Source organism: Thermorudis peleae, assembly GCF_000744775.1.
GTDB lineage: Bacteria > Chloroflexota > Chloroflexia > Thermomicrobiales > Thermomicrobiaceae > Thermorudis > Thermorudis peleae.
This window is the reverse complement of sequence record NZ_JQMP01000001.1, coordinates 346,029-460,200: the sequence shown is the minus strand read 5'-3', so window position 1 is coordinate 460,200 and position 114,172 is coordinate 346,029. Positions and strand designations below refer to the sequence as shown.

The 114,172-nt window shown below is 59.9% G+C and carries 110 protein-coding genes (1 of these 110 running past the window's edge); 45 read left to right on the top strand and 65 right to left on the bottom strand.

Annotation, left to right across the window (positions count from 1 at the left end; all coding sequences use genetic code 11):
- Positions 1-2,928 carry the 3' portion of an ATP-binding protein gene (locus N675_RS13390; RefSeq protein ID WP_156100776.1) on the top strand. 60 nt of this gene lie to the left of the window's left edge, so only the last 2,928 of its 2,988 coding nucleotides appear in the window; its start codon lies beyond the left edge, outside the window; its stop codon occupies positions 2,926-2,928.
- Positions 2,929-2,937: 9 nt separating this feature from the next.
- On the opposite strand, the gene N675_RS02115 is transcribed toward N675_RS13390, so the two are convergent.
- From N675_RS02115 to fliP, 19 genes are all read right to left on the bottom strand, one after another.
- Positions 2,938-4,143, bottom strand: coding sequence for a flagellin N-terminal helical domain-containing protein (locus N675_RS02115; RefSeq protein ID WP_038037636.1), 1,206 nt, complete (start codon positions 4,141-4,143; stop codon positions 2,938-2,940).
- A gap of 323 nt (positions 4,144-4,466) precedes the next feature.
- On the bottom strand, positions 4,467-4,733 hold the full coding sequence (csrA, locus tag N675_RS02110; protein WP_051913863.1) for a carbon storage regulator CsrA: 267 nt from the start codon (positions 4,731-4,733) through the stop codon (positions 4,467-4,469).
- Positions 4,721-5,191, bottom strand: a complete 471-nt coding sequence (fliW, locus tag N675_RS02105; RefSeq protein ID WP_081886768.1) for a flagellar assembly protein FliW — start codon at positions 5,189-5,191, stop codon at positions 4,721-4,723. The genes csrA and fliW overlap by 13 nt, the downstream gene beginning before the upstream one ends.
- Before the next feature lie 22 nt (positions 5,192-5,213).
- The gene (flgL, locus tag N675_RS02100; RefSeq protein ID WP_038037635.1) at positions 5,214-6,089 is read right to left on the bottom strand and encodes a flagellar hook-associated protein FlgL; all 876 of its coding nucleotides are present in this window, start codon (positions 6,087-6,089) and stop codon (positions 5,214-5,216) included.
- Positions 6,090-6,097: 8 nt separating this feature from the next.
- On the bottom strand, positions 6,098-7,504 hold the full coding sequence (gene flgK, locus N675_RS02095) for a flagellar hook-associated protein FlgK (protein ID WP_038037633.1): 1,407 nt from the start codon (positions 7,502-7,504) through the stop codon (positions 6,098-6,100).
- 12 nt (positions 7,505-7,516) lie between these two features.
- The gene (locus N675_RS02090; protein ID WP_038037632.1) at positions 7,517-7,903 is read right to left on the bottom strand and encodes a hypothetical protein; all 387 of its coding nucleotides are present in this window, start codon (positions 7,901-7,903) and stop codon (positions 7,517-7,519) included.
- A gap of 12 nt (positions 7,904-7,915) precedes the next feature.
- Entirely contained in the window at positions 7,916-8,233 is a 318-nt protein-coding gene (flgM, locus tag N675_RS02085; protein ID WP_038037631.1) for a flagellar biosynthesis anti-sigma factor FlgM, read from the bottom strand.
- Positions 8,234-8,340: 107 nt separating this feature from the next.
- Positions 8,341-9,123 carry a flagellar hook-basal body protein gene (locus tag N675_RS02080; protein ID WP_051913862.1) on the bottom strand — a complete coding sequence of 261 codons (783 nt, stop codon included), beginning with the start codon at positions 9,121-9,123 and terminating at the stop codon, positions 8,341-8,343.
- 21 nt (positions 9,124-9,144) lie between these two features.
- Entirely contained in the window at positions 9,145-9,888 is a 744-nt protein-coding gene (flgF, locus tag N675_RS02075) for a flagellar basal-body rod protein FlgF (protein ID WP_038037630.1), read from the bottom strand.
- Positions 9,885-10,517, bottom strand: a complete 633-nt coding sequence (locus N675_RS02070) for an anti-sigma factor (protein WP_051913860.1) — start codon at positions 10,515-10,517, stop codon at positions 9,885-9,887. Before N675_RS02070 ends, flgF begins: the two co-directional genes overlap by 4 nt.
- Entirely contained in the window at positions 10,498-10,947 is a 450-nt protein-coding gene (locus N675_RS02065) for a hypothetical protein (RefSeq protein WP_038037629.1), read from the bottom strand. Before N675_RS02065 ends, N675_RS02070 begins: the two co-directional genes overlap by 20 nt.
- A 16-nt stretch (positions 10,948-10,963) precedes the next feature.
- A complete protein-coding gene (locus N675_RS02060; protein WP_051913859.1) occupies positions 10,964-11,776 on the bottom strand; it encodes a FliA/WhiG family RNA polymerase sigma factor in 813 nt (270 codons plus the stop codon).
- A 20-nt stretch (positions 11,777-11,796) separates the two neighbouring features.
- On the bottom strand, positions 11,797-12,066 hold the full coding sequence (locus N675_RS02055) for a G protein-coupled receptor family protein (RefSeq protein ID WP_038037628.1): 270 nt from the start codon (positions 12,064-12,066) through the stop codon (positions 11,797-11,799).
- Between the two features lie 139 nt (positions 12,067-12,205).
- Complete coding sequence (locus N675_RS02050) at positions 12,206-13,243, bottom strand: flagellar biosynthesis protein FlhF (RefSeq protein WP_038037626.1); 1,038 nt, start codon at positions 13,241-13,243, stop codon at positions 12,206-12,208.
- Between the two features lie 3 nt (positions 13,244-13,246).
- Entirely contained in the window at positions 13,247-15,313 is a 2,067-nt protein-coding gene (flhA, locus tag N675_RS02045; protein WP_038037625.1) for a flagellar biosynthesis protein FlhA, read from the bottom strand.
- Entirely contained in the window at positions 15,313-16,377 is a 1,065-nt protein-coding gene (flhB, locus tag N675_RS02040; protein WP_038037623.1) for a flagellar biosynthesis protein FlhB, read from the bottom strand. The genes flhA and flhB overlap by 1 nt, the downstream gene beginning before the upstream one ends.
- 4 nt (positions 16,378-16,381) lie before the next feature.
- Positions 16,382-17,155 carry a flagellar biosynthetic protein FliR gene (gene fliR, locus N675_RS02035; RefSeq protein ID WP_038037622.1) on the bottom strand — a complete coding sequence of 258 codons (774 nt, stop codon included), beginning with the start codon at positions 17,153-17,155 and terminating at the stop codon, positions 16,382-16,384.
- Positions 17,156-17,164: 9 nt separating this feature from the next.
- Positions 17,165-17,434, bottom strand: a complete 270-nt coding sequence (locus tag N675_RS02030) for a flagellar biosynthetic protein FliQ (RefSeq protein WP_038037621.1) — start codon at positions 17,432-17,434, stop codon at positions 17,165-17,167.
- Positions 17,435-17,486: 52 nt separating this feature from the next.
- On the bottom strand, positions 17,487-18,287 hold the full coding sequence (gene fliP / locus N675_RS02025; protein WP_051913857.1) for a flagellar type III secretion system pore protein FliP: 801 nt from the start codon (positions 18,285-18,287) through the stop codon (positions 17,487-17,489).
- Positions 18,288-18,536: 249 nt separating this feature from the next.
- Here fliP and N675_RS02020 point away from each other — a divergent pair, with 249 nt between their 5' ends.
- The 10 genes from N675_RS02020 to N675_RS01975 all read left to right on the top strand — a co-directional run bounded on the left by N675_RS02020 (position 18,537) and on the right by N675_RS01975 (position 26,992).
- Positions 18,537-18,776 carry a flagellar FlbD family protein gene (locus N675_RS02020; protein ID WP_038037620.1) on the top strand — a complete coding sequence of 80 codons (240 nt, stop codon included), beginning with the start codon at positions 18,537-18,539 and terminating at the stop codon, positions 18,774-18,776.
- Between the two features lie 3 nt (positions 18,777-18,779).
- Positions 18,780-19,592 (top strand): flagellar motor protein, encoded by an 813-nt coding sequence (locus N675_RS02015; RefSeq protein ID WP_038037619.1) that lies wholly within the window; start codon positions 18,780-18,782, stop codon positions 19,590-19,592.
- Between the two features lie 3 nt (positions 19,593-19,595).
- The gene (locus N675_RS02010) at positions 19,596-20,327 is read left to right on the top strand and encodes a flagellar motor protein MotB (protein ID WP_051913855.1); all 732 of its coding nucleotides are present in this window, start codon (positions 19,596-19,598) and stop codon (positions 20,325-20,327) included.
- Between the two features lie 15 nt (positions 20,328-20,342).
- Entirely contained in the window at positions 20,343-20,858 is a 516-nt protein-coding gene (locus N675_RS02005) for a flagellar basal body-associated FliL family protein (protein ID WP_038037618.1), read from the top strand.
- A 15-nt stretch (positions 20,859-20,873) separates the two neighbouring features.
- A complete protein-coding gene (locus N675_RS02000) occupies positions 20,874-21,905 on the top strand; it encodes a flagellar motor switch protein FliM (RefSeq protein ID WP_051913853.1) in 1,032 nt (343 codons plus the stop codon).
- The gene (gene fliN, locus N675_RS01995; RefSeq protein WP_038037617.1) at positions 21,881-22,240 is read left to right on the top strand and encodes a flagellar motor switch protein FliN; all 360 of its coding nucleotides are present in this window, start codon (positions 21,881-21,883) and stop codon (positions 22,238-22,240) included. The genes N675_RS02000 and fliN overlap by 25 nt, the downstream gene beginning before the upstream one ends.
- Positions 22,240-23,007, top strand: coding sequence for a FliO/MopB family protein (locus N675_RS01990; protein WP_038037616.1), 768 nt, complete (start codon positions 22,240-22,242; stop codon positions 23,005-23,007). The genes fliN and N675_RS01990 overlap by 1 nt, the downstream gene beginning before the upstream one ends.
- Positions 23,008-23,066: 59 nt before the next feature.
- Positions 23,067-24,125, top strand: a complete 1,059-nt coding sequence (locus tag N675_RS01985; protein WP_038037615.1) for a M42 family metallopeptidase — start codon at positions 23,067-23,069, stop codon at positions 24,123-24,125.
- Positions 24,126-24,178: 53 nt separating this feature from the next.
- Positions 24,179-25,912 (top strand): hypothetical protein, encoded by a 1,734-nt coding sequence (locus N675_RS01980; protein ID WP_038037614.1) that lies wholly within the window; start codon positions 24,179-24,181, stop codon positions 25,910-25,912.
- Between the two features lie 96 nt (positions 25,913-26,008).
- Positions 26,009-26,992 carry a uroporphyrinogen decarboxylase family protein gene (locus N675_RS01975; protein ID WP_231577897.1) on the top strand — a complete coding sequence of 328 codons (984 nt, stop codon included), beginning with the start codon at positions 26,009-26,011 and terminating at the stop codon, positions 26,990-26,992.
- Here N675_RS01975 and N675_RS01970 read toward each other — a convergent pair.
- Together N675_RS01970 and N675_RS01965 are read right to left on the bottom strand one after the other, a co-directional pair.
- The gene (locus N675_RS01970; RefSeq protein WP_038037613.1) at positions 26,989-28,209 is read right to left on the bottom strand and encodes a hypothetical protein; all 1,221 of its coding nucleotides are present in this window, start codon (positions 28,207-28,209) and stop codon (positions 26,989-26,991) included. The two genes, N675_RS01975 and N675_RS01970, sit on opposite strands and share 4 nt — an antisense overlap.
- A 9-nt stretch (positions 28,210-28,218) precedes the next feature.
- On the bottom strand, positions 28,219-29,205 hold the full coding sequence (locus N675_RS01965; protein ID WP_038037612.1) for a tyrosine-type recombinase/integrase: 987 nt from the start codon (positions 29,203-29,205) through the stop codon (positions 28,219-28,221).
- 217 nt (positions 29,206-29,422) lie between these two features.
- On the opposite strand from N675_RS01965, the gene N675_RS01960 reads away from it, so the two are divergent.
- Positions 29,423-30,259, top strand: coding sequence for a phosphatase PAP2 family protein (locus N675_RS01960; RefSeq protein ID WP_051913851.1), 837 nt, complete (start codon positions 29,423-29,425; stop codon positions 30,257-30,259).
- Here the strand turns inward: N675_RS01960 and N675_RS13930 are convergent.
- Entirely contained in the window at positions 30,198-30,671 is a 474-nt protein-coding gene (locus N675_RS13930; protein ID WP_038037611.1) for a hypothetical protein, read from the bottom strand. The two genes, N675_RS01960 and N675_RS13930, sit on opposite strands and share 62 nt — an antisense overlap.
- Positions 30,672-30,880: 209 nt before the next feature.
- The gene (locus N675_RS01950; protein WP_231577896.1) at positions 30,881-31,090 is read right to left on the bottom strand and encodes a heavy-metal-associated domain-containing protein; all 210 of its coding nucleotides are present in this window, start codon (positions 31,088-31,090) and stop codon (positions 30,881-30,883) included.
- A gap of 131 nt (positions 31,091-31,221) precedes the next feature.
- Here N675_RS01950 and N675_RS01945 point away from each other — a divergent pair, with 131 nt between their 5' ends.
- Complete coding sequence (locus N675_RS01945) at positions 31,222-32,388, top strand: alpha/beta hydrolase family protein (RefSeq protein ID WP_156100775.1); 1,167 nt, start codon at positions 31,222-31,224, stop codon at positions 32,386-32,388.
- A 459-nt stretch (positions 32,389-32,847) separates the two neighbouring features.
- Here N675_RS01945 and N675_RS01935 read toward each other — a convergent pair whose 3' ends face one another.
- Together N675_RS01935 and N675_RS01930 are read right to left on the bottom strand one after the other, a co-directional pair.
- Complete coding sequence (locus tag N675_RS01935) at positions 32,848-34,740, bottom strand: AAA family ATPase (protein WP_081886767.1); 1,893 nt, start codon at positions 34,738-34,740, stop codon at positions 32,848-32,850.
- An 18-nt stretch (positions 34,741-34,758) separates the two neighbouring features.
- Complete coding sequence (locus tag N675_RS01930; RefSeq protein WP_038037608.1) at positions 34,759-35,382, bottom strand: hypothetical protein; 624 nt, start codon at positions 35,380-35,382, stop codon at positions 34,759-34,761.
- Positions 35,383-35,704: 322 nt separating this feature from the next.
- Between N675_RS01930 and N675_RS01925 the strand changes: the two genes are divergently transcribed.
- On the top strand, positions 35,705-36,913 hold the full coding sequence (locus N675_RS01925) for a CaiB/BaiF CoA transferase family protein (protein WP_038037606.1): 1,209 nt from the start codon (positions 35,705-35,707) through the stop codon (positions 36,911-36,913).
- 22 nt (positions 36,914-36,935) lie between these two features.
- Here the strand turns inward: N675_RS01925 and N675_RS01920 are convergent, their stop codons facing one another.
- From N675_RS01920 to N675_RS14405, 11 genes are all read right to left on the bottom strand, one after another.
- On the bottom strand, positions 36,936-37,682 hold the full coding sequence (locus N675_RS01920; protein WP_231577895.1) for an SDR family oxidoreductase: 747 nt from the start codon (positions 37,680-37,682) through the stop codon (positions 36,936-36,938).
- Between the two features lie 8 nt (positions 37,683-37,690).
- Positions 37,691-38,545 (bottom strand): glycosyltransferase family 2 protein, encoded by an 855-nt coding sequence (locus N675_RS01915; protein WP_051913845.1) that lies wholly within the window; start codon positions 38,543-38,545, stop codon positions 37,691-37,693.
- Positions 38,546-38,595: 50 nt separating this feature from the next.
- Positions 38,596-39,879: a glycosyltransferase gene (locus tag N675_RS01910; protein ID WP_038037605.1), complete on the bottom strand. Its 1,284-nt coding sequence runs from the start codon at positions 39,877-39,879 to the stop codon at positions 38,596-38,598.
- A 19-nt stretch (positions 39,880-39,898) separates the two neighbouring features.
- The gene (locus N675_RS01905; RefSeq protein ID WP_038037603.1) at positions 39,899-40,843 is read right to left on the bottom strand and encodes a glycosyltransferase; all 945 of its coding nucleotides are present in this window, start codon (positions 40,841-40,843) and stop codon (positions 39,899-39,901) included.
- Positions 40,831-41,904, bottom strand: a complete 1,074-nt coding sequence (locus N675_RS01900) for a glycosyltransferase family 9 protein (RefSeq protein ID WP_038037599.1) — start codon at positions 41,902-41,904, stop codon at positions 40,831-40,833. Before N675_RS01900 ends, N675_RS01905 begins: the two co-directional genes overlap by 13 nt.
- Entirely contained in the window at positions 41,885-43,024 is a 1,140-nt protein-coding gene (locus N675_RS01895) for a glycosyltransferase family 9 protein (RefSeq protein ID WP_197066251.1), read from the bottom strand. The genes N675_RS01900 and N675_RS01895 overlap by 20 nt, the downstream gene beginning before the upstream one ends.
- Positions 43,014-44,123 (bottom strand): glycosyltransferase family 9 protein, encoded by a 1,110-nt coding sequence (locus tag N675_RS01890; RefSeq protein WP_038037598.1) that lies wholly within the window; start codon positions 44,121-44,123, stop codon positions 43,014-43,016. The genes N675_RS01895 and N675_RS01890 overlap by 11 nt, the downstream gene beginning before the upstream one ends.
- On the bottom strand, positions 44,120-45,592 hold the full coding sequence (locus tag N675_RS01885; RefSeq protein WP_051913843.1) for a PfkB family carbohydrate kinase: 1,473 nt from the start codon (positions 45,590-45,592) through the stop codon (positions 44,120-44,122). Before N675_RS01885 ends, N675_RS01890 begins: the two co-directional genes overlap by 4 nt.
- Positions 45,593-45,601: 9 nt before the next feature.
- Positions 45,602-46,252 carry a D-glycero-alpha-D-manno-heptose-1,7-bisphosphate 7-phosphatase gene (locus N675_RS01880; protein WP_051913841.1) on the bottom strand — a complete coding sequence of 217 codons (651 nt, stop codon included), beginning with the start codon at positions 46,250-46,252 and terminating at the stop codon, positions 45,602-45,604.
- Positions 46,249-46,884: a D-sedoheptulose-7-phosphate isomerase gene (locus N675_RS01875; protein ID WP_051913839.1), complete on the bottom strand. Its 636-nt coding sequence runs from the start codon at positions 46,882-46,884 to the stop codon at positions 46,249-46,251. Before N675_RS01875 ends, N675_RS01880 begins: the two co-directional genes overlap by 4 nt.
- A 143-nt stretch (positions 46,885-47,027) precedes the next feature.
- Entirely contained in the window at positions 47,028-48,206 is a 1,179-nt protein-coding gene (locus tag N675_RS14405) for a PucR family transcriptional regulator (protein ID WP_038037596.1), read from the bottom strand.
- 146 nt (positions 48,207-48,352) lie between these two features.
- Here N675_RS14405 and N675_RS01865 point away from each other — a divergent pair, with 146 nt between their 5' ends.
- Positions 48,353-49,441: a glycosyltransferase family 9 protein gene (locus tag N675_RS01865; RefSeq protein WP_051913837.1), complete on the top strand. Its 1,089-nt coding sequence runs from the start codon at positions 48,353-48,355 to the stop codon at positions 49,439-49,441.
- Here N675_RS01865 and N675_RS01860 read toward each other — a convergent pair.
- Entirely contained in the window at positions 49,438-50,826 is a 1,389-nt protein-coding gene (locus N675_RS01860; protein WP_038037595.1) for an NAD(P)/FAD-dependent oxidoreductase, read from the bottom strand. The two genes, N675_RS01865 and N675_RS01860, sit on opposite strands and share 4 nt — an antisense overlap.
- A gap of 111 nt (positions 50,827-50,937) precedes the next feature.
- Here N675_RS01860 and N675_RS01855 point away from each other — a divergent pair, with 111 nt between their 5' ends.
- On the top strand, positions 50,938-51,543 hold the full coding sequence (locus N675_RS01855) for a hypothetical protein (protein ID WP_038037594.1): 606 nt from the start codon (positions 50,938-50,940) through the stop codon (positions 51,541-51,543).
- A gap of 57 nt (positions 51,544-51,600) precedes the next feature.
- On the opposite strand, the gene N675_RS01850 is transcribed toward N675_RS01855, so the two are convergent.
- A complete protein-coding gene (locus tag N675_RS01850; protein WP_038037592.1) occupies positions 51,601-52,818 on the bottom strand; it encodes an aminotransferase-like domain-containing protein in 1,218 nt (405 codons plus the stop codon).
- Between the two features lie 150 nt (positions 52,819-52,968).
- Here N675_RS01850 and N675_RS01845 point away from each other — a divergent pair, with 150 nt between their 5' ends.
- Complete coding sequence (locus N675_RS01845; RefSeq protein WP_038037591.1) at positions 52,969-53,817, top strand: hypothetical protein; 849 nt, start codon at positions 52,969-52,971, stop codon at positions 53,815-53,817.
- A gap of 4 nt (positions 53,818-53,821) precedes the next feature.
- Here N675_RS01845 and N675_RS01840 read toward each other — a convergent pair whose 3' ends face one another.
- A complete protein-coding gene (locus N675_RS01840; RefSeq protein ID WP_051913835.1) occupies positions 53,822-55,078 on the bottom strand; it encodes an MFS transporter in 1,257 nt (418 codons plus the stop codon).
- A 129-nt stretch (positions 55,079-55,207) separates the two neighbouring features.
- Here N675_RS01840 and N675_RS01835 point away from each other — a divergent pair, with 129 nt between their 5' ends.
- The 4 genes from N675_RS01835 to N675_RS01820 all read left to right on the top strand — a co-directional run bounded on the left by N675_RS01835 (position 55,208) and on the right by N675_RS01820 (position 59,706).
- Positions 55,208-56,074 (top strand): polysaccharide deacetylase family protein, encoded by an 867-nt coding sequence (locus tag N675_RS01835; RefSeq protein WP_038037590.1) that lies wholly within the window; start codon positions 55,208-55,210, stop codon positions 56,072-56,074.
- The gene (locus N675_RS01830; RefSeq protein ID WP_081886766.1) at positions 56,071-57,459 is read left to right on the top strand and encodes a DUF2851 family protein; all 1,389 of its coding nucleotides are present in this window, start codon (positions 56,071-56,073) and stop codon (positions 57,457-57,459) included. The genes N675_RS01835 and N675_RS01830 overlap by 4 nt, the downstream gene beginning before the upstream one ends.
- A gap of 50 nt (positions 57,460-57,509) precedes the next feature.
- Positions 57,510-58,283: an SDR family NAD(P)-dependent oxidoreductase gene (locus N675_RS01825; protein WP_156100774.1), complete on the top strand. Its 774-nt coding sequence runs from the start codon at positions 57,510-57,512 to the stop codon at positions 58,281-58,283.
- Positions 58,284-58,380: 97 nt separating this feature from the next.
- The gene (locus N675_RS01820) at positions 58,381-59,706 is read left to right on the top strand and encodes a serine hydrolase domain-containing protein (RefSeq protein WP_051913833.1); all 1,326 of its coding nucleotides are present in this window, start codon (positions 58,381-58,383) and stop codon (positions 59,704-59,706) included.
- A gap of 83 nt (positions 59,707-59,789) precedes the next feature.
- Here N675_RS01820 and N675_RS01815 read toward each other — a convergent pair whose 3' ends face one another.
- From N675_RS01815 to miaA, 3 genes are all read right to left on the bottom strand, one after another.
- Complete coding sequence (locus N675_RS01815; RefSeq protein WP_038037589.1) at positions 59,790-59,999, bottom strand: hypothetical protein; 210 nt, start codon at positions 59,997-59,999, stop codon at positions 59,790-59,792.
- A gap of 98 nt (positions 60,000-60,097) precedes the next feature.
- Positions 60,098-61,090, bottom strand: coding sequence for an A/G-specific adenine glycosylase (locus N675_RS01810; RefSeq protein ID WP_051913831.1), 993 nt, complete (start codon positions 61,088-61,090; stop codon positions 60,098-60,100).
- A 230-nt stretch (positions 61,091-61,320) separates the two neighbouring features.
- The gene (gene miaA / locus N675_RS01805) at positions 61,321-62,325 is read right to left on the bottom strand and encodes a tRNA (adenosine(37)-N6)-dimethylallyltransferase MiaA (RefSeq protein ID WP_156100797.1); all 1,005 of its coding nucleotides are present in this window, start codon (positions 62,323-62,325) and stop codon (positions 61,321-61,323) included.
- A gap of 63 nt (positions 62,326-62,388) precedes the next feature.
- Between miaA and mltG the strand changes: the two genes are divergently transcribed.
- The 3 genes from mltG to N675_RS01790 all read left to right on the top strand — a co-directional run bounded on the left by mltG (position 62,389) and on the right by N675_RS01790 (position 65,075).
- Positions 62,389-63,441, top strand: coding sequence for an endolytic transglycosylase MltG (gene mltG, locus N675_RS01800; RefSeq protein WP_038037588.1), 1,053 nt, complete (start codon positions 62,389-62,391; stop codon positions 63,439-63,441).
- Positions 63,441-64,265: a shikimate dehydrogenase gene (aroE, locus tag N675_RS01795; protein ID WP_038037587.1), complete on the top strand. Its 825-nt coding sequence runs from the start codon at positions 63,441-63,443 to the stop codon at positions 64,263-64,265. The genes mltG and aroE overlap by 1 nt, the downstream gene beginning before the upstream one ends.
- A 66-nt stretch (positions 64,266-64,331) precedes the next feature.
- Entirely contained in the window at positions 64,332-65,075 is a 744-nt protein-coding gene (locus N675_RS01790; RefSeq protein WP_038037586.1) for a prepilin peptidase, read from the top strand.
- Between the two features lie 17 nt (positions 65,076-65,092).
- Here N675_RS01790 and N675_RS01785 read toward each other — a convergent pair whose 3' ends face one another.
- Genes N675_RS01785 through N675_RS01775 form a run of 3 tightly spaced genes read right to left on the bottom strand, consistent with a single transcriptional unit; the run spans position 65,093 to position 69,584 of the window.
- A complete protein-coding gene (locus tag N675_RS01785) occupies positions 65,093-66,460 on the bottom strand; it encodes a SpoVR family protein (protein WP_038037585.1) in 1,368 nt (455 codons plus the stop codon).
- Entirely contained in the window at positions 66,453-67,613 is a 1,161-nt protein-coding gene (gene yhbH, locus N675_RS01780; protein ID WP_038037583.1) for a sporulation protein YhbH, read from the bottom strand. The genes N675_RS01785 and yhbH overlap by 8 nt, the downstream gene beginning before the upstream one ends.
- A 33-nt stretch (positions 67,614-67,646) precedes the next feature.
- Positions 67,647-69,584: a PrkA family serine protein kinase gene (locus N675_RS01775; RefSeq protein WP_038037580.1), complete on the bottom strand. Its 1,938-nt coding sequence runs from the start codon at positions 69,582-69,584 to the stop codon at positions 67,647-67,649.
- A 572-nt stretch (positions 69,585-70,156) separates the two neighbouring features.
- Between N675_RS01775 and N675_RS01770 the strand changes: the two genes are divergently transcribed.
- On the top strand, positions 70,157-70,897 hold the full coding sequence (locus tag N675_RS01770) for a M55 family metallopeptidase (protein WP_038037579.1): 741 nt from the start codon (positions 70,157-70,159) through the stop codon (positions 70,895-70,897).
- On the opposite strand, the gene N675_RS01765 is transcribed toward N675_RS01770, so the two are convergent.
- The 9 genes from N675_RS01765 to N675_RS01725 form a co-directional block, all read right to left on the bottom strand.
- Positions 70,894-71,409 carry a DUF151 domain-containing protein gene (locus N675_RS01765; RefSeq protein ID WP_038037577.1) on the bottom strand — a complete coding sequence of 172 codons (516 nt, stop codon included), beginning with the start codon at positions 71,407-71,409 and terminating at the stop codon, positions 70,894-70,896. The genes N675_RS01770 and N675_RS01765 overlap by 4 nt on opposite strands.
- Entirely contained in the window at positions 71,394-72,212 is an 819-nt protein-coding gene (locus N675_RS01760) for a heme ABC transporter ATP-binding protein (protein ID WP_051913827.1), read from the bottom strand. Before N675_RS01760 ends, N675_RS01765 begins: the two co-directional genes overlap by 16 nt.
- Positions 72,209-73,297: a FecCD family ABC transporter permease gene (locus tag N675_RS01755; RefSeq protein ID WP_038037575.1), complete on the bottom strand. Its 1,089-nt coding sequence runs from the start codon at positions 73,295-73,297 to the stop codon at positions 72,209-72,211. Before N675_RS01755 ends, N675_RS01760 begins: the two co-directional genes overlap by 4 nt.
- Positions 73,294-74,439: a heme/hemin ABC transporter substrate-binding protein gene (locus N675_RS01750; protein WP_038037573.1), complete on the bottom strand. Its 1,146-nt coding sequence runs from the start codon at positions 74,437-74,439 to the stop codon at positions 73,294-73,296. The genes N675_RS01755 and N675_RS01750 overlap by 4 nt, the downstream gene beginning before the upstream one ends.
- 195 nt (positions 74,440-74,634) lie before the next feature.
- Complete coding sequence (locus N675_RS01745) at positions 74,635-75,315, bottom strand: DUF3386 family protein (RefSeq protein ID WP_038037571.1); 681 nt, start codon at positions 75,313-75,315, stop codon at positions 74,635-74,637.
- On the bottom strand, positions 75,312-75,959 hold the full coding sequence (locus tag N675_RS01740; RefSeq protein ID WP_051913825.1) for a nitroreductase family protein: 648 nt from the start codon (positions 75,957-75,959) through the stop codon (positions 75,312-75,314). Before N675_RS01740 ends, N675_RS01745 begins: the two co-directional genes overlap by 4 nt.
- Positions 75,960-76,046: 87 nt before the next feature.
- The gene (locus N675_RS01735; RefSeq protein WP_051913823.1) at positions 76,047-76,943 is read right to left on the bottom strand and encodes an NAD(P)-dependent oxidoreductase; all 897 of its coding nucleotides are present in this window, start codon (positions 76,941-76,943) and stop codon (positions 76,047-76,049) included.
- 156 nt (positions 76,944-77,099) lie between these two features.
- Complete coding sequence (locus tag N675_RS01730; RefSeq protein WP_038037569.1) at positions 77,100-78,617, bottom strand: YifB family Mg chelatase-like AAA ATPase; 1,518 nt, start codon at positions 78,615-78,617, stop codon at positions 77,100-77,102.
- Between the two features lie 168 nt (positions 78,618-78,785).
- Positions 78,786-79,178, bottom strand: a complete 393-nt coding sequence (locus N675_RS01725; RefSeq protein ID WP_038037567.1) for a hypothetical protein — start codon at positions 79,176-79,178, stop codon at positions 78,786-78,788.
- Positions 79,179-79,436: 258 nt separating this feature from the next.
- Here N675_RS01725 and N675_RS01720 point away from each other — a divergent pair, with 258 nt between their 5' ends.
- From N675_RS01720 to N675_RS01675, 10 genes are all read left to right on the top strand, one after another.
- Complete coding sequence (locus N675_RS01720; protein ID WP_051913820.1) at positions 79,437-79,937, top strand: iron chaperone; 501 nt, start codon at positions 79,437-79,439, stop codon at positions 79,935-79,937.
- A 666-nt stretch (positions 79,938-80,603) separates the two neighbouring features.
- Positions 80,604-81,287 (top strand): ArsR/SmtB family transcription factor, encoded by a 684-nt coding sequence (locus tag N675_RS01715; RefSeq protein ID WP_038037565.1) that lies wholly within the window; start codon positions 80,604-80,606, stop codon positions 81,285-81,287.
- A gap of 67 nt (positions 81,288-81,354) precedes the next feature.
- Positions 81,355-82,455, top strand: a complete 1,101-nt coding sequence (locus N675_RS01710; RefSeq protein WP_038037563.1) for an MBL fold metallo-hydrolase — start codon at positions 81,355-81,357, stop codon at positions 82,453-82,455.
- A 15-nt stretch (positions 82,456-82,470) separates the two neighbouring features.
- Complete coding sequence (locus tag N675_RS01705; RefSeq protein WP_038037561.1) at positions 82,471-83,709, top strand: MFS transporter; 1,239 nt, start codon at positions 82,471-82,473, stop codon at positions 83,707-83,709.
- Positions 83,710-83,907: 198 nt separating this feature from the next.
- Positions 83,908-84,357, top strand: a complete 450-nt coding sequence (locus N675_RS01700) for an Hsp20/alpha crystallin family protein (protein WP_038037560.1) — start codon at positions 83,908-83,910, stop codon at positions 84,355-84,357.
- 57 nt (positions 84,358-84,414) lie between these two features.
- Entirely contained in the window at positions 84,415-85,089 is a 675-nt protein-coding gene (locus tag N675_RS01695; RefSeq protein WP_038037559.1) for a BON domain-containing protein, read from the top strand.
- Positions 85,090-85,549: 460 nt separating this feature from the next.
- Entirely contained in the window at positions 85,550-85,792 is a 243-nt protein-coding gene (locus tag N675_RS01690) for a hypothetical protein (RefSeq protein WP_038037558.1), read from the top strand.
- Positions 85,793-85,810: 18 nt separating this feature from the next.
- Complete coding sequence (locus N675_RS01685) at positions 85,811-86,152, top strand: hypothetical protein (RefSeq protein ID WP_038037557.1); 342 nt, start codon at positions 85,811-85,813, stop codon at positions 86,150-86,152.
- Positions 86,153-86,249: 97 nt separating this feature from the next.
- A complete protein-coding gene (locus N675_RS01680; RefSeq protein WP_038037556.1) occupies positions 86,250-86,717 on the top strand; it encodes a hypothetical protein in 468 nt (155 codons plus the stop codon).
- A gap of 12 nt (positions 86,718-86,729) precedes the next feature.
- Positions 86,730-87,473 carry a DUF4388 domain-containing protein gene (locus N675_RS01675; protein ID WP_038037555.1) on the top strand — a complete coding sequence of 248 codons (744 nt, stop codon included), beginning with the start codon at positions 86,730-86,732 and terminating at the stop codon, positions 87,471-87,473.
- Here the strand turns inward: N675_RS01675 and N675_RS13920 are convergent.
- From N675_RS13920 to N675_RS01645, 5 genes are all read right to left on the bottom strand, one after another.
- Positions 87,460-88,800 (bottom strand): tyrosine-protein kinase domain-containing protein, encoded by a 1,341-nt coding sequence (locus tag N675_RS13920; protein ID WP_081886763.1) that lies wholly within the window; start codon positions 88,798-88,800, stop codon positions 87,460-87,462. The two genes, N675_RS01675 and N675_RS13920, sit on opposite strands and share 14 nt — an antisense overlap.
- A 3-nt stretch (positions 88,801-88,803) precedes the next feature.
- Positions 88,804-89,490 (bottom strand): YveK family protein, encoded by a 687-nt coding sequence (locus N675_RS01660; protein WP_038037554.1) that lies wholly within the window; start codon positions 89,488-89,490, stop codon positions 88,804-88,806.
- 16 nt (positions 89,491-89,506) lie between these two features.
- On the bottom strand, positions 89,507-90,634 hold the full coding sequence (locus N675_RS01655) for a glycosyltransferase (protein WP_038037924.1): 1,128 nt from the start codon (positions 90,632-90,634) through the stop codon (positions 89,507-89,509).
- 91 nt (positions 90,635-90,725) lie between these two features.
- Positions 90,726-92,276, bottom strand: coding sequence for an undecaprenyl-phosphate glucose phosphotransferase (locus tag N675_RS01650; protein WP_231577893.1), 1,551 nt, complete (start codon positions 92,274-92,276; stop codon positions 90,726-90,728).
- Between the two features lie 90 nt (positions 92,277-92,366).
- Positions 92,367-93,395, bottom strand: a complete 1,029-nt coding sequence (locus N675_RS01645; protein ID WP_051913818.1) for a cupredoxin domain-containing protein — start codon at positions 93,393-93,395, stop codon at positions 92,367-92,369.
- A 365-nt stretch (positions 93,396-93,760) separates the two neighbouring features.
- Between N675_RS01645 and N675_RS01640 the strand changes: the two genes are divergently transcribed.
- The gene (locus N675_RS01640) at positions 93,761-94,948 is read left to right on the top strand and encodes a right-handed parallel beta-helix repeat-containing protein (RefSeq protein ID WP_038037553.1); all 1,188 of its coding nucleotides are present in this window, start codon (positions 93,761-93,763) and stop codon (positions 94,946-94,948) included.
- Positions 94,949-95,028: 80 nt separating this feature from the next.
- Here N675_RS01640 and N675_RS01635 read toward each other — a convergent pair whose 3' ends face one another.
- Positions 95,029-97,797: a bifunctional YncE family protein/alkaline phosphatase family protein gene (locus N675_RS01635; protein ID WP_051913816.1), complete on the bottom strand. Its 2,769-nt coding sequence runs from the start codon at positions 97,795-97,797 to the stop codon at positions 95,029-95,031.
- 149 nt (positions 97,798-97,946) lie between these two features.
- On the opposite strand from N675_RS01635, the gene N675_RS01630 reads away from it, so the two are divergent.
- Genes N675_RS01630 through N675_RS01620 form a run of 3 tightly spaced genes read left to right on the top strand, consistent with a single transcriptional unit; the run spans position 97,947 to position 101,099 of the window.
- Entirely contained in the window at positions 97,947-98,855 is a 909-nt protein-coding gene (locus tag N675_RS01630; protein WP_038037552.1) for an NUDIX domain-containing protein, read from the top strand.
- Positions 98,845-99,936, top strand: coding sequence for an SGNH/GDSL hydrolase family protein (locus N675_RS01625; protein ID WP_038037550.1), 1,092 nt, complete (start codon positions 98,845-98,847; stop codon positions 99,934-99,936). The genes N675_RS01630 and N675_RS01625 overlap by 11 nt, the downstream gene beginning before the upstream one ends.
- Positions 99,933-101,099 carry a DUF4388 domain-containing protein gene (locus tag N675_RS01620; RefSeq protein ID WP_051913814.1) on the top strand — a complete coding sequence of 389 codons (1,167 nt, stop codon included), beginning with the start codon at positions 99,933-99,935 and terminating at the stop codon, positions 101,097-101,099. The genes N675_RS01625 and N675_RS01620 overlap by 4 nt, the downstream gene beginning before the upstream one ends.
- Here N675_RS01620 and N675_RS01615 read toward each other — a convergent pair.
- Positions 101,096-102,334, bottom strand: a complete 1,239-nt coding sequence (locus N675_RS01615; protein ID WP_051913813.1) for a pyridoxal phosphate-dependent aminotransferase — start codon at positions 102,332-102,334, stop codon at positions 101,096-101,098. The two genes, N675_RS01620 and N675_RS01615, sit on opposite strands and share 4 nt — an antisense overlap.
- Before the next feature lie 120 nt (positions 102,335-102,454).
- Between N675_RS01615 and N675_RS01610 the strand changes: the two genes are divergently transcribed.
- Entirely contained in the window at positions 102,455-102,727 is a 273-nt protein-coding gene (locus N675_RS01610; protein ID WP_038037549.1) for a hypothetical protein, read from the top strand.
- On the opposite strand, the gene N675_RS01605 is transcribed toward N675_RS01610, so the two are convergent.
- On the bottom strand, positions 102,724-103,644 hold the full coding sequence (locus N675_RS01605) for a proline dehydrogenase family protein (protein ID WP_038037548.1): 921 nt from the start codon (positions 103,642-103,644) through the stop codon (positions 102,724-102,726). The two genes, N675_RS01610 and N675_RS01605, sit on opposite strands and share 4 nt — an antisense overlap.
- 164 nt (positions 103,645-103,808) lie before the next feature.
- Between N675_RS01605 and N675_RS01600 the strand changes: the two genes are divergently transcribed.
- On the top strand, positions 103,809-105,167 hold the full coding sequence (locus N675_RS01600) for an HD domain-containing protein (RefSeq protein WP_081886760.1): 1,359 nt from the start codon (positions 103,809-103,811) through the stop codon (positions 105,165-105,167).
- On the opposite strand, the gene N675_RS01595 is transcribed toward N675_RS01600, so the two are convergent.
- The 3 genes from N675_RS01595 to N675_RS14520 form a co-directional block, all read right to left on the bottom strand.
- Positions 105,137-105,583, bottom strand: a complete 447-nt coding sequence (locus tag N675_RS01595) for a hypothetical protein (protein WP_231577892.1) — start codon at positions 105,581-105,583, stop codon at positions 105,137-105,139. The two genes, N675_RS01600 and N675_RS01595, sit on opposite strands and share 31 nt — an antisense overlap.
- A 4-nt stretch (positions 105,584-105,587) precedes the next feature.
- The gene (locus tag N675_RS01590; RefSeq protein WP_038037547.1) at positions 105,588-107,102 is read right to left on the bottom strand and encodes a hypothetical protein; all 1,515 of its coding nucleotides are present in this window, start codon (positions 107,100-107,102) and stop codon (positions 105,588-105,590) included.
- A gap of 213 nt (positions 107,103-107,315) precedes the next feature.
- The gene (locus N675_RS14520; protein WP_156100772.1) at positions 107,316-107,591 is read right to left on the bottom strand and encodes a hypothetical protein; all 276 of its coding nucleotides are present in this window, start codon (positions 107,589-107,591) and stop codon (positions 107,316-107,318) included.
- Between the two features lie 161 nt (positions 107,592-107,752).
- Between N675_RS14520 and N675_RS01585 the strand changes: the two genes are divergently transcribed.
- From N675_RS01585 to N675_RS01570, 4 genes are all read left to right on the top strand, one after another.
- Positions 107,753-109,192, top strand: a complete 1,440-nt coding sequence (locus N675_RS01585) for a CUAEP/CCAEP-tail radical SAM (seleno)protein (RefSeq protein ID WP_081886759.1) — start codon at positions 107,753-107,755, stop codon at positions 109,190-109,192.
- 262 nt (positions 109,193-109,454) lie between these two features.
- Positions 109,455-111,146 (top strand): trypsin-like serine peptidase, encoded by a 1,692-nt coding sequence (locus N675_RS13380; protein ID WP_051913810.1) that lies wholly within the window; start codon positions 109,455-109,457, stop codon positions 111,144-111,146.
- Positions 111,147-111,380: 234 nt separating this feature from the next.
- On the top strand, positions 111,381-111,893 hold the full coding sequence (locus tag N675_RS01575) for a hypothetical protein (RefSeq protein WP_156100771.1): 513 nt from the start codon (positions 111,381-111,383) through the stop codon (positions 111,891-111,893).
- A 106-nt stretch (positions 111,894-111,999) separates the two neighbouring features.
- Positions 112,000-113,595, top strand: a complete 1,596-nt coding sequence (locus N675_RS01570; RefSeq protein ID WP_038037545.1) for a multicopper oxidase family protein — start codon at positions 112,000-112,002, stop codon at positions 113,593-113,595.
- Positions 113,596-114,172: the final 577 nt, after the last annotated feature.

The following is a 114,172-nucleotide window of genomic DNA, read 5'->3' as shown; positions in this document are numbered from 1 at the left end:
CTTGAACCAGGACATCGGCTTCATCGCGAGCAGGTTATGGAATTGCTTTGGCCTGAGCACGACCCCGACCTCGCAGCCAATGCCTTCTACAAGGCGCTCCACCATGCTCGCCGGGTGCTCGAACCAGGACTCGCTCAAGGGAGAGAGTCCTCGTTCTTACACCTACAGGGTGAGCTCGTGGTGTTGACAGCACCGGGAGTACTCTGGGTCGACGCCGAAGCGTTTGAGCGAGCCGCTGCTGAGGCACGGCAACGTCGCACGATTCCGGCGTATGAGGCTGCGCTTGCGCTCTACCGGGGTGACCTGTTACCGGAAGATCGCTATCTGGAGTGGGTCGAGCGGTGGCGTGACCGACTCCGCGAGACAGCACTCACCTTGGAAATGGAACTCGCCGAACTCCAGGAACAGCAGGGTGATGTCCAGCTCGCGATCGCCCTGCTACGGGAGGTCATTGCCGCCGATCCGCTCCGGGAGGCCGCGCATGCCCATCTTATGCGGCTCTACGCACAAACGGGACAGCGTAGCCAGGCTATTCGCCAATACCGGGAACTGGTGCGAACGTTGCGTGCAGAGCTTGACGTTGAGCCGGCACCGGAGACACAAGCGCTCTATCACGCGATCAGTGACGGGCGGATCCCCGTCGCCATTAAGCCACCGGGACGACGTCAAACCCACCTCCCCGTCCCAACGACCAGTTTCATTGGCCGTGCACAGGAACTGACTGACCTCCGGGCGCTGGTTCGTGAGCATCGGCTTGTCACGCTCACGGGCCCTGGTGGATGTGGTAAGAGTCGCCTCGCCCTGGAACTTGCAAGTCGCACTGCTGATTTGTTCTCTGACGGGGCATGCTACGTTGAGCTTTCACCCATCATCGACGGTGCACTCGTCGTGACTGCAGTCGCGCACGCGTTGGGCATTCCCGCCCAAGCCCAACGTTCGCTGCTCGACGCCCTCCTCGATGAGCTGGCTCCTCGCTCACTCCTCCTCGTGCTCGATAACTGCGAGCACGTACTCACCGCCTGCATTGAGCTCATACGCAACCTGCTCGCACGTGCACCAAGGCTCCATATTCTGCTCACTAGCCGGGAGGCGCTGCGCATTCCGGGTGAAGTGATCTGGCCAGTCCCTCCACTCAGTCTGCCAGCTGATGACACGCCACTGACCCCAGACGCCTTACGCCGTTCAGAAGCTGTGCAACTCTTTTTAGCTCGCGCTCAGGAGAGCTACCCAGCATTCCGCCTTACCGAACGGAACAGCGCGGCTGTCCAACGGATCTGCCGCGTGCTCGCTGGCCTACCGCTCGCACTTGAGTTGGCCGCTGCCTGGATCGGGCCGTTGACAGCCGAAGAACTAGCCCAGCGGTTGGAAGCGAACCTGTTTGCCCTGGAAAGTCGTCAGCGAGACCTGCCTGAGCGCCAGCGCTCGCTCCGCGCGATGCTTGACTGGAGCTATCAGCGCCTTGAACCAGCAGCACAACAACTCTTCCGTCGGCTTGCCGTCTTTGCTGATGGATTCACCGTTGGCGCAGCAAGTGCCGTCTGTGCGGGCGACGCCGTCGTACCCGAGCGTGTCGTCGCCTTGCTCGGACGCCTGCTTGATGTTTCGCTGCTGACCGTCGAGCAACGGGAGGAAGAAGCGTGGTATCGCTTGCTTGAGCCAGTACGTTGGGAGGCCGCGACGTGGCTCGCCGCTCACGAGGAGATTGAGCCGACGCATCGGCGCCACGCTACCTACGCTGTCGCCCTCGTTGAACAGGCCGACCATGGATTGCGGGGGCCGGAAGCGCCGCGCTGGATGCGGATCTTGCGTCGCGAGTATAACAACCTCCGTCTAGCCCTTAGTTGGAGCCTGACCGCTCAAGAGATCTTGCTTGCTGGCCGCCTGGCGAGTGGACTTGCCTATTTCTGGGAAATCACGGGCCAGTTTGAAGAGGGACACCGCTGGCTGGAGCGCGTACTCGCTCACGCTCCTACGCTCCCCGCCACGCTACGGTATCAACTACAACTCGGGTTCAGCTGGATCTTGGCGCGTCAGGGTGTCTATCACCAGGCCGAATCGGTCGCCCGTGCGGTCTTGAACGATCCAGAAGCAACCGAACACCCGCGAGCGTACGCCCAAACGGCTCTCGGCCGGATCGCTATCGACTGCGGGCAATATGCCGACGCGGTGGAATACTTATCGGCCAGTGTCGCGAGAGCGCGGGTATCTGATGACTCTTGGCTCCTCTTGCGGAGCCTGCACCTCCTGGGAGTTGCATTCCTCTACCGGAGTCAATTTGCATCTGCCGACGCCTGTTTCGCAGAAGTCGTGACGCTTGGCCAACAGACCGGTGCCCTTGACCCGCTGGCGGTTGCCTGGGATGGCTGGGGCCTCGTTGCCTGGCAACAGGGCAAGCATGCACTCGCTGCCACGCGCTTAGCCGAGAGTCTGCGGTGCGCTCAGGCACTGGGATACCAGGTCTACGAAGGGTTGTCGCTGGCGAATCTCGGTGTCGTCCTGGCTGATCAGGGCGACTGGGCCCATGCTCTGCCGACGCTCCGTGAAGCGCTTGGCTATTTCGTACGCAGCGGCAACCTCTACAACATCGGGCTCTACTTAATCCCATATGGGATCGTCCTCGCCAATTTAGGGAACCTTGCAACAGGGGTGTCCTGTATCAGCGCTGGCTTCCATGGGCTCGCAGCGATCGGGAGTCACCCACCAGCCTATGTCCGCCAGCGAATCGAGCGGGATCTGCAGGCAATCCGGGCCCAACTCGCCCCTGACGTCTTCGAGGCACAGTGGGAAGCCGGGCGAAGCATGCCACTCCTTCGCGCTGCGGAAGCTGTGCTGGCCGTCCCAGTAATGCTGCCGGAGGACGGGGCGATCGAAGACAAGCGAACTGGCCCCGGGGATGATCACCCGAGGCCAGTTGCAAACGTTCGCTGACCAGCTGCGCTAGCGTAGGAGTTGCAGGATCGACTGCGGGATGGTGTTGGCTTGGGCGAGGACGGCGATGCCAGCCTGCTGCAGGATCTGTGCCCGCGTGAAGTTGACCATCTCGGCAGCCATGTCAACGTCGCGGATACGGCTCTCCGAGGCCATCAAGTTCTCATGGGCCACGCCGAGGTTGGCCACCGCGTGCTCAAGCCGGTTCTGGGCGGCGCCCAGGCCAGAACGGACATTGCTCACATAGTTGATCCCGCCGTCGATGGCAGTGATGAGCGATTGGGCAGCGTTCACCTGTGCGGTGTTGTCGGTGCCGTTGACGGCATTCGCGAAATTGTTGAGTGCTGTATCCAACGCTGACAGCGCTTGCGGAGCGTTGGCGCCAAACTGCACAGCGTAGAAGGCAACACGGAAGCCATCGGTCTGGTTCGCGCCGACCTGGAAGTTCGCCGACTGGTTATTCACGACGACGGTCTTGGTATCCAATGCGCCTGCGATATTCGCTCCGGTGATCGCCCCGCTGTTCCCCGCAGCTGCCGTCACGGTGATCTGAATGCCAAGTTGGTTGAAATTGAGCGTGTAGGACTGTCCTGCCGTGAGGCTCACTGAGCTCAGGTCGAGCGTCTGGGAATTCGATCCTACGGTGAGCGTGACCTGTGAGCCCGATCCAGCAATGGTATAGGTGCCGCTTACTGCCTTCGCATCGGCAACGACCGAGGAGACTGAAGCCGTATCAGTGCCTGCACCGGCGATCGTAGCTGTCAGGACAGTGCTCGATGGGTCCACCTGGGCGGTCAAGGAGCCGGTCAGCAATTGCTTGCCGTTGAAGGTCGTGCGCTGCGCGATCGCGTTGATCTCATCATGCAGTTGCTGCAACTCAAGGTTGATTGCCTGGCGGTCTTGTGCCGTCAACGTATCGTTGGCGGCTTGGACGGCCAGTTCGCGCATGCGCTGGAGCATCGAGTGCACTTCGTTGAGCGCACCTTCCGCCGTTTGGATCATCGAGATACCGTCCTGAGCGTTGCGCGTGGCCTGATCGAGGCCGTTGATCTGCGCGCGCAACTTCTCACTAATCGAGAGGCCAGCGGCATCATCGGCTGCACGGTTGATCCGCAAGCCGCTGGAAAGCTTCTCGATTGACTTGGAGAGCATCATGCCTGTGATGCTCAGATTGCGCTGGGCGTCAACCGCATTGATATTGTTATAAATCCGCATAGTTTTGGCCTCCTCTGCCGAATTCTGCCGGCGCGTCCCTGCGCCGGTTTCATGCTGTCAGTTCACCTCTGCCGCAGCGGTAACGGGGCTGCGCCCGGTTGACCTTGCGTTCTCCGGCCGCTTCCGGCGGCCACGTCCTCCTTTCACGTCATTGGTCTTCGGCAGGTCGGCGAGAAACTTGAGGGGTGCGCTACGGCTTACGGCGCATTGCTCCGCGTTGGGTAGGGCGTGATCTTGAGGAGAGAGCAGACGGAGGGAGGAGCCGCCTTCGTTCGTCAGCGGATTTACTGCCCTGGCGTGGCCGATCCTGGCGACCCCTGAGGTTAGCGGCTGCCTTCGTTCGTCAGGGGATGGCCATCGTGTGGCAAGCGCTCACGCAGCTGCCTCAACAGATCTGGCTGTGCTCCCGCGCGAGCTGCCTGGGCATTCTCGGCTGAGACGGCATCAGCCAGTTCAGCACGCAGCACAGCCACATCACGTGGCGCCACAATGCCAAGACGAACCCGTTCACCTTCGACGCCGAGCACGACCACGCGGATCGCGCCGCCAATGACGATTGCTTCACCAGTGCGGCGGGTTAGGACGAGCATGGCTCGCCCTCAGGTGTCTGGGAGCTAAGGGGATAGCGGACTGGCCAGGGGGAATCAGCGAGCACAAGCTGGAAGCCGAGGCCACGGCCGAAGTCGATGACAAGCGGGCCGAGCAGATTTGCGGTAACCGTGCCATCCTCCTGTACTGTCAAGGTGCAATAGAGCTGCACGGCTGGGTCGGAACCCACACCAAGCGTCGCGACGGTTGTGGCATCGTTCGGCGCAAGTCGCTGGCGGTAGTCAGGCACCAGCGCCTCGACTTCGGCGAGGACAAAGGCCACTCCCTCTTCATCATTGGAACGAAGGAGCAGCAAACCGGGGAGATCGGGCAGTGCAAGGAGCGTGAAGTGCTGCCAGTCCGGACACCCAACAAGGCCATTGGGGAAAAGAATCGATGCTGGCAGGGTGAGTGCCGGCGCGTCGTCAAACGACGACGGACGAGGTTGTGGTGCGACCATCACGTCTTCCTTTCTGCGCTACCTAGCGCAGGTAATCGGCAAGTGTTGGTTGGATGGCTTGTGCGGCTGCCTGTAGCGCCGCGCGATAGGTGAGCTGTGCTTCAGCAAATTCTACGCTTGCTTGTGCCATGTCAGCGTCTTGGGCTTGGCTGAGCAGTCGCAGCGTGCTGGTCTGAGCCTCGAGCAAGCGGTTACGCTGGGCGTCGAGGCGGTTGGCTTGCGCCCCGATTTGCGCCTGTGCTGCCAGCAACTGGGAGTGCGCATTGTCAAGGACACCGAGGCTTGTTTGAATGGCAGCAGTGTCATTCGCAGCAACTGCGTCGCGTGCCTGCTTTATCGCCTGCAGCATCGGTGTGATCGCGACGTTGCCAGGGACGTTGATCGTCAGTGTTACGCCGCTATCGATGATCCGCGTGAGTGCGCCATTATCGCCCTGATAGGTTGGCGGGTCAGTTGTGGCGTCAAACGGAGCGGTCTGCGTCTTCTGGCCGCTGAAGAGATACTGGCCGGCGTGGGCGGTGTTGGCCGTGGCGACGATCTGCTGCTGGAGCGCGGTCAGTTCGTTCCAGATTGCCTGGCGGTCTGCTGCTGAGAGGGTGTCATTTGCGGCTTGGACGATCAGCTCACGGGCGCGCTGTACAGCATCACCAATCGTGGAAAGCGCCTGGTCGGTGAGATCGAGCCAGGACTGCGCTTCGTCAACGTTCTTCAAGTACTGGGTAATCTGCGCTTGGGACGATTGGAGTCGCAAGACGGTCGCTGTGCCGATGGGATCGTCAGAAGGCTGTCGGATTTGTTTGCCCGACGACAACTCACTCTGTACCCGCTCAAGCCGTTCGAGGTTGGCGGAGATGTTACGGAGAATCGTATCCATCATCATGTTCTGCGTAACGCGCATGCTGCCTCCTATCGCCCAACCACGCCCATGCCGTTGATGACCTTGTCCAACATTTCATCGACGGCAGTAATCGCTCGCGCTGCCGCCTCATAGGCATGCTGGAACTTCACCAGATTCGCCATCTCCTCATCCAACGAGACGCCTGAGATTTGCTTGCGCTGGCGGTCGATCGCATCGACGAGTGTCTGTTGGTTCTGTTGCGTCACCTGTGACTCGCGCGCGTCACCGCCCAGCTGAGCGATCATGGTGTTATAAAAATCGCCGATCGTCGCAGTGTTGTTATTCATCACGAGCGCTTGCCGCAGATTTGCAATCTGTAGTGCGACATCGGCATTGCCAGGCAGTTGTGCTTGGCTCGATGCCGCGACATCTTCAGGATGCGCGACGAGGACCGGGTTGACTTGCAGATCGCCTGCTGCATCAACAAGGAAGAAGGGACGGTTTGGTGGTGGCCCAGCAGGATCCGTTAAGCCATAGCCGGTTTGGTGGAGCGCGTTCACCTGATTAGCAAGCGCATCACGGATCTGTTCGATCTGCGTCAGCATACCTGGCACGGTCGTGTTGTAGAGGTCGACGAGTGCCTGGAGGGAGCCGCGACCAAGGGTTGCTGGCCCGCCACCCTGCCAATCAACTTCCACCTGCCCGCCATTCAACGTTACAGCAAGCGAGAACGCCTGATCATAGCTAACGAGCGGCATGCCCCCAAGGTCTACATCGAGCGCACCGTTCGTCTGCGGCGTGACGGTAATGTCGGCATACTGCGCGAGCTGGTCGAGCAATTGGTCGCGTTGGTCTTCTAAATCATTCGGTGTCTGGCCGACCGCAAGGACAGCGACGATCTGCTTATTGAGTGCGGCAATTCGCGAGGCTAAGCTGTTTACCTCATCGACTTGGAGTGAGAGTTTCTGAAAGAAGTCGCCCTGCAGTTGTTTGAGCTGACTCCGTGTCCGGTTAATGTTCGTTGCAAGTGTTGTCGCCTCCTGGACGAGGCTTGCTCGTGCGGCAAGATCTTCTGGTTGATTCGTCACGTCCTGCCAGGCGTTCCAGAAGCGATCGAGCAGCGCGCTCAGGCCATTCGTGCTCGGCTCGTTGAAGACTGCCTGCAGCTGGTCATAGGCATCCACCCGGGTGTTCGCTTCACCGAGAGCATGAGACTGTTCGCGATACTGCTGGTCGAAGATGGCCTCACGGACGCGACTAACAGTCTGGGCAACGACACCGGTGCCAACTTGTCCGGCGTAGGTGCTGCGATTGAGTGCGGGAACGGTGTAGGGCGGGGTTGTTACCAGATCGACCCGCTGCCGCGAGAAGCCCGGGGTGCTGGCATTGGCGATATTATGGCTCGTGGTTTCAACGGCTTGTTGCTGGGCGACGAGTCCGCGGTAGGCGGTCTCTAGTGCACGCAAGAGTGACATACGCCCCTCCCTCTAGGCCGACCGATCGACGCCGTAGCGCGGCCGGAGTACGCCATAGCTCGCCTGTGCGGTAAGTTGGGCTTGACAAAGGGCGAGCGCCTGGGCGTTTGTCGTCAGTAACGTCTGCACGAGCATCCGAGCCTGCTGCAAGCGTGCCCGTATTGCCGCGAGTAGTGCTTGTTCTCGCTCCCCCATGGGGTACGTTGCGACCTGCTCAAGAGCCCGACAAGCGGCATTGATCGCTTGCGTTGCCTGGGCGAGTTGCTCAAGATCCCCGGCGCGTAGGCTAGCGATGCAGTCGCTCAAAGCGTTATGCAACGCTGAGAGCGCCACAAGTAGGGGGTCTTGGCCTTCAGGCTGCTGTCCAGCAGTTCGGGATGCTCCAGTGCGTCCAACCATGGGCCGCCTCGCTTACTCCTGCCCACGTGCCAGCGCAGCAGCGATCCGATCCGCAAGCTCGTTGAGTGGGACAGTATAGCGGCCGTTCAGTACCTGGCGGCGAACAGCGTCTACCCGGTCGTGTCGGATATCGGGAGCTTGTTTGACAAGCTCAACTGCACGCTGATACTGCTGGAGTTGTGGTGAAAGTTCTGCGGCCTGCTCATAGGAGTGGCGTAATTCTTGCGTCTCTCGTGACCGTAGCCGCTCGTTGCTCGTGACTGAGGTCGTTCGTTCAGACTGCTGAATGTGCGAAGGTAATCCGACTGACTGATGGATGCCGTCAACCATGCGTCTCGCCTTCTCTTCCCTTCGCGTGCTCGACAACACGAACCCACGCTATTTCTAGCTATCGGCAGGAGACGCCGCAAGCTTAAGGTGGAAGCGCGAGACGGCCACTAACTCCGGGTTTGAATTGCCAGCGCCACCATTTCGTCGGTCGTCTGCAAGGCGCGGATATTGGCAACGTAGGCTCTTTGGGCAATGATGAGTTGCGTCATTTCTGTTGCGAGGTCGACGTTTGCGGCTTCGAGCATTCCACTGCCGATTGTTGGCCAGCCTGGAGCGCCCGGGGTGCCAACTTCAGGTTGCCCAGCGGCTGGAGTCGCACTGAACTGGCCATTGCCCAGTGCGATCAGCCCGTTTGGATTCGGAAATCGTACGAGCTGGAGTTGGCCAACGACAGTCGGGACATTCGCACTGCCCTGCACGGCATAGATGCGGCCTTGAGCATCGACATGGTCAATCCGTGCTCCAGGTGGGAGCGTAATGGGTGGCTCGAGTATCGCGCCATCAGCTGTGACAAGCTGACCGTTGGCATCAATGCTCAATGCGCCAGAGCGCGTATAGGCAACCGTGCCATCGCGACGACGGACGGCGAAAAAGGTCGCACCGTCACCGACAATCGCGAGGTCAAGTGGGTTGCCCGTTACTTGGATTGGGCCTGTGGTGAACTGGCGCGTGACAGCACCAAGCATGACACCGCCACCCAGGTCGACTGGTCCCAGCACGGCCTCTCCAGCGCGCGCGACTTCGCTGCGTTGTGAAGGGAGCGAAACCAGTTGGGCACGTGCAGCCTTGAACCCCGTGGTTGAGAGATTAGCGAGGTTGTTTGCAATGACATCGACTTGCTGTTGGCCAGCCATAATTCCGCTCATTGACGGGAAGTAGACACTCGTCACGACTCCTCCTCACCCGGTTACCTAGGCGCTCACGCGCCCAACGTCATTGACTGCTAGCCGCAGGGAATCGTCAGCAAGCTGCAGCGCACGCTGCGCGAGGGCATAGCTGCGGCTCGCAGCAAGCATTTCGGTCAGTGTCTGCGTAATGTCAACGTTCGACTGCTCCAAGAATCCCTGGCTTACGCCTGATCCTTGAGCCGGCTGGCCAGCGGCGTTGGCCGTGAAGCGGTTTTGGCCAACGGGAGTTAACGTGGCATTTGCCGGGAGGTCAGTGAGCAAGAGCTGGCCGACGGTCTGACCGTTGACCCGCACGGTGCCGTCCGGGTCAACAGCGACATCGCCAGGAGGGATTGTGATCGGACCATTGACACCAAGGACTGGCATGCCATCAGCTGTTACGAGCTGACGCTGCGCGTTGAGCTGGAACCGACCGTCGCGAGTATATTGCACTCCTTGAGGCGTCTGGATAGTGAAAAAGGCACGACCGGTAATCGCCAAGTCTAACGGCCGCCCGGTCTCGACGAGCGCTCCCTGCCGCTCATCGACGGTTGGTTGATCGTAGCGGACAGCGGTCGAGACGGGCCCGACGAGCTGCGCTTGGCCGCCGCCGATGCGACTCAACAGCATCTCCTGAAAGTCGTTCACGCGGCCGATCTCGCGTCGGTAGCCCGGTGTCTGTGCGTTGCTGAGGTCATTGCTGAGTGCCAGTTGCCGGGCAAATTGCGCCATCATCGCTGCAGCTGCTTCATAGAGTGTCCGGATCATGCTCGGCCTCCTCGTGCTGCACGGCTGCGTGCCCGAATGTGGCCAAGAGCAGCCAAGAGCGCGAGATTCGTTGCAAGCAGCCCCAGCGGCGTGCCTGTGCTCAATGGCATGCCGGTCTTGGGCAGGGCCGGCGGCAGCATGCTCAGTTCCGGCGGAGTTCCAGGAAATGCACCGATTAAGACCCGTTGCCCACTTGGGGCAGGAGGATGATCGCTTGATTCAACGGTGACGAGCACAATATCCCAGCCGGCATCGGGAATTGGCTGGGGCAGCAGGATATCAACGTGGGCAAGCGGCTGGCCATCTGGTTGGGTAAAGCTGCCAAGCCAGAAGGCTTGGTTATCCTTTGAGCGGAGGAGCCATAATCCATACCGTTGGCCATTGGGCAGCGACGCAAGCCCGGCAAAGTCAGCCCGCACGTCACCTTCGGAAAGCGTGACCATGACAACACCGTTGGCTGTCGGTGGTCCCCAGGTTGTCAGTGTCGGAACATGCGAAACGATGACCCGCGTTGGCAACGCCTCGGCATTGACAACAGCCGGGGTGATCACGAGTGTGCTTAGCACTGCAAGGACAAGAATCTGTTTCCAGCGTCTTGGCCAACGAACGTTACGGCTGCAGCGCACCATTGTTCTCCCGCCGCCACCCATAGAGCGAGACAGACTCTTCAGCGTTCTCAGCCGACCATGCCGGCGCCCGTAGGTCAAGCGTGGCTTGCAACATCTGCTGTAAGACCTCGAGCGGGGTCTGCCGCAGCTGGCTCGCGACCTCCGCTGCCTGCCAGGACGACGAAGCGCTCTCTGGTGATGCGAAGGGTGGCGTCTCAGATTGCGCAGCGGTGGTAACCGGCTCGGGGGTGAAGTCAGCTGGCTCTGACCAGAACAGGTGCGCATCGCCAGTCTCGGGGGCTCCGGCTCCAAGCTGGGCGAGTACGTCAGCCAACGTCTGCTCCAGTGCACGTTGGCGGAACCAGAGCTGGGCACTCGTCCAGCTTAAGAATGAAACAAGCCCCAGCAAGCCGATCAGGCCGAGTACCTCAACATGCGGTAGATCCACCATTGTGCTTGCCTTTCACTCATGAGGACGTCACGTCCTCGGCCATGACCCCGCGATCGCGCAAGAGTGCACGAAGCTGGAGCCGTACGCGTGTCAGGATCTGGCTGATCCGTGACTCGCTCACGCCCAGCACTTCGCTAATCTCGCGCATCGTTAATTCCTCGTAGTAGTACAGTGACAGGATCAGGCGGTCGCGTTCGCTGAGCTGACCCAGTGCTTCAGCAAGACGATCGCGCAGGTCAGCTTGCGCCGCCAGCTCGACCGGCTCAGGCGATGCTGGGTCAGCTAACTGATCCTCCAGCGCCAGCCCGCTATTCTCTTCATCGGCATGATTGAGTGGTAAGAACAGGCAGGCAACGTCCTGCAACGACTGTTGTAGTTCACTCAGTGAGATGCCCATTTGCTGCGCGAGTTCGGCTTCACGGGGCATGCGCCCATGAGCAGCGAAGAACTCGCGTGAGGCCTGTTCAATCTGGCGGGCACGCTGGCGCGCTCCACGCGGCACAATATCGAGCGTGCGCAACGCGTCAAGAATTGCGCCACGAATGCGTGACACAGCGTAGCTTTCGAACTTGACCCCACGGCTGGGATCAAAGCGGTCAATCGCCTCGATCAGGCCAATGGTTCCATAGCCGATCAGATCATCACGATCAAGACTTGGCGGGAGCATCAAGCGCAGGCGATCAACGACGAACTTGACCAGTGGCGCATACTGCACAATCAGTTGCTCGCGCATTCGCGGGTTGGGGGCAGCCAAATAGCGCTCCCAGAGCATGTCAAGCGACTGCTCAGCTTGGCGGCTCTTGCGTGATGTGATTGCGGCCGCTTGCATTGGCTGCCTCGCTTATCCCTCTACTGCTCGTCCAGTGAACGCTGTCCCACCAGTTTCTCGTCCTCTACCGGCTGTTCGACTGGTCGTTCAGCATGTTGAAAAATCCGCGCGACCAGGCTGCCAGCAACAAGCGTGACTCCAAGAGCGATGGTGCTGCTGATGGCCACCCATGGAAATGGTTGCTGTCGAGCAAGGCCGAGGAGATACACCGCCAAAAACGCGCCAATGCCGAGAAGCAAGATCGTTCCGCGATCAATTGCTGGTTGGTTTGAGGGGCGAATCTGCTGCATATGCTACTCGCTCTCCCTGCGATGCCTCCCTGCACTCCAGAGGGTAACGGTCGTGTGCAACGGATCGGGAGACCCTCCGGTCTGATGTCGCGACAAGACGGAAGTACTGAAACGGCTACACAGCCCGCCACGCTACCGCTTATCCCGAGGCAAGCGGCAGCACACGGCTAAGCGTCCAGAGCGCAAGCTCACCAAGCACCTCCGGCGTTGCGGCCAAGAGATCGTCGGGGATTGCCGTACCAGTGCTGAGGGCGGCGATCGGCAAGCGCGTTTGCTCCGCTAAGCCAATGGCCGCAGCAAGACGGCGTGTCTCATCAAGCCGGGTCGCAATGACACCCGTGGGGTGCACAAGTTGGAAGCGTTCGGCAACCTCGATGAGTTCGCTGGTCTCCGTCGTCAGCGGCAGAACAAGGAAGCAGGCACTCAGTGCCTCGTGGCCAAGCAGACTTCGGAGTTGCTTCATGGCATGGTTGTCAAACGGGTTGGTTCCCGGCGTATCGACTAAGATGATATCGCTCGATGGGGTAGCAAGGGTCTGTCGCAGTGCAGCCGGCGTTGCGGCGAAACTGATTGGCGACTCAACCTGCTCTGCCCATGCCTTCAGGACTAGCTGGTGTGGTGGCAGCAGCCCCAGGCCGAGCACCGAGACCGAGCGCTGGGCACGCTTGAGCTGCACCGCTAGCTTGAGGATCGTTAGCGTCTTACCACTACCGCTAGGGCCGCAGAATGCGAGGGTAATCGGCCGCTCAGTTGATGTCGGCACCAACGTTGTGAGCCGGACAGCGCGACGGATGACGTTGGCGAGTGCTATCCGCCGCTGGCTTGGTGGCCAACGTCGCCCAGTCACGTACGTTTCGAGTACGCGCTGGGCAAGCCCTTCACTCCATCCCATGCTTTGCAGCAACTGTAAGGCCCGGAGTTGTTGACTGCCTGGTGTTGCGCGGCGAGCGGTTGTCAATGGCAGTGTGGTGAACGGTTCGGACGATGGCAGTGCTCCTGCCTGCGCTTCCGGCGCAGCGACTGCGCGGACTTCGACCGTGCCAGCACGCGGGGCTCGCGGGTCAGTTGGCGGAATTCGCCGGACATCGACAATAAGGGCATCCGGGCCAAGCTCGGCTTTTGCCAGCCGGATAGCTTCCTGCACTGATGCTGCCCGGTAGACCTGTCCTGCCTCCATGGCCTATCCTCTCACTGTCCCATGGATCTGCACTTGCACGCCAGGCGCAACTTCGGAGTACGCCAGCACAATCAGGGTCGGCAACGAGCGTCGTAGCAGGCGACTGACGGCTAGTCGCAGCCCTGCAGGCACCAGCAGGATTGGCTGATAGCCAAGGCTAGCTAGCCGCTCCATCTCTTGCGCTACGGCCGTGAGCAGTCGCTGCAACCGATCAGGGCTAATGACAAGTTGCATGCCATCGTCACCGCTACGCGGCGCTTCACTCAGTTCGGCGATCACATCAGGATGCAGGGCAAAGGCGTGCAGCACGCCGTCGTTGCCGACATACTGCTGCGTAATCATCGGTGCGAGGATGCTGCGCACATGCTCAGCGAGGATCGCTGGGTTGCGCGTTGTCCGGGCATAGTTGCCGAGTGTCTCCAAGATCGCGACAAGATCGCGGATCGGAACGCCTTCATGTAAGAGCAGTTGCAGTACCTGATGGACTTCGGCAAGTGACAGCTGATGTGGGACCAGCTCGTCGACCACTGCTGGGTGGTCGCGGCGTACGATTTCTAGCAGCCGCTGCACGTCTTGCCGCCGTAGCAAGTCAGCAGCATGCGCCCGAATCACCTCGCTCAGATGCGTTGTCACAACTGAGGCAGGATCAACGACCGTGTAGCCCTGGGCTTCTGCTGCCAGGCGTTGTCCTTCAGCGATCCACACTGCTGGTAACCCGAATGCTGGTTCGCGGCTTTGGATGCCCTCGAGCGCTGGTAAACCGCCGGCCGGTGCCATGACCATAAGGCGATCCGGATAGATCTCTCCTTGACCGACGCGAACGCCACGTACTAAGATGCGGTACTCGTTCGGACGAAGCTGCAAGTTATCGCGAATGCGCACGGTGGGGATAATCATCCCCAGTTCCTGGGCGATCTGTTTCCGGAGCAGCGTAATGCGGCGCAGTAGCGGGCCGCCAGCTGCCTGGTCAACAAGCGGGATCAGGCCATAGCCAATTTCCAGTTCGAGCGGGTCAACCGTGACTGTATCTGGCAGGGATTCCTCGGGTTCAGCCTTGGGCTTGGCTTCGGCGACCTCAGGAACGGGCTGAGCTGGTCGATGTAACACCCAGCTTACCAGGAGCAGCCCGCTGCCACCGAACAGAAATGGCAGGCGTGGTAATCCAGGTGCCAACCCGAGCAGGGTGAGCAGTACGCCGGCAATCGCGAGTGCGCGTGGGGAGCCAAAGAGCTGGCGGACGACACCCTCGCCGAGATTAGCGTCCGTTGCGCTGCGGGTGACAATGATGCCGGTGGCAGTCGAGATGACAAGGGCGGGGATCTGCGAAACGAGTCCGTCACCGATGGTTAGCAAGGCATAGGTGCGGAGCGCTTCCCCGATTGGTAGGCCCCGCTGTAACACGCCGATGGTAATGCCGCCAACAATGTTGATGATGATAATGACGATGCCGGCGATTGCATCGCCCTTGACGAACTTGCTTGCACCGTCCATGGCACCGTAGAAGTCAGCTTCGCGCCGAATCTCTTCCCGGCGACGGCGTGCCTCTGCTTCTGTGATGATTCCAGCGTTGAGATCGGCATCAATGCTCATCTGCTTCCCAGGCATTGCGTCGAGCGTGAAGCGTGCCGCGACCTCGGCGACGCGTCCAGCACCGTTCGTGATTACGACAAACTGGATGACGACAAGAATCAAGAAGACGACCATGCCGACGATGTAATTGCCGCCGACGACAAACTGCCCGAAGGCGTGGATCACCTCTCCCGCATTGCCGTGTAACAGGATGAGCCGCGTCGACGTGATGTTCAGCGCCAGGCGATAGAGCGTGGCCAGGAGCAGCACCGAGGGGAAGGCCGAGAACTGCAGCGGCTCCTGGACGTAGAGCGTCACGAGCAGAATCGTGATTGCGCCGGCAATATTCGTTGTGATCAGGACGTCAAGCAGCCGCGGAGGAATGGGCATAATCATAAGCGCAACCACGGCCACAACTGCGGCCGCAAGCCCGACGTCGCTGTAACGTAGCAGCCGGCGAATGCCGACAACGTCTGTTGGCTTGGCTGGCGACGTTGCCATTAGGCCTCCCTCACCATAGCGCCCGTTCGCAGACGGTAGACATAGGCGATGATGTCCGCAACGGCCTCATAGAGTGTCACTGGGATTACCTGGCCAACATCGACGAGCCGATAGAGCGCTTGGGCGACTGGCCGATGTTCAACAACCGGGATCGCGTGTGCCCGGGCGATTGCCTTGATCCGCTCGGCAACCTGCCCTGCGCCTTTGGCAACGACAATTGGTGCGGGTGTTTCGCGCGGGTCGTAGCGTAGTGCGATGGCAAGGTGCGTGGGATTAGTCACGACGACCGTTGCCTTCGGCACATTGGCCATCATGCGCCGCTGGGCATATTGCCGCTGTAGCTTGCGAATACGTGCGCGAATCTGTGGATCGCCTTCGGTCTGTCGCAACTCTTCACGCACTTCTTCGCGTGTCATGCGCAGCCGCTGCTCGAAGTCCCAACGTTGGAAGAAGTAATCGATTGCCGCAAGGACAAGGTAGACCAAGCCGATACGCAACAACAGCGAGCGAACGGCTTGTCCAAGCGCCTGGCCCAAGCCCATTACGTCAGCACCGGTTAACGCTACAAAGACGGTGATATCTGCCCGAATTACCGGGTAAGTCGCAGCCGTGACAATGGTTAATTTGAGGATGGTCTTCAACGCTTCGAATGCGCCACGTCGTGAGAAGAGACGCTGGAAACCCGCAAGCGGATCGAGGCGACGCCAATCGGGTTTGAGCGCGGCCGGTGCGAACACGAGCCCGCTCTGCACCACTGCCACAACAGTTCCGATTACGGCAACGAGCCCAAGCGGCGGCAAAGCAACGCGCAAGAACAGGCCCGCGCTCTCACGCATCATTGCGGCAAGTAATCCCGGAGTGAGTTCGCGCGGCAGTGAGCTGAAGAAACCTTGCAACCCGGTTGCGAGTGTGCGGGCAGCAAACGCGCCGTACCACGGTATGAGCAAGGCTGCGGTGAGCATCATCACTGCAGCGATGAGGTCAGCGCTACGAACAACTTGCCCGCGGCGACGGGCTTCAGAACGACGTCGCGGTGTAGCGCGTTCGGTCCGCTCGCTCGCCATAGTCTTACCGTAACCCTTCGAGAACTTGGAGCACGTGCTGCTCGAGTCCGGAGCTGACGAGTGTCTGAAGCACGCGCAAAAGGAATGGGAGCGTTAGGCCAAAGACGAGGAAACCGATGAAAAGCTTGGCGGGCAATCCAACGAAGAACACACCAATTTGTGGGGCCATTCGGTTCAAGAGACCAAGGGCGAGATCCACTAGCAGGAGTGTCGCGGCGATCGGCAACCCGATCCGTACGGCATCGGCCAGCATCGTCCCGCTCAACGTAATCACGCTGTTCGCACTCGCCGCCGTTACTCGCCCAGTGCCAACCGGGACCGCTACAAAACTTCGCTGCAGCGCGAGAATCAGCAGGTGGTGGCTGTTTGTCGTAAAGAAGACGAGGGCAGCAAGCGCGAGATAGAGTGACGTCAGCATGCTCCCTTGTGTGTTCAGCGTTGGCTGGAAGAGTGCGCTGAGGTTAAGCCCCATCTGCAGGCTCACAATTGCAGCCGCTGTCTCGACGGCCGTAAAGACGAAGGCAACCCCTAGGCCCATAGCCAATCCAACGAGCGTCTCCCGCCCGAGTGCGATGACAAAGCCAACTGGCGTTGTAAGCCCCTGCGCTTCAACCGGCACAAACGGCGTCAAGATCAGGGTGAGTGCAACAGTGAGCGCGATTTTCGCTTGATTCGGCACGCTCCGACCGTTAAAGCCCGGCAACAGCGCCAGCACGAGTCCAATGCGGACACTGACGAGTAGGAAGACTGCAGCTGAGCTTGGCAAGAGCGCGCCCATTGTCTTTCCTTACCGACGAAGCACCGGCAACAAGGCGAAAACGTCCATCGTGAAATGGCTGAGTTGGTGGGCAATCCAGCTACCGCCGATCAGCAGGATCAGAAAGGTCACCAGAATTTTCGGAATGAAGACGAGTGATTGCTCGTTGACTTGAGTCACCGCCTGCACTACGCTCACCGCAAGACCAACAACGAGCATGGCCCCCAGGAACGGTACAAGTGCGATCAGGAGCGTCACAATCGCCTCACGTGCCAGATCGAGCAACAGTAACTCATCCATGCGTGCCTCTACTCCCCAGTTAGCCCCCGACCTCACTCTTTCGTGTTCACCGTTATGTAAAGCTCGCCACAAGTGAACGCACCAGGAGATCCCAGCCATCGACCATAACGAACAGCAGGAGCTTGAAGGGCAATGAGACGAGCACCGGGGGCAACATGATCATCCCCATACCCATCAGCACGCTCGACACGACAAGATCGATGATTAAGAAGGGAATGAAGAGGACGAACCCCATGGTAAAGGCTGTCTTCAATTCGCTGAGGATGAACGCTGGCACCAGTACCCACGTTGGCACGTCGTCGGGATTACGTGGCCGAGGCAACTTCCCGAGCGTCATGAAAAGGGCGATATCGCGTTCCCGGGTTTGCTTAAACATGAACGCGCGCAGCGGTGCCTCAGCCCGTGTGAAGGCCGTGCGTTGGTCAATCTGTCCTGCGAGATAAGGCTGAAGAGCATCACGGTTGACCTGCTGCCAGACAGGTGCCATCACAAAGACTGTCAAGAAAAGCGCGAGACCGACGATGATCTGATTTGGGGGGAGTTGCGGGATCCCGATGGCACTGCGCACGAACGACAGGACGATGACAATGCGAGTGAACGAGGTCATTACAAGCAAGAGCGCCGGCACCAAGCTCAGTAACGTGAGCAGGAAGAGCAACTCCAACCCAGGGGCAAGGGCACTGCCGCTTCCCCCATTGCTTGGGCCGCTCTGGATGGTGACCTGGGCATCGCCAAGCTTGGCTGTCGCCCCGCAGCTGGCCGTCAGCAATGCGCTGCTGAGGATGCCAAGTAGCCAGCCAGCCTGGCGCCAGCAAGGATGGCATTGTGCGCGACGAATCTTGCGTCTCCCCATCCGTATCACCATGCCTCTCCAGGCGATACCTCGCTGCCAAGGACTGTACGCGCCCACTCGCAACACGCCTAGATCCTGCCCGTCTTCACCGACAGCACGACGCAGGTACCGATCCCCTAGCCTGACCGGACTCCCTAGCTGTCCCCCGGTCGTACTGTCATGGACGGGACGACTGGTTATCTGTGTGGGTTGCTGTGCGCTTTTACACTCACCATTGCCTGGCGTGGGCATGGGGACGGGGGAAGAGGGATGATCCAACTCACACGACTTGATGGCGTACCGCTCGTCCTCAACGCGGAGCTCATTGAGCACATTGAATCGGTGCCCGAAACCGTTATCGTGCTTACGACCAATAAACGGCTCATGGTTCGCGAGACCGTTGATGAAGTCGTCGCACGGGTCTTGGCCTACCGGCAGGCAGTCTACGGATGTGGTCGCGTGTCGCACTATCGACCAGAAGCCACATCAGACGAAGCGGAGAGGACATAAGCCATGGACTTGGCGACGCTGCTCGGCATCATCGGTGGCTTCGGGGCTCTCATCGTCGCATTCGTGCTTGAAGGCGGTCATCTTGCGTCACTCTTGGGCATCACGGCCGCGATGATCGTCTTTGGCGGCACGATCGGCGCAACGATGACAAGCTATGCGCTGAGCGACATCCTCGCTATTCCGAAACTCATCGCCCGTGCCATGCGTACGCCGCCTGATCGTCGTGCGGCGATTGTCGAAGAGTTAGTGAAGCTTGCTGAAATTGCACGGCGCGACGGCTTGCTTGCGCTCGAGAATCATCCGATCGACGATCCCTTTCTCAAGCGAGGGATCATGCTTGTTGTCGACGGCACGGATCCGGAGATGACTGCACAGATTCTTGAGGCTGAGCTTGAAGCGATGGAGGCACGGCATGCCCGTAATTACGGCATCTTCACCACCATGGGTGGCTTTGCGCCAACGATGGGCATTATCGGCACGGTGATGGGCCTTGTTCACGTCCTGGGTAGTCTAGAGAATCCCGACCAACTTGGCCCGGCCATCGCAGTCGCCTTCCTCGCAACGCTCTATGGCGTCTCGTCAGCCAACTTGCTCTGGTTGCCAATCGGCAACAAACTCAAGCTACGCAGCAAGGAGGAAGTTGCTGAGCGGCAGTTGATGCTGGCCGGCATTCTTGGCATCCAAGCCGGTGAAAATCCGCGGATGTTGCGCGAGAAGCTGGTAGCGCAGCTCCCGCCGTCAGCGCGTGAAGCGAAAGGAACGGCTAAGGGTACAAGCCCGGTCGGTGCGGGAGCAATGGCTCCAGGAGGGGAGTAGGCCATGCTGCGCCGCGGCAAGCGGCATGCAGAAGAGCATGAAAACCTGGAGCGTTGGCTAATCACCTACGCCGACTTGATTACGCTCCTGCTCGTCTTCTTCGTCGTCATGTATTCGATTTCGAAGGCCGATGCAGCGAAATTCCGCGCAGTCAGTGCCTCAATCCGCGCCGCGTTCAATATCGATGTGTTGCAACAACCACCGGCCGGTCAGCGCATCACAAGTCCACTCGAGCAAGACCCACGGCTGACAGCGTATTTAGGTGTACGCGCGCAGGTTGCTTCGCTCCTGACGCGCCTTGGGCTTGATCGACAAAATGTCGATGTCGAACTGACGCCGGAAGGTATCGTTATCCATCTCTCAGATGACTTACTTTTCCCGCCTGGCCAGGCACAACTTCGGCCGGAGGCAGCGAAGTTGCTTGACGGCATTGCTGGCATTCTCGCGGCCCTTCCGAATGAAGTTCGCGTTGAAGGGCACACGGACAACATCCCCCCACCACCCGGAAGTTATCCCGACAATTGGGAGCTTTCGGTGATGCGGGCTGTTGTCACAGTGCGGTATCTCACAGATGTGTCGGGGCTCCGGCCAGAACGGTTTTCAGCGGTTGGCTATGGCCCTTATCGGCCGCGAGCGGACAATAGCACCCTCGAAGGACGACGCAAGAACCGGCGCGTTGATATTGTCATTGTTCAACCGATGACAGCCCAGCCGACGGCCGGGCCAATCTCCTAGGGGGGAGGGAGAAACATGGTGAAGCGGCTGCGTAGTCCGAAGATTTTGCTGCCAATAGTGCTGCTGATTGTCGTCGCCGTTGGCGCGTTTGGCGTACTCCACGGCATTGGCCCGTTGACGCTGAACATCAATGTCGGTTCGGGATCCAAGGCTGAAGCCGCGCCGAAAGTGCCCGAACACGGCGTGCCAGTTTCCCTTGGTGAACGCGTCGTCAATTTGGCCGACCCTGGCGGCTTTCGTTACCTCAAGGCAGAAGTCGTGCTTGAACTGCTCGACCCAGAGGTCGATCCTGACAAACTGACCGCCGACCAACTCAAGCAGAAGCAGACAGAGTTGCAAGCATCGCTCAGCCCTCGGCAAGCTGAGATCCAGGACGTACTCACCATGGTGCTCAGTTCGAAGACGGTTGACCAAGTGACGTCGCCGCAAGGCAAGGAAGCGCTGAAGCAAGAGCTTAAAGACCGTCTGCAACCGCTTATCCCGAAGTATCAGATCAAAGCCGTCTACTTTGCGCAGTTTGTGATCCAGTAGGAAAGGAGCCGGTCAATGCCGCGGCAGACCGAGACCGGCGCATATGCACGAAGTACCCTTCCTGGGAAGACCGGTACCGGGCGCGCTGGTCGGCGTCCCATACCGTATGACTTCCGGCGTCCTGACAAGTTCTCAAAAGACCATATCCGCTCGATCCAGAGCATCCACGAGACGTTCGACCGTTATGCTTCCAACTATCTCGCGGCCCAAGTACGCTCTGCCGTTCACATCGAACTCGAGCGACTCGAGCAGATGACGCTTGGGGACTACCTTGACCAAACACCATCTCAAACGGTTCTTGGGCTGGCTGAGCCAGAACCACTGGTTGGGCGATTTCTGCTTGAAATCGATCACGGCATTGCCTCACGGGTAATCGACCGCATGCTGGGCGGCGCAGGCGAGGAACGTCCACCATTCGCTAACACGGGGTGGACAGAAATCGAGCTTTCGCTGCTACGCGATCTCGGCAACGGCCTCTTCCGCGAACTTGCGAATGCGTGGGACCAGGTGATTAAGCTCAACCCATCGCCGGTTGAAATTGTCCTCTCCCCACAACAATTGCAGGGCATTTTGCCGAGTGAGATCATCTTGCTCGTCCGACATACGGTGCGACTTTTTGATGGCGAAGGCTCGCTCAGCGTTATCTTGCCAGCCTCCACGCTTGAACCGATCATGCCGCGACTGAATGCACGGATCCTGTTCGCCAATCCTCGACGGACGACATCGGATGCCGAGACGCGCGCCGACGTTATTGGACAGCTCATGGAGGTTCCGCTGACAGTGCGAGTTGAGATCGGCCGGACAACACTCACTGTTGCTGAACTGCTGGCACTCACAGTGGGCGATGTCGTGGTGTTACAGGCGCCAGTTGACCATCCCTTGCCGGTGCTCGTTGAAGAGGTACCATGCTTCCAGGGCTTTCCAGGGCGCAAGGGCCGTGCACTCGCGGTCCGTATCGCTGGTCTCGCCGACGAAGCGTGGCCGGAGGAGCCAACGTTGGATGAGGAAGGAGGGCGAACGCTATGGCCGACCATCGCAGCGGGATGACACCCAACGAGCCATCAGTGCAGGCGGCTAACTTTGTGCAGCTCGGTGAGGGGGAAGCCGGTGGGCCAGTTCACCCGATTGAATTGTTACGTGACGTCGAGGTAGAGCTAACTGCTGAACTCGGGTCGACCCGTCTACCGATCAAGCACATTCTTGGGCTGCGGCCTGGTTCAGTTGTCGAACTGGACCGACTAGCTGGCGAACCGGTTGACCTGACGATCAATAAGACTTTGATTGCTCGTGGCGAGGTCGTTGTCGTTGACGAAAAGTTCGCGGTCCGCATTACGGAAATCGTCTCGCCGGAGAAGCGCTTAGCAAGTAGTGGACAAAGCTGATGCCGGCCACACGCGCAACCTCGACGAGGCCAAGCAAACAACGCGGCACGTTCCGCGTCCCGCTCTGGCTCGTGCTCCTTCTTGCGGTTCTCGCTGGCCTTGGGATCGGCTTCATGACGCGGCTAGGCGCGCACACGACTGGTAGCGCGCTTGCTGCTCCCACGCCGACACCTGAGACAGCGTTCCTTGCTCAAGGCTATGCGCAACTCGCGGAGCAGGACACCGCAGCCGGGAACGCATTCTCGCTGTGGGGATTACTTGGGAGTTTGGCTCTGCCAGTCCTCCTTGTGATTGTCTGCTTTGTCCTGGCTGCGCGCGGTCTGCGTGCGCTGAACCGACGCCTCACGCAGGCAAGCTCCTCAAGTGGCATGCTGCTCATTCTCGATAGCCTGCCACTCGGCAACGCCGGCACGCTCTTCGTCGTGCAGCTTGGCGAGCGTGTCATGCTGCTCGGTGCAAGCAGCCAACAGCTCACACTACTCCGCGAGCTCCAGCCTGAGGAAGCGCAGGCGTTACGTGCGGCATTGCTGCGGCCTGGTGAGCCTGTAAGCGGTCAACTCGCTCGACGCTTCCGTGACCTTCTCCGTTCACAAGCTGTTCCTGGCTTCCCACAGCCAACGCACCTGCGCAAAGACACGCCCCCACCGTCTTCGCCAAAGCCCGAATCTGGTCACTACACAGTTGCTCCTGCTACATCTCCATCATCTAACCCTCCAACTGGACGATTTGGCTATCACCCATCATCGTCAACGGCGGCACAGCGCTAGCCATTCGCAGCATAACGTGCTACGATCCAGGGCTGTGTTCAGGGAGATGGAGTGTGGTGATGGCAGAGCTTAATCTCGGTCTCCTCAAGCAGCTTTGTGAGACCCCGGGCATTGCCGGCCGTGAAGAGCGCGTAGCAACAGTTGTCCAGCAGGCGCTTGCGCCGCTCGTCGATGAGATACGGCGCGATCCTCTTGGCAACGTCATCGCTATCAAACGAGGCAAGGGTGGCCCACGCGTCATGATCGCAGCGCACATGGACGAAATTGGCTTCATCGTTCGCGCGATCGATGATCGTGGGTTTATCAGGCTACAGCCTGTTGGCGGCTTTGATCCTCGTGTATTGCCGGCCCAACGGGTCCGCGTCTGGACGCGCGAGGGGGATGGGCTCCTTGGCGCACTCCAGGCGACCGTGAAGCCGCCCCACCTTCAACAAGCGGGCGATGACAAGTCGGTGACAATCAATGATCTCTTTGTAGATCTTGGGTTGCCGGCTGAGCAAGTAAAGGCACGAGTCGAAATCGGCGACATGGTCACCCTTGATCGCCCCTGCGAAGTCCTTGGGCCGACAGTGCTCAGCAAGGCACTGGACGACCGTGTGGGGGTCTTTGTCATGATCGAGGCGCTGCGCGCCGTAAAGGAGCACGTAGTCGAGATCGTCGCTGTGGCAACCACACAAGAGGAAGTCGGGCTACGAGGGGCGCAAGTCGCGGCGTTTGGTATTGACCCTGACATCGGCATTGCCCTCGATACGACCATTGCTGGCGATGTCCCAGGCTTTGAGCCTGAAGGCACGGTGACAAAGCTTGGTGCGGGTGTCGGTATTAAAGTCTTCGATACGTCGCAGTTGCCGAACCCAGCGTTGGTCCAGCACTTGCGGGCCATTGCTGATCGCGAAGGTATCCCATACCAGCTCGAGGTGCTTCCGCGGGGCGGCACTGATGGTGGTGCAATCCAGCGAACGCGGGCTGGTGTACCGACGACGACGCTCTCTGTCCCCTCTCGTTATGTCCATAGTGTCAACGAAATGGCTCATCTCGACGATATTGCTGCAGCCGTGCGGCTCCTCACTCGCTTCCTTGAGGAGGCGCATACTGGGCGCTACATCCCTGGAGCATGACGGTCATGGCCTTTGGGGGACAGTGAACCGCCCAGCGTTGCTGAGGCTAGCCAATGTGTTCTTTCCTTCGCCGTTTACTCTGGGGCTGGTTGGCGATTGAGCTGATCACACTCTGCTGGCTTACGCCGGTAGCTGCCCAAGTTGAAACGCCGTCGACGCTGCGGGCTGTGGGGCTGACGCTGTCCCCCGCCCAGCCAATCATGGGTGCAGAAGCAATCCTGACATTTCAACTCGTCGACAGCCAGGACACACCGGTTCGTGGTGCGACAATTCGTGCTGAGTTGCGTGCGCCTGTGACAGCGTACGGTGCACCGAGTCCGCCCCCCGTTGTCGTTGCATGGGGGATGCCTGATCAGGATCCAGGGCACTATCGCCTTGCCTTTCCAACGAATTTCCCCGGCCGCTGGTGGCTGGATGTGACTTGCCTCGGACCGGCTGGACAATTTGGCCAATTTAGCTATTTCCTCACCGTTACGCCGCAGTTCGGATTGGTGCCTGCAACAAGCAACACATTGCTCTTTCTCCAAAGTAGTCAGCGGCAGACCTACTACCGCGTCGATCCCGTTCAGGGTACTGTTGCTACCTTTGCCGCTGATACGATCGTGCGTGCTGCTGGTCATTGGTGGGCTGTCCAGCGAATTGTCACGCCGGTTGCCCAGCCTGATGCCCCACCAGGCGTCCAAAGCTGGCGGCTCACTATCCTCATCACTGACCTTGAAAGTGGCAAGATCCTCTCGCCCATCGTTCTCGACACGCTTCCAGCGAGCTCGCAGAGTACTGCCACTGACACTCCTCCTCTTGCCTTTGCCGTTGCTGGTAACCCCCAACAAACTTTGCTTTATGTCTACTGGGCATGGACTGCCGATCACCAATGGTGGGCACGGATCGGCAGCATCGATCTGGGACAGGCGACGCTGGGATTCACAACGGCGGTCGGCGGAGCCCTCACTGGGTCATATCTCTTTGTTCAGATGGGCACCAGTGACGACGGCAACGAGTTGATTGTCGTCGAGCATACCGTCGCGCTTGGCACGGCAGATATCAACCGATTGAGTCGTTTTGATTCACGTACCCTGACAATGCAGGTAACGAACACGTTTCGCGATGATGGTACGGCAACAACGTGCCTCTTCTCGACACTCGGCATCAATGGGCTGACTCATGGGGTACCGGCGCGATGGTATAGCCTGTGTCCCTTGACCGGCAACCAGTTTGCGCTCGCGCTGTGGAACCCTGAGACGGCTGCGCTCGTGTTCACACGCACACTTGTTGCCGCTGCTGATAGTACCTTCACGCTCGACCAAGCCCAGCATCGTGTGCTGATTCTCAATCAGCATCGTCCAGCTGTACTGGCCAGTGCCGACCTTGGAACAGGAGCTGTGATCTACCCATCAGCGACTGAGAACGATGAGCCACGATCGTTGCTGACACGGCTTGCCCGCTGGCTCCTTGACTGGCTTGATCAGTCAGTAGCGGCCCAATCGTTGCCGTCGCTTTGGGCTGGGGTCGACCCGCAAGGCCAGTGGCTCTATACGGTTGTGCCGGTGATCCAGAATGACCGCGTTGGTGATGGAATCTGGGTCTTGAATGGACGGACATTCGAGGTAGTTGACCACTGGCTGCCTGGCTACCGCATTACCGGCGTGGCGGTTGCCCACAACGGCACGCCAGTTGCTATTATCCCCGGGGACGAAACTGATCGGCTTGCATTGCTTGACCCCACGCACGGCACACCACATGTCATCCTGCAGTTGCCGGGTCACGTCGCTGGCATCGCTGCCTCTTAAGTCTCGCGGAGAACCCCCGGCTGGCATCATGCCCTGTCTCCTGCGTATCATGCCGCTAAAAGGACGAGAACGTTGTTCAGACCGAGAGGACGGACAATGCAGCACACAGGACAAGCCACTGGACTAGGGATGACCAAAACCGAGCGCGTGCGGGCAGCACTTCGTGGTGAACCAGTTGACCGCCCTCCGATTTGCTTCTGGCATCACTTCCGTCCTGCCGGCTCAGGGCTGCGACAAGCCGAGGAAACCTACTCATTCTTCGTTGAGAAGTTCGATCTCGACATTATTAAAGTGATGCCCGATATCCCCTATCCATTCCCCAGACGATCGATTCGGCAACCTGAAGAATGGTTGCTCCTTGAGCCACTCAATCCTGCGCGCTCGCGCTTCTTCCGCGAGCGAGTTGTCACTGTGCGTGAACTACGCAAGCGCGTCGGCAACGACACGCCGATCATCGTCACTGTCTTTAGTCCATGGACTGAAATCCTCCACTTTGCAACGAGCCCCCAACAAGCGCTCGAGCACGCTGAGCGGTTTCCTACCTTGCTGCATGAAGCGTTGGCAACTGTGGCCGAAAACCTCCGCCTCCACCTCCAGGACATCATCGACGCTGGTGCCGATGGCGTCTTCTTCGCCTTGCAGGGCTGCACCAGCAGTGTCATGTCACGGGAGCATTATCGAGCGCTCGCCCGTCCGTACGATCTTTTCGCGTTGCAAGGGGCCCGTGATGGTTGGCTCAACGTCCTGCATATCCATGGCGAACGCGACCTCTTCATCGACGATGTGCTGGACTATCCGGTGCAGGTACTGAGCTGGAGTGACCGACTCGCTGGACCGTCGCTAGCCGAGATGCGGCAAAAGACGCCCAAGACGTTGATGGGCGGCTGGCACGAGTTTGGGCCGTTGAGCAACGGGCCTGAAGATGCGATTCGGGCAGAGGCAGAAGACGCCTTCCGCCAAACCGGCGGACGCGGCTGGATCTTAGCCAATGGCTGCTCGGTGCCCGATGACACCGATGAGCGATGGCTTTACAGCGCGCGTCGGATAGCCGAAACGCTGACGTCGGTACCGTCGGCCTAGCTGCGTACCTGAACGATCTGCTGGCCTGCTGGTTGGCTGTTCAAACGTACAACGACGCGGTACTGTGCCGTTGTACCTGGTGACTGGGCCGGAATTTGATACGGCACATTAATCCACTGGTGGCTGACCTGCAAGCCAGAGATTGGTACGCGCAGGATCTCGACGTCATTACGGTACCAGACTACTTCGAGCAGATCGCTTGGTGTGAGATCACGCACGAGCACGGCAACGTAAACCGAGGCCGGGGCTTGTATGGTCGGTACGGATGTTGTCGACGATGGCGCATGTGTCGTCGGGTCAATCGTCGTGACGATCAAGACCTGTTCGACCGCTGCTTTGCTGGCAGTTGGCGTCGGGCCCAAGATTTGAAACTGGCCACTCAAAGCAAGCGTGCCATCGAGAAGCAGCTCAACACGGTAGGAGCCAGCGAGCAGCGGCTGCTGCGACGTGAGCGTGAACGTGAGAAGATTTGGTATATTGACGGGGTCAGGCCCTAACTCAGCGACTAGCTGGTCGTTGCGATACCAGCGTGTGCGCACGTCTGCACCGATGAGCGTGCCCGCATTCGGTACAAAAGCAACGATCGTCGTAACACCAGCGGGGAAGAGCGTAGCTGGCTGAATCCGCTGGATATCCGGTGCAATATTGGTCGCGAAGAGCAACTGGCGTTCCGGAACGGCGGTTGCTTCCTGGGCCATCCGCCCAGTGACGGTAAACACGATCGAGTCAATTTCCCGATCGTCGACAAGCAGGTGAACAGTATAGTCACCTACCTTCAGCGGCTGTTGCGGTTGCCAGGTTAAGGCGATCCAGCGTGTGCTTGTCACTGGCTGGGGGATTGTACGAGTAGTCCGGCTAACTTCTGTGTCACCGAAATCCCAGACTGCTGAAAGCGTACTCTTACCAGGCAGCGCTGAGACTTCGACGACGAGATAGATCACCGCGGCATTCGCCGGGATTGTTGTCAGCTCACTCTTGGGTGCCTCGGTATCTGCTGCAATTGCTGTTGTCAGGACAAGCCTGCCGATCCGCGGCCCTGGATCAGGCGTTGGTGTCCCATCCGCGCTGCCCTGCCCTTGTGACAGCGGTAACGGTGCTGTCTGCGACGGTATTGGGCCGGGTACACGGGCACTATCGCTACAGGAAACGGTAAGAATGGTAAGGAGCAGGATAACCCCTGCTCGCAGCCATGCTTTCGGGTGAAATCGATGCGTCACGCACGGGCCTCATTCCGGTCGGTGGTAGGGGCCAAACGCCTCGTAATACTCCTGCGCAATCTCAACGGCCGTCTTGTGGACATAGATCCGTGTCGTTACGGGTGAAGCATGCCCTAAGATAGCCTGCACCGTTGATTCTCGTACACGGCGGCGGACCAGCTCCGTTGCAAGTCCATGGCGGAACGAATGCGGGGTGACAGCGCGCTCGACACCCACGGCTTCGGCCAGTTGATGGATAAGATGTTCAACTGTCCGCGGGCTAATTGCCCGACCAGGGCGCCCTGGTCGGTCCCGTCCACTGAACGCTGGCAGCGAACCAGCACCCGGGCCGTGATCACCGCGCGCATGCCAGTAAGCAACGAGAGCCTCCGCCGTCTCCGCGTCAAAGTGCACTGTGCGGCTCTTGCCTCCCTTCGCGCGGTAAATGTGCGCTGTCCCCGACTCCAAGTCAATATCGCGTCGTCGCAGTGCACACAGCTCTGAGACTCGCACACCAGTACGATAAAGGAAAAGGACGATAGCGCGCAACTTCCGCTGACGCAGTTCCTGGGCTGGCTGCGGGCTGGGGGGCAATTGCCGTACATAAGCGACAATCCGCTCAAGGTCGCCTTGCTTCACGTCAGGTGGTGGTGGAGTAAACCGTGGCATGATGGTCGCAAGGCGTTCGCGAAGTTTCTCCGTTGAGATTGCTGGGTGTAGATCGTAGGCAATCAAGTAGCGATAGAACTTGCGCACTGCCGCCAATGTCGTCTGCGCTGTGCGCATCTGCGAGACTTCTTCGGGCGTCCGGACGTCATCTGGCATCACGCGAGTAATGAACGCAACGACGTGGTCTTCGGTCAATGCTGTCACGGGAGTTGTCGCAGGATCGAGGCCCTGCTGTTCATTGAGATCAAACAAAAACTTCTGTAACCCTAGGCGATAAGTCTTCTTACTCCGTGGGGAGAGTCGCAGCTCAGCGAAAAAGCGCTCAACAGCTTCGTGAATCGTTAGCATCGCTTGCCCCTTTCGCCAGCCTTTTGCGGATAGTGTACGTACACAATGATGAGGATGGCAAGGAATCGTGCGGTAGACAGCAGGCTGGAAAAGGAGTAAGACTATCCCGGGTTGAGTGGTAGGAGGGCTGAGCGAAAGAACAGCTCGCCTCTCAACCGACTAATCGTTGCTGGCAGCTGAGCCAACCGCTGAGTGGAAGGCTCTTGAGGAGTAGGCAATGGAGGATACGTCGGTCCAACGACCGAGCCCACTGGAAGGCTCGTCCCACCGCCTGACGGCGGCGGCCGCCGAGTTTACATTCATGGCCAGCCTTTTCGGCTTGTACTATGCGACCCGTGGCTTGGCCGCTGGCCGAGCCTATGAGGCTTTTACTCACGCGATGGAACTGATGCAGCTAGAACAGCGGTTGGGCATTTTCTACGAGCGCGGTATCCAAAGCTGGGTCCTGACAATAGCGCCGCTGGTGCGCTTCCTGAATTTTATCTATGCCTATACCCATCTCACAGCCGTCATCCTCTTTGGCCTCTGGGTGTACTGGTATCGTTCGCGGTATTACCGCACAGTGCGTGCTGTGTTCCTCACGGTCCTTTTCAGCGGCTTGCTCTGTTACATTCTTATCCCGATGGCCCCGCCTCGCTTCTTCAGCTGGCGCGGCTTTGTCGATACGCTCGCCTTGTATCAGGGAATTAATTATGACAACCAGCACGTTGAAGTCTTTTACAACCCCTTCGCAGCCATGCCGAGCCTTCATGCGGCCTTTGCCCTCTTCTGTGGCCTTGGCATCATTCGGATTGCTCGGCACTGGGTGCGATGGATTTTCGGACTTGGCTTTCCTCTCCTGATGGCATTAGCTGTCATCGGTACTGGCAATCATTACGTCTTTGATGTCTTAGCTGGATTCACCTTGGCGAGTGTCGCCTGGGCAGTTGTGCCGCACTTTGTTCCGCCGGGTGAACTGCCAGATTTCCCCTGGGAGCTCTTCCTGGCACCGTTTACTCAGCGGACAGCACCTGTCCGCGCTGACTCAGCAACAATTGTGCGGCGGCGTCGCTAACCGTTGAGCGATCTGCTGCCACTGCGTGCGTTGGGTGTAGCTGCATATCAAACGCGCCGGTCTGAACAAGATACCGACGTACTTCGCATGGTGATGCATCCCGCGAGCAGACGCCAACGGGCCATGCATGGCAGGCGGGAACATGTCGAAATTGCCGTTCGCTGCCAAATAGAAAAAAGACCCAGGCTCGTGGTGTGACTCGGTGGATTTCTTCAAGCGCGACAAATGGATCAGCATCCGGCAGTACCGGGGTCAAAAAGACGACCTGAGGTCGGCACACTGCCAGTATCTGCCGTGCCTCGCTCCAGTACCCGGTCTGCCAGATGCCGGAGGAGCCGTCGAGCGCGATTTCGAGCACGTGGCGGAAGCGCGTATCACCGTCAACGAGCAGAATTTGGGGTGACTTCTTCATAACTCCCTCGTCACACAACAGTGCAGCCCTTCTCACTATGACTGGGTATCGGCAGCATATGGGTAGTGAGACGAGGGAATTGCGTCTTCAGTTTCGAGAAACTCTTGGGCTGATCGTGCCAAGCCGATTACCCTAGTCCATAAGGACTATACGCACAATGTCCCAATTTGGACAGCGCACACGGCACAAATGGCCTGTCTCGTGCAACGCTAGGCCGCGACAGTGTAGCCAGCGTCTTCAATGCCAGCACGAATCTGCTCATCGCTGACCCGGTCATCTGCCTCAACAGTGACCTGCTTGGTTACCAGATCGACCTGTACGTGGCGGACGCCGTCCAGTCGCTGCAGCGCCGTGGTAATTGCACGGACACAATGCTCGCAGCTTACATCGGGCACCTGGTAGACACGCGTGATCATCATCCACCTCCAATACCTATACCCCGTACCCCTTCAAGGATATCGCGGCTGCCACCTCGTGTCCACCCCGGTGGAGTCTGACCGCACCGGCCGTAGCCGACATGATATGCTCGTACTCAGGGAGTGAGGGAGTGGTGATTGAGCGACCAATGTCGTCGATGACCTGGCTCACGCCGCGTTTCATTTTTGCTAACCGTGTGCCGCCATTTGCTATCGACCTTGCGTTCCGTATCGCAAGCGCTGCAATTCTCTCCCGCACTGGCCGCTATCGATTTCTCTTCGCGGGCATTGGCGCACGCCAACTGGCAATGACGCTCCGTCACATTCGTGGGCTGCATGCATGGCCAAGTGCTTGGGTTCGGACTGCCCACCATTATCTCAGTGCAGCAGCCGAGCACCATCGGCATGGCGCGTGGCGCGAAGCTATTTCCTGTCAGCGTGCAGCGGCACTCTGCTATCATTTTGCTCAACTGTTCGTTCTCGACGACGTCTTGCGCCGGCGCGCACTTTATCGCGAGGCCGCTCGGCTTTTTCGTGCTGTCGCCCCGCTGCTGACACCCCCTGCCGAGCCGATCGCCGTGCCCTGGCGCGGGTTTGATCTTCCGGGATACCTTCGCCTTCCGCAGCAGCCGTCGCCGCGCTATCAGCCGTTTCCGCTGGTCGTCTTCCTCAACGGCTCAAGTACCGCCAAGGAAGAAACCGTTCACTGGGCGCAGCCGTTTCTGGCGCGCGGTATTGCTGTTCTGGCTCTTGATACACCAGGTAGTGGCGAAGCATGGGATCAGCTCCCAGCTGCCCCAGGACAAGAGGACCTGGCTGATGCCCTCCTGTGCTTTGCTGAAGGACACCCCGCTCTCTCGGCTGATCGCGTCGCGGTGCTGGGCCTGAGTTTGCGCGGCGCGTACGCTGTCCAACTTGGCGTACATCAGCCTGCGCTTGCAGCCGTGCTGGCCGTTACCCCACCATTTCTGCCACGCCCATACCTCAAGCTCCTGCACCCACTTGTGCGCCACGATGTCGCGTTCTCGCTTGGTATTCCGCCGACCATGCTCGAGCAACTGGTTGATCGTCTCGCTCTCAGCGATATTGCTCCGCGCCTGCGCCAGCCTCTCTTTGTTGTCGGCGCCGGCAATGACCTTGTTGTTCCGCCAGCGGAGGCCGTTCGACTCTACCGGGCAGCTGGTGGGCCCAAACGCCTCCTCTATCTTGAGCGAGCCAATCACGTTGCCTTTACCCATCTTGAGCAGTGGACAACTGTCGCTGCTGAATGGCTGGCTGATCGCTTCGCGTTGCATTTGTAACAGCCAGCGCACCAGCCGACATTGGCGCACTGCCCCCTCATCCCTGCGTGTGCAAAGTGGGATGATCCGTCGGTAGTTATCTATTATGTCAATTTCAGAACGAACCGCGATTGCCCCTTTATGTTCGCCTTCTGTCCAGTCTGGACATGGGGTATCTTGTTGCAGCAACTCAATTATTGTCATTATTGTCATCCCCTGCCGCTTGACAGCACGAGTGCGAGCCGTGACGTTGATCGCGGTGCAGCGCAGGACTGGTTGCTTCCGCGTGTTCCTTGCAATCCGTTATCGTGCGGCTGTCGGCGGTGGTTATCAGTTCCTCCATGCGCTGGACCAAGCTGGCTGCGATATCCCCCGGCCTCATTTCCTTTTCGCTTCAGTGCAAGCGACAAAGCCGGTGCAAGCAAACTGCTTGCACCGGCACACGGGGCATCGCTTGTTCATGAGAGGGTTGCAGCTTAACTAGCTGCCGGGTTCAGGGACAGGCTCTTCTTCCGGCTCAGCTAATCCATCTCCGCTGACGGTGCCGTTCTCGTGGGCTGTTGGCGTGAGCTGCGCCGTTGCTCGCTCAGCAGCCTGGCGGGCATCAAGCGTTTCAGTTGGTTCGGGCAACGGTGGTGGGACAACGAGCGTGAACTGCCCAAGAATCTCGCGGAGTTGTTGCTCATTCAGTTCATCGCGCTTGAGCAACTCCTCGGCGATTGCGATAACCGCCTCACGATTCGCCTCAAGCAGCCGTTTGACGTTCTCAAACTGGTGCTGCAAGATCCGCTCGATGCGTTGCTTACGGAAGAGGTCGGGCACCATCTGGTTGTACGGCAAGACAGAATAGAGGCTACCATCCATCCCCCAGATCGAAACGGCAAGGTTGGCCAAATGCGTCGCTTGCGCAAGGTCGTTGGTCACGCCGGACATTTGGATGCCAAGGAATAGCTCTTCCGCTGCGCGTGAAGCGAGCGCGACTTGAATCTCAGCCATAATCTCATCGCGCGTGCGAGTAAAGCGCTCCTCGGTTGGCTTCGTGGCTGAGAAGCCAAGGGCCTCACCATGCCGAATAATGGAAACTTTGACCACGCGATTGCGCGGCTGAAGCAGAAACTGGGCTAATGCATGGCCAGCTTCGTGATAGGCGATACGGCGCCGCTCTTCCTCCGTCATCGAGCGGATCGGCTGGCGCAAACCGAGTTCGTGCATCTCACGCGCAGCGGTGAAGTCTTCGTAGGTAATGTAGTTGCGGCCAGCGAAATGAGCATGAACCACTGCCTCATTGATAACATAACGGATTGCTGCGGGTGTATAGCCGATAGTGTCGTAGACCATGTAGTCGATGGGGATATTGGGATCATACTTGACCTTTCGCAAATAGTACTCGATGATCTCACGTCGCCCCTCAGCACTCGGTGCATCAACAACAATCTTGCGGTCGAAGCGGCCTGGACGGAGCAAGGCCGGGTCGAGTGCCTCAGGCAAGTTCGTGGCAGCAATTGTCAGCACAGGCGGCAACTCGGCTGGTCGACGGCGCAGGCCGAGGGCACGCAAGAGCTTGCCGAACCAGGTCAACTCCTGTGGGGGAGGATCAAGCTGCAGGAGCAACTCATTCAGCATGCCATTCCCTCCCCAGCCAAAGAGCGGACCAAGAAAGCCGGGGCCGCTTCCGTACCGACCACCGCGTGAAGCACCAATGGCATCGATCTCGTCGATGAAGAGGATGCACGCACCATACTTGCGGGCCAACGAGCGCGCCTTCCGGTAGAGCATCATGATGCGCAAGTTGCTTACACCGAAGAACATATTCTGGAATGACGGCGCGCTCGCATAACCGAAAGGCACACCGGCTTCCGTACTAATCACTTGGGCAAGGTACGACTTCCCAGTGCCTGGTGGGCCGACCAGGAGCAGGCCGCGGATGACTTCGCCACCCATTTCCTTAAATTCCTTAACACCACGCAGCAACGTGACGATCCGCCGAGCTGACTCGAGCACTTCGGGGTTGCCCTTGTAGTCGGCGAATGACACACCTGTCTCACCCGGCTTAACCCAGTAGGTACGGCCGCGGCCAAGGAACCAGAAGATTGCGCCAAACTGGACAATGACGAACACGATGGCGAAGGCAATTTGCAACAATGCAAAGAGAATCGTGAGGACAATTGGCCCCCATACTTCACGCGACGGCCAGGCCCAGAGATAGAAGGCCAGGCCTAGCAATGCGATCAGGAGCAATTCGCGCGCGTGAAACCGTACAAGATCGACGAGACCTTGCAAGAATTCGTCGATCTGCGCTTCGAGATCGTCACGGTACCGTGGCCGCGGCTCACCGCTGAGTGTGGTCGGTGCAGGGTCTATCCGTCCAGCCATCTTCGCCCCCTCGGTCGGTTACGACTGCTGGAGTTGCGGTGTGTCGACGTTGAGGATCTTGCCCGCTGGGTCAACGACGAACACCTGATAAACGTAGACACTGCGTCCAGCATCGTTATGCACTTCGGTCACGTAGAAGTAGTAGCGCACACCGTTATTTAACTGATATCCACCGATATAGATGCTGTCACCGTAAGCGATGCCGCTCTGCCGTGCCTCTTCGATCGCGCTGGCGAAGGTCGAAAGACTTCCGCCAGCAGCCAGGCTGCGGGCCTTTGTTGTGTCACTCATCGCATCCCACATTTCTTGTGCGTTGAACGTCCGCTGGCCTTCAAGATAGCGAAGCACAGCTTCAGTTGGCTGAATAGCGGGCGCCATCGCGACCGTCGGCTGAGACGGCTGCGTTGGGCTAGCAAGGCGCGGCGCAATGATATTGTGGAAGATCAAATAGGCTGCAATGGCGAACAGCAAAATCAGGGTAAAGTGTCGCCAGAGCAGGCGAATAGTAGCAATGATCACCCAGAGGACATTGCGCACGATCCAACGCAGCCCGGCGGCGAGTCCGAGCACAGGATTACGCCGGCGGCGAGTAGGGAGGTAGTCGACTTCTGCTTGTGACGGGGCAACTTCTGGGAGGCCCATAGCACGTAGCCCTTCGGCTCACTCTAGACGAAAACCACGCCACTGCAATGCGCTTATGAGGGATTGTAGCACGCGAGGTAGCATGCAGCCGAAGTGTCGCCTCGTGTCGTCCACCCGGGTGGATCTTTCCTGTGGGCTGATTTTACATAAAGAAGACGAAGGGGCGTGCTCTCATTGGAGAAGTGCCATCATACGATGAACCACGGCCAGTATCGTGCCGCTGCTATCGCACCGACGTTGCCATGGGCATTGCGTGATCTGCCACTTCTCGAGCATGCCAATCGGTGCTAGGCTGAAGAGCAGTAAAAGAGAGGAGTGTGGCATGGGAGAAGAGCAGCGCGCACCTGGTCCGCTCCACAATGTGCGCGTTCTCGATCTCTCGCGCGTGCTCGCTGGTCCATTCTGCACAATGCTGCTCGGCGATCTTGGGGCAGACGTGATCAAGGTTGAGCAGCCAGGGCGTGGCGACGATACACGGCAGTGGGGCCCACCGTGGGCCGGCGGAGAAAGTGCGTATTACTTATGCGCGAATCGCAATAAGCGCAGCATCACCCTCAACTTCAAGCACCCCGAAGGGCAGGCAATCCTCCACCAGCTGATTAGCCAATCTGACGTGGTCGTCGAAAATTTCCGGCCTGGCACCCTCGAGCGGCTAGGGTTAGGCTATGACACCCTTGCAGAGCGTTATCCCCAACTTATCTGGTGCACCATCACTGGCTACGGCCTTGAGGGCCCATACGCCGATCGCGCCGGTTACGACTTTGTGGCGCAAGGGGAATGCGGCCTCATGAGCATTACCGGCGAACCGGATGGCGAGCCAATGAAGGTTGGCGTGGCGGTGGTTGACCTCTTTGCCGGACTCTTCGCCACTAGTGCCATTTTGGCAGCGCTGCACGCCAGGGTGCAGACAGGCCGCGGTCAGCGTATCGATGTTCCGCTCCTCTCGGCAGGCGTGGCGATGCTTGCCAATGTCGGCAGCAATTACCTTGTCTCAGGCGAGTTGCCAAAGCGCTACGGGAATGCCCATCCCAATATTGTGCCGTACCAGACGTTTCGCACACGCGATGGCTGGATTACGGTTGCTGTTGGCAATGATCGCCAGTTTCGTCAGCTGTGTCAGATCCTTGGAGAGCCGCAGCTTGCTGACGACCCGCGTTTCGCCACGAATCCACAGCGAGTGCAGCACCGTGAGACACTGATCCCACTTTTACAGGAGCGCTTCCTCCAGCGTGACGCGGCCGAATGGCTTATGGCTCTTTATGAGGCCGGTATCCCGGCTGGTCCGATCAACACGGTTGCTGACGTCGTTGCCCATCCGCAAATCCGCTATCGGGGCCAGATTGTGACGGTGCCGCATCCAACTGCTGGAACGATTCAAGTGATCGGGCCGCCGTTCTTGCTCTCTGGCACACCAGCACAGATACGCCGTGCACCACCCTTGCTCGGCGAGCATACGGACGAAGTGCTCCGTGAGCTTCTTGGGCTGAGCGAGGATGCCATTGCCCGCTTGCGAGCGGATGGCGTGGTCTAGCAGGTGGACTGAGTACTAAGCCTTACGGCCAGCTCGTTTCGTGAAGCGGAGTGACAAGCACCTCCTGGACAACGGAACCAGAAGGCTGCTTAACGGCCCAGAGCACCACGCGGGCCACAGCTTCAGGTTCCTGCAATGTTCGTGGATCAGGAAGGGGAATACCTTGTTCTAGGAAGCGGTCGAAGAATGCTGTGCGCATACCACCAGGGATGACTGTAGTGACGCGGATACCGTAAGGACGTCCCTCAACGCCTAGCCCGCGGCTAAAGCCAAGTAGTCCCCACTTCGATGCATGGTAGGCTGTGGCATGAGCCCAAGCTCGCAATGCTGCCGTTGAGGCGATATTGACGATATGGCCGCCGCCTTGTTCACGCATGATTGAGAAGACGGCCTTGGCAAGGAGAAAGGGACCGCGGAGATTGACGGCAATCACGCGGTCCCAGTCAGCTACTGCGAGATCCTCTATGGGCGCCGTGACGTCGATGCCAGCGCTATTCACGACCACATCGAGACGCCCAAAGCGTTGTTGGACTTGTTGTACACTCGCAAAGACATCCTGTTCCCGGCTAACGTCGGCCGGGAGGGCGATTGCTATTGCGCCCCGATTGCGTAATGAGTCAACAACAGTCTGTAGCGTTGTGACCTGCCGGTCGAGGCCGACAACAGCATAGCCATCATCAGCAAAAAGCTCCATGATCGCCTTTCCTAGTCCACTGGCTGCCCCAGTCACCAGGAGAACAGGTTCAGTTGCTCCGGTACCTTCCATCATGATCATGCTCATCCTTTCTGTTCGTTGTCCGCAGTGTGATCAAGCTGGGTTATAAGCTGGGCAAAGAGGTCGGTAGCGTTATGTTCTCGGTTCAGAATCGTTGTTGGCATGCCCAGATGGTATGTTCCACTCGGCAGGATGCCGCATCCACCGTACCGCTGAATGAGCAAAAACTGCGCCAATACTTCTTCGCCAGCATGCTCAACTGGCAAGAGCGGCCACCAAGAAAACCCTCCGACTTCAAGCAACTTCGCCCGATCATAGAGAACGTTTGCCCCACCAACCCATGCGACTTTATAGCGGATTACTTGGCCATCGCGACAATATCGTTGGGCAAGATGCAAAGCATTGGCAGCATTGTTGACTTTATGCCGTTCCCATGGAATGGTCTCGGGCGTCCAGCGCTCTGGTTGAACCGGTCCATCCCACGGCTCAAACCATGCAAGTTCGTGTGGCCGAACATCATTGATAAATTCCAACCCAATTGCTGCACAGCCGACAAATCCACACTCTTCACGCTGAATGACCTGGAGCATTCGCTCCATAACTTCTGGCTCAAGTACCACGTCATCATCAAGAAAATGCACGTATGGTGCCTGGCTCTGTTCGAGCAGAAACTGCCGATGCTCAGCCATGCCGTGTCGCGGCCAGTGGCGTAACAATCGGACTGTGTGGCCGCGTAAGCGCAAGAGTTGAACGAGGGTACGGATTTCTGGGCTCTCAAGATAGTCATCCTCAGCCTCAGTCTGGCTCGAAACTGTGACAGTAAAGTCCTGAAACGTCTGGTTCACCAGACTTGCGAGAACAAGTGCTAAACCGGTCTTCCGTCGGTAAGTTGGAATCAGGACATCGACAAGTGCCATGTGTGATCCTGCTTCTCCCCTTCCGTTGAAGTCAGTAAGAGCGTTGATGTTTAGCCGCTGCGTAGCTGCGCGACAAGCGTGGCCCGTCGTTCGGCAATCGTTCGCTCATACAACTCGGCAGTCCGGGCAGCGGTGAGTTCCCACGAAAAATGCTGCTCAACTCGGGCACGAGCGGCGTGCCCCATTGTGCGAGCTCTATCGGGGTGCGTGAGCAAGAATGCGAGGCACCCTGCCAAGCGCTCTGGATCACGCGGTGGGACAAGAAACCCCGTTACCCCATCTTCGATGGTAAAGCGAATACCGCCGACATCCGATCCGACGACGGGGCGACCACAAGCCATTGCTTCAAGCGGTGTCAGGCCAAACGGCTCATACCAAGGCGTGGTTACGGCAACGTCCCCGGCACTGTAGTACCAGGGCAATTCATCTGGTTGCCGATGACCGGTGAACAGAACCGCATCAGTAAGCCCGAGGTCGGCTACCAGTTGCTGCAACACTCCGATTTCCGGTGTTCTGACAGGGTCTGGTTCGGGCGTCTCGCCACCAACAAGCATGAGCGTTACTGGCCACACGCCGTATTCGCGCAGCCGTGCCAGCGCATACACCACATTACGCACGTCCTTACGAGGCAGCATGCGCCCGACATAGATCACGACTGGTCGGTCGGGATCAAGGCCGAGGCGCTGGCGAGCAGCCCGCTGATCATGGGGGGTAAAGCGGGTGATATCGACCCCACCAGGTACCAGTGCAATGCGCTGAGGATCAGCATTGTAATCGGTGATGAGCTCGTCGCGCTCGCTCGGACATTGGGCGACGACATAATCTACTTGGGTAATGATTGCCCGCTCAACAGCGATTCGATCAGGAGGGCTTGGGTCCGCATCGCCAAGGAAGCGCCGTTTGGTTACGCCGAGTGCATGAAACGTCTGCACAACTGGAAGACCAAATGTCTGTTTACAGGCGGCTGCGACCCAGCCAGACATCCAGAAATGGCCGTGGACAAGATCGTAGTGCAGCGCTGGATTGGCAAACCATGTGCGCAAGCTCCGAAAGAAGTCCGGCATATAGGGCCATAACATATCCTTCGGCATCGGTGTCATTGGGCCAGCCGGGAGGTGAATCACACGTACGCCAGGCATCCAGTCAAGCACTGTCGGCAGCGCGACATGACTACGGCGTGTAAAGATGTCGACCGCATACCCCAGCTGGGCGAGTCGGCGGCTTAATTCGCCCACGTAGACGTTCTGTCCACCAGCATCCTCACCACCAAGTGCGGCAACGGGGCTTGCGTGCTCACTAATGAAGGCGATGCGTCGGCGTGGTGATTGCCCCATCGTTCATGCCCCTCCTAACTTACTGTGTCACCAGTGCAAGGGCTCGCTGCCAATCCTGCACAAACCGCTCGAGGCTAAAGCGCTCTTGTGCTGTTGCGCGGGCGCTCTCGCCAAGTCGTCGGGCTTCGCCAGGGTGATCGAGCAGAAAACGCATGCGATCGAGCAAAGCGGGAACATCGCACGAAATGAATCCATTACAGCCGTCTTCAATGACTGAAGGGAGTGCCGTCGTCGCTAGTGCCACGACTGGCATGCCAATGGTCATCGCCTCGACGACTGCAAGCGGTAAGCTGGTATAACGCATAGGGCTGAATAAGAAGCGATAGTGCGAGAGCCAGTGATGGAGTTCGCGATAGGGGATATCGCCGAGCCCGCCAAATTCTTCAGTGCCCATTCCCACAGCATCGAGCGGAACCTGCTCGCGTGCCGCCAGGAAGATATCGAACCCGGCAATACGTGGGCGTCGCTGCATGTTGTTGGCAACAGTCACGCCGCGGTCGAGATCGCCAATGTAGCGCACTGTCGGGTCGATGGCAACCGCGTGTTCAATGACCATCGTGGGCGTCCGCCCGTTGTCCCACATGAGCTGGTTGTAATGCGTAACGTGTACGAGCAACACATTCGGATCGTCGACCGGGTGACGTGTATGCACTGCATCAGGGCGTGGCACATTGTGCTCGAGATAAATCCGTGGCAATCGCTGCTGAGCTGGACTCAGCACCTCATACTGGTCATAGCGATAATTCTTCTCTGACTGGAAGATGATGACATCGAGGTTCAGCGTTGGTACCGCTTCCGCCGGTATCTCGGTGACATTGTCTGGAAGGTCGAATGTATGGCCACGCCCGCCATAGCCCTCAGGCCGGCCCGGTTTGACTGGCAAATACCACTGGTGTGGTACTCGGACGAGGGCGTTGAGATAGCTGCCGTGGACGTGCCATGTTAACACATTTAACTGGCGCATGACTGCACTCCTGTCAACAGCTGCTCAGCCTTGGCAAGCACGGCCTCAGCGGAAATCGCACGCAGGCATCGATGGTCGATTGGACATTCCCAGTACGCACATGGGCTGCACGGTAAAGGATGATGCAGGATCGGATGCCGCTGACGATCGAGCGGTGCCCAGCGTCGAACATCGGCTGGACCAAAGAGCGTTATGCTTGGGGTCTTCACAGCAACAGCGATATGAGCGGGGCCAGTATCGTTGCTGATGAAGAGGTCAAGACTGGCGAGCACCGCTGCCAGCCCGCCAAGGCTGGTTTGCCCAGCCAGGACGAGTGGCTCTCCCCTGATCTGGCTAGCGAGTTCTTGTGCCAACGCCATCTCATCCAATGAGCCAGTAATAACGAGCTGTGCTTGAAACCGCTCTCGTAAGCCATTGGCAACCGTAGCGAAGCGCTCAATAGGCCAACGGCGTGCCGGTGGCCGTGCGCCTGGGTGGAGACCAATCCACGGGCGTGGCCGGCTGGCAAGTGGCGCAAGCAATGCTTGAGCTTCAGCCCTGTCTTCGTCACTGAGTGGGAACTCCAGGTTGTCGCCGCAGTCGGGGCAACCAAGCGCACGCATAAGGCCAAGATTGCGATGGATTTCATGAAGATAAGCAGGATAGGGTAAGGCAATCGTCAAGCCCTGGGGCGGTTCGCCAACAAAATAGCCAGCGGTGATTGTCCCGCCAAGCGCAAGCGCACAGGGATTACTTGCCTGCCCGTTGCCGTGCAGCTGGATCACGAGGTCGTAGCCATATCCTTGCTGTGCGGCGAGGAATGCGGCAACCCGCTCTGGAACTACTGCAACTTCGCTAATTCCTGGGAATCCTTCGAAGCAGACGAAGCGGTCGAGATAGCGATGGAAACGCCGTACAAAGCTTTCGGCCCAGGGCAAGCTGATCAATGTAATCTCAGCCTGCGGAAAACCGGCCCGCAAGGAGCGAAAGGCTGGTACTGCCAGCAAAAGATCGCCGAGGTGCAATGCACGGAGAACCGCAATGCGCCGAACCGTCGACCGATTATTGAGAAGCGCGTGCATGATCCCCCCTCTCGGGCGACCATGGCTCAGCCGTTGTTGGCGGCATATCAAGCAACGAAGAGATTGCTTCAACGACTGTTGCTGGGTCGATGTCGAGACAGGGTTGCTCGTCACCAAAGGCACACGTGAAGCGGTAACACGGGGTGCAGGGGGTCGGCCGGCGTAAGATGCGATGTGGCGTAAACCGAGGAGCCCATTGCACCTCGAGATCGGTGCCGGAGTAGAGGGCAACAACGGGTGTGCCGAGCGCATCAGCCAAGTGCAGCGGCAATGTATTACCGCAAACAACGACGGCAGCTGAGTCGATCAATGCTGCAAAGGCTGGTAAGCTGGTCTGCCCAATGATCGGGTAGACGCCGCTGCGCTGGTTTGCGAGCAGTGGCTCAATAAAACTGCGCTCACGCTCAGTTCCAGTGATTACAACTGGTAGACCAAGGCGAATCAGTTCCTCGATCACAATGGCAAAGCGATGGGGAGGATAGCGCCGCGCTTGGCAACTCGCTCCAGGGTGTATCAAGACGTATGGCGTCCTACGGGTGAGGCCGAAATGTGCAAGGAGGTTGTGAGCCTCAGTCATGCCTGTGGGGGTAATGCGTACCTCCAGGCGTCGATCAACCACTGGAAACCCGAGATGTTCAACCAGACGGATGTTGCGTTCCGCTTGATGCTGACAATCTGGCTCGTGCCGGATCTCCGTCGTGAGTACGCTTCCGCCAAATTCCTTGACCATACCAGCGCGCAAGGGAATGCCCGCGAGATAGCAAACATACCCGGGCACATGCGCTGTTTGGCTAAAGGATGTGAAGATGATTGCAGCGTCAAACTGTTGCTGGGCGAGATTGGCGATGAGTACACGTTCGCGCCAAGGATCAAATGGGAGAGAGCCGCCAACATCCTGCCACACAGCACGCCAAACGATCACATCATTAATCCATGGCAGAAGCGCCGCTGCGTGTTGTCCTGCTGGACTAGCAAGGAGCGTAATCGACACGTGGGGCAGAGCGGCTTTCAGCGCCCGCAGCGCCGGCGACAGTAGCACGACATCACCCATGTTATCGAGCCGGACAACAAGCAGCCTGGAAATGGTCTGCCATGGCGACGATGGCCTACTATGCCCCATTTCCTGTGCCTTCCACTCTGCTCATAGCAAGCATGTGGAGTGCTGATTCAACCACTTGCTCTGGCGTAACACGACGGATACAAGCATGATCAACAGGACAGATACGGGCATAGCAGAGGCGACATGGCACATCCTGAAAGAGCAATTGATACGGGATACCCCAGGGATGCCACTGTTCTGGCGGATTCGTTAGGGCAAAGATCACAATGACCGGCGTGCCAACCGCAGCAGCAATGTGCGCTGGGCCGGTGTTGTTTGTGATTACAAGCTGCGCGCGAGCGATCAATGCACACAATTCTGGGAAGGTGAGTAGCCCCGCCCAGGGCAAGGCCCGTGCCTTCGAGCCCGGCGAGAGCTGGGCGTAGACGCTCTCAACCAGCGATTGTTCAGCATCAGATCCGGTAATCACGATCCACCCAGGATAACGCTGCAGGAGCAATTCGATAACATCAACGTAATGCGACGCTGGATACGTACGTGCAGGCATGCTGCAGCCAGGATGGACGATCACGAGAGGAGACGATGCTGCGCCAACCTGCGCCAAGCGCGCAGCAACAGTCCGATGAGCTGCAGGCGGGACCTGCAGAACTAGCGAACGCTCAGCTGTCGCGAAGCCGACACTGCCAACAAGATCGAGCGCGCGTTCGACTTCATGGATGCGCTGCGTTGGTGGACGGTGACGTGTCGTAAGCAGGGAACCAGCACCGTCACTCGTCGCACCGAGACGTAGTGGTATGCCAGCCAGATAGCAGAGATACGCTGCTGGCAACGGACTCTGTCGCTCAGAGGTAAAAATTATTGCGGCGTCAAACCGGCGCGTTCGCAGTTCCTCGATCATCGCGCGTTCCCGCTCGGGATCGTGTGGGAGTTGTTGCCATGGATCTACCCAGGGGGCCTGATAGACAATCACTTCGTCGAGATCAGGGTTAAGTCGTCCGACCTGTGCTCCAACCGGACTTGCCAACAGGGCAAGATAGGCGTCGGGCAGTGCCCGACGAACAGCACGAAAGGCCGGAGTCATCAGCAAGACGTCACCAAGATTGTCGAGCCGAACAAATAACAGCCGCTTAACTGATGTCCATGTCGTATGCCACGTCATACGCCGTTGCCTTCAACGATCGTCGAAGATTTGGGAGCGTGCTGAGGTACGCGGGGTTGTGGTAATCGCACAACCAGAATGCCAAGTTCATTAACAACTCGTTGTTCATCCCAGTCGTGCAGTGAACTCGGCCATGATGCTGGCACGATGAAGCGGTGGGGGCGGAGCGTGCGAAGCAAAGTAGCAGCTGAGGGCTCGGGACAAACCACGACGGTGTCTACAGGTAGCAGCGCTGCAGCAAGCGTCGCTCGATCGAGTTCGGAGGCATGAGATACTGGCGTGCCAGTACGCTGAGCAAGCGCCTCGTCACTCCATACAGCAGCAAGCAGTGCACTGTCTGGCTCTACGTATTGCCGTAAAGCACGGACGTCGTCCCAGCCGATCTGCGCAAAACTTCCAGCGAGGAGCGTAATACGACGTCCCGACTCCCGCGCGGTTTCAACCCACGCTTGAGCAGCCCGCACTGACAGTGGGCCAGGCAGTTGCGGGCGATGTTCGGGTTGGCAAAAGGCCCGAAGCAATGTTGGACGGTCGATTGTCACGGTATCAGCACGACGGATGGCCAACTCGGCAGCGAGCATGCCGAGCCGCACCGCTTGTTCGCATGAAGCGCCAGCGGCCAGCCCCAGTGCGAGCGTTGCCGTAAAGACATCACCAGCGCCAATGCTGCTCGTCGCCGTTACTGCACGAGCGCGGTAGTGTTGGGCCTGGCCGTCCTGATTCAGAAGCAAAACCCCGTTGTGGGCAAGAGTAATGGCTAGGTAGGATGCGCGAAGTTGCTTGAGCAACAATCGGCCGCGCTGCTCAATCGCTGTTAGATCATGCCCGAGATCATCGGATGCCGTACGTTGCAGGTCGAGGTGGCTTGGCGTAACCACGGTTGCCGGAACATGGGCGAAGCGGTGCGGCAGCTTCGTATCAATCACAATGGGGCATGGACGGAAACGCAGCACTTCACTGATGCGCTGCAGTACCGGATCGCTTAGCACGCCGTAGCCATAGTCCGAGAGAATAACCGCGTCACAGTTCGTGAGCCCATTCAGGATCTGGTCAATCAATTGCTGCTGGCTTTCTGGATCCGGTTCAGTACACCCGTCATCGATGCGAACGAGTAACTGACCAGCAGCGCGTACCCGTAGTTTTTGCAATGTGCTCAATGCGCGATGTTCGACAAGCCAGCCGTCATCGATGCCACGCTCACGGAGAGCAGCGCGGAGGTGAAGACTAGCCGCATCGGAGCCAACGAGTCCGACAAGCATAACGCGTGCTCCAAGAGCGCGTGCGTTGACCGCGGCGTTAGCTGCCCCGCCTGGAAGATGCCGCACTGTTTGGGTGCGTACGACTGGCACGGGGGCTTCACGACAGAGGCGTTCGGCTGTTCCATCAAGATAGCTATCGAGCATAACGTCGCCGATCACGAGGACCCGTTGCTGGGTAAAGTGCCAAATAACTTCGAGATCAGCCTCCATCTTGCATCCTCACATCCCGTCGTCCATTGGGCGTTCACTGTTCGCAGACGGAGTACGTGTCCAGCGAACAGGCCAGTAGTCGAGCTCGACGCATGGCCCCAGCCCTTCAACAGCCAAGACCACCTGCAGTGCATGAACCGTACTGCGCGCAACGTAATCAGGAGACTGTATCCAGGAAATAGGCAGTGGTTCGGTGTCGAGATCAACAAGGATCGTTCGACATCCAACACGCTTGCCGGCTTCAATATCAGCTAGGATGTCGCCGATCATCCACGAATGGTTGAGAGTGAGGTTGAGGTCTTCAGCTGCTTGAAGCAAGAGGCCAGGGGCTGGCTTGCGGCAGGTGCAGGAAATGGCAAATGGTGCAATGATGCCATCGGGGTGGTGTGGACAGACATAGATGCCATCGAGTCGAACATCCCACGCTGCAAGCGCGTGGGCAAGACCAGCATGCATCGCGGCTAAATCAGCCATTGTGAAGTAGCCGTGCGCAATGCCCGACTGGTTCGTTACGACGACAAGAGCAAACCCTGCTTGTTGTGCTGTGCGTAAGAGTGGGCCGATCCCTGGGTAGAGGCACAGTTCCTCTGGACGACGGGGATAATGTCGTCGTTCGACGAGCGTGCCATCACGGTCGAGGAAAATTGCCCGTCGCATCATTGTGCCCGCTCCGAGAGTTCGCGTTCGACAAGCTCACACACGAGATGTGTCACCACAGTATGGAGTTCTTGCACTACCGGTGTATCGTTTGATGGCATCGAGAGTGTTATGTGGGCAATGTGATGGAGCGGCGAGGGGTGTCCACCAACAAAGGCAATAACGATGACACCTCGAGACCGCGCTGCCCGGGCGGCCTCGAGCACGCTCTCCGAACGACCGCTGGTGCTGAAGAGAACCAGCACATCGCCTTCATGCGCTAGGGCTTGGATCTGCCGCATGAAGACCTGATGATAGCCAAAGTCGTTTGCAAGTGCGGTCATGAGGGCGGTGTCAGCGGTCAACGCGAGGGCAGGGAGGGGTGAACGGTCGCAACGGAACCGGCCAACGAGTTCAGCCGCAAGATGTTGGGCGGCTGCAGCACTGCCACCATTGCCTGCAACGAGAACTTTGTTGCCTCGTTGTAGGCTCTGCACAAGCCAGGCAACCACGATGGCCAAGTGGTCGCTTTGTGTCTCAAGTATCTGAAGCGCTTGGCTGATTGCATGACGGCGAGCGGCAAGCGCATGAGCTAGCCACTGCTGGTAGTCAGTGGAATGCGACGATTGTGGTACCTGCTCCGGCTGGCTGCCCATTGTGCCCCCAAGCTTTCCTCGCGCTTGTTGATCGTTCGCGCGATCATGACATTCATGTAATAGCGAAATGTGAGTGGTGGCGCTTCAGGCATTTGCTCAATTTATTTCGGCATCCAACATGAAAAAGAGGGCAAATGCACAGCCTACGCCCCGGTGCTGTGAAGCTGGCGAATGAGGAGCGCCAGACGCAGTTGGACGGCTTGATCGAAGCGGCGAGGATCAAGACCGGTCAGTGCCGTAACGCGATCAAGCCGGTAGCGCAAGGTATTGCGATGAATTTGGAGCCGCTCGGCAACGCGTGAGATATGCCCGTCCTCGGCAAAGAACGTTCTGAGTGTGTCGATGAGGGTTGGGTCATGATCAAGTGGTGAGAGCAGATGAAGGGCAAGGTCAATTTTCGTATGTTCATCGACCGAGCCGACGAATGCTGCCATCCCGAGGTCATCAAGAGCGTAGACGCGATTTGGCCCATGTAACCGCAGGCCGAGTCGTAATGCGGCTCGTGCATCGTGATATGAGTGCGAAAGTCCTTGGATGCCAGGATAATATCGGCCGACCCCAATGCTGATTGGCAACCCACTCTCACCGTGCAGCTTATGGAGCAGCTCCCACGCAGCTCGCTTGAGAGCGCGGACATTCGCCCAGCTGTCACTGAGCATGTGTGGCCCTCCTTGGTCCACCCAGGGCCGCAGGTCACGTGAGGCACTCGCCTTGAGAATCACAATTTCTCCGTCTCCGACATAGCCACAAATGGCGTCTGTCGGCAGGTGGAAGAAGGCAACAATTTCACTAATCACCCTCTGAACTCGACGGCGGAGTTGGGTTTCGTCAATTTCACCTGGTCGTTCATGTGAGGCAAAGAGCCAGGCTGACGCATCAATGAGCATGACAGCGCGTGGAGGACTAAAATCAATACCTAACATCTGCCCAAGACGCAAAGCTTCCTGCTCGTCGGCGAGGGTGCCGTGCACAAGATCGTGAATGAACTTATGGCGCAGCTCGCGTTGTCCCCCAACATCCTCAACTAAACTCAAGTAATTCAGCGCGAACTCTACAATGAGGTGAAGCAATAGCCCAGGTGTTGTCATGACGCCAGCCCACGGCTCGACGAGCAATTGCCCACACCATCCCTCAAAGGCGATGGGCACAGCTATCGACTCTGCGGATTGCTCGCCCGGCAGCCCAACTGCTTCAGCCGCTATGGCCTGGGCTATCAGTTCGCCACGTTCGTTCATCAGTGCAACGCGGGCGCCAAGTCGCTGTGCGAGTAACCCGACAAGTTTTTCCCCAAGACGTTGAAAACGCCCGTTCCCTATCCCCATGGCTCCCCTTGCATCGTTCCATGGCGTATATGTTGTATCCAAACGGATTGTACCTGATCAGCCCGAAAACAGCACGACAGCCAACAATGTGACGCCAGTGCGGAGTGTACGTGGGATAGCACAAACTCTCGGAAAGGAGAACAGTGATGGGGCAGAGGCACACCCCTCCTCTCCCGATTGCACTGCAGGACATTCAGAAGATCGCGGTCTTACGGGCTAATGGTATTGGGGATTTCTGTTTTGCGTTGCCGGCCTTGGCCGCTTTGCGGGCAGCCTGTCCCCAAGCGGAGATCGTATTGCTTGGCAAAGCCTGGCATGCGAGCTTGTTGACGAATCGTCCTAGTCCAGTCGATCGTGTCGTTGTGGTTCCACCATTTCGTGGTGTTACCGTTGCGCCGGATGCTGAGGAAGACGCTGCTGAACTTGCCAAATTTTTTGCTGCTATGCGTGCTGAGCACTTTGATCTCGCACTGCAACTTCATGGGGGAGGACGGTATTCAAACCCGTTCGTGCAGCGCCTCGGCGCACGCTACACGATCGGCCTCCGAGCAGCCGATGCCCCGCCACTTGATCGATGGGCTCCATATGTTTATTTTCAAAATGAAATTCACCGCTATCTTGATGTAGTCAGCCTACTTGGCATCCAGCCAGTGACGCTTACACCATCGCTCGCCGTCACTGCTGCGGATCTTGCCGAGGCACAGCCCGTGATCGACCGGCTTGGCTCTCCGTTCGTGGTCCTCCACCCAGGTGCCGGCGCGCCTGACCGCCGTTGGCCACCTGAGCGTTTTGCGGCAATCGGTGATGCGCTTGCTCAACGTGGCTTCGCAATCGCCGTGATTGGGACGAAGCCGGAACGCGGGATTGTCGAAACGGTTTGCACAACCATGCGCGCCCCAGCATGCAACCTGTGCGATGCCCTCTCACTTGGTGGCCTCGTTGGCCTGCTGAGTCGGTGTGCACTCCTCGTTTCGAATGATTCTGGTCCATTGCATCTCGGTGCTGCTGTTGGTGCTGCATCGGTCGGCATCTACTGGTGCCTCAACATGGTCACCGCGGGGCAGCCAAGCCGTCTGCGACACCGGCCTGTGATTGCATGGCGCACTCAGTGCCCAGCCTGTGGCGTTGACCACAGTATCGGAGGGTGCTCATGCGGCCAATCTTTCGTGGCCGATGTCCCAGTTGAGGCTGTACTTGAAGCCGCCCTTGATCTCCTAGCGCAACAGGGATACTAGTGCGCGGCGATGCGTTCGGCCAGGCTGCGTCCCGACGGGGGCTTGCCAGTGCGCTCGGCTGTTCGGTCAATCCGCTCATAGCCCCATTGAACGAATCGGACGCCCAGCCAACGCAATGGCTCAGGTTCCCAGAGACGGAAGGTATGACTCGTCATCGGCAATTGAGTCAAACCGCTCGCATGGCCAGTGATCAAATCAGCTAGCACCCGCCCAGAGAGGTTTGCTGTCGCGACACCTTGGCCAGTATAACCGCATGCGATCGCGAGCCCTTGGCCTGGGTCATAACGCATCGTCGGCATCCAGTCGCGCGGCACACCGAGTGGTCCGCCCCAGGCATGAGTAAAGCGGATACCCTTGAGGCGCAAGATCGGAAACCAGGCGTAGCACATTTGCCGAAGCATCTCATGCGTTGGCCCGTGCCGATCATAGGCGTCGGCAATACGCGAGCCGAAACGATAGGGGGCTCCGCGGCCACCAAAAAGAATGCGTCCATCCTGGGTCTTGGAGAGGTAGTCGACAGTGTAGCGCTGCGAGGCGACGCACTCACGCTGCGTCCAACCGATCTCGTCCCAGATATCCGGTGGTAATGGCTCAGTAAGGACAATTAAGGAGTAAATCGGAATCAGTGTCCGTCGGAGCTTCGGCAACTGGCTAAGGTAGGCTTCACCAGCAAGGACGAGCACACGTGCGCGCACGTCACCGTATGGCGTCCGGAAGTGTGGTGCACTACCAGTGACATAATCGAGCACTGGTGTCTGCTCGTAGATGACCGCTCCCCGTCGCTCGATGACGCGCGCCAGCCCGCGTACGAGACGACCTGGATGGACGACCGCGCATTCTTTAACAAGAATAGCCCCTTCAGCTTGGGTGACACGGATCCGTTCGCGCAGTGCTTGTGCATCGAGGCGTTCATAGAGATCGGTCAGTCCGAGTTGCTCGTAGGTGCGCCAGGCAGCATCAAGGCTCGGCAACTGCTGATAGCCTCGTGCGATGCGCAGTGCACCGCCTTTATGGTAGTGGGCGTCGATACCTTCACGTTCGACAACACGGCCAATCTCATGGACAGCATCGACCATTGCCCAGGCAATTGCGCGTGCTGTCTCAGGCCCGTAGCGATGGGCGAGTACGTCGAGCGAAACCGGAAAGCCAGGCGTGACCCAGCCACCGTTGCGACCAGAAGCGCCAAAGCCAGCGATGTCCCGTTCGAGCACGGCAATCTTCAGCGACGGGTCGCGCTCCAACAGATAGTAAGCCGTCCACAAGCCTGTAAACCCTGCGCCCAGGATTGCAATATCAACATCGACCGAGCCATCGAGACGTGGGCGCGGCGTCAGGTCATCGCCACACGACTCAAGCCAATAACTGTACGAAGCGTAGGCTTTCACGCGTCTCGTCTCCTTACTGTCTTCCTCGCTCGCACCATGGGCAGCGGTACAATCAGCGGGTATACCAGTGTGCCGCTGTATTGGCGGCAGTATACGGGAGTATTGTCAACGATGGACAACTTATCATTCAACATGCAACCGCAACAGCCTGCTCCGGACGAGGCTTTGATCCCAGGGTCACCTGAGTTTCTCCGTGCCGTACGCAAAGCAGCTGGCTGGCGTGTCTCGCCGCGTCATGTCGATCCAGTGATCGTCGCGTTGCACCAGGCTGGCAAGCCGATCACTGTTGAGCGGGTTGCTGAACTGGTGAATGCGCTGCGCGGTGAACGAAGTCATCGGCAACGACGCAACACAGACCTCTGGCAAATGCTTGGGGCTCACCTTGCTCTCCAAGGGCAACCAGCGCATCCCGAAGCACAACGCGCGCTGCTCGGGCGAATCAAGCGACTGGTTGCCGCTGACTTGCCAGACAGTGTGTTGCTGACTGTGGCTGTACACGTCGCTGCTGCTGGCCATCGGCTCGAAGCTCACCTCGTCGCCCACGTCGTACGCTGGCTGCTTGAGCACTACGGCAGTGCGGAGCTCGACAGCGAGCAACTCGAGCGAGTTTTGCCACAGGCAATTCACGCGGCCCTGCGTCGTTCTCAGACGCGGCGGCCAGCCCGGCGGACCCCTGCTCGTCCAAGCACGAGTCGGACACGCACGGGACGTCGCTAAACAATAAAGGCGGAGGGATATAGCCCCTCCGCCTGTCTTCACCAGGTTCTGCTAGCGCTATTCAGCGACCGGACTGGGGTGAGCGAGCGCTTGCTCAACGACGCGGCCAAGCCGAGCGATCCCCTCGTCAATCTGCTCGAGCGTCACAGCACTATACGAGAGGCGCAGGTGTGCAGCACCGCTGCCGTCGGTATAGAAGGCTGGGCCGGGAATAAAGTCAACGCCAGCTTCACGACAGGCTGGCAAAATGCCTTCAGCCGTTACGCCCTCTGGGAGCGTGACCCAGATAAAGAAGCCGCCGTTTGGCTGTGTCCAGCGCGTCCCAGCCGGCATCGAGCGGGCGAGTGCCTGCTGCATCCGTTCGCACTTGGCCTGGTAGATCGCGCGCAACCGCTCGAGATGCTGGTGATACCGACCGGTGCGGATATACCAGTCGGCTAGTGCCGCAACATAGCTGTTGCGCAGGTTGTCGAGCCGGACACGGGCTATTGCGGCGACGATTGAGGCTGGGCCAACAACGTAGCCAAGCCGGAGCCCAGCGGCAATCGTCTTCGAGAGCGTACCGCAATACAGCACGGAACCGGGCTGAGCAAGGCTGAAGAGTGTCGGCGGATACTCCCCGCGGAAGCGCAGCTCGTAGTACGCGTCGTCCTCAACGATGAGCAGCCCACGCTCGTCCGCAAGCTGTGCCAGCGCACGTCGCCGCTCGACGCTGAGCTCGACACCAGATGGGTTTTGGAACGTCGGCAAGGTGTACATAAACTTCGGCTTACGCCCCTCACGCTCGAGGCGGTCAAGCGCGGCAGCGACACGATCTGGGTCGACACCGTGCTCATCAACCGGAATGCCGATCGTCTCAGCACCAGCGAGACGGAAGAGCGTAGTAGCGCCCATCCAGGCCGGCGCATCAAGCAAGATCACGTCGCCCGGGTCAATCAGTGCATCGCAGAGCATCGCGAGCCCACTGCTCGACCCAGTGGTTACCAGAATCTGCTCCGGCGAGACCTGCATCTTCTGGTCACGCGCGAGCTTCTGTGCCAGTGATTCATTCAGTTCATCAGGTCGAATGGGGTTCTGGTACCCGAGGGCATCACGCCGCTGGTGCTCGGCGAGGTATTCCGCCGCCTCGGCCATATCTTCGAGCGGCAGGCTGTCCCAATCTGGATCCCCATAGACGAACGAAATCATATCGGGCGGGGGCGTACGAGATGGTCGCTCAGCTGCCGCTGCTAGCCTCCCACGTCGCGACCAGCGCTCCGCCCAGCGCTCATCCATTGGCCTAACCTCCACTCTCCGTCGTACGGGCAGACGGCGCCCGTCGTCCATGCCTTGGCTCAGTATAACCGAGCACCGCATTCTTCGCTCGGCCACGAGACGCCATGGTCCTGGTAGACTCTTGCAGGAGTGAGCGATGAGGAGGATGTCATGCCTGAGCTGATCGCTATTGATGCCGCAGAGATTGATCTGATTACCCGAGCCTATCAGCACTATGCCGAGCTCCAGCCCCAGAAGATCGCTGTCGATGACCCTGAACGGCCAGAACTCGCTACGCCAAACCGGCTCGCCTATGCTCTTGGCTGGGCACTCGCCAGCATTGTTGTGCAGCACCGTTTCCCGACACTTGGGCTCGATGTGCTGCCAGTCTATCATCCTGAGACCGGTTGGGACCGCTTCCTCTTTACCCGTCGGGTGAGCTGTCGACTCGATGCGACCGAGCCAGCTGATAGCCGTGGGGTACTCTGGCTTGGCCAAGAGGACGCGCCAGTCTATACACTCGGCAACGCGCTGCGCCTGCCGCTTGGCACGCTCTGCGCAAATGATCCGGCCGAGGCAATCCGACGCCTGCTCTATGTCGTCCCAGCCCCGCCGCTGAAGCGAGGCAGCCACGAGACGTGTGTCCATAGCCGTGCAACAGCGTATCCGATGATTTATCGGGTCGTCGCCGGGTTAATCGCCGACTACCCACAGCTCGTCGCCGCGCGTGAGATCTTTGTCGATGAAGAGCAGATCGACGGTGCATATCACCCACTGTACCTCGCGACCGGTGCCCTGCTCAAAGGCTGGACGTACGACTATTTCCAGCTTGTGGCGGGTGAACAGATCGCCTTCTTGCGGACAGACGGCTCCTTGATCACCTACGAGACCGAGCCAGGCACCTGGCGCACCGTCGGCGAACTGCCACTGGATGATCCAAGCGCACTCCGCGACTACCTTCGTGATGTGCTGAAGCTTGGCACACCAGCACCGGCAGCCGACACGGATAAGACGTCCTAACGCATTAGCGCAATGTACGCAGCGACGGGATCGCAACGGCAACCAAGACCGTGACGGTCGACGAGAGCAGTGCACCGAGGGCAATGGCATGTGGCACCCCGAGATGGGCGCCAAGGTAGCCCATGGGTAGTGCCCCGAGTGGGGAGAGTCCCCAAGTCATCATGTAAAGACTCATCACCCGACCACGAATGGCATCGGTTACATTGAGGTGAAGCAGTGTATTGTTCAGTGCCATATAGGCTGAGCCAAGAAACCCTCCCCAGAACAGGCAGCAGAGCGACAAAAGTGTCCAATGTGAGTACGCGAAGAGGATGATGACACCGCCATAGACAACTGTTGTGACGAGGATAAACCATCCTTTGCGTTCAACTCTCTCGGCTCCAGCCACAAACAACGAGCCAGCCAGGGCACCGACGCCACCGGCTGCGTAGAGCCAGCCGAGCCCGCGAGCACCAAGATGCAAGAGATCGCGGGCATAAATTGGCAAGAACTGGAGATAGGGGAAGACGAAAACAGTTGGCACTGCTGCCAGCACGAGCAAGCCAATGATGCTATCGTGGCGCAGCACATAGCGCACGCCTTCAACGAGGTCGTCAAGGAGTGCACTGCGGGCGGCTGCGTCGGGGCGCAGCGGGGGCAACTGCATGGTGTTCACAAGTGCGACGGTAAGGCAGCCAGCCTGGACAAAGAGTGCACCAGCTGAGCCAAGCACGGCGATCAACGGCCCGGCAAGCGACGGCCCAACGATGCGTGTTGCGTTCTGACCGGCTGAGAGCAGGCCAATAGCGTTCTGCAGTCCTGAGCGCGGAACGAGTGCTGGCACGACAATCTGCCGGGCCGTGTTGTTGACTGCGAGCACCAGGCCGTTCAGAAACGCACCGAGTAAGATGATCCACGGGCGCATAGCACCAAATTGGGTCACGACGGCGAGTCCGAGGCTGATTATCAGCGCGCTGGCTTGACAAGCGATAAGTAATGCCCGCCGGTCTACCCGATCCAGCAACGGGCTGACTGGCAAGGCAACAAGCAAAAACGGTACGCCACTTGCTAAGCCATTGAGGCCGATCCAGAACGCTGAATCTGTTAAGTTCAGCATAAGCCAGCCGAGCGAGACTTGAAGCATCCATTGCGCAATCTGAGTGAAGACGGTGCTCAGCCAGAGGGCCCGGTATGCCTGGGAGAGCCGGAGCATGCGTAATAGGCCGGCCCCACGTTTCGTTGTGTTGGCAGCGTGTTCAGCTGAAGCTGGGACGCGTCGCATACCCCTCCCAATCACATCGGCGCTCACCCTAGCAGAGTGCGGTTCAGACTGCAAGGCTCGCGTCTTTCGCTGTTGGCTGTTACGATACCGCTAGGTTCATCGGCCAATCATGCCGAAGGGAGGAAGGCGATGGGCCGCTGGTACGACGGCGCACAGTGCGCAGTGATGCTAACATTCGATCTCGACGCTGAAACCCTCTGGTTGGCCGGATCGCTCGAGCACCGTGATAAGCCTGGCATGCTCTCCCAAGGCACGTATGGCGCCCGAGTCGGCACGCCGCTGTTGCTCGAACTGCTCCGCCGCAATAATCTTCGTGCCACCTTCTTCATCCCCGGTTGGGTAGCTGAGCACCACCCCGATATTGTAGAAACGATCCACGAGCAGGGACACGAGATTGGTCACCATGGTTATCTCCACGAACGACCAACGGAACTCTCTCGTGAACAAGAGGCTGAGGTCTTGCAGAAAGGCATTGAGGCCCTGCGCGCGATCACGGGCGAAGCGCCTCAAGGCTACCGTTCACCAGCGTGGGGGTTTTCGGCGCACACGCTGGAGTTGCTCGCGGCCGCTGGCTTTCGCTACTCATCAAACTTGATGAGTCACTTCCTGCCCTGGAAGCATCCTGGCACAGAGGTGATCGAGTTACCTGTCCAATGGCTGCTCGATGATGCCCCATTCTTCCTGTTTGGGCCTGGTCGCACAAGCCGCCCGATCCAACCAGCCGCAGCAGCCCTGCAAGCCTGGCAAGAAGAGTTTCGTGGCATCTACCACTACGGCGGGCTGTTCAACTTGACGATGCACCCGCAGCTGTCTGGTCGACCTGGACGCGTGCTGATGCTGCAACAACTGATCGATTTCATCCGTACCTTCCCACATGTCTGGTTTGCAACCGGCAGCGAAGTCGCGGCTTACTGGGCTGAGCACGTTCGGGCTCATCCTGACGAGGCACGGCAGGGTGAACAGTACGATCCAGCCTATCGGGTTACCCATCCATGAGCGACTGTCCGGAGATCCACAACCCGGCCGCGCTCGCTGATGAGGCACCGCAGCTCCTGATCGATGAGCGGCGCGTCGTTGAAGTATGGCAAGCACAGTGGCTTGCACCGGCGCTACATTTGACCGACGGTCGTCCGTTGCGTGTTATCTACCGAGGTGTCTGGACACGGGCAGCTGGCCCAGACTTCGCCGATGCTTTGCTCGATATTGGCGGTCAGCTGGTACGCGGCGCGGTTGAAGTGCACGTGCGTGCTTCGGCGTGGTACGCCCACGGACATGACCGGGATCCAAACTACTGTGGAGTCGCGTTGCACGTCATCTACTGGGATGACCTGGGCACACCAGTGCGAGACTGCGCTGGCCGGTCTGTGCCAACCATAGCGCTGGCCCACCAGTTAGCTGGGCCGCTTGACACGTTTGTCTCCCCTGAGTGGCCGCGGCTCGATGCCCTCGGCTTCACCCATTGTGCGCCGGTTGTTGCCGCGCACGCTCCAGAGGCACTGGTTGCTGTGTGGGAAGCCGCTGGTGACGAACGTCTTGCAGGCAAAGTCGCGCGTGTGAGCGGCCAGCTCACTGTTGACTCCCCAGGACAAACGCTCTACGCGCTGTTGCTCGATGGCCTCGGCTACAGTGCCAACCGAACACCAATGCAGGCTCTGGCCGAGCGACTGCCGTTGGCGTGGATTGAAGGAGCCATAGCTCGCCACCCTCACACAGAGCGTTGGGCAGCGGCAGCCGCGTACCTGCTCGGTGTCGGCGGCTTTTTGCCGCTTGCCCCACGCGATGCTGCGCTTGCCAAACTTGCCCCGGCAACACTCCAGGCTGTGGAACATATCTGGGAGACTGAAGCAGCAGACCTCCGCTATCACGTGCTGTCGCCAACAGCATGGCGCCTCCACCGCCAACGGCCGACCAATCACCCTATACGCCGGTTGCTTGCCATGGCCTCGTTGATTGCTCACAGTGAACATGGGCTGCTCAACGAATGCATCTATGCGGTCCAAGCAGACTATGCCCATGCCGCGCTGCGGCGTTGGCTGGCTACCGCTCGTCCATATCTCGGGGCTGACCGGGCACATGAGCTAATCGTGAATGCTGTGGTGCCGTTCGCGCTTGCCTATGCCGACCAGACGGACAACGACCAGCTTCGAGAGGCAGCAAGTCAACTCTGGCTGCAGCTACCAGCTGGCGCAGGCAATCGGCGCATCCAGCAAGTACGGGAGCAAATCTGCGGCACGGCGCATGTGCCAATCCGCTCAGCCCGGGCTGAGCAAGGGCTGCTCCATCTCGCAACAACTGGCTGCCGCCAGCTTCGCTGCTTCGAGTGCCCAGTTGCTCAGCTGGCACAGCGCTGGGAAGTTCTCAAGGATCAATGCAAAACTTGACATAATTCTCTATTCACGCGTCTGGGTATTCGGTTAGGGAAGGGGGCTCGATGGAACGTGCACTACGTGATATGCGCGTTGACGGCAAGAAAGCAATTGTGACGGGTGCAAGCTCCGGACTTGGCTACACCATCGCGCTTGCCCTTGCGGAAGCCGGCGCCGATGTAGCGGTAACCAGCCGCTCACTGGACCGACTTGAGCAGGTCTGTGCCGAGATTGCTGCACGTGGTCGGCAGGCGATGCCGCTGGCAGTCGACGTGCGCGACGTCCAAGCTGTTCAGTACATGGCTGATGCTGTCGCTGGAGCCTTTGGCCGGATCGACATTCTCGTCAACAACGCAGGCTTAAACATCCCACAATGGGCAACGGATGTGACCGAAGAAGCCTGGGACACGATCATGGACACGAACGCCAAAGGCACGTTCTTTGCCTGTCAAGCCGTCGGACGGTATATGCTTGCCCAACAGTACGGCCGGATTGTGAACATTGGATCGGACATGAGCATCGTCGGCTGGATTCAACGCACGGCCTACTGTGCCAGCAAGGCCGCGGTCGCGCTGATGACGAAGGCGTTGGCCATCGAATGGGCGCCACACGGCATTACGGTCAATTGTGTTGCGCCAACCTTCGTTGAGACCCCGCTGACCCGGCCGATGTTTGAGCGCATCCCCGGCTTTCGTGAAGAGGTGCTCCGACGAATTCCACTCGGGCGGCTGGGTACGCCAGACGAAGTGGCAGCCGCGGTCGTCTTCCTGGCTTCTGATGCCGCTAGTTTGATTACCGGAGTAACGCTTCCAGTGGATGGTGGCTGGTCGGCCTGGTAGGCGAGGATGGTAGCTAACGCTTGCCAAAAACCCTTGCGCTGCCGCCAGCTGCTCGGTGAAATCAAGAGAGCACAGAACCAGTGGGAGAGGAGCAAACGTGATCGACCAGGCACGACTCGAACACGCTCTTGCAGCTGCGTGTACACGCTACGGGGTACCTGGCGCCGTTGTCGGGCTACTTGACGCTGGCAAGGAGCCCCTTCTTGTGTCCTATGGAGTGGCGAGTCGCGAAACTGGCTGCGTAACTCGCTCGGACACGCGCTTTCAGATCGGCTCGATTAGCAAGATCTTCACCACAACGCTTGCCCTTCAGCTCGTTGAGCGTGGCCAGCTCGCGCTCGACGAACCCATTACAACCTACATGCCTGAGCTGCGGCTGAGCGATGCGGATGCACAACAGGTGCTGACGCTGCGTCACCTGCTGACGCACACGAGTGGCATCCTTGGCGACTATTTCGCTGATTTCGGTATTGGCGACGATGCCTTAGCACGCTACGTTGACAGCCTGCACACCCTGCCTCAGCTCTATCCTCCCGGTACGACGTGGAGTTATTGCAATAGCGGCTTTTCGCTCGCCGGACGCCTCATCGAGGTGGTGACCGGCCAGCCATTTGAGTCGGTGATGCGTGAGCGCATTTTTGAGCCGCTGCATCTCACAGAGAGCACGTTCTTTGCCCATGAGGCGATCGCCTATCCGGTTGCCGTCGGCCACAGTCTCGAAGGTAACGTCGTGCGGCGCTACGCCTTGCCGCGCAGCGTCAACCCGGCTGGTGGCATCATCGGCACAGTGCGCGATTTGCTCCGGTTTGCTGCATTCCATCTTGGACTTACGCCGAACGATGACGTCCTCTCTAGCACGATGGTCCAACACATGCAGGAGCAGCAGACGGTAGCGGGCGGATGGGCGGAGCACTATGGGCTTGGCTGGGCGCTTTGGACTGTTGATGGCGAGCGACTCGTCGGCCATGGTGGCTCGACAAGCGGCTTTGAGGCACATCTTGTGCTGGTGCCGGCACGGCGATGTGCTTGGGCGATCCTCACCAATCACGTACTCGGCAGCACAATGTACCGCGAGTTTGAGCGCTGGCTGTTAGCCGAATGGCTCGGCCTGCAGGACTGTGCTCCAGCGCTTATCACGATGTCTGAAGCCGAACTGGCGCGTTTTGCTGGAACCTATCACTATCCGCTTGCCCGGGTGACGGTCACTCCTACCGCGGGCTCTCTTCGTCTCAACGTGACAGCGATCGACTGGCTGAGCCACGAAGAGCGGCCGCAGCCACCGTTCCACGCTGTGCCGATCGGCCCACACACCTTCCTCATCATGAACAGCTACGCGCGTGGACTGCGTATCGAGTTCGACGCCGAGCAAACACCGCCGGCCTGGGTGCGCCTCTCTGGTCGCGTTGCCCAGCGCGTCGCCTGACCGCGCTTGCCTCGTCAGCAACACAAACGGCCGGATAGATTGTCCGGCCGTGTACTTGTCTCGTTGTGTTGACGGAAGAGGCGTTAGAGCGTAACGCCGAAGACCTTGTAGATTGACGTGTGGGTCAACAGCCCAGTTAGCACTGTTGCAAAGAGGATCAGGAAGAGGATTGCTACAACTGTCACAAAGACGAGAAACCCTGCACCGTAACGATAATCACCGACCTCATAGGAGACCTGCGGCGCGCGCTCAATCGTCGTCGCAACTGCGGTTGGTTGCTGCTTCCGTGCCACGGAGTTCACGCTCCTTCCTCCGACGCATAGTATGTTGCCACCCCTAAGCCTACCAGATGTCGCGAAAGATTGCGAGGGGTTTCACAAACTCGCTTCGATCATGTGCCTGGAAGACGGACACGCACCGCGTCATCCGCTATGCCGTCGTCGGTACCAGCATCATACATGGCTGCCGGTTCAGCGACTTCGACAAGTCCATCCCGAGCCAGCCCATCGACGAGCTGTCGCAGCCAAGGGAGTCGCTCTGGCGTGAACGCCGGATGGACACGTGGGCCAAGCTGGTTCAGGTCAAGCGCTGCGCCAGGTGGCAGCGCTCGTAATGCAGCGATGATACGGCCGCGAAAGTAGCGAGTGGTCTCGGTAAAGGGAACAGATTCTCGGCGCTGCTGCGATTGTGCGAGTGCGGTTTGCATTGATGGTGCCGCACGGCACATGGCCAGTAGGGGGCACGTCAAGCAGGCTGGGCGCCGCGCTGTGCACTGGACAGCGCCAAGTTCAATCAGCGCCTGGTTCCAGTCATAACCGCGGCCAGGCGGCACGAGTGCATCCGCAAGCATATCAAGCTGGCGTGCTGTCAGCTGGCGACGAGGTATCTCGGGCCCGACGAAGACTCGGTGCAGCACCCGCGCGATATTCGTGTCCCAAAAGCCGACGTCCTGTTCAAAGGCAAAGCATGCAATTGCGCCAGCGGTGTAACGCCCAACACCTGGCAAGCGTTCAAGTTCGGCCCGGTCATGTGGGAATTCGCCACCGTACTGCTCACAGACGGCCTGTGCAGCCTGGTGCACGTAGCGCGCGCGACGGTTATATCCCAACCCAGCCCATGCGCGGATAACATCGGCGAGTGGAGCTCGTGCTAAGGCTTCGACCGTCGGAAACTGTGCGAGGAAGGCATGGTATTTGGGGATAACGCGCTCGACCTGCGTCTGCTGGAGCATGATCTCGGAGACAAGAATGCGATACGGGTCGCGCGTTTGCCGCCAAGGCAAGTCACGGTGCCCAGCAGCGTACCAAGCAAGCAGCGCTTGCTGTACACGAGCTACATGGTCAGGATCGAGCACGACGGGCAGCTGATGGTCTCGAGTCGCCATTGACAATGCCTCTTCTGAGCGGGGAAGTCGTTACACCCCGCCATGTGAAAGGATGCCAAACACGCCCTCGCTACACCCACGAGGGATCGACGATCAGCAAACACGAGAGGACGGCCACCTTTGGCCGTCCTCTCGTGCCTCCTCACGTGCCTAGCCGGCAAATGGCTCGCCACCGCCGAGTTTCGCGCCCTCCTCCCCACGCGCGAGGCCTGCGTCGAGCGGGTTGCCGGTTACTGCACCACGCCCCTGCGGTGATCTCCGCTTCGATCTACGTCGGGGCCGATGGGAGCGGTTTTCTGCTCTGTTGGCAGTCCAGCGAGGAATGTGGCAACGAGCGCGCGGACCTGCGCTTCCCAGCCTGGCTGGTCAACCCGAACCCATTGCACATGCGGGAGGCGGCGCAGCCAGGTAAGCTGGTGGCGAGCATAGCGATGCGTATCAAATTTGATGCGTGCAATCGCTTCTTCAAGTGTGAAGTGCCCCTGGAGGTAAGCAACGATCTGTTGATAGCCAAGCGCAGACAGTGCTGGAGCAGTCGGGGGAACGTTCTGTTCCAGCAGCGCCCGGACTTCGTCGACCAACCCCTGGGCAATCTGCCGATCGACGCGCTCGTCAATGCGACGATACAGTTCATCGCGAGGCAGCGTAAGCCCGATGATCAGTATGCGCCAGGGGGGTGGCTGTCGCCCCTCAAGTGCCGTCATTGGTTGGCCAGTCTGCGTGAAGATCTCGAGCGCGCGAATAACACGGCGGACGTTACTCGGCGGGATTCGAGCTGCTGCGATTGGGTCAACACGTGCCAGCTCTCGGTGCAACGCTTCGGGACCCTCACGGCGTGCCCGCTCCTCGAGTGCTGCCCGTAACGCAGGGTTGGGCGGCGCTGGTGGGATACGCCATCCCTCAAGCACCGCTCGAATGTAGAGGGGGGTGCCTCCGGCAAGGATTGGCAGCTTCCCGCGCGCTTGGATATCAGTGATTGCTCGATAGGCATCACGCTGGTAGAGTGCGAGCGAGTACTCATCGCGTGGGTCGAGGATATCGATCAAGTGATGTGGAACGGCTTGACGCTGAGCCGGCGAAGGCTTATCTGTCCCAATGTCCATTCCGCGGTAGAGGTAGCGGGAGTCGGCTGAGACAACCTCGCCATTGAACTCCTGAGCGAGCCAGATGGCAGTAGCCGTCTTGCCGACTGTTGTTGGCCCAACGAGGGCCAGGAGCGGCTTGCCGGGTTGCAGTGTCACTGGTAGACTCTCGGCGGCCGGTCCGAAAGCCGGATTGCAAGCAGGGAGGCGATCTCGTTGCTCAGGATCATGGTACAAGCCCTCAAACTCGCCGCCGTGCTCGTCCTGGCTGTCGCGGTGGTCGTGACAACACAACGCACCCTGGCTGGATATCTGGAACAGAACAACGCCACTGTCGGGCAGCCGGTTGTGTTCACGATTCAGCCGGATGAGACGGTCGATAGCATCGCGAACCGTCTGCACGACGCCGGGCTGATTCGCTCGACCACCTATTTCAAGTTCCGTATCCGTCTGGCCAACGCAGACACTAAGATCCGAGCTGGTCGCTATGTGCTCTATCAGGGCATGTCGGTCAGTCAGATCATTCATGCGCTTACAACTCCCGAGCAAGTGCAAGTAGTGCGCGTGCGATTCCAGGAAGGTTGGCGAGCCGAAGAGTATGCGGAGAAGCTTGTTGAAGTCGGGCTCATTGCCTCGCCGGATGAATTTCTCAGCGCAATCAAGAACACAAACAAATGGAAGGCGCAGTTCGACTTCCTGTCCGACCTTCCGGACGGCGCCAGTCTTGAAGGATACCTCTTCCCCGACACCTACGAGTTCCGCGCTGATGCCAGCGTCGATGACATTATTACGACGATGCTGCAGAACTTCGGTCAGCGTGTGCCGGCTGCGGAGCGCAGCAAGGCCAAGGCGCTGAACCGCAGCTTTTATGACGTGTTGAAGGTCGCATCACTTGTCGAGCGGGAAGCAGCGGTTGACCAAGAACGCCCGATTATCGCCTCCGTGTTTTACAACCGACTCAAGGAGGGGATGCCGCTGCAGTCGGATCCGACGGTACAGTATGCGGCTGGCAGCGCAGGTAACTGGTGGCCAACGGTAACGCCGCAGCTCATTGACAAAGTGAACAGCTCCTACAACACGTATAAGACAACTGGGTTGCCACCAACACCGATCTGCAACCCTAGCTTGGCATCCATCGAGGCTGCGTTGAACCCAGCGCAGACCAACTATCTCTACTTTGTGGCCAAGGGTGATGGATCGGGTGAGCACCTCTTTGCCGCAACGTACGATGAGCATGTCAAGAACATTAATAAAGTGCAGGGGCGGTGATGCAGCGTGTCGGGTTGATCGGCTATCCAGTTGCGCATAGCCTCTCGCCAGCGTTCCAGCAAGCGGCATTCGACGCGCTTCGCCTGCCGGTTCGCTATGAGCTATGGCCGACGCCGCCAGAGGCGTTGGCTGCGCGCATTGCCGCTCTGCGCCACCCGACATTCCTCGGTGCGAACGTCACCGTGCCGCATAAAGTAGCCGCACTCTCGTATGTCGATGTCGCGAGTGCGCGTGCCCAACGCGCAGGCGCAGTGAACACGATTGTCCGGCAGGAAGACGGCCGACTGTTCGGAGAAAACACGGACGTGCCGGGGTTTCTCGCGTCGCTGTATGAAGTAGGAATCGAGCCAGCCGATGTGCGTGTCGCTGTACTTGGCGCTGGTGGAGCTGCGCGCGGCGTGCTCGTCGCACTCGCTGAGGCCGGTTGCCGCTCAGTTGTCGTTGCAAACCGCACGCTTGCCCGAGCACAGGCACTAACAAGTGAGCTTGGCGGTCAGGCTGTACCGCTTGACGAGCGGCTTGCCGATGTCCTAATGTCGACCGATCTGCTCGTCAACGCGACGAGCGTCGGCTGGGATGGTGCCAGCGCGCCGCTCGACCTTACGCTGCTTGCTGCCTTGCCCACGCATGCCACCGTTTATGACTTGACCTATCGTGACACACTGCTGCTGCAGGCTGCCCGCTCGCGTGGCCTGCGCGCGATCGATGGCCTTGGGATGCTTGTGCACCAGGGAGCCGCGTCGTTCCGCTTGTGGACTGGTCAGGAACCGCCACTCGCTGTCATGTGGGCCGCGGCTAAAGCCGCCCGTGATGCCCGCGGCTAGCAGTGACGTTTGTCCCATTGCTCACCAAACCATCTCATGCTTGGCTTGGTAGTGTGAGGAGTAGTCATGGGGCCAAGCGTCACGTTGGGGTTTGTTGCTGCGCTCGCTTTTCTAGTTGGCTATGCGGCTGGAGGACTCGCTGCGGGTATTGTCACCCGGCTTCCAGCTGATGCGCCGATGTTCGGTGCGCCCCTCTGTGCCCGCTGTGGTCAACCGGTTACCTCCACTGCACAATGGCTTATCTGGGCAAGCCGCTGCCGCACGTGTGGTACCCCGTTACCATGGAGCTTCCACACAGTGCGCTGGCTTGGGGCTGCGCTCGCCGCTGGAGCGTTCCTCCGCTATGGCATAAGCGTACAGGCGCTGGCGGTTACGCTGTTCTCGCTGTGGCTTTTGCCAATCCTCTGGATGGACTGGCGGCGACACGAGATTTATCCGGTCACGCTCGTACCTGCTGGTGCGCTCGCCTTGCTGTTGGCAGCGTTTGACTCGCTTGGCGCTGTCTTGCGTGCGCTGGCGGGAGGGATACTCGCAACAGCGTTATTCGGCCTGTTCTTCGTCATTGGGCTTCTGCTGTATCGACGTGCTGCACTCGGCGCGGGCGATATTTTCCTCGCTGGGCTTATTGGGCTGTTCGTTGGCGTTCACTGGGTTATGCCGACGCTGATTCTGGGCATGGCACTGGCCGCCATCAGTGGACTGGGTCAGCTTGCCTTGCGCTTGCGCTCGCGCCACGACTTCTTACCCTACGGCTCCTACCTCTGCGTCGGGGCGATGATCGCACTTTTCCTCTGGGGGCCAGCGATCTGACCGAAGGCTAATGCTGCTCATTCCCGCATCTGCTTATGCCCCTCGCGGGGATGATAGCTCAGAATCAGCCGAGTATCGTCAATGCGGGTCTCGAGCCAGACCTTCCGGCCCCAAAGCCTGTAGATGTGTTCTAAGGTCTTGGCGGCCCAGGGCAAATCGAGTGGGCGTCCATCCCAGGCGTGTCGGAGATAGAGCTCGAGGTTGCCGTGATAGTCGCCATCCTCGACGAGGATCACCGGGATATGATTGCCGCCAAGTTCGGCAATCAACCGATCGCGGACAGCCTGCCAATCTTTGTCAACCACGACCAGGTCATCTCCCTGCCGCTCATAGAGGTAGAGGTCAAGTTCGTCGACGAGTTCTTTGGTTAAGTAATTTCGAATGAAAGAAACGTCGTTTTCAGTTTCCCGGACGAGGAAGAGTGTGTCTTCGCCGTAGCGCCGAGCAATATCGCAAAGGATGGTGTAGCCAAGGTGATACGGGTTGAGCCGGCGTGGCGAAGGCTGAAGCACGGCAGCGTGAAGACGGGCAAATTCGACGTGCTCCTCGGGCGTGAGGTCAAGCTCACGCATGATGCGAGCATGCCAGTAGGATGCCCAGCCTTCGTTGATCACCTTTGTCTGGATCTGCGGGTAGAAGTAGCACATCTCCGCCCGCACAATCGCAACAACGTCGCGTTCCCAGTCCTCAAGGGTGGGGGAGTAATCGTGGATGAACTTGAGTAAGTCGCGGACGGGCTCACTCGGAATGCGCTTGCGCCGCTGCTCGGGGGTAGCGTGGGTGGGTGCAGAGGATGAAGGCGCATCATAGCGCCAAAGGTCGTCATAGGGCGTCAGTGGCGGGCTAGTCGGTTCAGCGGCAGCCTCACGAATTGCATCAAGGCTTGGGTCGACGTGCTCTTGAATAGCTAAGGCAGCATCCAGAAGCTTTTCCACTTCCTCTCGCCCATGTTCAAACTCGTAGCGCTCGATCCGCTCGGCATTCAGGGCAACAGTGTCAAGCATGCGGCGGGACGTGCGGGCAAAGTACGCGTTATTGGCGAAGAAGTCGCTGTGCGCCAGCACATGTGCAGCCACCAGCGTGTTTTGAAGCACCGTGTTGGTCTCAAGCAGAAAGGCGTGGCAGGGGTTCGTATTGATAACCAGCTCGTAGATTTTACTTAGACCATAGTCATAGAGTGTCTTCTGTACCTGGTATGCCTTGCCGTGTGTCCAGTGGGAGAAGCGACCAGGCATGCCATAGGCACCAATTTCGTACATGACTGTTGCCGGGACGAGTTCGAAGTGAGTCGGGAAGGGACGCAGGCCGAGCCGTTCGCCGATCTCCCACACTTGAGCAATCCGTCGCTCGAGCTCGACTAGCGCATGCTCGCTCTGCTCAGGCATGGCTTGCCTCCCGTCGGGCCTCAGGGCCAAAGAACTTGCGGAGGGCGGGGTAGACATCGGTCTTCTCAGTAATGATGACGGTAACGAGCTTCGGATTGTTGATCCGCTCCAGGGTGTGCATCAACGTGCTCTGGTAGGCATAGCGCCCCTGCCGGATTTCTCCGTAGCCGAAGAGGTTGCAACGGGCGAGAAGCTCTTCGGCAAGCTTGCGGCAGAGGTCGTTGTCCGATGGCCAGTTATCGCCGTCTGAGAAGTGGAACGGGTAAATGTTCCATGAGTCCGGCGGAAACTGTTGCTCGATGAGCGCTAACGCCAGCTCATAGGCAGAGCTGGCGCGTGTGCCGCCGCTCTCCCCTCGGGTAAAGAATTCCTCCTCCGTCACTTCCTTGGCCTCAGTATGATGGGCAATGAAGCGGATTTCGACATGATCATAGCGAGTCCGTAAGAAGCGAACCATCCAGTAATAAAAAGCCCGGCTAACATACTTCTCGAACGGCCCCATCGATCCGGAAACATCCATCATGGCGATGACGACTGCGTTCGATTCGCGTTTGATGTCACGTTCCCAGGTCTTGAACCGCAGGTCGTCGTTTTTCAGCCCTCCGAAGCGCGGGTTGCCGAGCTTGGCGTTGCGGACGATGTTTTGACGAATAGTGCGCTTCTTGTCGAGATTGGCGAAGGGGCCATGCTTGCGGATGTCAGTGAAGCGCACGGTCTCTGATTCAAGTTCACGCAGGCGCTTTTCTTCCAAGTTTGGCAACTCGAGATCTTCAAAGATCAACTCAGCCAGCTCGTCGACAGTCACCTCAGCTTCGTAGTAGTCGATGCCGGGTTGATCACCAGCCCGCGAGCCTTGTCCTGGCCCTTGCCCTTGGCCGACCCGGCCAACGACATCGCCAACCTGCGTGCCACCCTGGCCTTGGCCAACCTGCTTCCCAGCGTCGGGGTCGAAGCGAAAGCGATATTCTTCGAGCGTGCGAATTGGGACACGCAGGACTTTCTTCCCGTCGCTCGTGATAATTGACTGCTCGCTGACGATGTCAGCCAAGTTCTGCTTGATTGCCTCCTTAACCTTCTGCATATGGCGAGCCTGGTCAATTGCCCCCTTACGGTGGAGTGACCAGTCTTCACGCGTGAGGAAAACGCTTGTCATCGTCTTCGCCCCCTATGCGCCGGCTGCTTACGTCTAACGGTTCAGCAACGCCCCAACGTACTTGAGCAACTCGTTAGCGCAGACCGGGCAGTAACCCTGCTGCTGCACAAGCCGGTCAACCACTTCGTTGATTCGGCGAAGCTGATCGGGGTCTGGCGTCTTCGTCGACGTCGTAATCTTGACGACATCACGCAAGTCGGCAAAGAGCTTCTTCTCGATTGCCTCGCGTAGCCGCTCATGTGAGGTGTAATCGAACTTCTGCCCGCGCCGGGCGAGTGAGGAGATCTTGATCAGGATCTCTTCACGGAACTGCCGTTTCTGGTTCTCGGTGATACCGATTTGTTCTTCGATCGAGCGCATCAGTCGTTCGTCTGGCTCCATCTCCTCTTCGGTAATCGGATCAATGACCTTGGTGCGGTTGCAGTAGGCCTCGACGTTATCGAGGTAGTTATTGAGCAGCGTCCGGGCCGATTCCTCGAACGAGTAGACGAAAGCACGTTGCACTTCCCGCTTGGCCCACTCATCATATTCGCGTCGCGCTTCAGCGATGAGGTTGAGGAGGCGCTCGCGTTCCTGCCGAGTAATGCTCGTATGTTGCTCCAGGCCGTCGCGCAGGCTGCGCAACACATCGATCGCGTTAATGCACTGCACGCCGTCGCGGACGATGGCAGCCGAGATGCGGTTAATGACGTAGCGGGGTGAGATCCCGTCCATGCCTTCGCGAACAGCTTCCTCCTGTAACTCACGGACATCTTGAGGCGTGTAGCCCTCGACAGCTTGGCCGTCGTAGAGCTTGAGCTTCTTCATAAGCGTCATCCCGGCTTTCTTACTCTCCTCCAGCCGAGTGAGCACCGCGAACGTGGCAGCGGTTTCGAGGGTTCCCGGTGCAATATGGACGTCACGGATCGCACTCTGGCGTAGTAGCTTCTGATAGATGCGAACCTCATCTGAGACACGCAAGTTGTAGGGGACTTTGACCAAAATGATCCGGTCTTGCAGCGCTTCACTCCGCTTATTGCCGACAAATGCGTTGTACTCGTGCTCGTTGGTATGGCTGATGACAACCTCGTCAGCATAGATCATCGGGAAGCGGCCAGTCTTGATATTCTGCTCCTGTGAAAGTGTCAGCAACACATAGAGGAAGCGTTCGTCGACCTTAAGCATCTCGATGAACTCGACGAGCCCGCGGTTAGCGATGTTCAGCTCGCCGTCGAAGCGATAGGCGCGGGGATCAGACTCTGTACCGACCTCGCCGATAGTTGAGAGATCGATGCTGCCAACCAGTTCTGCAATGTCCTGCGACTTTGGATCAGAGGGCGTGAAGGTGCCGATGCCAATGCGGTGTTTCTCCGAGAATGCGATGCGCACAACTGGCACATCTTCGTGCCGCCCACTGAACGGCTGCCCAGGGCGGCTCCACGGATGCCGCTCATTGCGCTCGGCCTGCTCCAGCTGGAAGCGGCACCATGGGCAGAGCTCCCCCTCGATATAAATGCCGTACTCGCGCATCACCTCGTCACGCAAGGTTTCGGGGATCAGGTGGAGCGGCTCTTCGTGCATTGGACAACCTTTAATGGCGTAAACTGCACCACGTTCGGTTCGGGTGTAGCGCTCCAGCCCGCGCTTGAGCTTGGCAACTATCGTCGACTTGCCGCCGCCGACCGGACCCATGAGCAAGAGAATACGCTTGCGGACTTCTAAGCGCTGGGCTGCAGAGCGGAAATATTCAACAATCTGGGCAAGTGGTTTCTCAAGACCAAAAATCTCGTCGGCGAAGAAGTTGTAGCGTACGCGACCATCCGGGAGTTCCTCGACACCAGCGTCCATGATCATGTTGTAGATCCGGGCGTGTGCAAGCTGGGCAATCTGGGGGTTGTGCAGCACGAGCTCGAAGTAATCAGCAAACGTCCCTTCCCACTTCAGCTGCTCTTCTTCAGCCCGGTACTCTTGTAACCGTTCAACTAAGCTCATTGTTCCCTCACGTCCTGCGCGTTCTCGCGCATGTTCCTCTCTGCTCATCCTTCACAAACGCCTCCTGTCCATGCATGTGCGTATGCAAAGACGAGCTGCGTCGCCTGAAAGCGGCACAGCGTTGGCATACCCTGGACTGACGATGCTGATGACACCGGACAGAACAACGACAACGCCGGCGCAGTCGCCGCGCCCCTTCCCGTTGGCATGTGTACGCCGGCTGGGGTAGACCTTTTGGACGCGTTGCTCGGTAATCCTTCCGCTGTCACCCCCTTCAGCCCGCTTGCGTTGGTGGCAAAACGAAAACGGATACCGCCCGCTTCACAGGTGAGCGGGCAGCTTTGGCGGGCTTTGCCAGTCGCTTCACTATTGGGCTGGAAAGTGCTGAGGCTTCTACTCTATTTAACGGCTAGAGAAGCTCCGTGGTTTTGTTTTTCGACGCCTTCGCGCCCGATCCGGTACGAGAGTACTATGGAGCATACTACAACGGCTTCTCCGCCGGCAACGTGCTTAGTCTCCTGCCAATGGTTTTGACCACCGTGTAGCCTTATCGCAACGAAAGGAGTATATACGTGCACCTGTTGCTGATCAGCGATTTGCCAGGCGTTAGTGGTATTGATCGAGCGACGGCATGCTTGCCGGGATCGGTCGATTATGCCGCTGGCTTGGCAGCACGTCAGGCCGAGCTAGCCGTGCTGATCACGCACCTGCGCGCGCTGGGCGCCAGCGCGATAACTGTGGTCGATTGGCATGCGTGGCACCCAGGCGCAACGCCGTTAACCCCAGCTGTGATGCCGGATAACGTCACGTTGCTCGACGGCGCACTATCGCAGCGCGTCGATGTCGCAATCGCACACGGGCTGCACGCGATGACGGGCGCCGAAGGGTTTTGCAGTCAGACGTTCGCCCCAGACCTTACCGTAACCGTCAACGGTCAGCCTGTTGGAGAACTTGCGCTTTTGGCATGGTGGCTTGGCGAACAAGGGATCCCACTCGGCCTGGTAGCTGGTGACCGCGCGCTCTCGCAAGAGGCGGAACGCTGGACCGAGCAGACGACAACCGTGACGGTGAAACGTGCACGAGGGTGGGATGCCGCACTGACACTGCCGCTCGAGCGTGCTGCTGCCGCATTGCAAGCTTCGCTTGAGCGAGTACTTGCGCGGCGTGAATTCTGGTGGGTCTACCGGCCACCGAGCCCGCTCGCCATTACTGTCGAGCGAGATGGTGTGCTGCTGGCACAGGATAGGGCGGTGAGCAGCCTACACGACTGGCTCACCGCCTTTCGACGAAAGCTTGGCGCGGCAGGGAGTTAGTCAAGAGGATCAAGGTCAAGCGAGGCCAGAAACGCCTGAAGATCCGGTGATAAACCGTCGTTCGTTGTGGGCCGGTCACTCGAGAATGGCGATACCCTTGGCATGCCACGCGTGCGTTGTGCTGCAAGGTGCACACTCTGCTGCGTCATGGTCATTGGGACACCAAGCACAGTCGCGAGAACGACACCATCCAGACCATGAGCCAGCACTGTATGCTGACTCGTTGGGCCAATGAATAGCAGGTGCGCTTCCAGACATCCTGCTCGATCGACGTCCAATTGCACCTCTGTCAGCTGTATGCCAACAGTATTGAGCACAGCGGCGAAGAGCCGAACAAGTCGCCCGTGTCCGCTCCCCAGTGCACATGGACAGTCCGCTAAGGCTTGGGCATCGCTCGGCGAGGCAGCGATGCCAAACCAGAAGTCATGTTCAACGCCGCGCACGATAATGACTGGATGCCCATGCGCTGTAGCCCATGCAATGCCGTGAACTCTTACTAGCCAGCGCTCCATTGCTCTCCCTCACCTTTCGCTGTTGGTGACTGGAACATCGGCACAACGAGGATGCGCTGCGCTTGCGGAACCGGCACAACGGTAAGGGCGCAGCCAAAGACAGACTCGAGTTGGTCAGCGATCAAGACAGCATCAGGCGGCCCACTCGCAACAAGCCGACCGCGGTGGAGCAGCCAGAGTTCGTCCGCGATGCTGGCAAGACCAAAATCATGGAGCACGGCGATGATAGCGACGCCGAGAGCTTGCAGTTCCTTAATGATGTGAATGAGCAACGCTTGACGGTGCAAATCGAGCGCGGCAGCTGGCTCATCGAGCAGGATCAGCGGTGCTTCTTGTGCTAGGACACGCGATAGTTGGACGAGCTCTTGTTCACCACCAGAGAGAGTAGGGTAGACGCGATCAGCTAGCGCCAGTGCACCGGTGCGCTCCAAGGCCTGCCGGATTATCAGGTTATCCGTGGCGGGTGGAACACGTCGCCAATGTGGTGCGCGTCCCATTTCCACCACTTGCCAGGCCGTGAACGCAAACTGCACGACTGTCTGCTGTGACAGGACAGCCCGACGCCGTGCAAGCTCCTCAGGTGAAAGGTCCTGCACAGGTTGGCCCTGAATCAGAACAACTCCCGACGAAGGCCGTAGTTCGCCAGCGAGCAGCCGTAACAGCGTCGTCTTACCAGCACCGTTGGGGCCAACGAGTGCATAGAACTTACCCGCTTGCACTTCAAGGGTGATGTGCTCGAGTACTGTCCGTTGGCCGACAGCATAGGAAAGGTCGTGGGCTTCGACCACGGTTACGTTGCTCATGCCCAACCCCCCTGTGCGCGTCGCGTGCGGCGCACAAGCCACAGGAAGAATGGTCCACCAATCGATCCCATGATGACCCCAAGGGGTAACTCAGTCGGGGCAACTACAGTGCGAGCAACCAGGTCAGCAAGCAGCACGATGATTGCACCGCCGATGGCGCTGAGTGGCAGCAGGGTGCGATGCGAGGGGCCGCAAAGCAAGCGAAGCACATGGGGAACGACAAGCCCAACGAAGCTAATTGCCCCAGCAACAGCGACGGAGGCGCCAGTCAGAATGGCTGCAACACAGATCACTTGCCAACGCAGCCGCTCAATCGGGACACCAAGATAAAATGCTTCACGTTCACCCAGCGCAAGGAGGTCAAGCGCACGTCCCCATCGGGGCGCAAGCAACAGCCCGGCGACAATGAAGGGAAGGGCACTGGCAACTGCACGCCATGTTCCACCACCCAAACTGCCCATCGACCAGAATACGACAGCGCGGAGTTGCTGATCTGAGGCGTAGTAGATCAGCAAATTCGTCGCAGCACCCGCTACAGCGTTGATTGCAATGCCGGCAAGCACGAGGGTTAGTACCTCAGTCCGCGCACCGACACGGGCAAGCCGGTAGGTCACTGCTGTAGCCAAGAGGCCGCCGGTGAAGGCTGCGATTGGCAGCACCCATAGACTGAAGGAGGCGAGGTTGAAGACGATCGTGGCGACGGCTGCTAATGAGGCACCGGCCGAGACACCGATGATATGGGGATCAGCGAGTGGGTTGCGGAACAGCCCTTGGAGTAGTGCGCCAGCTGTGGCAAGGGCACTACCCACCAGCATCGCAAGAAACACGCGTGGGAGGCGGATGACCCAGATCACTGCATCGAGTTGTGCTGGCACGTCACCTGCGAGCGCGCCAATGCCGAGATGATGCAGCAAGACAGCGAGCACTTGACGAGGCGTTGCCTCAACCGCGCCGATCATCACGTTGAGAATAACGGCGCCAAGTAGCAGCCCACTTGCAAGCGTAGCCATTCCCCAGGCTCGACCAGAGCGCCAGGCAGACGGAACCACTCCCGCTGGCTGCGATTGCGTTAGTACACGACTCATGATTGCTTCCCCAACTCTGGGTGCAACGCAAGCACTAATGTGCGCAGTGCCTGACCAGTGCGCGGCCCCATGCCAAGGAGGAACTGGCCATCATATGCCAGCACAGCACGGTGTTGGCCAGCTGGTGTCTGGGCAATGCCAGGCAACTGCAGTAAGCCATCAATGCCGCCTGTGGCTTCGAGATCAGTCGTGAAGATCAGGATGTAGTCAGGAGCTGCAGCTGTCATCGCTTCAGCGGTCAGTGTCTTGTAGCCCTGAATACCAGCGGCTGCTGCAGCATCGATCGCACCAGCCGCTTCGATCATCACGTGAGCGGCGGTGTTGGTTCCAGCAACCTGGGGTTCATGCGCTGACCCTGGGGAGTGAAGGTAGACTGCACGCGGATGGCTTGTGGCACGGGCTGCAAGTGCTTGTGCGTCCTTGATCTCCTGCTCAACTTGCCGTGCCAGCGCCTCGCCACGGTCGGGGACACCGAGCGCTCGGGCAACTTGTCGAATCTTAACCATTGGTGCATCAATCGAAGTCGGATTCTCGACGATCACAACGGGAATACCTGCCGCACGCACTTGGTCAAGCACTTGGGCTGGGCCGGCCAGGGGGGTGCCGATGACAACAGTCGGCTTTAACGAGAGGATGCCTTCAGCGCTCAACGCTCGCTGATACCCGATATGCGGCAGCTTCTTGAGCAGATCAGGTGGGTACGTTGCGCTTGTGTCGACGCCGACGATTCGATCGCCGAGCCCGAGGCTCCAGACAATCTCAGCAATATCACCGTTGACTGGGACGATCCGGCTCACATCCTGTACCGTTACTTGCTTCCCTGTCGCATCAGTGATCGTGACCGGGAGGGCTGTCGGCGTTGCTGGCGCAGGCGTCGGACTCGGCGTTGTTACGGTCGTGGTGGCTATTGTCGCCGTCGTGTTCCGGGTTGGGCTTGCAGCGGCTGTTGCGTTCGCCGTTGGGCGCGGCATTGTCGTGCTTGCTGTGCTTGGCGTTGGACTTGGGAATGGCGTTGAAGCGGCCATTGATGTTGTTGTTGGAGCAGTCGTTGCAGTCGGCTGTGAACGTTCGCCATTGCTGCAAGCGGCCAGGAAGCTGACGACGAGCATGACCATGAGGATGCGATACAGGCCTCGAACCATCGCTCCGTTCTCCCTTTCTTCTCACCCTTATCCCAAACCCGTGAGCGCGGAGCGAAAGGCGAGACCGTGCTACACTTGTGTGTGCAGCGCGGGGTCGCCTCTGCTCCCAAGGCCGGCGCGTGCTCGCGGCCTCGAGCGTGCGCCGGGCGATTCCGTGATGCGTGCCAAGAGCGGGCTGGCTGTGGCTAGCCCGCTTTATGCTGCCGGTACCCCCTGGGATCGTGGCAGCCGCTGATGGTTGTGCAAGCGCATCTCGCGGACAACGAGCCCGGTGGGGCTGGTTGTCACCTCGCGCATGCGCTCCGGCAAGGCCACGCCGTCTACCACGGTGTACTGGGCTTCGTGGACGCTCGTGCGCCGAATCTGTCCAGTGGCACGGTCGTGAAACACAACCACATAATGTGTGGGGAGCCAACGACCGTCAGGACCAGGCTCTCGCACGAGAGTAATGATGTGAAACGCTTCGTCGCCGATCTCACGGGCAACGAGCGTGATCACTCCATCGCGCACACGATAGCTCGAATGAAATGGATCATCGAGCAGGCGGATGCAATCGCCGAGCGGATGTTCTGGCGCCTGCTCAAGCACCAACTGATACCGTCCATCGCCAGCTTCGTACGGGCGTGGCCAGCGGTGCATGAGCTCGGATGCGAGTGTCTGCTTGACCCATTCGGCGAGGTCGGTTGACACTCCTGGCAGACAGACCTCAACGGCTCGTGGTGAAGAAGCCACAATACGACCATGCCCTCGCTGCTGGCCATCAGTGAGATCGACTTCGGCCGAGAAGCCGCCGAAATCGGTAGGATAGCGATAGCTGGCGTCATGTGCAGCACGGAGCACTGCGTGCGCGTGCTGCGTGCTCGTCTCAAGACTCACGCCTCACCTCCGGATGCTACTGGACTACCCGATATAGCGTTGCTGGCCAGGACACGCTGGAGCGCATCAGCAGCGTGCTGTCCATCAATCCACATTGTGACCTCGGCAGCTGGGCGGCGATCTGGGGCATTCGGTACCACAGCTGGATAGCCGAGGTAAATGAAGCCGAGCAGCACAGCGTGCTCGGGCAGACCGAGGAATTGCTTCACCCCTGGATCCTCGATCGCACGGCCAGTTCGCCAGATTGCGCCAAGGCCAAGGGCATGCGCCGCGAGCAACATGTTCTGGATCGCGGCAGCTCCAGCGCTTAGTTCATCAAGTAGCTGGGCCTTGGGATCAGGCTCAACAGCCACGGCGATGATCACAGGAGCGCGAAGCGGTTTGCTGCGGACCGCCTCGCGTTTCGTCGGAGAAAGTGAGGGGTCACGTGCTAATACCTCACCGAGTGCAGCACGCGCTTCACCAGTGAGGACAAAAAAGCGCCAGGGCTGCGTTAGGTGATGGTTCGGCGCCCACGTTGCCGCTTCGATCACCTGCATCACCAGCTCTGGGCATATAGGGTCGGGCCGCATGGCCTTGACGCTGCGGCGCTCACGCAGCGCGGCCAGAATTGCTTGCCCGTCTGTTTGCTGTGGCTTGTCCAATGACTCCCTCCCCTACCACTATGAATCCTGACTAGTTTAGTCGGGATTATTCTAACCAGAGCCTGCCTGCGCTGTCAAACCTGAGCCCTAGGCAGACTTGCTCGCCATTGGGCCGATACCGGCATGTGCCTCGAGAACACGAAGCAACGCCGTAAAGTCGTGCTCACTCATCCCTCGTGCCACGCCTTCGATCGCATGCTGCCGAATCAGATCGGCAAGCGGTAACGGTGTAGTAGTCGCCTCAGCCAACGCCAGCGCAAGCCGCACGTCCTTGAGACCGAGGCGTAGGCGGAACGCTGGCTGATCGAAGCGCTCAGCTAACAAGAGCTGGCTATAGCTTTCAACCAATGGTGAGCGGAAAACCGCGTTGACGACCTCAGCGAAGCGAGCACGCTCGATGCCAGCTTTGCCAGCGAGCACAAAGGACTCGCAAAGGGCTTCAACCATTGCTGTCAACAGGAAGTTGCCAATGACCTTAACGGCATGTGCGAGTTCGGGTGCCTCGCCAACCACAAACAGGTCAGGCCCAAGTGCATGGAAAAGTGGGCGAAGCATGTCAAGAGTCTCGCGCGGCCCAGCTGCCACGATACGCAATCCACCCTGTTCAGCGACACTGGGACGGCCGAAAACTGGAGCGGCGACGTAGCGCTGGTCACGCTGGCGGTGCAGCCGTGCAAGATCAGCTGAGAAGGCAACGCTCAGCGTGCTGGCGGCGACATGGACACCACCAACCGGCAAGCCGGCCAGAATACCATCGACGCCTTCGACGACCGCACGCGTGGCATCATCGTCAGCAAGCATGGTGAACACGATACCGACACGAGCAGCCTCAGCCGGCGTTGCGGCGAGATGGGCACCGTCGGAAACGAGCTGCTCAGCTCGTTCCGGTGTGCGGTTCCAGACCCAAACCTCATGCCCAGCGCGCAGCATGTTGCGTGCCATCGGGAAGCCCATGTTGCCAAGACCGATGAATCCTACCTTCATTGCTCGCCTCCTTCCCTGTCCGATGCTGTGTCTCGTGTATGACACGGTGCCGCTTCGTGATGATGCCCAGAACAGGACAGAACGCTTATCATGCAGACAGCAGGCAAGTGCACACGGTGATGCTGGGGACACTGGTGGGGCATGCTGATACTCGCCCTAGCTCATGTCTTGCGGCCGGTATTGCAATGCCTCGGCAACGAACGCAGACGTAATACGCTCGCTACCCGCCAGGTCGGCAATCGTGCGGGCAACTTTCAAGACGCGGTGGTATGCACGGGCAGAGAGGCCAAACTGCCGGACAGCCGTCCGCAGCAACTGTTCCCCCGCGTCATCGAGCTGGCAATGGATCTGGACCTCCGCCGGCGTCATGTCGCTGTTGAGCTTACGCGAATCGCCAAACCGGCGAGCTTGGCGACGCCGCGCAGCGATGACACGCTCACGCACCGCAGCCGACGGTTCGCCGCGTCGCCGGTCGGCCAGTTTCTCGTACTCAACCCGGGGCACGTGCAGAAAGAGGTCGATACGGTCGAGCAGTGGACCAGAGATGCGTTTTTGATAGCGCGCGATCTCTGCTGGGCTACAGGTGCAGGGATGATGGGGATCGCCAGCATAGCCGCACGGACAGGGATTCATCGCAGCAACCAATATGAAGTTAGCTGGAAAGGTCAAGGCTCCACTTGCCCGCGAGATTGTGACAACGCGGTCTTCAAGCGGCTGCCGCAACACTTCAAGCACACGCCCGCTAAATTCGGGCAGCTCGTCGAGGAAAAGCACGCCACGGTGTGCTAGCGTGACTTCGCCAGGACGCGGCCATGCACCACCGCCGATCATGCCAGCGTAGCTCACCGTGTGATGTGGGGCCCGAAACGGCCGGTTGCGGACGAGCGGCTTTCCCGGCGGCAGCAAGCCGGCCACCGAGTAGATGCGCGCAACCTCCAGTGCTTCTTCGCGTCCGAGCGGCGGTAGAATCGTCGGCAGAGCCCGGGCAAGGAGGGTCTTGCCAGCACCAGGTGGCCCAACAGCTAGCAAATTATGCGCTCCAGCTGCGGCGAGCTCGAGACCGCGCTTGACATGTTCCTGCCCCTTGATGTCAGCAAAATCAATCCCTGGGTCAACGATCGTGTCCTCTTCCGACAATGCTGGCGGAGCGAAGGGCGCGATTGGCTGCTCACCGGTGAGGTGGGCCACGAGTTCAGCTAAGGAATTGACAGGGATCACCTCGACACCGTCGACAAGTGCCGCTTCGGCGGCATCGACAGCCGGCACAATCGCTCGCCGAATGCCGTGGGCGTGGGCAACACCAACCATCGGCAGAATGCCGGTCGTGTGGCGCACGGTACCGTCGAGGGAGAGTTCGCCGAGGACGACAGTCTGACTCAGATCAGCCTCGAGTTGTCCTGAGGCAAGCAAGATCCCAAGCGCAATCGGCAGGTCGTAGGCCGGGCCGGCTTTCCGAATATCAGCTGGCGCAAGGTTTACCGTAACACGCCCAAGCGGGAACTTCGCGCCAGAGTTGCGAATGGCTGACCGTACACGTTCGCGTGCTTCTTGGACGGCGGTATCCGGCAACCCGACGACAGCAAGGTGAGGAACCCCCGAGCCAACGTCGACTTCAACCTCGACAAGTACCCCTTCCAGCCCGACCACAGCACAGCTGAGCACGCGCGCAAGCACCGCATCCCCTTCCCCGCCCGTCGCTACTCGCTACTTCATTCTAGCTGAAGCTTGACCAAGGCAAACATACTCAGCACCGCTGGAGGCTCACTCGTCGCTGGTTTTGTCTGGTACAAAGCCAGGAGTAGCGGTAGCTCGGCGCAAGCGAGCAAGGCAGCGGGGGTGGCGTTAGGTGCGTGATGAGCCAGAGCGGCCGCCAGCATGGCCAATGCGCTCGCCCGTTATTCCGGCCCAAAGCCAAAGGCCAGCTGGCAGACCAAATACGAGAAATGTGCGTCCCCAAATTATTGTCCCGGCGAGTGCAAACGCTCCCCAGGCAAGTCCGGCAACAACCCAAACCACTCGCCGTTGCGAGCGGGCGACGAGCAGTGGCATGATGGCCAGGGCTATCAGAAGCAAGATCCAATCGACGCGTTGCAGCCCCATCACCGACGTTAACGAGCAAGGCAACGTACCCGGACGGCATCGCTCGGCAACGAAGAGCGCAAGCAAAGCATCAGACAGCCAAGCACAGCCGGCACCGGCCCAGACCGTGTCAATCGGCCCTGATGCGACTACCACGGTTGTCCTCCTAACATACGAAACGCCACTTATCGGCGACTGCCAGGGCCAGAAAGGCCACGCGGTGTTCTCCTCCCAACACACGAAACGCCGCTGAGCCAGCCGCGGCGCACACGGCCCACAGTATCCTGCGAACACGAGGCAAACAGCAACATGCGAGCCAGTGCGTACAGCAGTAGCAGGCAAGCAAGGGGACGTGTAAAGTAGCCAAGAGCCTCGGCATGATCGGGGCAGTATCGGGAAGAGGAGCAGGAGTCGATGAGCGAACGACGCAAGCGTACGAGGTCGGCTGAGGCTGACAGCGAAGGCTTTACCCCTGAAGAGCGTGCCGCGATGCGGGAGCGTGCACGCGAGCTACGGGCTGAACGGCGGAATGCTCAGGTCGATGGAGAGATAGCCGTGCGTGCGAAGATCGCCGAGATGCCGGAACCCGACCGTACGCTCGCCGAGCGGATCCACGCTCTTGTTACCGCAACGGCTCCTGAGCTGACACCGCGCCTATGGTATGGCATGCCCGCCTACGCCAAGGATGGGAAAGTCCTCTGCTTCTTTCAGGGCGCTTCAAAGTTCAATGCACGCTATGCGACGCTGGGGTTTACGGACGCAGCAACGCTTGACGAGGGCACGATGTGGCCCACGGCCTACGCTGTGACAGCCTTGACGCCTGAGGTCGAGGCTATGATCGTTGCTCTTGTGCGCAAGGCCACGCGCTCCTCACCAGAGGCCATCTCCGAAGAGGCCGGTAACGTCACGCGCTAGCCCTGATTCCATCTGCGTTGACTCTCAAGCGGCACTCCAGCTGAGGGCGACGAGTTCGCCTGATGCGTTCAGGACTCGCCACGCCATGAAGGCCAATACAGGCTCAGGCAAGGTTCTTGGCGTTGAGGGACAGGATGCTGGTGGCCACCAGAAGGGGGCAATACCAGCGCAGTCAGACGAGGACGTCCTGAGCAAGAGAGGTAAATCTCGCTCTGCCTCTCTTGGTGAATCGCTCAACCTTTTGGCTGCTGGTGTGGTTTGATCTCACGGAACACGCCAGATGCGCATTCTGCTTATCGAAGATGAGGCATGACTTGCGGTGATGGTACAGCAGTCCTTGCGCAAGCAAGGCTATGCGGTATCCGGTGCCACTGCGTGCCGATCGGTGCTGCCCGGTTGCCGGTTGGCCTACCCCAGTCGCATCCCTGCATGACGCCGCTCTGGATCCAATACGGCCGGCGTCAGGTGTGCCACGGTATTTTGACGTGGCGACGATGTGAGCGCTGCTCCAACGGTCTATCTTGCTGAGTAACCCAGCGGTGAACCACCGGACTCACACGAGAACGGGGCGCTTGCTCCGCCTTTTTTCGTGCTATATTGTTCAACAAAGCAATTGAAGATCTTGCCTGGCGGGATAGGCCGCTATCGCTGAAAGGATAAGTCCCTGTGGTTACTCACCGTGCTTTCAAGGTTGCGCTCTATAGCGAACTTGCACGCATCGGCCAGGCACTCGCCCACCCGCTCCGGATCGAACTGCTCGATCTGCTCGCACAAGCCGAGCGGAGTGTCGAGGATCTCGCTGCCGAACTTGCCCTGCCCGTTGCCAACGTTTCCCAGCACTTGCAAGCCCTGCGGCGTGCCAGGATTGTCATCAGTCGGCGTGCCGGTACCCGTGTCTTCTATCGACTCGCTGGCGATGACATTGCCCGACTCCTCCTGACGTTGCGTGAAGTCGGTGAAAACCACCTTGCAGAAGTCGATGCCGTGCTCACCCAGCATGTTGGCCAGCGAGAGCGTGCGCCGTTTCCCACCGATACTCTTTCCGACGCCGTCCGTGCTGGCCAGATCGTGCTGCTCGACGTGCGGCCAGCAAACGAGTTTGCTGCGGGACACCTGCCGGGCGCACGCTCCCTGCCGCTTGCGCATCTCGCTAGCCATCTTGCTGAACTCCCCCGTGACCGCCCAATCGTCGTCTATTGCCGCGGACGATTCTGCACGTTTGCTGACGAGGCTGTCGCAATACTCCGTCAGCACGGCTTCACCGCATGGCGTATTGATGACAGCCCGGCTGACTGGCGAGCCCGTGGTTGGCCGGTTGAGGTCGCGGTGATGGAATCACCGAGGCCGTAACCCGCTTGGGCGCACTTCTCCAGGAGCAGCCGAGATTCCGGCTGATCGTTGCGAAAGGATTAGGCGTATGCGTGTCGAGACATTGCGGTCTCTCCTTGAACAAGGTCACCCGATAACCATCCTCGACGTCCGCCCGGAACCGGAGCGACAGGACTGGGCAATTCCCAATAGCCTCTTTTTCCCCGGGCTGTACGAAGCAGTCAACCAGGGCAATGAGCAGGCACTTGATGCCGTCGCTCTACCCACTGACCAATTGATCGTAGTCGTCTGTGGTGCTGGCAAGACGAGCCAACACGTGGCAGCGTTGCTTCGCGCACGGGGCTACCAAGCAGAGTCCCTTGAAGGAGGCATGCGAGCGTGGAGCTTTGCCTGGAACGTGGCACGAACAGTGCTTGCCGACGGTACGGTGCTCTATCAAGTGCGCCGGGTTGGCAAGGGATGTCTCTCGTACCTCCTTGTGGCTGGCGGAAAGGCTTTGATTATCGATCCAGCGATCGATGCCGCGGTGTTCGCTCAGCTTGCTGCTGCTGAGGGTGCCCAGATCATCGGCGTTGCAGAGACCCACCTGCACGCAGATCACCTCTCGCGTGCGCCACAGCTTGTCACTCGATTTGGCGTTCCCCGCTACCTCGGTGTGTCAACGCGGGCACACTTCCCTGTCATCCCACTTGACGACGGCGCGACCATAACCATTGGGCCGACAACACTAAGAGTCCTTGCTACCCCAGGGCATACCTGGGAAAGCATTTCCTTTTGGCATCCGGCTGGCGCTGTGTTTACCGGCGATACGCTCTTTCTTGAAGGTATTGGCCGTGTCGACCTTGAGGCGCACAGCGACGAAGCGCTCCACCGTGCACAGGCGCTGGTGCGCTCGCTCCAGCGGTTGCAGGCGCTCCCAGCGGAAACTCTCGTCTTTCCTGGGCATACAGCGCAGCCACCTCGCTTTGATGGCCAACCGCTTTGCGCGAGCCTCGGGACACTCCGAGAGCACCTCCCACTGCTCCAGGTCGAGCCATCAGCTCTTGTTGACCACCTGCTTGCTCATCAACCCGAACCGCCAGCCCATTTCGCTGAGATCGTCGCGCTCAACTTGGCTGGCGCCGCGATCGACGATCCCGAGCAACTGGCAACGCTTGAAGCTGGCGCAAACCGCTGTGCCGTGCGCTAGGCGAGGAGGCGCAGGATGGCGCAGACGAAGGAGACGGTGGTCCTCGGGCTCCGGGCAAATTGGGCTCAGTTTACCTTGCTGGTCGTGGTCAATGCCTTTGTCGGCAGCATGGTCGGCGTCGAGCGCGCTATCCTGCCACTCCTGGCTGAGCACGATTTCGGCATTGCCTCGCGGGCCGCAGCGTTATCCTTCATTGCAAGTTTTGGTGCAGTCAAAGCGCTCACCAACCTCTTTGCTGGCCGCCTGAGTGACCGAATCGGGCGCAAGCCGGTGCTCGTCGCTGGTTGGCTTGCCGGACTGCCGGTGCCACTGCTCATTATCGCCGCGCCGACGTGGGGATGGGTCGTTGCCGCCAACGTGCTACTCGGACTCAACCAGGGGCTCGCATGGTCGATGACGGTGACGATGAAGATCGACCTTGTCGGTCCGCGCTGGCGTGGGCTGGCTATGGGACTCAATGAAGCGGCTGGCTACGGAGCTGTCGCGCTCGCAGCCTTCGGTGCCAGTGCGATCGCTGCAGCCACCGCGATCCGTCCGTGGCCGTTCGCCCTCGCGCTTGGCTGTGCCCTTGCAGGGCTGGTGCTCTCGGTTGGCTTCGTGCACGAGACGCAGCGCTACGCAGCGCGCGAGGCAAGCGACATGTCGCTGTCCCACCCCGATAGTGCTGTAGCGAGCGTTGGGCAGCTCCTGGTCATGAGCGTACGGCAACCAGCGTTCTTCGCCTTCTGTCAGGCTGGCCTCGTGAATAACCTGAATGACGGCATGGCATGGGGGTTACTGCCACTCTACTTCGCAGCCCGCGGACTTGGGCTGGAGACGATCGGTGGACTCGCCGCCCTTTACCCTGCTGTGTGGGGCATCGGGCAGCTGTTCACAGGCGCACTGTCCGACCACGTTGGCCGGGTTGGCTTGATTGCCGGAGGGATGGCTGTGCAGGCACTCGGCATTGGTCTCATCCTGCTCACCCATACTGTTGCCGGTTGGGCCATCGCGATGGTCCTGCTTGGCATCGGTACAGCGATGGTTTATCCAACCCTGCTGGCAGCGGTCTCTGACGTCGCCCACCCGCTCTGGCGTGCTTCCGCGGTTGGCATCTACCGGCTCTGGCGGGACGCTGGCTACCCGATCGGTGTGCTCTTGACGGGCATCGTAGCCGATACATTCGGGGCGCGGACGGGGATTGCCGTCGTTGGCCTGCTCACGGCTGCTTCGGGTCTTGCCTCCCTGCTCGGGAGTCGCTCTTCCCATCATTGATGCCCCTGGGCCGAAACACTGCAGTGTGGGTGAGCTGACCGTCGCAGGGAGATGGCATTGCCTCACGAGCAGGTGGGGCAAGACGAGTTCAACATGATTTAATAAAACCTACTTGACACGAGTCGTGTTAATCCCGTATCCTTTCCCTTGGAAACATGATCAGGAGCCCCGGGTACGGGGCAGGAGGGAGGACGAATCATGCTAGAGCGTTGGAATCCGCTTGCCGAGCTAGACCGGATGGTTGACGAGATGAACCGGTTGGCTGAGGCACTGACGGCCCGGCCGCGCTCAGCGGTGCGCCTGGCGACCAGGCCAGCAACTGACGTCTACGAGACCGAGGACGCTGTTGTTATCAAGCTGGCAGCGCCCGGCGCTAAGCCAGAAGATCTTGAGGTGACGATCGAACAAGGCACAGTGACCATCCGCGGTCGGTTTGGGTACAGCCTCAGCGAAGACGAAGCCAAGAAGGCGACATGGTATCGCCGGGAGATCGGCGCGGGCCAGTTCGCAGAGACCATTACCCTGCCACGGCCGGTCGATGCTGACAAGGCAGAGGCGACGGTCGCTGATGGGATTGTCACACTGGTCTTCCCGAAGGCCGAGACGGCGCGTGTCAAGCGGATTACCATCCAGTCTCGCGCAAACTAATCTCGCTCGATCACCGAAGCGACATCGCCTGCAATCTCAGAGGGGAGGTGGGTCACCATGGCTGCACGAGTACTTGACGATGAAGCAATTCAGAAGGCGGTCATGGAGGAACTCGAGTGGGATCCAGAGGTCGAGGTGACCGATGTTGGGGTCGCCGTCGACCAGGGAGTAGTGACATTAACCGGTACCGTTGACAGCTTCCTCAAGAAGTGGGCAGCGGAGCGCGCCGCGCTGCGAGTTGAAGGTGTCCGTGCCGTCGTCAACCATATCGAAGTCGTGCCGCGCGGGTTGGGTATTCGCACAGATGAGGATATCGCGCGGGCGGTGGTGACGGCGCTGGAGGAGAACCCGTCGGTACCAGCCGACAAGATTAAGGTTCGCGTCGAAGAAGGCCGTGTGACACTGGAAGGCGAAGTCGACTGGCACTACCAGCGGCGTGAGGCCGAGGAGTCGGCTCGCCGGGTGTCGGGTGTCAAGTCGGTTATCAACCTGATCACGGTCAAGCAGCCGACGGTCGCTCCAGACACGATCAAGCGCCAGATTGAGCAAGCCTTTGTTCGCCATGCTGAGCTGGATGCCAAAAGCATCCAGGTGCGGGTCGAAGAGGGCGGCCACGTCGTGCTGACCGGTACAGTGCGCTCATGGGCTGAGCGTAAGGAAGCCGAAGAGGCGGCCTGGCGCGCTCCAGGTGTGACGAAGGTCACCAACCTGATTCGCGTCCAGGTGCCGTAATCCTCATTCTGCGTCCACACCACTGCACGCCAACGTGCTCCCGGGAGTCTGGCTCCTCTCCCGGGAGCACGATTGGTTCTTCCCAGGCTGGTGATCTGCACTCGGCATGTGCGCGATAGCCTCAGCGCCAATCGACAAACAGCAGGCCGCGACTCTTGCAGGTCACGAATCCCTGATGATCGTCTCGATCAATGAGCAACTGCGGACAATGCAGCGATGGTGCCAGCTCGTTTCATCCGGCCACATCATCGCCCCTTGACAGCACTCGGCCGAGTCGCTATCATTCCAGTGTACGTACATGCGTAGGGATGCAGGGTTTTCGCGTAGTCGAGTAGCCGGCAAAACCGGGACATCTTTCCCATCGTCATTGAGGGAGCAGTTGCCAATATATCCACAACAAACGGCGCAGTAACGAAACTCGTGCGTGTGAGAGCGGCAGATGAGTGAGGAGGCGAAGCGCGTGAACAAAGAAATTGAGCTCTTTCCTGTTACGATTTTCCCCAATCCATGTTCCAGTGAGGCGGCGTGGCTGGCCGTAGCGTGTGAACCCGATACGGTGCCAGGCGAGGCAACACGCTCGTGTGTGGTGTTGCACTTCTGGCGTCGCCAGCCACAGTGTCCACCGATTGGGCAAGGTGATACCCCGGATGCGGCGCTCAATGCCCTGTTGTCGCAGTTGAGCATGCGCGGACAGCCGCGCTGAAGGAGAAGGGAGCCGGTCATGATTGGGCAGCGCGAGGCCATCACGACGATTGTCAATGCCGTGCGGTCGGCCGGGTTGCCGCTTACGGCCTGGTATGTCGACGGCGGAGCGTTGCACCTCCTGCTCGCAGGCGGACAGGAGTTTTCGACATCGCTGGAGGGTGATCAGCCGCCAGCACCAAGCAGCATCGTCACTGAACTACTCCGTTCCCTGGGCTGGCCTTCCTTGCCGGTCACCGTTCGAGCGATGGATGAGATTGCCGAGCTGACGCCAACGGAGGCAGCACGCTGGCGGTTTGTGCGCTGGCTCATCAGCACCGGCCGCATTAGTGGGGATACGACGGCGGCACTTGTGTGCTAGTCGATCTGTCTGGCTCCAACCGATACTAATCTCCCCTGAGCACAAGCGAGCATGCCTGCTAGACTAAAGGGCAAGCGCGGTGCAGGGAGACGGGGGTATGACCGAGCAACCGAGCCAGCCATTCGGGGATGCAGGGGTGCCGCCAGAAGCAGCTGGCGGCGAACTCGAACCATATGAGCATGGCGCTGTGCAAGACGCGTTCGTAGAATTTCAAGCGTTCCTGCACGCCGCCGCGGAGCAATCTGTTCTCGCGGCTCTCGACCGCGTGCAGCCGCCAAAGCGCTTGCTCGAGATCAATGACTTGAGCGGGTTACGGCGCTGGTGGGTTACGCTGCGGCCAGTGGCGAGCCTGCGGCAAGCGGCGGCATTCCGTGAAGCCTTGGCCCAGCTCCCGTTCTGTATTAGTGCCCATGCACACACGCTGAGCAGCATGGAGATCACCTTTCGGGTTACTACCGTCCATTTGCAACCGAGTGAAGTCCAGGCCCGGGTTGAGCAGGCCTTACAGCAGGCTGGCTATCCTGGCCAGGTGACCGTCGTGCCACGGCTTGATGCTGATCCATAGACAGGGGCAGGCATGCCATTCTATGGCGACCTTGACGACTTTCCGCTCCATCTCATTATTCAGGGGCTGAGCCACACGGCAAAGTCAGGCCGCCTGACGCTTGGCACTGCAGCCGATGAGATTACGCTCGTCTTCGATCGCGGACGGGTAGCGGCAGTCCTGGCGAGTGATGGGCGCCTTCGCCTGGGGCGTATGCTCGTTGAAAAGGGCTATATCTCAGAAGAAGTGTTAGAGCAGGCTCTGGCCCTGCAGAGCGTGAGCCATGAGCCCGCCCGGCTTGGTGAATTGCTCGTCCTCCTTGGGCACGCAACTCCACAACAGATTAAGGAGGCACTCGCTGCGCTCCTGGAAGAATCGCTCTTCCGCATTCTCGTCCACCCGGGTGGCTCGTTCGCGTTTATTCCGGAGCTCCCCGAGGCTATCCCGGATCAAACCGTGCTCGATGGTACGCCCCTCGAGCCGCTCGTCCTTAACGCAATCCGTCGGGCTGATGAGTGGCTTGCAGCGCGCGGACGAGCCGAGCTGATCGAACTGGTTGAGACCTTGCCGGATCCGGCGGTGCTCGATCAGCTGCGCCCGAACGAGCGCACCGTGCTACTCGCATTGATCAACGGAGCCACCACGCTCCATGACTTGCTTGCTGAGACGGGGCAGTCGCTCAACGGGCTTGACCGTACCATCGCGCAACTCGTTGCATTAGGCCTGGTGCAAGTACGCGAAGCCCAGCCAGCGGATCCACGCGCTAGCGACGGGTAAAGACGACGCCGAGTACGGTTGCGCCGGCCCGTTCGAGCGCGGCTTTCGCTTCTTGTGCGGCGGTTCGACGCGTGCGTCCCCCTTCGACGAGGAGCAAGGCTCCATCGACCAATGATGCGAGCGCCAGTGCGTCGCCGTATGTCGGTAGTGGCGCCGCTGTTAGAATCAGTGCGTCGGCCTGAGACTCAAGTGTCGTCATCAGATGGTCAAGTGGGGCCGCAGCGAGGAGATCAGCTGGGCTCGTGCCTTCGCCGAGTTGGCCGGCTGGCAGCACGGCCAGGCGCTCGTAGCTAGTGGCATGTGGTGCAGGCTCCCGTTGGTCACGGCACTTGAGCCACTCAGCCAAACCAGGGGTCGGCGGCAGATCAAAGAGATGATGCAGGTGACCACCGCGTAAGTCAGTATCGATAAGCACAACCCGCTCGCCAGCAAGCGCGCGCGCTAGCCCGACATTGGCCGCGACCACCGCAGTTGCACTGCTGTCACCAGGGCTAACGAGTAGCAGTCGCCGCACTGGCTGCTGTCGTCCGCGAAACCGCAAGCTCAACGCCAATGCGCGATAGGCCTCTGCCTCAGCCGAACGTGGCTGTGTGACAACGACAAGCGCTGATGATGCCATCCTGTACTCCTCACGTCTCCCTCGCCGCACCCCATTGAGTCGGGCTATCGAATCCAGGCCGAGTGCTCGCTGCACATCGGCTTCGGTATAGAGCGTGTCGTCGATGTATTCAAGGGCAAAAGCCAATAACACCCCCAATGCCAACCCGAGCACGCCGCCAGCCGCAGTATTGAGCTTCACGCGAGGGCCAGTCGGAATACTGGGCGGCGTTGCGGTGTCTAGCTTGCTTACCAGCAGCGTGCCGGGTGGCTTCCCGGTCTGTGGATCGCGGAACTGGGCCAGCACTTGCTGCATTTGATTTTGCATCTGCGCCACAAAGGCATCTGCAACAGCGTTAGCGATGGCCGCGGCGCGTTGCGGATCAGTATCAGTCACGACCAGCTGAACTGTGTTGCTATTCTGGTCGCGCGCCAGTGCAAGCGTGCTCAGGGCATAGCCTGGATCAACTGACAGGCCAGCTCGCTGCAATGCCTGGCGGACAAAATCACCGTTGCGGATCATATCCTGAAAGACGCCGAGCTGGTTTTTGGCATAGAGATCAAGCCAGTAATCGGGCGGTTGGGCTTGGGCGATAATGCGGACGCTGACCTGGTACGTGGGGGGCTGGAACCGGCTGTAGCCGAAGGCAACGGCTGCCGCCGCCAGCATCGCCAGTACCAGCACCCACCAGCGTCGCCAGAGGATGGCGACGTACTCTTCCGGACGCATTGCCTACCGCCGCACCTGGACAACACCAAGCACCGGCAGACCGAGCGCGGCCTGAGCGGCCTCGGGCGCGTCAAGCGTATCAACGAGGTAATCGACGAAAAAGGCAACCAGTATGCCTCCAACGATGCCAACCAGCAGTTCAGCAACCCAAATGAGCACGAGGCGCGTGCGATTGGACTTGGCTTCAACCGGCTGGTCGATGGTTTTGATCAACGCCTGTCTCTGGGGATCAGTGAAGCCGAAGTACGCAGTACCGTGCTGTTCGAGCACTTGGGCAGCAGTGCGGGCGATGGCAAGCGCCTCCTCTGGCGTGGTTGCAGTGACCGTAATTGCCAACGCACGGTTCCGGCGGCTGACGCTGATGGCGTCTTGCACTTTTGCTGGAGTTAGGTCGATCCCCTGTGCCTTCAGCGCCTGGGCTACGTCACTCGCGAAAACATTACCCCGGACGACCTCGGTAAAGTCGTCGAGGGTGTACTCACTGGCAAGATAGTTGTAGTACTCGTCATAGCGAAAGACCGTCGTTGGGGTCTCTTGAGGAATGCGCGTTGCGATCATTCGCGCGGTCGCCGTGTATGATGGATGCGCACGCACAGCTTGGACGATAATGCCGACCAGGACCAGTGCCGGCACGAGTACAAGAATCCAACGACGTCGCCACAGGATGGCGAGATAGTCGCGGATTTCCATATTCGATCCTCTCTCTCTATGACACCAGCGCGGCCGCGTGCGCCCGAGCGCCGCGCTCGGCACGAACTGATTCGATGAACGTCCGTATTTCGCCGAGGAAACGATCTCGGCTGAAGCGGCGCGCGTGCGCCACGATGGTCTCAGGCGAGAACGTGAGATGCTCGAAGCGCTGCAACGCAGCAATCAACCCGTCGACCGTCTGCTCAGCGAAGAGCACTCCAGTTACGCCGTCGATCACGGTGTCGCACGCCCCGCCGCGGGCCAGTGCAATCGCTGGCCGCCCAGCTGCTTGGACTTCGACTTGAGCGATGCCGAAGTCATCTTCGGCCGGAAAAATCGCCGCGCGGCAGCGGGCATAGAGCGCAAACTTCTCCTCATCGGAGACCGTACCCAGAAACTCAACAGTGGGACCGGCCTGAGCCTGCAGTCTCGTTCGGTCGCGGCCATCGCCAACGACTTTCAGTCGTAGGCCAAGGGCGTTGCAGGCGGCGATAGCAAGATCGAGGCGCTTGTAGGGAACAAGGCGCGAGACGATGAGGAAATAGTCCTCGATCTCGCTGGGTGGTGCGGGCTGTGCTCGCTCAACATCAACGGGCGGGAAGATCACGGTCGCCTCGCGCCCCCAGTAGCGGCGAATCCGCTCAGCGACTGCGCTGGAGTTGGCGATGATGGCATCCAGCGCGCGGGCAGTACGCACGTCCCAGCGGCGCAGCCAGGCCATGAGCGGTGGAAGTAGCCGTCGAGCCAGCGGACTAAGCTGCTCGCGGGCGGCGTAGTGCGCAAAGTTCCAGGCAAAGCGCATCGGGCTGTGGCAATAGCAGATGTGGAGCGCACCCGGCGGCTTCGGCACTCCCTTGGCGAACGCGCTTGACGAGCTCAGGATCACGTCATAGCCAGTAAGCTTGAGCCGTCCAAAGGCGAATGGATAGAGGGCGAGATAGGGCTGGTGACGCCTGGGAGCGCCGGGCAAGTGCTGGATAAACGTCGTGCGGATGTCCCACGTCTGGTAGTGTGCTGGGAGGGCGATGGGATCATAGAGCGACGTATAAACCGGTGCGTCAGGGAAGAGGGTGTGGAGCGCTTCCAGCACGCGCTCCGCACCGCCATATTGATTGAGGTAGTCATGAACAAGTGCAACTCGCACGATCCCGTGCCCCCACTCCACGGCTCCTCATGATACCGCCTTCGGCTGATCACCGGTGAGCATGCAAAGCAATGTAGCTCCCAGTGGGGAATTAATAAGCACCGCGGCCTGTCAGCACAACCGGGATGGTACGCAAGATCAACTTCAAGTCGAGCCAGAGCGACCAGTGCTCAGCGTAGTAGAGATCAAGCCGCACCATCTCGTCGAACGAGAGATCACTGCGGCCATTGACTTGCCACAGGCCGGTGAGGCCAGGTGTGACCATAAGCCGTTGCAGGTGCCAGTCTTCGTAGGCCGCAACTTCTTCCGGCACCGGTGGCCGTGGCCCAACGACGCTCATCTCGCCCTTGAGGACGTTGAAGAACTGCGGTAATTCGTCGAGGCTCGTGCGACGCAGGATGCGACCCACGCGCGTCACGCGTGGATCATCGCGGAGCTTAAAGAGCAGGGGGCCACGGCCATACGCCTTGCGCAACGCAGCCTGCTGCCGTTCGGCGCCATCAACCATGGAGCGGAACTTGTAGAGGACGAAGGGCTTGCCGCCTTTGCCAACTCGTACCTGCCGGAAGAAGACTGGCCCGGGCGAGTCGAGCTTGATGGCGATGGCGATGAGCAGCATGAGTGGCGCAGCAAGCGTGAGCACGGTGATGGCGATGACGATGTCCATCGCCCGCTTAATGCCATAATTCCAGCCACGAATTTGGTTCTCGCTGATACTGATCAACGGCAGGCCAGCGACTTCGCTGATTTGCACTTGGCCAAGCGATAGCTCGAAGAGGTCAGGGACGAGCGAGAACCCTACGTCGAGCTCGCGGCACTGCTCGATCAGTTCCAGTAATTGCTCGTGATAGGCCGGCGGTAAGGCCACGATGATTTCGTCGACCTGGTGCGCGCGTACAATCACAGCGACATCATTCAGCAGGCCCAGAAACGGCGGATGAACAACACGCCATTCAGTCGCGAGCGCCAGCTCATCAGCCGGCGGCTCGACATCGACGTAGCCGACAACACGGTAGCCAGCCTGTGGGTTGTTGTAGAGGTATTGCATGATCCGCTGTGCGGCCGGTCCCGAGCCGATGACCAGCACTCGGTCAATGCCAACGCCGCGTGTCCACAGACGCGCGCGCAGCCAGCGCGTCAGCACGCGCTCGGTTGCCAGCAGGGCGATCATCAGCACCCAGGCATAGAAGAAGATCAGTCGGGAGGGAGAGAAGCGCATTAAGAAGCTGTAGAGGATGACCAGTGCCATGGCAGTCGTGCTGCCGCTGGCGATAATAGCGGCCTCGTCAAGGAACGTTGTCCAACGTGGCAGGCGATAGAGGCCGCGGAGGACGAAGATCGCCAGGGTGGCAACGACGAGGAGGACGACTTTGCCGGTAAAGGCATGGAATGGCTGGACAAATGGCTCGGGCACCTCGCCGCCCAGTTCGAGCCGATAGCGCACAAGGTAAGCGAGCCAGAAGGCGAGGGCGACCAATATCCCATCGATGACCAGTTGGGCAAGGATACGCCCCCAGCTTTGCCAGGATGGTGGGCGCTGGCGTAAGCGTACCGGCGCGCCAGGTGTCACCTGCGCCTGCCCTGCCTCAGTTTCCATTCCGGGTAGCGTTGCCATCGTCGTTTCACCCCCAGCGTCCCCCATGGCAACGCCTCACCGGCCTAGTATAGCAAGGACACCAGACACAGGAAGATCGCGTGTCTGATGCCCTTGGGCTGGCTTGTTCCTTTCAGTTTAACTGCGGACGATGACCGTGCCCTTCATCCCCATCATATCGTGGAGCGCGCAGAGATAAGGATAGGTGCCTGGCTGGGTGAAGCGCGTACGGAACGTCGTGCCGAACCAGTTGGGGTCGACGCCGATATAGCCGGAGTTGAGTAATCCATTGCCAGCATAGTCGACGACCTGTCCAGGGAAGTAGCCCTGTGGCACGCCGATCGGGGGAAAGGATTGCTCCTCAGACAGGTCACCCCCAAAGGTGACGGTATGGGGCGCCTCTGGATCGGCGTTGACAAAGGTCACGACTTGGCCAACACGTACCACGAGTGTCTCTGGGTAGAAGCGCATCAAGTCGAGTCCGCCATCACCAATGCCAGCGATGACCAGCGCTTCATTGGACATACCGAATCGGGTCTGGGTGTTGAACCGACGTGCAAAGTCCTCGGCTTCGCGCGCCATTGCCTGACCTGCCCGAACAATGTCACTGCTGGCGATCTCGGCAAGGTGATCATAATCTGCCTGTGCCAGCGGGTATGGTGTCCCAGCTGGTCGCACGTGCACCACACCTGACATCATGCTGTGGATCAAACAGATGTAGAAGAAGTCGCCAGGCACGTCGAAGGTTAAGTGGAAACTCTGCCCCTGGAAGAGCAGTCCAGAATTGACATAACTTTTTCCATCGTAGTGGCTCGGCCCCTGAGGCTGTGCCTGCTGGGGATCCATCGGGTTGAAGGGAGGGCGCGGGGTGTGTGGCGGCAGGAACGTTACCGTGTGGAATTCCATGGACAGGATCGTCCAGGTCACGGTATCACCGACGTTGACCCAAAGGTGATAGGGAAGGAAGACCATGCCCATGACGGCGTGGTCATTGCTTTCAATCCCTGCACGGACGAGCCAAGTTTGAGGCGTCGTCGGATCAGGGGCAGCCTTGACACGAGTGATTCCGAGTGCAGTGGGATCGAGATCAAGGGTCCCCAGCGCGACACTTGTAGCCAGGCCGGCACCAAGGCCGCCAAGGAACTGCCGTCGTGAGATGCTTACCATGTTGTTACTCCTTTCTGCTTGTTTCTGCTTGCCGCCGCTTAACCAAGCCTTGAGCCACACTGCGCGTGGTAGTGCAGCAAGTGGGCCGGCAAGATGACGGCCCCCGCACTGCTCATCCTGTCGGCCCACCGCTCCACCACCAACTGGGCGGCGGGCCGCGCGTTGCCACATGGTGCAGCTGCGGCTTGCCCATTACTCCACCGATCGCCGTATCGTTCGGCTTTATCGGTCACCGCAGCACACCGTAGTGCAGAAATCTTCCCGAAATCTTCCACGAATCTTCCCCAGGGTAACGGTGCCTCCAACCGATTGGCTGGACTACACTTCCCTGCGATACACGTTGTCATGGCTGAGGAGCTTTGAGGATGGGCATACCACTGCCGACGCTCGACCTGACAGAAACCATGCCGATCGTCGTGCGGCAGAGCGTGCGATTGCCACCGGGCCTGCACCGCCTCAGTGATCAGACGGGCGAAGGGGTGCTGGTCATTGCCGGTGATGAGATTGTGCTTGACGGGGCGGGTGCTATACTCGATGGGCTCCATTGCACCGGTGTGGGCATTGTTATCCGGGGGCGCGCACGCGTGTGGTTGCGCAACCTGACTGTGCGGGGATTCCGCTACGCGATCGTCGCCGAAGACTGCCAGGAACTCCTCATTGAAGACTGCGATCTCTCGGGCAACGCCGGCGGTGACGATGGCCAGTGGCTCGATATCCTCGCACCGCTTGAGACGACGCCGGGCGGGGGTCTGCTTTTGCACCGGGTAACGGCGAGCGTTGTGCGCCGAGTGGTGGCACGGGAGCAGGATGTCGGGATCAATCTCATGGCGAGCCACGGCAACCGGGTCGAGGACTGTGATTGTTCGAACAATACGGCCTGGGGCATCCGCCTCTGGGCATCCTGTGACAACGTCGTTGCTCGTAACCGGGCGCTATGGGTGAACCGCTGCGGCGGCGCTGGCTGCGATGCGGCAGGCATCCTGCTAACTGGCGGCTCCCACCGCAACCAGATCCTTGGCAATGACCTGCGCTTCAGCGGCGATGGCTTCTTCCTCGGCAACCAGTTCAGCCCACCCAACAATGACAACCGTGTTGTCGGCAATGATGGCTCAGACGCCGATCATAACGCCTTTGAGGCGACATTCTCACGCGGCAACGTGTTTCGCAGCAACCGAGCCTGTCGCAGTAACTATGGCTTCTGGCTTGGGTTCTCGATTGAGACGACGGTTGAGGGTAACGTCATCACTGACAACCGCACTGATGGCATTCACTGGGAACACGGTCAGGGCGGGTTGATCCGTGCTAATCTGATCGCCCGCAACGGACGGTACGGGGTGGCATTGACGCTGAATCCCGCTAACCATGATTTCCCCGACCGGAGCGTCTCGACTCGGCACGTGGTGCGCGAGAACGTGTTTCGTCAGAACCGCGAGTGCGGCATTTACCTGCTACACACCACGGCCACGGTCGTGCAGGACAACGAGTTTATTGGCAACCGGCGTTCTGTCTGTGAAGATGGGACAAGCCACGGCAACATGCTTGAACTCGCGTAGGATGCGCAAAGAAACGCCCCGCCCGGTCACCGGCGACCGGGCGGGGGCGCGGGGCAGCGTCGCGCTGGAATATTCTGTACCTAATCGTCGGCATCACGCGTGCGTGCTGGCAACACGACGTGAGCGACTGCCGGGTAGGGCGTGTCGTAGCCCTTGGTGCTTGCCCAGATCATGTGGTTGAGCAGGTCATCGTTCGCTGGATCATCAACGGCTGCCGACATTTGCTCGCCGAGCTGTGCCCAGTGGAGCGCTGGTCCTGTAGCATTCTGCGGTGTCGGATTCATTGTGTCGAGGGCGATCTGGTTCGGCCGATGGACAAAGGGACGTGGATCGGGGGTGGTGGTGAAGGCATCGGTCATCAATCGGCCGCCCATATCCAGCAGGTTCAGCGGGGGAATGCCAAGAATCTGCTCGATCGTGCGCAGCAAGTCAAGCTCTGTATAGAACGTGTGGATGGGATGACCAAGACGGGAATAGGCACTGATCACGAAGACAGGTGCCCGGAAGGGTGAAACGTGATCCCAGCCATCCTGCGCGTCATCTTCGATCACAAAGATGGCAGTGTCCATCCAGAAGCGACTCTGAGAGATACCTTCGATGATTCGGCCAAGGGCAAGGTCATTGTCGGCAACCATCGCCTGTGGTGTCGGGAAGCCAGGTTTGGTACCAGCAGTATGGTCAGTGGGCAAGGCCATGAGGATGAAGTCGGGCATCTGGCCGGTTTGCTCGAAGCGTTGAAGATCGGCAAGGAAGAGGTCAGCGCGGAACTGGTCAGAGAAGCGGTAATCTTCACCGGGATACTGCGGGTGACTGTTCGCAACCAGGTTAGCGATGGTGCCACGGACACGGAGACCAGGTGGCATCTGACCACGCTGTCGCAGTTGCCAGAGGTCTGTCCAGGTCAAGTTCGGGTTATCGAGCACGGGGAGTGTTGAGAAGCCGTAGCTGCGGAATGTCTTGCCGTGGTTCAGGACATCGTCCCAGATGAAGCCCGTGCTGGGTGGCACCATGGCATCGAGGATTGTGTGAGGATAGCCGCGGAACCAGGCGCGGACATTCTTCTCGATCCAGTCGGTGTTATACGCTGTGGCTGCCCACGGGTGCCCCTCCGCTGAGCTTTTGGCGGGGAGGTAGTAGTTGTCGAAGAGGGCGAACTCGCGAGCAAGAGCGTGCTCGTTCGGTGTGATCGATTCGCCGAAGACACAGAGGTAGGGATCGCCGTTGCCCTCAGGCATGTCGCCGAGCACCTGGTCGTACGTGCGGTTCTCTTTGACGATCAGGATGACATGCTTGAAGACTGATGGCTCCCCGAGCCGTTCCGGAATCGGCTTGGGAGCAACATTCGGCCGGGGCGGCAAGGAGAGTGCTTTTTGGGCCTCGAGAGCGCGGGTGTAGTGGGTGTTGGCGAGGACGACCTCGGTGTACTGTTGGAGCGTCTTTGTATCCGGTAGGGTGATGAGTGAGACGTAAGCGAGCTGCCGGTGGGCGTTATAGGCACCAGCCGCTGAGAACGGCTTACCGGTCAGAATCGAAGGCAGACTGCTCTGGAATGCCTTGTCGTTAGGGTCATCAGTCGTGGCATACGGGCCAAGCCCTTCGAGGTCGGCGACGAAGAGCCGCTGGCCTTTCTGATCAATGGCAAGGCCAGCCGGATACTGCGCAGTTGGGATATACCCAAGCACGAGGCTCGTCGGGTCACTGCCGGTGCTGCTGGCATTCTTCCCGAGTGCGACTACGGCAACAGCGTTGAGCATGCCGTCAGCAATGAACAAGCGCTTGCCATCTGGTGAAACCGCGAGGCCGTTGGGCGAAGCGCCGTAGGGGACGCCTTGGAGGCTTGCAGGGATCGTCTCACTGACCTTGTCGGTTCGGGTATCGATCACACTGATGGTGTCACTATTTGCATCGGCAACGTAGACGAATGCACCGTCAGGCGAACGCGTAATTGCCTCGGGATGCAGACCGACGGTGATGACGCCGGCAGGCTGAAGCCCTTGGCCTGCAGTGATGGTAAAGACTGTCACTGTACCAGAGTTGACCGCTTCGCTCTTGGGATCGACGACGAGTGGTTGCTGGAGCGTGAAGGTGTAGTCATTCCAGCCACCGGGTGCGGTTGGATCCCCGTCAGCAGGCAAGCGGCCGCCCCACTGCGTAACGTAGAGCTTCCCGTTCGCTACGGCGATACTGTACGGATAATGAGGTGCCGACGCAGTCATGACCCGGCCGCTGGCGAGGTCGACCATGCCGACGAGGTCTTGTCCGCTCAGGGCAACAAACAACGTCGTGCCATCATCGCTGAGCGCCAGGCCATTGGGAATGGGAAGGTGTCCATCCTTCGGTGGAAAGGTTGCAATCGGCTTGACCCCGCTGATCTTGCCACTGTCCACCGTGACTTCAAGAATGAGGCCATTATCCCCGTCCTTGGCCGGCACATCAGCGCCGATTTGTGTGGGCACATAGAAGCGGTCGCCGCTTCGGCTCCAGACGATGCCCTGATACGTGCCGATCCCCTGCGTTTTGCTGTCAAGTGCGAACGTTGAGGTCAGCCGACCAGTGCGGGTGTCGATGAGTGCGAGATCAAAGCGACCAAGCACAGCAGCGTAAGTGCCGTTCGGTGAGAGTGCAATGTCGAGCGCGTGGTTCTCGAGCGCTGGGTTGCCCCAGTGCACGAGCTCGCCGGCCGGTGAAATGACCTGACCGGTCGGAGTGATAAGCGGCCGCAGCCCAAGGGCCGTCATGGGATCAAGAGCAGCGGCATCGTCGTTATCGGCGAGCAAGCGTGCACCGCCGAGCGCTGTTACTTGAAGGAGCAAGACAGCAACAATCAGCCCAATCCAACGACGACGCATCGGAGCCTCCTTTCGCCACTTCTCAGGCTAGCGGGGCCGGGCCGAGGAAAGGTAAATGTCATGTAAACAGCGACTGCAGTCGGCAGGTACAATCGCAGGGCGAAGGGTAAGCCAGTGCAGCGAGCTGGCGAGGAGCAGGAGCGAACAACATGGAGCGGCTTTGGGCGCCCTGGCGTTTGCAATATGTCGAAGGTGGCGCGCGGCAACCGGCCTGCATTTTCTGCACCAAGCCGGCAGCTGGGCGCGACGTTGAAGAGCTGATCCTCTACCGTGGCAAGCACGCGTTCCTCATTATGAACCTCTTCCCCTACAATACGGGGCATGTCATGGCTGTCCCGTTTCAACATGCCGCCGATTTGGCCGAGCTTGACGAGCCGACGATCGCAGAGTTGTTCAGCCTGATTCCTTGGCTCACAACTGCCCAGCGCCGGGCGCTCGGCTGCGACGGCTTTAACATCGGCCTGAACGTGGGAGCCGTTGCCGGAGCAGGCATCAGCGACCATCTGCACGTGCATGTAGTACCGCGCTGGCAGGGCGACGCGAATTTCATGCCGATTTTGGCCAACACGATGGTTATCCCAGAGCTGATCCCGATCACGTATGCGAAGCTGCGGGGCGAGTTGGAACTCTCGGCGCTCGTGGGCGGTGACCCAGAGACGGTGCCACAGGCAGGCGTCATTGCGCTGCTTGAGCCAGAGCGGCAGGTGTTGCTGCGCCGTGCTCATGATGGCACGATCGTCTTGCCGAAAGGGCATGTCGAGCCGGGTGAAGCAGCCTACCGCACAGCGTTGCGTGAGGCACGCGAAGAACTTGGAGTGCAGGCGCAGCTGCTGGGCTGGGGTGGCGTGCTCCACTTCACGCTCGGTGGCGAGCAGCGGCGCGTGGTCTACTTCCTGGCCAGCGCGGTACCTGGTCCTGACTTCTCCACCCACCTTGGCCGGGACACGCTCGCCTTACCACCAGCGGAGGCCGTTGAGGCGTTGACACACGAGTCAGCACGCCAGTTGCTGCACGATGCACTGGTGCGGCTGGGCCTGTTGCCGGCCCATGCGTGCTGAGCACGCGGCCCGCACAGGCAGGCGGGCAATCCTGGCCGCGCTGCTTCTGCTGACGCTTACAGCGGTAGCCAGTCGCGTCGCAGCAGCGCCGCAGCCGGTCTGCCTTGCGCTCGGCGACTCGATCGCCGCTGGGCTCGGCAGCACGCTGCCAAGCGAACGAGGATTTGCGCCTCAAGTGTGCACCCTGCTGGGCCGTTACACAGGTCGGCCAGCGCGGCTGATCAACCTGGCCGTGCCGGGCGAATCCACTCACTCGTTTCTCTCCGGACAGCAGATGGAGCGCCTGCGCCAGGAGGTGTCGAGTCTACAAGGCCAGCAGAGCGAGATTGCCCTCGTCATGGTGAGCCTGGGTGGCAACGACCTGCTCGCGCTTGCTGACAAAGGGCAAAACGATCGACAAGCAGGGCTAACCCGCTTCCAGCAGGACTATCCAGCGGCGCTGGCAGCTGTCCGCGAAGTGGTCGGAATGCATGTGCCGCTCGTCGTAACAACAGTCTACGATCTGAGCGAAGGTGATCCGAGTGCGCAAGGCACGGACGCCTGGTGGGTAGCTCAGTTCAATGCGGTGATCCAGCAGGCTGCGCAACATCAGGGTGCCCACGTCGCTGATCTTGCCAGCGCATTTCGTGGTCACATTCGCGAATGGACGTGGTATCCTGTGGACGTGCACCCGACCAACGATGGCTATGCCGCTATAGCGCGGCTAGTCTGGGAGGCAGTGGGAATTGACCGAGAGCCGCCGACACTCGTGATCGAACGTCCACGTCCGGGGATGGTACCACGGCGCTATGTGACCGTTCGCGTGCAGGCGAGTGACCCAAGCGGCGTCAGCGAGGTGGAGATCGTGGACGGGCAAACGACTACGCCGCTCATCCAGCTCCCAGACGGGCAGACCTGGGCTGGGCTCTGGCCCTACCCGATCGGTCAGCCAAGCGCGACGCTGACAGTGCGTGCCGTTGATACGGCCGGTCACGCCCGCGAGACCAGCGTGACCGTTACACTCGGCCTATCAACCACGCCGACGCCTTCACCCGCTGCGACGGCGTCTCCGGCATCGACGCCGCCAGGAGCTGGGCCATGACCGGACATCTCGGCTTTCCTCAGCCGCTGACAGACGAGTTCGACCTGCAGGGGCGACTAGGCGCCTTCACTTTCTCTGACCTACTGCAGATGCTTAGTCTGACTGAGAAGACTGGTACCCTGACCCTGATCCAGGGATGGAATACCCGAACCATCACATTCGAGCATGGCACTATTACCTATGTCGCCGCTGGTTCGCGCTTGCCGAGTATCCCCGATTTGCTCATCCGTGCTGGTAAAATCACGCCAGACGACCTCGCCCGCCTTCGTGAACAAGGTGTCCAGGGCGAAGCAGCGCTCGTTCAGCAGTTGCTCACGAGCGGCAAGATCACAGCGTCGGACATCAAAAGCTGTCAAGAACAACTCTTGGAGATCGCGATCTACACCCTCTTCCTCTGGCGCAACTGCGTGTTTACCTTCAAAGCCGGCCAGAGCGTCTACGAGGGCGGTGTGCCCGTCAGCGTTGACAGTATGCGGCTCATCATTGAAGGCACACGGCGCGTCGATGAATGGATCGAGATCAGCCCGGTTGTACCCTCCGTCCATATGCTCTTCCGCCGCCGGGCCGATGCTCCGGCCGACCCGCCCCCGGCTGAGCTGATGCGTGTTTTCAGCTTGGTCGACGGGCACCGGGATGTGGCAGCGATTGCCCGTGATGCTGGCATTACCCAGTTCGATGCCGCTCGTGCCCTCTACCAGCTGACACGCCGCGGCTACGTTGAAGCGATGCCTCCTGATCGAGAGAAGATCATCGAGCTGTTCACGTTAGCTGTGGAGTCGATCTACCTCAAGCTCATTCTCTTTGATCACGCCCGGGTTGCACTCGAGTTCGAGCATCAGCTCAACCGGTTTGCTCAGCAGCATGGCCTGCGGGTTCGGATGGCTTCTGGGCGGATCATTAAGACCGATCGCGAGACACGCATTTCTTCGACCGAGCTCATCGACCGCTATAAGCTCTTCATCGCCATTCAAAACAACAAGTTTGCCAACATGTTTGAGCCAGTGGTGGCGCAGGGACTGATGGAAGGGCTCTACCGCCACGCTGATCCGGAGACACGGCAATTGCTGCGGATGTACGAGTTCTACGAGATTGAGGGACTGCTGGTCCGTGATCTGCTTGGCGAACGCCCAACGCCACCAACGCGACGCCCACCCCGGAGCTAAACCCGGCGAACAGCGAACTCGGCTGCTTCAGTGAGACGACCAGGGTAGACGGCCAAGGCGCGCCCGAGTATCTGTGCGGCCCGCTCAAGCACCGGAGGTTCGTGCACAAGCGCCAATCGCACCTCGTCATGGCCGCGTCCCGGTGTCGCGTAGAAGCCGGCCATTGGTGTGACCATGACCGTCTCACCCTCGTCTGTGAAGGCGTCGAGCAACCAGGCGGCGAAGGCCGTGGCATCGTCAACTGGAAGGCGGGCCACAACGTAGAATGCGCCAGCGGGCCGATGGACGCGCACGCCGGGAATAGCCTCGAGCGCCGTGGCCAAGGCATCGCGGCGGGTACGATACGCCATGGCAATCTGCTGGACGTAGGGCTGCGGTGCCCGTAGCGCGGCTACGACGGCCCGCTGCTCGGCGATTGGCAGCGCGAGCCGTAACTCGGCAAGTGTGGCCAAGGACGCCCGTACCACGGCATTGCGCGTCACCAGGCAACCAAGCCGCAGGCCGCAAGCATTGAAGCGCTTGGAGACGCTGTCGAGGACGATCACATGCTCGGCGGCTGCGGGGAATTCAAGCGCACTGGTCGCGCGACCGCCATCGAGCACAAGGTCGCGGTAGGTCTCATCGACGAGCAGGAAGAGGCCAGCGTCCCGAGCGAGGTCGACAAGTTGCGCGAGTAATGCAGCCGAGTAGATCACGCCCGAGGGATTAGCTGGGTTACAGAGCAGGATTGCTCGCGTACGTGGCGTGAGCCGGGCGGTGAAGGCATCAATCGTCGGCGGATCAAGCCAGCCCTGTGGCGGCACAGGGACGATCCGCGCTCCAGCCAGTGCCAGCATGCCGTGGTAAGGAGCGTAGAATGGCTCGGGGACGAGGACCTCGTCGCCAGGATCGAGTGTGGCCAGCGCTGCCAGCCAGATCGCCTCGCTGGCACCAGCAGTAGCGATGACCTCATCCGGAGCGACCGTGATGCCGCAGCTCGCAAAATAGGCGCTCCAGGCTTCAAGCAATTCTGGCAGACCTCGCGACGGAGCATAGACGAGGGGCTTGGTGGCGCTCTCGGCCAGGGCAGCGGGGATGCTGGGCGGCGGAGCAAAGTCGGGTTGGCCAATATTAAGGTGAATCACCTGCACGCCGCGGGCTTTGGCGCGCTCGGCCAATGCACCCAGTGCTCGGATCGGCGACCCCGGTACTTGCTGCGCCCGGCGCGACGGCGTCATCCTGCCCCGTTCATCCATCGTCTGATACTCCTCCCACTCCACCACGAGCCTCGGCGTCTCATCCTACCACTCCGCTCCACCAGTTGTCCGCCCACAGCTGGGTATACTCGCCTCGGTAAGGTGAGGGAGGAGAAGGCGATGACGCAGCCGGAGATTACGCTCGAAGACTTACACCGCATTTACGTGGTCGTACCGCGCGACGATGGGCATGGCACCGAGAACGTTACAGTTGCCCAGATGAGCGATCGGCAGTTCCGCGAGTGGATCGTAGCCAAGGGAGCGCTGCACGGCGTGCCAATCGTGGCTCCAATCGGGCGGATTGGCTTTGAGACACGCGTGCGGATGCTCAACTATCTCATCCGCCATGGGGTACGAATCTACATGGTGCCGAAGGCACCACCCGAGGCCTAGCCACGAGCAATCGCCCGCAAGACGAAGAGCAGATTCACTGGGCGCTCAGCCATACGTCGCATGAAGTAGGGGTACCACTGGCGGCCAAACGGGACGTAGATGCGCAGTGGCTCACCGAGGCGTACTAGCTGCTCTTGCAGGTCGCGGCGTACGCCGTAGAGCATCTGGAACTCATACTTGTAGGGCCCAATGCCCATGCGCCGGATGAAACCGCGCGCTGCCCGGATGATCGCCTCATCATGTGTGGCGATGGAGACGAAGTGGCCGTGTTCAAGCAAGCGCTCGAGCTGGCGGCGATAGGCTGCGTCAACCGCGCGCTTGGAAGGGTAGGCAATTGTCGGCGGCTCGTCATAGGCGCCTTTGACGAGGCGAACGCGGGCACGGTGGGCGATGGCGTCTTCAACATCACGCTCGGTGCGGTAAAGGTAAGCCTGCAATACCATTTCAATATGGTCGCCGTAGCGGGGGTGGAGAGCGTAGAAGAGGTCAAGCGTGCGCTGCGTGTAGGGGGAACCTTCCATATCGACGGCGACGCGGTTGCCGAGTCGGCGCGCGTGGTCAACAATCGCCTCGAGGTTACGCTGGGCCAGCGCTGGGTCGATGTCGAGCCCAAGCATCGTTAGCTTGACGGAAATTGTGCTCTCGACGCCACTGGCAGCAATCTGATCGAGCACATGACAGTAGGTCTCGGCGGCAGCCTGCGCTTCGCGGGCGTCGGCAACGTTCTCCCCGAGCACATCAAGGGTGGCTGTCATGCCGCGGGCATTGAGCTGGCGCACAGCGGCCAGCGCTTCGTCGAGTGTCTCACCAGCGATGAAGCGTTGCACGAGTGGCCGCGCTGGCGGCGCAGCCCGCACGAGCGCTTCAAGCTGTCGCTGCCGGGCCATCCAGAGCATCGCCGTCCGCAGCAGAGGCATGCCGCTGTCTCCTCGCCTTCGTCTGCGCTTCACTGCCCACGCCGGCCCAGATGCACGCTGCTCAGGCCGGTTTTGCTGGCAGCAGTGTACCATGCCACGCCTGCCAAGCTGCAGAAACGAACATGGGTTCTCGGTGGTAGACTCATTCCTACGAAGGAGGTAGGATGGCCAGCGACAGCTGGATAACGACGATTCGCGATAGTCTCTACGACCGCATCCCGCTGACTGCGGCGGAGGTCGCAATCCTGAGCACGGCAGCATTCCAGCGACTCGACCGGGTGCAGCAGCTGGGGTTTGTGAGCAAAGTCTGGCCGGGGGCTAAGCACACCCGCTACGAGCACGCGATTGGTGTGCTGCACCTGATGCGCCAGGCGCTGGCGGCGCTGCGTCGACATGACCAGCAGCAACTCATTGACGACGAAGCGGCACAGACGGCGCTCGCTGCAGCACTGCTCCACGACGTTGGCCATTACCCGTTTAGCCACGCGATTGAGGAGTTGGGGCCGCCGGTACTGCCGCATGAGGAAGTGGGCCGGCAGCTGGTGATGAGTGGCGAGTTGGCTGAGGTGCTCGAGCGTGTTTGGGGTGTCTCGCCGGAACGCGTCGCCAACCTCATCGCCCCGCGGGAGCCATTGTCGCTCGCTGACCAGCTGACGCGGCAGTTGCTCAGCGGGCCGCTCGACGTCGACAAGCTCGACTATTTGCCGCGCGACGCACGCCACTGCAATGTCCCCTACGGTGGCGTCGATGTTGCCCGATTGCTCGACTCCCTGCGTATTGCTCAGGTCGAAGGACGGTGGCGAATCGTCGTCGCTGACAAGGGCGTGAGCCCGCTCCACTCGCTGATGACAGCCCGGCAGGAGATGTTCGACAACGTCTACTGGCATCATACCAACCGGGCCTGCATGGTCATGCTGCAGCGGGCGGTGCAAGACGCGCTGCTGGCTGGAGCGATCACCGCCGAGGAGCTGCCACGCCACGATGACTTCTCCTTGCTCGAGCGGCTAAGCGATCCCGCGATGCCAGCAAGCACCCGAGCCCTGATCGACCGGCTGCGCCGTCGCCAGCTGCATAAGCGCGCGATTGAGGTCAGCGCCCGGGCAACCGACCTGTATAACGAGCTAAGCCGGCTGTTCTACGCGCCAGCGGCCCGACGCGCGCTGGAGATCGTGCTTGCGGAGCGGCTTGCAGCGCTTACAGGGGAGCCAGTCGCCGATTGGGAGATTTTGATCGACCTCCCGAAGCCCGAGCGTTGGAGTACGGACGTGTGGGTGCTCTTTGAACGCCCACCGCTCGGCTTTCGCCGGCTCATGCCATGGACCGAGGTCGTGGGACTCGGAGACGAAGACTTGCTGCGCTACGAGCAGCACCGCCGCCTTGTGCGAATCGTCACGACAGAGCGGCTGCGCCAGATCGTAGCAACACGCTGGCAAGAGCTGCTCTTGCCACTCATCCGACCGATGTTCGCTGCGCTGCCACTTCAGCGTGCCAGCTACGACTCGAGTGCGGCAAACGGTTGGTAGCGCGGTGCACGTTCGCGAATCAAGGTTTTGATTTGCTCTGGTGTCGTCTCGCTGAAGCGAGCGAGCAACTCCGTGTTGTTGATGTAGACGGCGATGTCAAACGGAATCGTGCTACGCCGCTGGAGCGTCTGCCACCAACGCCAGAGCGTATCAACCCACTGCAGTCCGGTTGCCTCGATCCGAAAGAGCGAGACAGCCTGCCCCTTGAGGTATGCCAACGTCTCGCTGAAGTAGACGCGCGCATCGCCGGTCGACTCGATCGCCTGCTTGATCTCGTCGTGATGGAAGGGCACCGAGCGGATCGTGACCAGCCACGAGCCAGGCTGGCGAGGAGCCGAAGACTTTGCCTTGGGCTGGAATGGATGCCCACGGTCGAACAAGTCCTGTGGTCGGGTACCGTCGCGTCGCGCAGTCATGCCATCACCCTCCCGAAGGCTCATTGTACCTACTCACCAGGGGCTGCGGCGATGGCTGGCGTGTTGGTGGCGGGCCAACTAACGCGAGCGCGAGGAGCACAGCGCTCGCAGCGAGAGCGGCAGCTGCAAGCCGGAGGGGAACGGGTGAGGGATGATAAAACTGGTAAGCCACAAGCCAGCCGCTGAGGTCGTGGCCAAACGACGTCGTCAATGCCTTGACCAGCTTATTGACGCCGTCGGGATGGTGGTAGAAACGCTGCGGATCAAGGTAGCCAACAACGGTGAGTGCTGCCCCCCAAACCCAAAGGAGTCCACCAATGAGCCAGCCAAGCCGCGCCGACCAGCCGTGTGCTCGGCTCAACCATGCCCCGAGTGAGCCAGCTGCAAAGGGCACAACCGGTACGAGGTAGCGGGCCGGCGGACCCCATTCGCCCCACCAGACGCGATAAGCGGCGACAAGGATGAGATAGGGGGCTAGGGCTGCCAGCGCAAGTTGGGCACGCGAGTGGTCAGCAGCCAGCCACCAGGGCAAGGCTGTCAGCGCCAGTATCGTCACAGGTGCTGCGATCCAGAGTCCCCACTGGGCATCGAGTAACAGCCCAGCCGCTCCATTGAGCGTGCCAACAAGGCCAGAGAACCCAGCGTGATCAGCTGGGTTCTCCCAGGGTGTGCCGTAGAGCCACAGGTTATAGGCCACGATCCCCAGTCCACCAAGCGCAGCCGGTACAACAGCCCAGAGCGGCCTGTGCCAATCGGCAGCTTGCCGCCAGGCCTGAACCAGTCGGCCGAGCGCGACCAGTCCGAGTACTGCCGCGCTGAAGACGAAGCGTTGGTGCAACCATGGCAAGAAGCCAATGCCCAACCCAGCCAGCAGCCATTGCCAGCGAGCATTGGCGGGCGCAGTCAAGCGGCGCACAGCGTAGAGCAGGGCGAGTGCAGCTGGTAATTCAGGGAAGATCAGAAAGGCGTAGGGGCCGATTGGCATCACGACGGCCAGCGCGACTGCCAGTAGTGCAGCCAGCCAGGGTGGTGCTCCTGCCTCACTGGCCAAGAGCGCCATGTTCGCTGTTACTAACACAGCAATCGCCAGCAACGTCAGCTCCGTCAACAGCCGCCCGCCGAGCGCCCACGGCAGCGCGATGAGCAGTGAGAGTCCCAGCCCGTGCTTTGTGTGCAATCCCGGCAGGCGGGAATGCGCAGCGTGTGGTGGCAGCGGGTTGGGGAAGCTCGACCAACCCTGCCAGTCAGCCGGCAGGGGGTTCGGCGGATAGAAGGAGAGAAACAGGCGATCGATAGTGTACACCCGGGTTTCATCAAGCGTGTGCTCACGGATCAGGCTCAGTGCGGTCATGACGTAGAACGGCTCGTCGCCTGTGAGCGGATTGAGGCGCACGAGCATACGGGGCAGCACGACGAGCCAGACGCAGCCGGCTACGACAGCGGCCAGGACCGCAGCCCAATGCGGCGTGTACCAGCGGTGATGCGTGCCTCGTTGGGCGGTGACCGTCATCGTGCGCACGTGGGTCTTTCCTCCCCGGCGCAGAGTGTACCAGCCGCTCTTCGTATCGTGCTGTCTCCACCCATGCTTAAGCTGACCGTGCTGCAGCGTCGATCCCCGCAGCCTGGCCAGGCTGCAGGCAGTGCCGTCTATTCCCGCACCAGAACAGGGCCCAGTGCATTCCCTCCTACTTCACGGCTTCGTCGCACTGCCGAGGCAGTAGTCGGGCTTTACTCAGCCTCTTCGACGAACTGCTCGCGACCGGACAGCATGAACCCGCCGATGGCAATGGAAGATGTCAAAGGAGACATCGTTGAGAGCGTTGTACTTCTGTTCACGGTAGCGAAAGGTGAGCTGGCGGACCGAGACGATCGGCTTCGTCATGGCGCGCAGTGTGGGGAGAGTAGTTGAGCGCAAGCCAGGGGCAGACGTGTCACGAGGGGTGTCACGAAAGCTTGAGACAGTGCGAACGAACTTCGCAGTGCCACACCGTGACTCCACGTCAGTCACCTGCCCACGCCTCGCAGTGTAATATCCCGCTCTGTATGCGTCAAGTGCGGCATCACTACAGTGTGGCATAGGCACTGGCCCAGGTAGTCCTGGGCCTCCTGGTTACGGAGACGCTGCCGCGAAGGAAGCGGCGGGGGTATCCTTGCCAGCGGGAGGTGCACATGCCGGGTAATGTTGATTGTGCACCATCGGCAACGCTGCCGTCGCCTGCCAGCTGGCGAGAGGCGGGCGCCGTGCTACTCGTCTCCTGCTACGAACTCGGCCACCAGCCGTTCAGCCTGGCTTCGCCGCTGGCTGTGCTGCAGCGGGCCGGTTACTGCCCGCGCGCGGTCGATACAGCTGTCACGCCGCTGACGCCCGCTGACGTTGAGCCTGCCCACCTCGTCGCGATTGCTGTGCCGATGCACACTGCGCTGCGGCTGGGAGTGGACGTGGCGGCTCAGGTGCGCGCCTGGAACCCCACGGCCCGCATCTGCTTCTACGGCCTCTACGCCTGGCTCAACGCTGAATACCTGCTGAGCCAGTGGGCTGACTACGTCATCGGCGGAGAATATGAGGAGCCGCTGCTGGCGCTGGTACAGGCACTCGAACGTGGCGAGCATGGCCCAGTGCCGGGCGTCAGCGACCGCCAGCACCGTGCTGGCCCCGCGCTTGTCCGCACTGACTTTGCCGTGCCAGCTCGCGAGCAGTTACCGTCGCCGCGTCACTATGCGCATCTGGTTTGGAATGGGCGGGCTGTACCGGCAGGCTATACTGAAGCCACGCGTGGCTGCCACCACACCTGCCTCCACTGCCCAATTGTCCCGCTCTACCGCGGGCGTTTCTTTGCTGTCCCACGCCAGGTCGTGCTAGCCGATATCCGCCGACAGGTGGAGCAAGGCGTTCGCCACATCACGTTCGGTGACCCTGATTTCCTCAACGGGCCAACGCATAGCCTGCGAATCTGTCGTGAACTGCACGCTACTTTCCCCGACGTCACGTTCGACTTCACGACTCGCATCGAGCACATCCTGCGCCACCGTACACTCTTCCGCGAGTTTGCTGCGCTGGGCTGCATCTTCGTTGTCTCGGCAGTCGAAATCCCAAGCGACCATGTGCTTGCCAAACTTGACAAAGGGCATACGCGAGCCGACATCGAGGCGGCCCTGGCGATCCTTGACGATGCCGGCATTGCCATGCGACCCTCGCTGCTTCCCTTTACCCCGTGGACGACGCTCGAGGACTACCGTGACCTGCTGGACTTTATCGAGACGCACGGGCTGATTGAGCACATCGACCCAGTGCATCTGTCAATCCGCCTGCTCGTGCCTCCTGGCTCAGCCCTCCTGGAGCGCGAGGATGCCGTCGAGTGGGTCGGACCGCTCGATCCGGCTCACTTCACCTACACCTGGCAGCATCCCGACCCACGCATGGACATCCTTCAACAGCAAGTAGCGGCCGTGGCTGAGCGAGCGACCCGTGAGGACTGGGATCCCTATGTCACGTTCGCAACGGTGCGGGCATTGGCCGATCAAGCGGCAGGCCTTGAGCCACGGCGTGAGCCGCCACGACGCAGCCACCGGCCGTCACCACCGCGACTGACTGAATCGTGGTTCTGCTGAGCGGAGCCACTTGCGGGCCAGTCTGGCCCGGTCGACAGCTGACGCACTGCACACCCTTCTCCGCACCCTGCGGACTCATTAGGCCAGCGCATATCCTCTCGATACGCCAGTCCGCGGGCTAGCTACATGAGGCCAGAGGGAATCCCTTCCTTCCAGCTTCTGCAATACTATCGGTATGTCGGCGGCAGTACGGGCCCGATGGTAGGCAGGGCCGGGTTGCCAGCGGGCTACTCGTTCAGTGGAGAGCAGGGGGGAAGAGCGCATGCTTCGTCAGGTGGTTGTCGCGGTGATGGTCGTGCTTGGCCTGCTGGCGCCGACATGGCTCGCTAGCACGGTGGTGCCAGCAAGCGTGTGGGCACCAGCAGCACAGGCAGCCGCCAGCGGCCCACTGACGCCGATCGTCGGGACGTTCCAGCCTCGACCGGTTGATCCTGCTTCCGCGTTGGCAACCGTGGCCCAGCGAGCCGCGTATCAGCGTATTTTCGGCGTCGATAATCGAATACGTGTTACCGATACAACCCGCTTCCCGTTTTCGGCCATTACGCTCATCCTTGGCACAGAGGCTGATGGCACCAACTATTTATGCTCGGGTGCACTCATTGGGCCAAATGTGTTGCTGACCGCTGCCCACTGTCTCTTTGATCCAGTCCTCAACGCGTTTTCCTCAACCCTGTTTGTCGTCCCGGGCGCTGACTTGCTGAACGGCAAGCCGTTTGCACCGTTTGGGTATGCAAACGCGGTACAGGGGGCGGTGCCGGTTGGCTGGCAACAGAGTGGTGGTGATCCAACTTATGATGTTGGCATTGTGCTCCTTGATACTCCACTCGGTCGCAACGCGGGGATGCTCGCGCCGGAGAACGCGTCGACAGCGCTGGTGACAAGCCCAAGCTTCTCCTACCTGATTAGTGGTTATCCGGGCGACAAGCCGCTCGGCACCCAATGGATGGTCAGCGCTCAGGGTTTCACCGGCGTGACGAGCACGTTGCTCGATACCCAAGCAGCCCTCACTGAAGGGATGAGCGGCAGTCCAGTGCTCAACACGAGCGACCTTGGGATTATCGGCCTTGTGTCCTTTGAAATGCGATCAGCCAACGTAGCCCGGCGGATCACCGCCGACATCTTCACATTTTTGACAAACTACTGCGTTCAGCACAGTTGCCAGATCGCAGCCGTATCGCGACCTGGTAGCAGCAGCCAGCCCGTGCCGATGCCCACGCCGACGCCGATGCCAACGCCAATACCGTCGCCGACGTCAGCACCACAACCAACACCGCAGCCAATGCCGACACCAATGCCACTGCCGGCTCCACAGACGACGCCAGCACCGCAGCCTGCCCCGGTCCCACAACCGCCGTCAGCACTGCAGGTCGCTGCCCAGCCCGCTCCGCCCAGCGCGAACCCGGCCTGCATCTCCTTCCCGCAGACGCAGCACAACCTCTGCTACGGTTTTCGGGCCTACTGGCAGCGGTTCGGCGGCCTGGCCATCTTCGGTTACCCGATCACTGAGGAGTACACCGATCCAACCACCGGCTATGTCACCCAGTGGTTCGAACGCGCCCGCTTCGAGTGGCACCCGGGCCAGTTCCCGCAGCGCTACGACGTGCTGCTCGGCCTGCTCGGTGACGAGATCACGGCCGGGCGGCAGGGCCAGGCGCCGTTCCTGCCGGCGCAGCCCAACAACGCGCCCGGCTGCGTCTACTTCGCCCAGACTGGGCACAACGTCTGCGGCGACTTCCTCGCCTTCTGGCAGCAGAACGGTGGACTGGCGACCTTTGGCTACCCGATCAGCGAGCCGTTCGCCGAGCCGAACCCGGACACGGGCCAGGTCTACACGGTGCAGTACTTTGAGCGGCAGCGCTTTGAGGCGCATCCCGAGGCCAATGTGCCCTACCACGTACTCCTCGGCCGCCTGGGAGCCCAGCTGCTCACCCGGCAAATGCGGCTCCTATCCTAGTCGCATTCTCTCATCGTGCTCTGGCTCCCGCCCTGATCAGGGCGGAAGCCAGTACTCAGCCACGGCCTCGCTCGCAACAAACCCGCTGTCTCAAGAAGACAGCGGGTAGCGTGTTGATGAGGGGATGCTGCATGGGTTGTCCTCTGCGGTGTTGCTATGATTGAGAGGAACGGCTTGGGCAAGACGGATGCCTAGCCGTCTGGAGTGTCGGCAACGATGTCCAAAGGCGCACAGGTGCGAATGCCATTACCAACGCTGCGACGCAACACTCTCGTGCTGGCTGGGTTGCTCGGGTTCACCTTGCTCCTGTGCCGTATCGCTGCCCTCCCGCATGCGATGGCCCACACCCCTGACCACCTTCTGCTCACGTTGCCAGATAGACCGGTAGAGAGGTACGACGCGACTCCGTCAAATTCGGTGCTCGCTCTCGTTGTAACTCCTTTCAATCTCGTCGCCATGGTTTCAGGACACGAAAGTCTACCCCAAGCGGCTCATCTTGGGGCACAGCTGCTGAGCCATGCTACCGCTCGAGCTCACGACGCCCACGCGTTGCCACCAGGCGAACTCGTCTTCTGCCAGCTGGCCATTGTCCTCGTTGCCCTCACATGCTGGCTCAGCTACCGCGCCCTGGGCGTGATCGTGCTCTACCTGCTATCCGGAAATAGCGTTACGCCGGCTGTCGGTGTCTTGGGCATCCCTCCATGTCTACCTGACGCGCTTGCTCGGTTCCAGTGTTTCCGTAAGTGATGAACCTCCTTCATTCGACCGTGCCTGATCAGGCGTAGGCCAGGGTGTCTGCCTGCTTGGGCTGATGGTTGTCACACGGACGGTATGAATGAAGGAGGGAGTTCCCATGCATGGCCTGCACACTTCGCTGCTCCTACGACGCATGACCCGTCGAGCGGCACTTGGTACCATTGGAGCAAGTGTGCTCACGCTTGCCCTCACAGCTTGCCGCTCCCAGCCAAACACGGGAAGCACGCCGATCACTGTACCATCACCAACACGCAGATCAGGGCAGCAACCTATCGCGCTTACCCCCGCAGAGACAGCTCCTGCTGGGACAATCCGCACATACACACTTGAGGCGGGCGTCAGTGAGCTTGCACTCGGCTCACAGCGTGTCCGCACGTTTGTCTACAATGGCCAGTTGCCCGGGCCCGAGCTTCGGGTCCGTGAGGGCGAGACCCTGCGTGTCGAGCTCATCAACCGGTTGCCTGAGCCAACCACCATTCATTGGCACGGTATTCCTGTGCCCAATGCCCAAGATGGTGTTCCCGATGTCACGCAGCCAGCGGTGGCTCCTGGCGCACGCTTCGTCTACGAGTTTGTCTTGCCGGTCGCTGGCACGTATTTCTTCCATCCCCATGTCGGCCTGCAGCTCGATCGTGGGCTGTACGGCGCACTCATCGTCGAGCCAAGGCAGGAGTCGCTAAGCTATGACCGCGAATACACCCTTCTGCTTGATGACTGGCTTGACGGCATTCGTGGGACGCCTGAGGATGCCCTCCAACAACTTGTTGCCGGAGGACACAGCGACCATGCCATGGGACACGGCATGGGGCATGGGATGGGCACTATGCCGATGACTCCCGGGACGAACTCCATGCCTGGGATGGGAGGCATGCCAGGCATGGGGATCGGCGAAGCGCCAGTGGAGCTTGCGCCAGACCTTGTCTATCCTGTTTACCTCGTCAACGGGCGTCCCCCTGAAACACCCTTTGTGTTCACCGGCAAGCGCGGTGAGGTGCTGCGTCTGCGCGTGATCAACGCCGCCTCGGCCACGATCTTTCGCGTCGCGCTCCTCGGGCACCGCCTCACAGTCACGCACGCCGATGGCCATCCGGTTGAGCCGCTCACTGGGGACGTGCTGCAGATTGGCATGGGGGAGCGCTACGACGTGCTCGTGCGGCTTGAGCAGCCTGGCGTTTGGCCGCTGGTGGCCTGGGCTGAAGGAACAGAACTGGCAGCGCAAGCCGTGCTCCGTTACGAAGGTAGCACCGGTCAGGCGTCGCTCGTTCGCAGCCGGCCACGCGAGCTTGCCGGTGAACTGCTGCATGCGCTGCGCTTCACCGCTGCCACCCCTGGCGCAGGCGGCGAGCCAGCCGTTGACCTGCCGATTGTGCTCGGCGGTGGAATGGGCCAGTACGTTTGGACGATCAACGGGCAGGTCTTCCCCCAGGCCGAGCCGATCGCACTGCAGCGTGGCCAACGCGTGCGCTTTCGCCTGCAAAACATGACAACCATGCCTCACCCGATGCACCTGCACGGGCATGTCTTCCGCGTGGGGGATCCGGCACGCGGCGCGGTGCGCGACACCGTGCTCGTGCATCCCATGCAGGCGCTCACGATTGACTGGGTCGCTGACAATCCGGGACAGTGGGCATTCCACTGCCATCACCTGTATCACCAGGAGGCCGGCATGATGCGTCTTGTCACGATCGCGTGAGGTAGCGTGCTCTCACCCCTCGGCTAACGAGCCCGTTGTTCCCCTTGGGATAACAGGGTGTCGGAAGACTGCCTGCAGCGGCTCCTGGCAAACCGTTCGACTCTCCATGGCAACAGCAGAGGGAAGGGGACGGGCAACACCCTTCCCTCGCCCCTGCCCGCATCCTAGGAGGATCGAGTAATGGAAGCGTGATATGAGGCAGGGAACAGGCTAGCGAAGGCGTACGACGCAGCATGGGGGCGCATACCGCTGTGCGCCCCCTTTAGCCCAGGTCAGGTGCTGCTGCACATGCACGTTCACACACGTCTATTCCGGCTTGCCCGCTGTCTGTGGAAGAGAGGTGACGATGCACACGATCATCATCGGGGTCCTTGTTCACGATAACCACTAGGCTGATTGCCGCCGGTTATAGCGCGGAGATGGTTCAGTGCCGACACGCTCGCTCGCGCTGTGGATCACTTTGTGCAGCATTGGTAATCTCCGTTACGTGCACATGGAGGAGAAGCGGAAGGGATTGACAGGAGGAGGGTGAGGCAGTAGGCTGAGCAGTGGATCCACGCGAGTGGCTCATGATGTA

What these genes read in the sequence shown, in the direction of transcription:
- N675_RS02115 (WP_038037636.1), bottom strand. Translation starts at nt 4,143, where the DNA reads ATGCGGATTTATAACAATATCAATGCGGTTGACGCCCAGCGCAATCTG.
- csrA (WP_051913863.1), bottom strand. Translation starts at nt 4,733, where the DNA reads ATGCTCGTCCTAACCCGCCGCACTGGTGAAGCAATCGTCATTGGCGGC.
- fliW (WP_081886768.1), bottom strand. Translation starts at nt 5,191, where the DNA reads ATGGTCGCACCACAACCTCGTCCGTCGTCGTTTGACGACGCGCCGGCA.
- flgL (WP_038037635.1), bottom strand. Translation starts at nt 6,089, where the DNA reads ATGCGCGTTACGCAGAACATGATGATGGATACGATTCTCCGTAACATC.
- flgK (WP_038037633.1), bottom strand. Translation starts at nt 7,504, where the DNA reads ATGTCACTCTTGCGTGCACTAGAGACCGCCTACCGCGGACTCGTCGCC.
- N675_RS02090 (WP_038037632.1), bottom strand. Translation starts at nt 7,903, where the DNA reads ATGGTTGGACGCACTGGAGCATCCCGAACTGCTGGACAGCAGCCTGAA.
- flgM (WP_038037631.1), bottom strand. Translation starts at nt 8,233, where the DNA reads ATGGTTGACGGCATCCATCAGTCAGTCGGATTACCTTCGCACATTCAG.
- flgF (WP_038037630.1), bottom strand. Translation starts at nt 9,888, where the DNA reads ATGATCCGGACACTCTATGAAGCAGCTGCAGCGATGATGGCGCAATTT.
- N675_RS02070 (WP_051913860.1), bottom strand. Translation starts at nt 10,517, where the DNA reads ATGGTGCGCTGCAGCCGTAACGTTCGTTGGCCAAGACGCTGGAAACAG.
- N675_RS02065 (WP_038037629.1), bottom strand. Translation starts at nt 10,947, where the DNA reads ATGGTGGATCTACCGCATGTTGAGGTACTCGGCCTGATCGGCTTGCTG.
- N675_RS02060 (WP_051913859.1), bottom strand. Translation starts at nt 11,776, where the DNA reads ATGCAAGCGGCCGCAATCACATCACGCAAGAGCCGCCAAGCTGAGCAG.
- N675_RS02055 (WP_038037628.1), bottom strand. Translation starts at nt 12,066, where the DNA reads ATGCAGCAGATTCGCCCCTCAAACCAACCAGCAATTGATCGCGGAACG.
- N675_RS02050 (WP_038037626.1), bottom strand. Translation starts at nt 13,243, where the DNA reads ATGGAGGCAGGACAGGTCTACCGGGCAGCATCAGTGCAGGAAGCTATC.
- flhA (WP_038037625.1), bottom strand. Translation starts at nt 15,313, where the DNA reads ATGGCAACGTCGCCAGCCAAGCCAACAGACGTTGTCGGCATTCGCCGG.
- flhB (WP_038037623.1), bottom strand. Translation starts at nt 16,377, where the DNA reads ATGGCGAGCGAGCGGACCGAACGCGCTACACCGCGACGTCGTTCTGAA.
- fliR (WP_038037622.1), bottom strand. Translation starts at nt 17,155, where the DNA reads ATGGGCGCGCTCTTGCCAAGCTCAGCTGCAGTCTTCCTACTCGTCAGT.
- N675_RS02030 (WP_038037621.1), bottom strand. Translation starts at nt 17,434, where the DNA reads ATGGATGAGTTACTGTTGCTCGATCTGGCACGTGAGGCGATTGTGACG.
- fliP (WP_051913857.1), bottom strand. Translation starts at nt 18,287, where the DNA reads ATGGGGAGACGCAAGATTCGTCGCGCACAATGCCATCCTTGCTGGCGC.
- N675_RS02020 (WP_038037620.1), top strand. Translation starts at nt 18,537, where the DNA reads ATGATCCAACTCACACGACTTGATGGCGTACCGCTCGTCCTCAACGCG.
- N675_RS02015 (WP_038037619.1), top strand. Translation starts at nt 18,780, where the DNA reads ATGGACTTGGCGACGCTGCTCGGCATCATCGGTGGCTTCGGGGCTCTC.
- N675_RS02010 (WP_051913855.1), top strand. Translation starts at nt 19,596, where the DNA reads ATGCTGCGCCGCGGCAAGCGGCATGCAGAAGAGCATGAAAACCTGGAG.
- N675_RS02005 (WP_038037618.1), top strand. Translation starts at nt 20,343, where the DNA reads ATGGTGAAGCGGCTGCGTAGTCCGAAGATTTTGCTGCCAATAGTGCTG.
- N675_RS02000 (WP_051913853.1), top strand. Translation starts at nt 20,874, where the DNA reads ATGCCGCGGCAGACCGAGACCGGCGCATATGCACGAAGTACCCTTCCT.
- fliN (WP_038037617.1), top strand. Translation starts at nt 21,881, where the DNA reads ATGGCCGACCATCGCAGCGGGATGACACCCAACGAGCCATCAGTGCAG.
- N675_RS01990 (WP_038037616.1), top strand. Translation starts at nt 22,240, where the DNA reads ATGCCGGCCACACGCGCAACCTCGACGAGGCCAAGCAAACAACGCGGC.
- N675_RS01985 (WP_038037615.1), top strand. Translation starts at nt 23,067, where the DNA reads ATGGCAGAGCTTAATCTCGGTCTCCTCAAGCAGCTTTGTGAGACCCCG.
- N675_RS01980 (WP_038037614.1), top strand. Translation starts at nt 24,179, where the DNA reads ATGTGTTCTTTCCTTCGCCGTTTACTCTGGGGCTGGTTGGCGATTGAG.
- N675_RS01975 (WP_231577897.1), top strand. Translation starts at nt 26,009, where the DNA reads ATGCAGCACACAGGACAAGCCACTGGACTAGGGATGACCAAAACCGAG.
- N675_RS01965 (WP_038037612.1), bottom strand. Translation starts at nt 29,205, where the DNA reads ATGCTAACGATTCACGAAGCTGTTGAGCGCTTTTTCGCTGAGCTGCGA.
- N675_RS01960 (WP_051913851.1), top strand. Translation starts at nt 29,423, where the DNA reads ATGGAGGATACGTCGGTCCAACGACCGAGCCCACTGGAAGGCTCGTCC.
- N675_RS13930 (WP_038037611.1), bottom strand. Translation starts at nt 30,671, where the DNA reads ATGAAGAAGTCACCCCAAATTCTGCTCGTTGACGGTGATACGCGCTTC.
- N675_RS01950 (WP_231577896.1), bottom strand. Translation starts at nt 31,090, where the DNA reads ATGATGATCACGCGTGTCTACCAGGTGCCCGATGTAAGCTGCGAGCAT.
- N675_RS01935 (WP_081886767.1), bottom strand. Translation starts at nt 34,740, where the DNA reads ATGGCTGGACGGATAGACCCTGCACCGACCACACTCAGCGGTGAGCCG.
- N675_RS01930 (WP_038037608.1), bottom strand. Translation starts at nt 35,382, where the DNA reads ATGGGCCTCCCAGAAGTTGCCCCGTCACAAGCAGAAGTCGACTACCTC.
- N675_RS01925 (WP_038037606.1), top strand. Translation starts at nt 35,705, where the DNA reads ATGGGAGAAGAGCAGCGCGCACCTGGTCCGCTCCACAATGTGCGCGTT.
- N675_RS01920 (WP_231577895.1), bottom strand. Translation starts at nt 37,682, where the DNA reads ATGATGGAAGGTACCGGAGCAACTGAACCTGTTCTCCTGGTGACTGGG.
- N675_RS01915 (WP_051913845.1), bottom strand. Translation starts at nt 38,545, where the DNA reads ATGGCACTTGTCGATGTCCTGATTCCAACTTACCGACGGAAGACCGGT.
- N675_RS01910 (WP_038037605.1), bottom strand. Translation starts at nt 39,879, where the DNA reads ATGGGGCAATCACCACGCCGACGCATCGCCTTCATTAGTGAGCACGCA.
- N675_RS01905 (WP_038037603.1), bottom strand. Translation starts at nt 40,843, where the DNA reads ATGCGCCAGTTAAATGTGTTAACATGGCACGTCCACGGCAGCTATCTC.
- N675_RS01900 (WP_038037599.1), bottom strand. Translation starts at nt 41,904, where the DNA reads ATGCACGCGCTTCTCAATAATCGGTCGACGGTTCGGCGCATTGCGGTT.
- N675_RS01895 (WP_197066251.1), bottom strand. Translation starts at nt 43,024, where the DNA reads ATGGGGCATAGTAGGCCATCGTCGCCATGGCAGACCATTTCCAGGCTG.
- N675_RS01890 (WP_038037598.1), bottom strand. Translation starts at nt 44,123, where the DNA reads ATGACGTGGCATACGACATGGACATCAGTTAAGCGGCTGTTATTTGTT.
- N675_RS01885 (WP_051913843.1), bottom strand. Translation starts at nt 45,592, where the DNA reads ATGGAGGCTGATCTCGAAGTTATTTGGCACTTTACCCAGCAACGGGTC.
- N675_RS01880 (WP_051913841.1), bottom strand. Translation starts at nt 46,252, where the DNA reads ATGATGCGACGGGCAATTTTCCTCGACCGTGATGGCACGCTCGTCGAA.
- N675_RS01875 (WP_051913839.1), bottom strand. Translation starts at nt 46,884, where the DNA reads ATGGGCAGCCAGCCGGAGCAGGTACCACAATCGTCGCATTCCACTGAC.
- N675_RS14405 (WP_038037596.1), bottom strand. Translation starts at nt 48,206, where the DNA reads ATGGGGATAGGGAACGGGCGTTTTCAACGTCTTGGGGAAAAACTTGTC.
- N675_RS01865 (WP_051913837.1), top strand. Translation starts at nt 48,353, where the DNA reads ATGGGGCAGAGGCACACCCCTCCTCTCCCGATTGCACTGCAGGACATT.
- N675_RS01855 (WP_038037594.1), top strand. Translation starts at nt 50,938, where the DNA reads ATGGACAACTTATCATTCAACATGCAACCGCAACAGCCTGCTCCGGAC.
- N675_RS01850 (WP_038037592.1), bottom strand. Translation starts at nt 52,818, where the DNA reads ATGGATGAGCGCTGGGCGGAGCGCTGGTCGCGACGTGGGAGGCTAGCA.
- N675_RS01845 (WP_038037591.1), top strand. Translation starts at nt 52,969, where the DNA reads ATGCCTGAGCTGATCGCTATTGATGCCGCAGAGATTGATCTGATTACC.
- N675_RS01840 (WP_051913835.1), bottom strand. Translation starts at nt 55,078, where the DNA reads ATGCGACGCGTCCCAGCTTCAGCTGAACACGCTGCCAACACAACGAAA.
- N675_RS01835 (WP_038037590.1), top strand. Translation starts at nt 55,208, where the DNA reads ATGGGCCGCTGGTACGACGGCGCACAGTGCGCAGTGATGCTAACATTC.
- N675_RS01830 (WP_081886766.1), top strand. Translation starts at nt 56,071, where the DNA reads ATGAGCGACTGTCCGGAGATCCACAACCCGGCCGCGCTCGCTGATGAG.
- N675_RS01825 (WP_156100774.1), top strand. Translation starts at nt 57,510, where the DNA reads ATGGAACGTGCACTACGTGATATGCGCGTTGACGGCAAGAAAGCAATT.
- N675_RS01810 (WP_051913831.1), bottom strand. Translation starts at nt 61,090, where the DNA reads ATGGCGACTCGAGACCATCAGCTGCCCGTCGTGCTCGATCCTGACCAT.
- aroE (WP_038037587.1), top strand. Translation starts at nt 63,441, where the DNA reads ATGCAGCGTGTCGGGTTGATCGGCTATCCAGTTGCGCATAGCCTCTCG.
- N675_RS01790 (WP_038037586.1), top strand. Translation starts at nt 64,332, where the DNA reads ATGGGGCCAAGCGTCACGTTGGGGTTTGTTGCTGCGCTCGCTTTTCTA.
- N675_RS01785 (WP_038037585.1), bottom strand. Translation starts at nt 66,460, where the DNA reads ATGCCTGAGCAGAGCGAGCATGCGCTAGTCGAGCTCGAGCGACGGATT.
- yhbH (WP_038037583.1), bottom strand. Translation starts at nt 67,613, where the DNA reads ATGACAAGCGTTTTCCTCACGCGTGAAGACTGGTCACTCCACCGTAAG.
- N675_RS01775 (WP_038037580.1), bottom strand. Translation starts at nt 69,584, where the DNA reads ATGAGCTTAGTTGAACGGTTACAAGAGTACCGGGCTGAAGAAGAGCAG.
- N675_RS01765 (WP_038037577.1), bottom strand. Translation starts at nt 71,409, where the DNA reads ATGGAGCGCTGGCTAGTAAGAGTTCACGGCATTGCATGGGCTACAGCG.
- N675_RS01760 (WP_051913827.1), bottom strand. Translation starts at nt 72,212, where the DNA reads ATGAGCAACGTAACCGTGGTCGAAGCCCACGACCTTTCCTATGCTGTC.
- N675_RS01755 (WP_038037575.1), bottom strand. Translation starts at nt 73,297, where the DNA reads ATGAGTCGTGTACTAACGCAATCGCAGCCAGCGGGAGTGGTTCCGTCT.
- N675_RS01750 (WP_038037573.1), bottom strand. Translation starts at nt 74,439, where the DNA reads ATGGTTCGAGGCCTGTATCGCATCCTCATGGTCATGCTCGTCGTCAGC.
- N675_RS01735 (WP_051913823.1), bottom strand. Translation starts at nt 76,943, where the DNA reads ATGAAGGTAGGATTCATCGGTCTTGGCAACATGGGCTTCCCGATGGCA.
- N675_RS01720 (WP_051913820.1), top strand. Translation starts at nt 79,437, where the DNA reads ATGAGCGAACGACGCAAGCGTACGAGGTCGGCTGAGGCTGACAGCGAA.
- N675_RS01710 (WP_038037563.1), top strand. Translation starts at nt 81,355, where the DNA reads ATGCGTGTCGAGACATTGCGGTCTCTCCTTGAACAAGGTCACCCGATA.
- N675_RS01705 (WP_038037561.1), top strand. Translation starts at nt 82,471, where the DNA reads ATGGCGCAGACGAAGGAGACGGTGGTCCTCGGGCTCCGGGCAAATTGG.
- N675_RS01700 (WP_038037560.1), top strand. Translation starts at nt 83,908, where the DNA reads ATGCTAGAGCGTTGGAATCCGCTTGCCGAGCTAGACCGGATGGTTGAC.
- N675_RS01695 (WP_038037559.1), top strand. Translation starts at nt 84,415, where the DNA reads ATGGCTGCACGAGTACTTGACGATGAAGCAATTCAGAAGGCGGTCATG.
- N675_RS01685 (WP_038037557.1), top strand. Translation starts at nt 85,811, where the DNA reads ATGATTGGGCAGCGCGAGGCCATCACGACGATTGTCAATGCCGTGCGG.
- N675_RS01680 (WP_038037556.1), top strand. Translation starts at nt 86,250, where the DNA reads ATGACCGAGCAACCGAGCCAGCCATTCGGGGATGCAGGGGTGCCGCCA.
- N675_RS01675 (WP_038037555.1), top strand. Translation starts at nt 86,730, where the DNA reads ATGCCATTCTATGGCGACCTTGACGACTTTCCGCTCCATCTCATTATT.
- N675_RS13920 (WP_081886763.1), bottom strand. Translation starts at nt 88,800, where the DNA reads ATGCGTCCGGAAGAGTACGTCGCCATCCTCTGGCGACGCTGGTGGGTG.
- N675_RS01660 (WP_038037554.1), bottom strand. Translation starts at nt 89,490, where the DNA reads ATGGAAATCCGCGACTATCTCGCCATCCTGTGGCGACGTCGTTGGATT.
- N675_RS01650 (WP_231577893.1), bottom strand. Translation starts at nt 92,276, where the DNA reads ATGGGGGACGCTGGGGGTGAAACGACGATGGCAACGCTACCCGGAATG.
- N675_RS01645 (WP_051913818.1), bottom strand. Translation starts at nt 93,395, where the DNA reads ATGGTAAGCATCTCACGACGGCAGTTCCTTGGCGGCCTTGGTGCCGGC.
- N675_RS01640 (WP_038037553.1), top strand. Translation starts at nt 93,761, where the DNA reads ATGGGCATACCACTGCCGACGCTCGACCTGACAGAAACCATGCCGATC.
- N675_RS01635 (WP_051913816.1), bottom strand. Translation starts at nt 97,797, where the DNA reads ATGCGTCGTCGTTGGATTGGGCTGATTGTTGCTGTCTTGCTCCTTCAA.
- N675_RS01630 (WP_038037552.1), top strand. Translation starts at nt 97,947, where the DNA reads ATGGAGCGGCTTTGGGCGCCCTGGCGTTTGCAATATGTCGAAGGTGGC.
- N675_RS01625 (WP_038037550.1), top strand. Translation starts at nt 98,845, where the DNA reads ATGCGTGCTGAGCACGCGGCCCGCACAGGCAGGCGGGCAATCCTGGCC.
- N675_RS01620 (WP_051913814.1), top strand. Translation starts at nt 99,933, where the DNA reads ATGACCGGACATCTCGGCTTTCCTCAGCCGCTGACAGACGAGTTCGAC.
- N675_RS01615 (WP_051913813.1), bottom strand. Translation starts at nt 102,334, where the DNA reads ATGGATGAACGGGGCAGGATGACGCCGTCGCGCCGGGCGCAGCAAGTA.
- N675_RS01610 (WP_038037549.1), top strand. Translation starts at nt 102,455, where the DNA reads ATGACGCAGCCGGAGATTACGCTCGAAGACTTACACCGCATTTACGTG.
- N675_RS01605 (WP_038037548.1), bottom strand. Translation starts at nt 103,644, where the DNA reads ATGCCTCTGCTGCGGACGGCGATGCTCTGGATGGCCCGGCAGCGACAG.
- N675_RS01600 (WP_081886760.1), top strand. Translation starts at nt 103,809, where the DNA reads ATGGCCAGCGACAGCTGGATAACGACGATTCGCGATAGTCTCTACGAC.
- N675_RS01595 (WP_231577892.1), bottom strand. Translation starts at nt 105,583, where the DNA reads ATGACTGCGCGACGCGACGGTACCCGACCACAGGACTTGTTCGACCGT.
- N675_RS01585 (WP_081886759.1), top strand. Translation starts at nt 107,753, where the DNA reads ATGCCGGGTAATGTTGATTGTGCACCATCGGCAACGCTGCCGTCGCCT.
- N675_RS13380 (WP_051913810.1), top strand. Translation starts at nt 109,455, where the DNA reads ATGCTTCGTCAGGTGGTTGTCGCGGTGATGGTCGTGCTTGGCCTGCTG.
- N675_RS01570 (WP_038037545.1), top strand. Translation starts at nt 112,000, where the DNA reads ATGCATGGCCTGCACACTTCGCTGCTCCTACGACGCATGACCCGTCGA.